The following is a 110631-nucleotide window of genomic DNA, read 5'->3' as shown; positions in this document are numbered from 1 at the left end:
GCCGCCGGAGATGCCGGTGAGGATGCCGCGCAGCACGATCAGCATGCCGAGGGTGACGATGAAGCCGTTGAGACCGAAGCGGATGATCAGCAGCGAGTTGACCACACCGACGAGCGCGCCCACGGCGAGGGTGACCGGGATGGCCCAGGCACCGGGGAGCAGCCCGAGACCGTGTCCGGCACCGGCCGGCACCACGAGCCAGGCGGCCACGCCGGGCGCGAGGCCCATGGTGGACTCCAGGGACAGGTCCATCTTCTTGACGATGAGGATCATCGTCTGGGCGAGTACCAGCAGGGCCATCTCGGACATGGTCTGCAGGACGTTGACGATGTTGTCCGGCTGCAGGAACACGGGGTTGACGATCTGGCCGACGGTCGCGATGACGACGATCGCCGGGACGAGCGCCAGGTCGCGCAGCCGGGCGAGCGGTATCCGGCCGCCGAACAGCGCGGTCCCTCCGGCCCGGGGCTCGGCGGCCTTGCCGGCGGCCGGGTCCGCGAGGGCGGTCTCAGGCATTACTTCAGGCATGCAGGTCCACTCCTTCCATCGCGGCCACGAGGTCGTGGTCGTGCCAGCCGCGGTCCATCTCGGTCGTCACCCGGCCCTGGAACATCACCAGCACCCGGTCGCACATGCGCAGGTCGTCCAGTTCGTCGGAGGCGATGAGCACTCCGGTGCCGGTGTCCGCGGTCTCCTCGACCTTGCCGAGGAGGAACTCCTTGGAGCGCACGTCCACGCCCGCGGTCGGGTTGATCAGCACCAGCAGTCGGGGGTCGTCGGCGAGAGCCCGGGCCATGACGACCTTCTGCTGGTTACCGCCTGACAGGGCGGACACGGGCAGGTCGGGCCCCGGGGTCTTGATAGCCAGGTTCTCGATCATCCGCTCGGCGAGCCGGTCCCTGCGGGCCCGGCTCAGCAGTCCGTTGTTGCCGAGCTGCTTCGGTACGGACAGCGTGGCGTTGTCCGCGATCGACATGTCGGGCACGAAGCCCTGGTGGTGGCGGTCCTGCGGGACGAAGCCGGCGCCCGCGGCGAGCGCGGCGGGCACACTGCCCGGCCGGGGCCGCCGCCCCGCGATCTCCAGCTCCCCGGATCCGGCGGCCCGCAGTCCCACGACGGTCTCGGCGACCTCGGTACGGCCGCTGCCGGCGGCCCCCGCGAGGCCGACGATCTCACCGGCGCCCACCCGGAAGGTAACGTCCGCGTAGGCGTCGCCGGTCAGGCCGCGCACGTCCAGCGCCGCGGTGGCGCCGGCGTCCAGGGTGCTCGCCCGCTCCTCGTTCCGGTCGGCCGCCGCTTCACCCGTCATCGCGGCGACGAGTTCGGTGCGGGGCAGGTCGACGACCGGCGCGGTCACGATGTGCCGGGCGTCCCGGAACACCGTCACCATGTCGCAGATCTCGTAGACCTCCTGAAGGTGGTGGCTGATGAACAGGAAGGTGACGCCCTGGCGCTGCAGGTCGCGGATCCGGCCGAAGAGCCGGTTGATCGCCGCGCCGTCGAGCTGTGCGGTCGGCTCGTCGAGGATGATGAACCGGGCGCCGAAGGACAGTGCTCGTGCGATCTCGACGAACTGCCGCTGCTCGACGTCGAGTTCGCTGGCTGGGGTGTGCGGATCAACCTCCACCGACCAGGCCGAGAGCAGTTTCTGGGCGCGGCGCCGGGTGGCCTGCCAGCTGATGAGCCGGTTGCGGCCGTGGTCGTGCCGGTTCAGGAAGAGGTTCTCGGCGACGGTCAGCGTGGGGATGATCGTCGACTTCTGGTAGACACAGGCCACGCGTTGCCGCCAGCCGTCCCGGTCGGTGATCCGCGGGGCCGGCCGGCCGCCGAAGGTGACCATGCCCTCGTCCGGGGACTGCAGACCGGTGAGGACCGACACCAGCGTCGACTTGCCGGCCCCGTTGCGGCCGACGAGCGCGTGGGTCTCGCCGGGCCTGATGGTGATCCGGGCGCCGTCGAGGGCCACCGTCGGACCGAATCGTTTGACCACGCCCGTCGCCTCGACGACGGGCAACTGCTCATCACTCATCTCAACCGCCTTGTGGGGAACGTCAGCCGAGGTTGTTGCCCCACAGGGACGTGTCGTCGCTCTTCACACTGGACACGCCGCCGTAGGTGCCGCCGTCGGCGGTGACGAGCGGGGCCGACAACTGGTCCTCCAGCAGACCCGCACGGACCTGGACGATGGTGCTGTCATGGTCGGTCTTGCCGGGCTTGAACGACTTCCCGTCGATCGCGGCCTTGAGGTAGTAGAGGGCGTACTTGGCGTAGAGGTCGGCGGGCTGCGAGACGGTGGCGTCGATCCGGCCGGCGGCGATGTCCTTGAGCTCCTCGGGGATGCCGTCGTTGGAGACGACGAAGACGTGCTTCTTGTCCTTGGGACCGACCAGCAGGCCCTTCTGCTTGAGCACCTGGAGCGTCCCGGACAGGGCGAAGCTGGACTGCATGTAGATGCCCTTGATGCCCGGGTTGGCGGTGAGGTCGGTCTGCAGCTTCTGCGCGGCCGTCGCGCCGTCCCAGTTGGTGGCCTCCCCGAACACCTTGATGCCGGGGTAGCTCTTCTTCATGCAGTCGTTGAACGCCTCGGTGCGGTCACGGCCGTTGATCGAGGAGAGGTCGCCCTCCAGCATCACGACCTTGCCCTTGCCGCCGAGCCGGGTGCCCAGGTACTGGCAGGCCTTCTCGCCGTATGCGCGGTTGTCGGCGCGGACGACCATGTAGACGCTGCCGGTGTCGGGCCGGGTGTCGACGGTGACGACCGGGATCTTCTTCGCCTCCAGCTGCGCCAGCGTCGGTGCGATGGCTGCGGTGTCCTGCGGGGCCATCGCGAGGCCCTTGACGCCCTGGCTGATGAACGTCTGGGCGTTGGCAGTGAGTTTGGCGACGTCGTTCTGCGAGTTGGTGGTCTTCAGCGAGAGGCCCAGCTGCTTGGCGTACTCCGGCGTGTACTTGATGTACGAGTTCCAGAAGTCGGTGTCGGCTCGCGGGTAGTCGACGCCGACCAGCGGCTTGTCACTCGACGTGGCCGCGGTGCCGGAGCCGCCGCAGGCACTGAGCAGTGCCATCGCGCAGGCAGCCGAGGCGGCGGAACAGAGCAGGTTTCTGAGTCTCATCGGTACGTCCTCGCGCCGGTCCCGTAGCGGGAGTTTGTTTCCTGGTTGCGACACCCGCGTCGCCACCGGAGAGATGGGATGTATGTATAGCCACGACCCCGAACCGGCGTCTACCCCTTGGAAAGATGACTACGACCGCACTCGCGACCGCCACATCCATCCCATCAATACTCCCGGACACCCGCCCCGACCTGCATCAAGGCAGGATGCATACATGCCATGTCTGAGTGATTTGGATTCCGGCAAAAACGCACAGAACCTATCTTTACTGTCGCCCCAAATCAATCATTCATCCCTGCACGATGGTTGACATGGACGGGATACAGGCACGATCTTCGTCCGTAACATCCGGCGCCCGGGTCTCCCCTGTCCCCCCTCTGCACCAGGGATTTCCACATGTCGAGTTCGCTCAGCAGACGCCAGTTCGTCGCCGGCGCCACCGCCGTCGTGGCAGCCGCGGTCGCCACCGACGCTTTCGCAGCCGGCCGCGCCCCAGCGGCCACGGCCACCTACACACCCACGTGGGACTCCGTGAACCAGCACACCGCAGCCCCCGAGTGGTTCCGCGACGCCAAGTTCGGCATCTACTTCCACTGGGGCGTCTTCAGCGTTCCCGCGTATGACAGCGAGTGGTACCCGCGCAACATGTACGAGAGCGGGAGCAAGGCCAACAAGCACCACATCGCCACCTACGGCGACCCCGCCGACTGGCCGTTCCACAACTTCATCAGCGGCGCGGACGACCTGGCCGGCAACTTCACCGAGTTCAAGCCCAGGCTCAAGTCGGCCGGCGGCAACTTCGACCCCGCCGAATGGGCGCAGCTGTTCGTCGACGCGGGCGCGAAGTTCGCCGGGCCGGTCTCCGAACACCACGACGGCTTCTCGATGTGGGACAGCCAGGTCAACGAGTGGAACTCCGTCGACAAGGGCCCCGGCCTGAACCTGCTGCGGCTGTTCACCGACGCCATCCGCGCCAAGAACCTGAAGCTGCTGGTGGCGATGCACCACGCCTACAACTTCACCGGCTACTACGAGTACGCACCCGCCCAGACCGACGACAGCCTGAAGAAGCTTTACGGCCAGCTGAGTTCGGCCGAGGAGAACCAGCTCTGGTACGACAAGCTCAAGGAGGTCGTCGACCTCGCCAAGCCGGACATCCTCTGGCAGGACTGGCGCCTCGACCACGTCGACGAGACCCAGCGGCTCAACTTCCTCTCGTACTACTACAACCAGGCCAACTCCTGGGGGAAGGAGGTCGTCGCCACCTACAAGGACGGCCTCGACAGCCACGGCGAGGTCTTCGACTTCGAACGGGGCGGCCCCGCCGACCTCACCAACCCCTACTGGCTCACCGACGACAGCATCTCCAGCTCCAGCTGGTGCTACACGCAGGGCATCGGCTACTACTCGACCGAGCAGATGCTGCACGCGCTGATCGACCGGGTCAGCAAGAACGGCAACATGCTCCTGAACATCGCGCCGAAGGCCGACGGCACCATCCCCCAGGGACAGCGGGACATCCTGCTCGCCATCGGCGACTACCTGAAGCGCTTCGGCGAGTCGGTCTACGAGACCCGGGCCTGGACGGCGTACGGCGAGGGCCCCACGAAGATGGGCGGCGGCTCCTTCACCACCCCCACGGCCGGTACGGCACAGGACATCCGCTTCACCCGGAACAAGGCCAACAAGGTCCTGTATGCCACCGTGCTGGGCTGGCCCGGCAGCTCACTGACGATCAAGACCCTCAACTCCGCCCGGATCGACGTCTCTTCACTGAAGTCGGTGAAGCTGCTCGACTCGACCGCGGGCGACTACATCAGCCTCGCGACGCCGACGCAGGACGCGGGCGGCCTGACCGTCAACCTGCCGTCCTCGGCGCCCTTCACCGCCAACGCCTACGTCCTCAAGCTCACCTTCAAGGGCGAGATCCCCAGCCTGCGCCCGCTGGCCGGGGCCGTGGCGTTCAAGGACGCCGGCTACTGCGGCACCGGCACCGTCCTCGAAGTCGGCGAGTACACGGCGGACGACCTGACGCTGGCCGGCCTCACCCCGCGCACCCTCTCCTCGCTGCGGCTCGCACCGGGTCACCGGGTCATCGGCTATTCGGGCGACAGCTTCACCGGCACCGCCTGGACCTTCACCGCCGACAACGCCGACCTGAGGAACACCGGCAACAACGACAAGGTCACCTCGCTGAAGGTGCAGTTCGACCCGGCCTCGTACTTCAAGGTCGTCAACGTCACCGACGGCCTGGCCCTGGACAGCGGCGGCGACGTCGACTCCGGCTCCAACCTCAAGCAGTGGACCTGGGACGGCAGCACCAACCTGCAGTGGCAGGCGGTCGAGGTGGGCGGCGGGTACTACAGGCTGGTCAACCGCACCAACGGCATGGTCGCCGACGGCTGGGGCGCCACCTCCGACGGCTCCGCCGCCCGGCAGGCCGCCTGGAACGGCGGCACCAACCAGCAATGGCTGATCACCCACCGCGGCGACGGCCGCTACTCCATCGCCAACCGCACGACAGGCCTCGTCCTGGACGGAGGCGGCAACGTGTCCTCCGGCTCGATCACCAAGCAGTGGACGTACGGCTCCAGCACCAATCTGCTGTGGACGTTCACCACCCTGTGAGCTGAGCCTCCCCGGCAAGTTTCCGCGGTCCCGGAAGGAGGCCGCAGGACCTACGGGCCCGGAATGACCTTCCCCCGTGTCGAACACGTGCCTCGGCGGGCGGATGTCACCGGGCCCGGCAGGTGCCGTCGGAGACGAGGAAACGCAGTAGGCACTTCGTTTCGCGGGCACAGCAGCGCGAAGCCTGCCCCGTGCTTCTCTCTTATCCTCCGGTGGGTCTTCACCACGGAACAAGACCAGCCTGACGTCCCAGCAGGTGCCCGAGTGCGAGGGCAATCTCGGTGGGGCAGTCAGTGAACCGTTCCAGATTCGGGAGAGATCTGGGATGTCACACGCTGACGGGTTCGTCGGCGCGGGTGTGCTGGTGATGGTAGGCGGTTTCGTACTCGGATGGTTATGTGTGGCCGAGAGCCCCGTGGAGTCGGCGGTGGTCGTACCAAGCGATCCACTCAGCGGTGGCGAACACGACGTCCGTGAAGGACTTCCACGGTCCGCGACGGTTGATCAGCTCGGTCTTGAACTGGGCGATGGTGGCCTCGACGAGGGCGTTGTCGTACGCATCGGCGACACTGCCGAACGAGGGGGCGATGCCGGCCTGTGCCAGGCGCTCGGCGAAGGCGATCGAGGTGTACTGCCCGGGTCCGAGTGGTGTACCAGCCCGGTGACCTGGTCATTCGGCCGGTAGCCGCGTTGCCACAGGACTTGTTCGACCACGTCCAGGACCAGGCTTGTGTGCCTGCTCGTCGATGCCTTCCAGCCCGTCCGGGCCAACCCCACACGCCACGCCGTAGTCGGTGATGCCTTGGGCTTTGAGGGGGTTGGTGTAGGAGGTCGGGGGGGCGGACGGTGGCGGTCCAGCCAGAGACGCATATGGTGCTGCCGCACGCAGGCGTGCTGCGGCGAAAAAGGCACGGTCTATGACGCCGTGGTCACCGGCGCCGACGGCACGCTGCTGAACACCGACTTCGCCTCAGGGCGCAACCCGTTCACCGGCGGCGACATCGTCGACTCCGCCCTCGTGGTGTCCGGCACCACGGACGCCTTGTACGCGCCCGCGACCCGTCCGCAGCCCCTGTTGCGCAAGGACTTCACCACCGTGGCCGGCAAGAAGGTCGCCTCAGCGCGGGTCTACGCCTCGGCGCTGGGGATCTACCAGTTGGAGCTCAACGGAAAGCGGGTCGGCGACCAGGTACTCGCCCCGGGCTGGACCCACTACCACCAGCGCATCCAGTCCCAGACCTACGACGTGACCGAGCTGCTCGACGACGGCGCCAACGCGATCGGCGCTTCACTGGCGGACGGCTGGTGGGCCGGCAAGGTCGGGATCGGATGGAGCCGTCAGTACGGGGACACCCCCGCCCTGGTGGCCAGGATGCGCATCGCCTACACCGACGGCTCTGTCCAGTGGATCGGTACGGACGGCTCCTGGAAGGCCGTCGGCGGGCCCTACGTGAAGGCCGACCTTCAGGACGGCGAGACCTACGACGCCCGCCTGGAGCCGTCAGGCTGGAGCCGACCGGGATTCGACGACGCGCGGTGGGAGCCCGTCGGACGTGAGCCGGTCGCCAAGGTCGGTTTGCTCGGAACTGTCGTCAGCGCCTCTTCGGCAGTGGCGCTCACGCGAGCTGCCGCGATGGGCATCGCGCGGTTCGGACGGCAGCGACGCGACAAAATCGACGAGGACCTGGATGGCGTCGCGCACGCTCGCACGGGCGGCGATGGTGCTGCTTCAGGAACTGGAGCCGGCCGAGGAGCACGGAGCGGACCTGGACGTGGCCGCGCTGTGGGTGTCGCGGTTCTCGTACTGGCTGGAGATGCGGCGTGGGCTGCGGGCGGTGTCGGGGTGGCGTTCTTCGGCGATCCATTGGGCGAGGGATGCCAGTGTGGTTTCGGCGCTGTCCGCCATGTAGTCGCGCAGTGCGTCGAGGTCGCCGCGTGTGGTGCCCAGCACCGGCTCGAGGCGCAGGAGTTGCCAGGACTGCTGGACGAGGGTTCCGCGTCCTCGGGGATCGAAGGTCCAGCTCCATCGCACGACGCCGTCGTCGGCGCCGCCGACGACGAAGGTGAAGGCGGTGCCGGGTTCGGCTCGCGTGATCTGGGAGCGGGTGGTCCACTGCTTGCCGTTCCTGTGGTTGCGGCCGCTGAACCACGCGCCGACCACGGGGCCGGCGTCCTGGTCGAAGGCGACGTCGGTGGCGTTGGGGCTCCATCGGTGGATGGCGGACACGTCGCTGACCAGGTCGTAGACCCGTGCGGGGGCGGCGTCGACCCATGCGTGCCTGGTGAAGGCGAAATCCGCCACGTTCAAGGTCTCGAAGGGGTCGTGTTCGCGGGTCGTGCTGCTCAAGGCGTTCCTCCTGTACGAGTGCGGGATGCGGAGGGACTCAGCTCATCGCCGCTCGGGCCGGGGAGCCAGTCCCGCTGGTGCCTATCCCCGGCGGGGAGAGGCTGTGCGTCACGGGGTCGGCACATACTCGGTGCCATGAACGGGACATCACAGCTCGGGGACTTCTTGCGGACGCGGCGCTCCCAGCTGCGACCTGACGAGGCCGGCGTGCCCACCTACGGGGAGCGCCGTCGGGTGCCGGGTCTTCGCCGCGAGGAGCTGGCGCTGCTGGCGGGGGTGAGTGCCTCCTACTACGCCCGCCTGGAGCAGGGGCACTCGGTGGGCGCCTCGCCGGAGGTGCTGGACGCGATCGCCCGGGCCCTGCGGCTGGACGAGTCCGAGTGCCGGCACCTGCACGACCTGGCCCGAACGGCCAAGCCCCGCAGCCGACGGCGCCCCGCGCCGGAGCACGTGACCGAGCCCACCGCCCAGCTGCTGGACACGCTCGGGCACGTCCCCGCGATCGTGATCGGCCGGCGCAGTGACGTCCTGGCGTGGAACCGGCTGGGGCACGCGCTGTTCGCCGGGCACCTCGACCCCGGTGCCCCGGACGTACCGGCGGAGCGCCCCAACATGGCCAGGCTGGTCTTCCTCGATGCCCATACCCGCGACCTGTACGCGGACTGGCCGGGCAAGGCCAGGGCGGTGGTGGGGAATCTGCGCCTGGTGGCGGGGCAGTACCCGCAGGACGCCGCACTGCACGCGTTGCTGGGTGAGCTGAGCGCGAAGAGTGAGGACTTCGCCTCGATGTGGGCCGACCACCGGGTCAAACCCTGCACGGTCGCCGAGTACGAGATGCGTCACCCGCTGGTCGGCTCACTGACCGTGATGCAGCAGACCCTGAGCCAGGGGCCGGGCCCCAGCCTCGTCGTCGCGACCACCGCGGCGGGCTCACCCTCGCGAGCCGCCCTGGAACTCCTCGCCCAGGCCACCACCCGGGCCGCCCCTGTCCGTTCGGACAGCCGGCTCAGCACCGGCTGACCCCGTACCCCTCCTTCCGGTCGGCACCCGCGGATGCTGGTCCCGGCCGGGCATCTTCCCACCCTCCACCGTCATGCGTCGGCGTGCCGCTGCCGCATGCCCGAAAGCAGTGAAGGAACACCGTGTTCACCAAGCTCTCCAAGGTCGCCGTGTCGGCCGCAGTCCTGGCCGCCGCGGTCGCGATGGCCGCTCCGGCCCCCGCGTCGGCTGCCTCTGACCCGCTCGGGTGCGCGCGTACCGCCGTGCACTTCGACCTTTCCAAGGGCCAGACGCCGGAAAACATCGCCCTGAGCCCAGACGGCACCGCGTACGTCAGCCTCGCCAAGGCCCGTCAGGTCGCCGCGATCTCCCGCGGCGGCAGCGTCCGGATCCTGGCCACCCTGCCCGCGCCCGCCGACGGCGGCATCCACACCCCGGCGCTGGGCTTCCCACTGACCACCGGCGTCGTCCGCGCCCACGACGGCACCTTGTATTTCCTGTACGCCACCGGCACCGCGGACCTGACCGGCGTATGGCGCCTGCGCCCGGGCGGCCGACCGCAGCGCATCGCCGCACTGCCCGCCGCCGGCCTGCCCAACGGCCTGGCCCTGGACCCCCATACCCGCACCCTGTACGTCACCGACTCCACCCTGGGCATGGTCTGGCGTGTGCCGGCCTCCGGCGGCACCGCTACCGCCTGGTCCACCGACCCGGCGCTGGCCTCCGCCGGGTTCCTCGGCGCCAACGGCTTGAAGATCCACAACGGGGCGGTCTGGGCCACCAACCTCGACAAGGGCACCATCGTCCGTATCCCGATCCTGGCCGACGGGCGCGCCGGCACCGCCCAGGTCACCGCCACCGGCCTGACCGGGATCGACGACTTCGCCTTCACCGGCCACGGCGACCAGATCATCGCCGCCCTCAACACCGTCAACCAGGTCGCCCTGATCCGGCCCGACAGCACCCGTACCACCGTCCTGACCGCCGCCGACGGCCTCCAGGGCCCGACTTCCATCGCCCTGCGCGGCAACACCGTCTACGTCATGAGCGCCGCCTACCTCACCGCGAAGGACCCCAACCTCATCCTCGCCCACCTGGGCGGTTGAGCCCCGCTCAGCACAACTACCGTCAACGCACCGCGGCCGAGCCCCCCGGCCGGCACCGATCAGTCCGCACCCTACGGAGAACCCCATGCCCGACATGCACGAAATCACCCTGGGCGACGTCACCGTCACCCACATCGAGGAAATGCACGGGCCGATCATGCCTGCCGGCCAGTTCTTCCCCGATTGCCAACCGGTGCCTTCGGCGTCTGGAAGACCGGGACCTGGTTGAACATGTGGCCGCCGCGCAGACGTCAGGGGCGTCGCCGAATGGCTCTCGAGGGCGGGAGTTCCGCGGCTTCCTGCACGGGCGGGCGTGGACGCATGCCGAGGGGCCGGTGGCGCTGTTCAACCACTCGGTGACGTGGCTGCGGAAGAACCGGGTGCTGCTGCCCGGTGTTTCGGTGTTGGCCCGGCAGGTGTCGGAGGCCCGGACGGTTGCCGAGCGGCGCTTGTACGAGGCGGTGGCCCGCGCCGCGTCCCGGGCCGATACGTCGCTCGCGCCGGCGCTGGCTGAGCTGCTGGTGGTGCCGGAGGGCAAGCGGGTCTCGGAGCTGGAGCGGCTGCGTACTCCGCCGACGAAGTCGACGGGTACGGCGATGGTGCGGGCCATGGAGCGGGTGGAGGAGATCTCGGCCTTCGCGCTGGGGCGGGTGAACCTGTCCAGAGTGCCGGTGAACCGGCTGTCCACGCTGGCCCAGTACGGGCAGTTGAGCAAGGCGCAGACGATCGAGCGGGCGCCGAAGCCGCGGCGGACCGCGCTGTTGACGGCGGTGGTGCGTCAGTTGGAGGCGCAGGCGGTCGACGACGCGCTGGACCTGTTCGCGGTGCTGATGGCGATGAGGCGTTGGGTGAAGGCGCCCAGGGCAGCCGGGCCGGACAGATATAGGCCCGTCTCGCGCAGTGCCCCGAGGCGCAGCTGCTCCGGCCGCCGAAGGTCTTCACAGAGGTACAGCGATGACGATCGCCGCCCGCCGGCGGCGACGTGGTGGTGGAGGCCGTGGCGGGCACGACCCGGCACGTGGGCCGAAGCATCCGAGCCGACCGGCTGCCTCAAGTCCAGATAGCAGCGCAGCCGTACACCGGGCTCGCCCGCGTCGCGGGTAGTGTGCTCCGCTGTCGCCGTCGCCCACCGGTCGGCGAGCAGCTGCTGGAAGGACAGGGCGGTGGCGTCGTCGGCGGCCGCGACGTCGATGACGAGCAGGCCCGGCTCGCTCACGTGCGCCTCGTGGATCGGGTCCATGTACGGCACTACGCCCGGTCACCCCGGGAGAGCTCCGCCGCTGCCGTGTCTTCACCCCACCGAGTGGCAGCCCGTCAGGGGCTGTCGCCGCCCTCAGTCCCCAGCCGGCCGGATGGCCGGGCGCGCGTCGTCCTAGTCCACGTCCGCGTCATGCCGCGCACCAGCTGGCGCGTCGTGCGCACCCCGGCCTCCGACGCCCAGGTGCCGGTGCCGGTGCCGCTACAGGATCCGGACTGGATCGCCAACCGCTCCCGGGAAGAGCACGAGTAGACGGAAGGTCGCCGACTCCCTCACTGGCATTCGACCCGCTGGAGGAAGCTCGACAGAGCAAGGCCCGGACCAGGTGTTCTGGGCCTTCCGTCGTGCCCCGGAATCTTTCCTCCCGGTCGCTGCTGTCCGGGTCCCGGCTTCCGGCCCTACGGGGTGAAGGAGCCGTGCCCGGCAGGACGAGACGCAAGCACCCGAGTCCTGTCACTGTCCCGCCCGCCATGTCGAATTCACGCCGGAGGCAGTACCGATGACCACCCGCCAGACACCGGGGGCAACACTCGCGCCGATCGCCGCTACGCTGAACACGCCATCCTGGGCCAGGGCCGAAGCCCCACAGGGACGCTCTCAAGCAGAGAGCCGCAGAACCGCCGACCGCGAGGCGCTCACCACCGCCACGCGGACGACACCACCACAGGTGTCCGCTGTCCTCGATCCCTCTGCTCAAGGGAGCAGCATCAAGACCCGGGACCACGTTCCCGCGCCCGTCCAGCCGGCCGCCCCCGCGCCCGTCCCGCAGCAGCCCGCTGTCGGTGCTGGCCTGACCGCCGCGATAGCCCAGGGCACCGCCCAAGGGGCCGCCCGGTCCATCACGGCCCGGCTGGTGGACAAGTTCCTCACCAACCCGCAAAACTGGCTCAGAGCCCTGTGGAACGCGCTACCACAGCCCTGGGAGTAGCCACAGCGGCGGGGCAGGACCAGCCTGCCCCGCCGTTGCCGCCGCCCGGACGTCAGGCGGCGCTGAACTCGTGGGCGGGGCCACCGCGCCACTCCACCACTCCGGGTCGTCCAGGATGGCCCCGGGTTCGGCGACGCCTGCGCCCTCGAGGAACACAACCGGGTCGTGGTCCTTACCGACCGGCGAGCTCACCGGGACGCGCTCAACCTGGGGCGATGCGTCGCGGTCGTGTCAGGGATGGCCTGCTTCCTTCTCGGATGTCGGGCCGCAGGTAGGCACCCTGAGCCTCGCGGCCACCCGGTGTCACGGCATGCCCGCACCGTGACGCCCCGGCTGCACACTGCGGACGGGCTACGTCATCAACTCGATGTGCGGATGCTCGGGCTCCGCCGGGCAGACGAACAGGTGCTGCCGGTAGCCGCTGCCTATCTGGACACCGGTCGCGTTGTAGCCGCGGTGGCCGGGGTACGGTCCAGCACCTGGGTGGGGGTGCGGAGACCAGCTGTTCCCGGCGTCGTCCCCTTCCTCGAACGTGGCGACGGTCATCAGGACCTCCATGCCGGTGCCGCACTCGGAGCAGGGCTGCGGGCTGGGGTCGGTGGAGTTCCAAGCGGGCCAGCCGCCGACCTTCCAACCGGGTGCGTTGGACAGCACACAGTCGTAGTACGTGTCCGGGTCCATGTCTTCCGCTGCTGCCTGCGGCACACTCCACTGCTTGAGCTGCTCCCGCAGTTCTTCGCTCAGCTCCAGATGGTCGGGGTACTCGGTGATCTGCTCCGGTTCGAGCACGCACGGTTCCGGTAGATAGCCGTCGAACTGCACTGCGGGCGGCTCGGGGGGCGTGTCGAGAATGTCGGTGACGGCGGCTGCCGAACGCCAGAAGAGCAGGGTCCTGGGCATGATCGGATGATCGAAGGGGCACCACAGAACCTGCAGCAGGTCCTTGCCCTCCGGCGGGCTCAGATCGGGCACATCCCTTGCGTACAACTGCGCGACGGGCAGCATCGCTATGGGGCCGTCGTACGCCTGGACCGCCAGCCTCACCGGATACGTCCGAGGGGGCCGGATCCGCTCGAGAGTCTCCCGTTCCTCCGGAGTCAGGTCCCGGCCGTGCGAGGCGGCGAAGATCCGTCGTTCCAGCCGCAGATCCGCCGGGGACCGGGCTGGGTTGATGCCATCCACCACATGCGGTTCCTCGCAGTGCGGCCACGGCTCCTCAGCGGGCCACAGCAGCGGCCCGCCGATCGAGCTGTCGTGCCACGTCGGCGCCCCAGGGCGGGGGTGCAGGCGGGTCGCCGTGCGGGCCAGCGGAGCCAGTTGGGGAAAGACCGCGGCAACGTCGATCGGCCGTGGCGGAGTGACAGGAGTGACATTCATGGCCGCAATCTTGCCAATCGCCTCTGACAACGGCCCTCGTGGCCGCCCCACGAAGAGTTTCGGCACGGGCGTCACCCGGGAGAGCGCTACCGCCGGTCCGTTGCCGGCAGATGGCCCGCGAGCAGGTCCACGATCGCCGCGTGGATGTCCGTCCACGCGCGCGGTTCGTCGCCACGTACCACCTGGACAGGGACGACCTTGGCGTCCATTCCGTCCGCACCGCCGCCGGTCAGGAGATGGTCCATCACGATCTCCATCGGCCGGCAGGCCGTGGCCGAACCCCTTGAAGTTGAGCATCTCGCCGATGGTGAGGTACGCAGACGGCCCTGATGCCGCCCCACCGAGGGGAGGGCGGCACCAGGGCCGATCTACGGATAACCGTAGCGCTGAAGTGCTGGTCAGGGGCGGCGAAGCGGCAAGCCGGGCTGTTCGCGTGAGGCGGGGACTTCGGGGGCGTACGACACGAGGTCGGGCACGGGCCTGCCGCTTCCCGGCTGGTCAACCGGGACGCACACCGCAACGGGACCGCCGCACCTGCCTGGACCACGGCCCTGTCCCACATAGGCACCGCACTCAACCGCGCCCTTGCCGACAGCGCCTTCACCGCAGGCACCGATGAGACGAGCATCGACCTCTCCACGCGCACCGGCGACGGCGGCACAGCGGTCCCCCCGATCAACAGCCACAGGAGCCAGCCCGCGCCGCACCCGACGCTCCCGAGCGCCCGGGTCCCCCCGCCGCCACGGCCCGCTCCGGCCGCACGGGCCCGCTGACCACGGTCAAAGGCGAGCTGCAGCCACCCGCGGGCAATACCGAGGACCCGCGGCCCTTCCGGCCGGCCGGTACGGCCTGCACAACGGGCGCGCTTGATCACCCAGAAGCAGACGCTGCCCCCGGGCACCTTGTTCCAGCGCAGCCGTTGAGGGAAGGGGCTGCCTGGCCGACCTCCTCAAGCGCCGGATCCTCAGATGTCTCGTATGCCCTGTTGCCCGACCGTGGCATCGGGTGCCTGAACACATCCTGACTGCCGCGGTGGATCACCCGCCCCGCCGGTTCCGTGCGCGCACCATGACTCCATGCACACGCACGCACATGCTCTCCGCATAACGGTCTTCCGTCCCGCCCCTGCCCCCGCGACGGAAGAAGACCGCCATGCACGCACCAGCTCCCACCGCCACACCGGCGCCCACTGACCGTGCGACCGCCTGGCTGCGGCGCCGTCTGGGCCGGGCCGTCGTCCTGTCCTACGCCGCAGCCCTGCTCGTGCCGGGCCCCGGCCTGTGGCTGCGCCACTCCCACGCACTGCCGCTGGGACCACTGATCCGACTGCCGGTGTCCACCGCACCATGCCTGCTGTGGCTGGTGTTGTTCTCATCCGGACTCCAGGTCCCCGTCCGTGAGCTGGTCCGACTCCTGCGGCGCCCGAGTGCACTGCTCGCCGGGCTCGCGCTGCACCTGGCGATCCCGTTGCTGGTCATCCCGCTCATCGCGGTCCTGCTGCACGCCTCGCCCGACTCCGACGGCGGCAGCGGCCTGGTCACCGCGATGATCCTGATCACGGCGATGCCCGTCGCGGCCGGCGCCACGGTGTGGACCGGCAAGGGCGACGGCGACCAGCCGACCATGATCGGCCTGGTCCTCGCCTCCACCCTCATCAGCCCACTCACCACACCGCTGGTGATCGAGCTGCTGTCTCCGCTGCTCAGTGGCGGCTACGCCGGCTCGCTCGCCGCGAGTGTCCACACTGCGGGCGGTGGCTTTACCTTCGTCGGCGTGTTGCTGCCCTGCGCGGCGGGCATCCTGATCCGGCTCGCCCTGCCCGCGTCGTTGCTCGGCCGGGCGCTGGGCGCAGTCGTGCCCGTGGCCCTGGCCGGCTCACTGGTCCTGACGTACGTCAACGCCAGCGGCGCCCTCGGCTCCTTCGTCGCTCGGCCACGCCCGCTGCTGCTGGGCGCCGCGCTGGTCGTGGCTGCACTGGTCTGCCATCTGTCGTTCCTGCTCGGCCGCTGCGCCGCGCGGCTGCTGCGGCTGGACCCGCCCGCCACCTCCTCGCTCACCCTCGCCTGCGGCATGAACAACAGCAGCGCCAGCGCCGTACTGATCACCGCCGTGCTCCCGGACAAGCCACACCTACTGCTCCCGGTCCTCGCCTACGGCCTGCTCCAGAAGACAGCCGCCAACCGAGTCGTTCGGGCCCGGCCTCCCACGGTCTTGCGTCCTATCGCCTAGAACATCGCGGTCCCCGGCCTGACGCCGGGAAACCGCAGGGCACCGATGCGCGCAAGCTGTCGCAGCCTGTTCCCAGGATTGCGACAGGCGTCGATGGCTGCGACCGTATGGGTGAAGAGGGATCGGTGCGGGCCGCCCGCACGGGAGGCAGACTTGGTCATCGCGTACCCCCCGCACTTGCGCGAGCTGGTCGAGCGATGCGAGATGCTGAAGCGCTGGCTGGCCGTAGACCACAGCGCCGAGACCGCCCGTCGGCTCGAAGACGCGACCCACGCTGTACGTCGCCCGTCAGCAGATGGCCGAGGCGATGAGACACAAGGTGCCCAACCAGCACTGAAACGCTCAGCCGTAAATGTCCAGGTCGGATGGGACACGCTGGTCGCGGTCCGAAGACGATCAACACGGTCCCAGATCCTCGCCACCACGGATCTGGGACCGCCATCATGCGCGCTAGGAACAACGTACTGCGAACAGCCCGTGCCGAGACCGATGAGTGATCAATCAACAAAACCGGCACGAGCATCACCGCAGCTGTTCATGCGCGGCCCGGACGGTTCCCTCGTCCACCTGCACCAGCTTCGCGACCACCGGGACCCGGTTCCCTGCCGGCGGGCAGGGAACATCGATTCGCTGCAGCTTCTGCCCCTCCTGGTCGGTCAACCTGCGGACGCGGACAGGCTGTGCCACCACACCCGCAACGGTCAGACCAACGAACGTCACCGCACATTCAACCGCGAGGGCGGAAGGCGGTCGGGCCATCCAGGGGCCGCCTGGCTGTGCCTGCGTGCAGGGTCGGGTCCCCGGTCAGGGCTTCAGCGCGGCACGGATGAGAGCGCGCAGTTCATCGTCGGTGACGGCCGTCATCTCCGTGGACCGCAACCGAATGGTGGCTTTTCCACTGATGAGCCCGGGATGGCGGGAGCTGAAGCCACCATCGCGGTCCGTTCCCCACCCGTAGATCGAGACGCCGTGCTGCCAGACACCGATGTGCAGCCTGCGCTTTTCGACCCGGTAGGTGGGCATTCCGTAGGACAGCGCCACGCTCGCCTGCGGGAATTCCTCAAGGATCAGCCCGCTCACCCGGTCGAAGAGCGAACGGTGACCTGGCGCAATGGAGTCGACGTACTCCTGCACAGAGCCCATGCGACCCATTGTGGTCCTCCCGCGAACACCGCTGCTGCAGGCTCGGCCCCTCGCGCACGACCGTCGCGGCTTCATGGCCAGGCCGGGCCGTGCGGCACCAGTGGACTGTTCCCGACCGTCAGGCGGTTGACCTGGGAAGATGGAGAACTGGGCCGGGAGTATCTAGGGTCAGCCCGTGGCTTTCATCATGGTGTGCGAAGACGACGCGGCGGTCCGCGGCGTCCTCAAGCGTGCCCTGGAGCACGACGGCCACACCGTCTCCGTCGCCGCCACGGCCGACAGCCTGCTGCGGCAGCTCGCACCGGCGCCTCATCTGGTCGTCCTGGATCTCGGGCTCCCGGACGCCGACGGCCGCGACGTCTGCCTGGCCCTGCGGGCTCGCGGCGTCGACGCGCCGGTGTTGATGCTCACCGCCCTGGACGGCCTGCATCACAAGGTGGGCGGCTTCGAGGCCGGCGCCGACGACTACATGACCAAACCGTTCGACATCCCGGAACTGCTGGTCCGCGTCCGGGCGCTGCTGCGCCGGGCCACCGTGGCGCCCGCACCGCGCGAGGTCATCCTCGATCCGGCGAAGCACGTGGTGACCTACGATTCGGTGAGCATGAGCCTGACCCCGACCGAGTTCCGGCTGCTGGGCCGCCTGATCGCCTCGCAGGGCGACGCGGTACGCCGCCACGCCCTCATCGCTGCCGGCTGGCCGCACGGGGCGCAGGTCAGCGACAACACCCTCGACTCCTATGTGCGCCGGCTGCGGGCCAAGCTCGGTCCGCTGGGTGTGGCCGAGCGGCTGGCGACCGTCCGCGGCGTGGGCTACCGATGGCAGTGACGGGATTCCGTAAGCGGGTCGTCGCACTCACTGTGCTGATCGCCACCGCCGTGGTCGCGATCCTGGTCGTCGTCTCGCACGTGCTGCTGAGCCGGGTAACCGACGCCGACGCGCACGATCTGGCACGTACTCGCGCCGAGGCGGTCGCAGCGAACGTCACCTCCAAAGGCGGCCGTGTCGTACTCACGGAGAACAGCAGCGAGGCGCTGGACGAGGTCGCCTGGGTTTATGCCGACGGCCGCCTGATCGACGGCAACGTCCCGCCGAGCCTGGTCGATCGCGTCAAGGAGCTGGCGGACTCGGGGCGATCGCAGACCGCGTCGGTCGGCGATTACCTCCTGTACGCGCGGAAGGTCCCGATCCACGGCCACCACGTCATGGTGATCGTCCGGGTGGACCTCACTCCCTACGAGACGTCCGAGCAGCGCAGCCTGACCTTGTCCCTGATACTGGGCGGCCTCACGATCCTCCTCGCCGGCGGGGTCGCACACCTCGTGGTGCGCCGCGCACTGCGGGTCGTGCACGACATGGCCGCCCTCGCCGACGACTGGGGCCAGCACGAACCCGGGCGCCGCTTCAACCTCGGCGTCCCCCGCGACGAGTTCGGGGAACTGGGGCGGACCCTGGACCACCTCCTGGAGCGCGTCGACAACGCGCTGGCGGATGAGCGCCGGCTCACCGACGAGATCGCCCACGAGCTGCGGACACCGCTCACGGTCCTGCGGGCCGAGGCGCAGCTGGCGCAGCTGTCCGGCGAGCCAGTGCCGACGGAGGCAGTGCTGAGCGAGGTCGACCGCCTCGATACGGCGATCACGACGCTTCTGCGCGCCGCGCGCGCACGGACGGACAAGGGGACCCGGTGCGACCTGCGCTCCGCCGCACGGCAGGCGATCGCCGGCCGCGCGATCGAGGTCGCCTTCCCCGCGAAGGTCGAGGTCGCCGTGGCGGCCGACGTCGCCGTGTCGCTGCTGTCACCCCTGCTGGACAACGGCCTGCGGCATGCGAAGTCCCGGGTGTGGATCACCGCCCGCGACCAGGGCGAGACCATCGTGGTCGATGTCCTGGACGACGGCCCCGGAATCGATCCCGCGGACGTCGACCGGGTCTTCGAAGCGGGGGTGACCGGCGGCGGCGGGTACGGGCTGGGGCTGCCGGTGGTCCGGCGCATCGCCGCCTCGGCCGGTGTGGAGGTCCACGCGATCGCGGACGGCCGCGGTCACGTCGAGATGACACTCCCGGCCGCCCGTGCAACCGCGTAGTCAGGTTATGTGCAGATTCCCCGCGTAAACCTCCCCGCATGACAACGACAACGGAAGCACGCACGCGCAGCGGGCGTCTCATGCTCAACAAGGTTCCCGAGGTCACCCTGTGGTTCTGGGTGATCAAGGTCCTGTGCACGACCGTCGGTGAGAGCTTCGCCGACTGGATCAACATGAAGCTGGGCGTCGGCCTGGTGAACACGGCCTGGATCTTCACCGCGGTGTTCGTGGTGGTCCTGGCCGTCCAGCTGCGGCTGAAGCGGTACGTCCCGTTCCCCTACTGGATGACCGTGGTCGTTGTCAGCGTCACGGGCACCCTGTACACCGACATCCTGACCGACCAGCTGAACGTGCCACTATGGATCAGTTCCGCGGTCTTCTCGGTGCTGCTCGCGGTGGTCTTCGGCGTGTGGTGGCTGCGGGAGCGCACGCTGTCGATCCACTCGGTCACGACGCTCCCACGAGAGTCGTTCTACTGGCTCGCCGTTCTCGTCACCTTCGCGCTCGGCACCGCGACCGGCGACTGGACCCTCGAGCTCACCGGCTGGAGCCCGGGAGCCTCGGTCCTGCTGCCGCTCGGCCTCATCGCGGCGATCACGCTGCTGTGGAAGTTCGGCGCCAACCCGGTGCTGTCCTTCTGGCTCGCCTACATCCTGACCCGCCCGCTGGGCGCGAACATCGGCGACTGGCTCGCCTCCCCCAAGGTCGCCCAGAACCCGGGAGACCCCACCGGTCTCGACCTGGGCACGTTCACCACCAGCCTGATCTTCCTGGGCCTGATCCTGGCGACGGTGGTCTACCTGACGGTGACGCGCTCGGACGTGACCGAGACCCACGAGGCGACCCACGCCGCACCGGCCACCAACAACCCGCGCAAGGAGCGCACCGCGCTGGCCGGCTTCGGACTGCTCGCCGTCGCCACCGCGGGCCTGCTGGTCTGGGCCCACGGCCAGCCGCACGTCGGTCCGGCGCCGGAGGAGGACAACACCTCCGCCGTCCAGATGGCTCCCGGCCAGGCGGTGAAGAAGTTCCCGCCCGCCAAGGTCGCCGCGCTGAAGAAGCTCGCGTCCACCTCGCTCAAGGACGCACGCTCGGGGAACGCAGCCGGGGCGCACGCGGCAGCCCAGTCGCTGCGTGACCTGTGGGACGCCGACCAGGCATCGCTGCAGCCGCTGGACCAGACCGGCTGGACCTCTATCGACGCCCAGATGGACAAGGTACTCAAGACCTTCGGCATCGATCACTCGAACCCGCCGATGTCGCCTGCGCAGCAGGAGAAGGAACTGAACGCCCTCCTGACGGACATGGGCTGACAGACTGCACAGCGCCCGGCCGGCCCACCTGGCCGTCGGGCTCAGTGTGCCGAGGCAGTGCAGAGAACCGCGCTTCCTCGGCACACGCCGGGGAGCCTCGGACACCGCAATGCGGCCGCAGCCTCGCGTGGGGCGGTCGCTGACCGGATGGCGTGGATCGAACGAGTGCAGGCCCTACCGCGCGAGCAGACGAGGGCCGCTCAGCTCTTCGCCCCCGCCCCATCGCTCCAGCCGCAGCGCTCGAGCCGGTAGCCATGCCCTCGGAGCGTGCTGATGTGAGGCAACCGGCAAGGGCGGCCGGACTCCTCGGCGGCCTGGCTCAAAGGCTTCCGCGGCATCGCCACCAGATACGAGAGACCGCCACCTCCTACGAAGCGGCGGTCACCCTCGCGGCATTCGTGCTGTGGGCAAGATCCGTTTGAAGACGGACCCTAGTTAGCCGGTCGGCTCGTCGGCCAGCAGGACAGCGGGCGCGTTGGCCAACGCCACGGCCAGCCCGGCCCGGGCCAGCTCGCCACCGGACAGCTGCCGGGGCAGCGCATGCATCCGTTCGCCGAGGCCCACCTGGGTCAGCAGCTCTTTGGCCGAGGCGACGCGTTTGCGGGCCGCAGCGCGCTGCGGCAGGCGGACGTTGTCCCGCACGCGCAAATGCGGCAGGAGATTGCGGGTCTGCAGCAGTACGCCGATGTGCCGGGCGCGCAGCCGTGCCCGCTCGGTCTCGGGAACGCGATGCTTCGCAGCCTGTCCGAACTCCTGCGCCACGAGCGCGACTTCGCCACCAACGCCTCCTACCAGCTCCGCACGCCGCTCACCGGCTACAAGTCACGCTACCTAGCGGATCAACCGTCCAGCGTCGGCTGCGCATCACCTTGACGTTGCTGATCGCGTGAGTGGGTGCACGGTCGTCGTCCCCTGCGCTGCCCGCCACTTCAACGCCCTCACCGAGCGCCGCCTGTGCGTGCCAGGTTTCGGCCGGCAGGCGGTGCAGGAAGCTTCCCTCGGGCTTGCCTTCGTGGGCGTGCAAGAGGTCGCCGTCGGCGAGGCCGCGCTCCTCAAGCCCAGTTCCCGCGTGGTCAGTGGCGGTACTCGCCACGGTGGCCGGCGCAGCCTGTCCACGGCCGCGGCTCTCCGGCACAGCACCGCAGGGCCACGCGGTGCGAACCAGTACGCAATGGCGACTGGCCGGCACCGCGTCAACGCGTCGCGCTTCAGATGACTCCGAGGAGTCCGTAGCCGCCCAGGAGGGTGTTGTCTTGCTGCGGGAATCCGACGGACGGGGCGGTGATCATGCGGCTGCCCTCGGCGGTGGGCCCGTCGGTGCCGCCCGGGAGGACCCAGACTGCGCCGGTGGAGCTGTTCTTCTCCGCGGCGCTGATGAAGAGTTCCGGTTTGCCGTCCTTGTTGATGTCGCCGACGGCGACGGTGGTGCCGAATGAGTCCTCGCCCTCGCCGACTCCGGGGATGTGGGCGGTGTCCTCAGTGAAGGCGTAGGCGCCGCCGCCCAGGGCCCCGGCGCGGCGGCCGGGGATGACCGTCACCTGACCGGCGTTCCTGCGGCCCGTGTCCTCCATCGGTGAGCCGACCACGATGTCCGCCAGCCCGTCACGGTTGAGATCGGCCACCGTGAGGGCACCGCCGAATCTGTCCTCCTTCTCGCTCGCACCAGGAACACCAGGGGTGTTCTGGGTCAGCTGCACCGCTTTCGCGTCCCGCGCGATGCCACGCGCCGAGCCGTACCACAGCAGCACCCGGCCGCCGAGCGCACCGTCCACTCCGGCCTTGTCCGGCTCGTCCGGGTCTCCCACCACGAGATCGGCGTATCCGTCGCCGTTGACATCCCCGGTGGCCGCGATCAGGCCGTTGCCCGTCTGCTGCGCGCCGCCGATGACGGGGTCGATGTACACCTCGCCGCCGCTCAGCCCGCTCAGCCGGACGGTGACGGCCACCTTGTCCGGGAGGCCAGCGTGGTCGAAATCGCCCAGCGCGACACTGCCGACGGAAGCGGTGTCCCGGTTCTCCACGGCCTCCCCGTAGGTGCCATGGCGGCTGAACGGCCCCGTGAAGGCCATTGACCCCTCGTACCCGGCGACGAGCACCTCGGTCTTCGCACCCGGGCCGGTACTGAGCGCTGCCACGTCGAGGCCGTAGTACGCACCGGCCGTAGTCGCCGGCAGGTCCGTGCCGGAGGTCAGCCCGCTCTTACTGCCCCACAAAATGGTCACCGTGCCGACATCCTCACCGCGGGAGGTGTCCTCATACGGTGCGGAGACCACCAGATCCGCATAGCCGTCCCGGTTCAGATCGGCCGTCGCGGTGGCGGCACCGAAGCCATCGTCCGCCTCGGCCGTCCCCGGCACACCTGCGGTGTTCTGCGTGATCGTCGCCCGCCGGGACGTCGACAGCCCCGCCTTCGATCCGTAGAGCACCACCACGGCACCGGCTCCCCGCTTCCCGGCCACGTTCGCCCCCGGCGCCGGCAACACCGCGTCACGGTACCCGTCGCCGTTGAAGTCGCCCGGCACCGCCCCGTGCACAGCCACCGCCGGCGCGGCCGACACCAGCGGAGCACCCACGACAACGGCGACCAGAAGCGCTGCCGCTCGCCAACCGCCGTGCAGACCATGTCTGTTCACCATCAGACTGAGTTCCCCTCCCCCTCGGCGCACCTGGCGTGCGCCGCAGTCAGGGCATCGTAAAGCCAGCCCCGCGAAGCACCCGGAGCCGCCCCCGAAGGACCTCGCACACGATGATCAGAGAGCGCTGAGCAAGCCCCCCCCCGAGGCCGGAAGCGTGACGCAACCTGACGGCCGCATCACACTCGCATTTCGGCCGCACCGGAACCACGGCGGCGACCACACCTCACGGTCGACTCTGCGCCATGGCCCAGAGCATCTGGCCGATCGGACACCGCCCTCCGCATCGAGGACAGCACGGGACACCACCCCATCAGCCGAGTCGTACCGGCATCGGACGCGGTCCCCCGAGCCGGAGCAGTCCGGGTCTCGTGCCTTCAGGGGGTGAGGCGGTGCCAGATGAAGATGCTGCTCTGCAGGCTGGCGAGGGATGGCCGGCGCAGCACGGACCGGATCCGCTCGGGCCCGATCAGGACGACGGGCATCCGGCGTCCACGCTCCTGGAACAGGCCTGCCCGGAACTGGACCGAACCCACGACCTGGTACGTCAGTTCGCCGCCATGCTCGACACCCGCGACGCCGCTCCGCTGCCGGTCTGGCTCGACCAACTGGCAACCTGCGGCCTCCCGGCCTTGTCCAGCCTGGCCAAGACCATCCGCAAGGACCAGCCCGCCGTCGTGCAGGGCATCACCACTCCGTTCAACTCCGGTGTCAACGAAGGCCGCATTACGGACCTGAAGCTCCAGGAAAGAATCATGGCTGGCCGCGCCGGGGTTCCGCTGCTCCGCCAGCGCGTCATCCTCATGTCCCTGCTCCGACGCCGCTCCTCGTGACGGAGCGTCACCGGCGGACGGTGGCATACACCGACTTCATGGAAATCTTGCCAGGGCCAGAAAAGTGCTCAGGCGTGTACAGACGAACGTGTTCAGCCGTGGGACCGGGAGGACAACCCCGCGGCTGTGGGGTGTCCGCGAGCGTCCATGGCTCGACGGCGGTCTGCACCTGGAGCACGCGGGCGTAGGCTCTCAGGGATGCGGATAGGGGAGTTGTCCAAGCGCACGGGCGTGAGTCCGCGCTCACTGCGGTACTACGAAGAGCAGGGCCTGCTGACCAGCTCACGCTCCGACGCGGGGCAGCGTCACTATTCCGATGCTGCGGTCCAGCGCGTGTCACTCATCCGGCAGTTGTTCGACGCGGGTATGTCCAGCAGGGTGATCGCGACTGTGCTGCCGTGTGTGGACATCCCGGGTGACCTGGGCGTCGCCGAGGAGACGTTCACGGCGATGATGCGCGAGCGCGACCGGATCGACGCCGACATCGCGCACCTGATCGAGACCCGGGATGCACTCGACGTGCTGATCAGGGCCAACAGCCGACACCGGGCGGAGCTGTCCACGGCCCCGGAAGCGGTGGCGCAGTCGGCCTGATGGTGTGATCTGCATCTCAGCCGGTTGCCCTTCACATCAATGTCAGAGGTGAGGATGGCGACAACGCCCGGAATCACCGGGGCGGTCATACGAGAGGCGGCGGAAGATGGGTCAGGCGTGGGGTTTCGACAGGTATGGCGGGCCCGAGGTGCAGGAGTTCTTCGATCGTCCCGACCCCGTCCCCGGTCGCGGCGAGGTGCTGATCCAGGTCGACGTCGCCGGCGTGAACCCCCTCGACCACCTTCTGCGCTCGGGTCTGGTCGACGGGCTCGACGGCGGGCGTCCGTTTCCGCGCGTACTGGGCATGGAGGCAGCCGGAACCGTTCTCGCCCGGGGCGAGGACGTCAACGGGCTCGAGGTGGGTGACGCGGTCTTCGGCTTCGCACTCACCGGTGGCGGCACCTACGCCGAGACGACGGTGCTGTCCGCGCCGAACACCGCACGCATCCCGGGGGGCCTGTCCGCGACCGTGGCGGCAACGCTGCCAGTAGCCGGGACGACCGCGGTGGACGTGCTCGACCAGCTCAGCCTCCCGGCCGGTGCCACGGTCCTGGTCAACGGAGTCGGGGGCGGGGTCGGCCTCGCCGTCGCCCGGCTGGCTGTCGGGCGCGAGCTGCGTGTGATCGGCACCGGGAGTACCGCCAAACGCGATCACGCCGAGGCCATCGGGGTGCGGTTCATCGACTACACCGCCGAGGACGTCGCCGCCGCGGCACGCGAGCTGGTTCCGGACGGCTTCGACGGGATCGTCGACCTGGCCGGAGGCACCTCGCTGCGGACGGTCGCTCCGCTGGCCCAGGATCCCCGCAACGTCATCGCTGTGGGTGATATGTCTGTGCCCGATCTCGGTGGGCGTTTCGTCGAGCGTCGCGTCGACCGCGAGAACCTGGAGCGGTCGGCCCGGCTGGCCCTCGACGGACTCCTCGCGCCCGTAATCACCGCGGTCCATCCGCTCTCCGACGCCCCGGCCGCCCTCGCCACCGTCGAGAACGGTCACACCTCGGGCAAGGTTGTCATCAAGGTGGCATGAGAAGTGCCCGGCCGTCTGACGCTGTCGACCGTCCATTGCGGACTGACGAGAACCCGTGGTCAGCGCATCATCAGCTGAGCACGTTCACCTGTACGGGGTTGAAGTGCCAAACCGGCACCACAACTTCAGCAAACGACCCGCCCACCCGCCGCCACCAGGCCCGCTCCCCCACTGAAACCAAAACACCAACCACCGAAAACCAACCGCCGAACATCAACAACCGTGCGGCTCTACGGTCAGGCGCAGTCGGGGACGCCATCGATCTTGTGTCCGCCCCGGATGTAGATGTTGCTGACCCATCCACCCGGGACGGATCCGTTCGGGTCGAGGAAGGTCCACCAGTCGTTCGTGGTCCCCTCGGCGGTAACCGACTGCCCCTGCTTCTGGCAGGTGGCCTGACCGCTGACCTGAGTGACGCGGCCCAGCAGACGGCAGCTGGTGGACGGGCGGTTCAAGCAGTTGTTGGCCGACTCGTAAGCACGGACGGCCACGTCGGTCCCCCACACGTACACCGCCACGGTGGCTGCGGCGCGGGACGTTGCGGGTGCCACGGACGCGGTGGGCGTGGGCGCCGGGGCCGCGCTCGCGGAGCCTGCCGGGATGACGACACCCATGACGGACGCGGCTGAGACGGCGGCAGCGGCCAGGGAGATTCTCTTGAGACGCATGGTGCTCCTATGTCAGTGACTGATGCAAGGAGGGCACGTGCGAAGAGCGATGAGCAGGCGGCGACTTGATGCGTAAGCATGCGAATCGTAGGGCCGGTGGGGATGAACTGACAGAGCGGACGGAAACGTTGACCCGATTCCGCCCGTCAGGCGGCGTCAGCGCTGGTGGATGCCGCATGCGTCCCGCGCTGTGACTGAAAGACAGACGCCATCCCTATCCGTTGCCCCACGCCGACGCGCATACCGGCGTGGCCCCGTCGCCGTCCGCTCCCTGGGTGCCTTGCCCGATCGTCGTGGGCAAGGCCGACGGGCTCGTCCCGACGGAGACGGAGCCTCTCCAGCACTGGTCGGGTGGCCCGAGGGAGTCCACCCCCGGGCTCCCACGGAACGGAGCGTGACAGTCTCCCGTCACTCCGCTCTTGTCACTCTGATCACCAGAAACACGGTGTCCATGCCCAGTGGGCGAAGAGCCTGGGATGCCGGCTGGTGATGCGCTGCCAGCACCTGTGGGCTGCCTTGAACGACCGAAATCGCTTGTACTTCTTGCGGATCCAGCGCATCAGGGAGGACTTCTCCGGTGACTTCAACTGGTTCATCGGCTCCTCCCGGAGAGCGTCCGGTTGGTCAAACTCCCACAGTCACGAGTGACCCGGCCCCTTCGCTCCACCCCCATTACAGGGGCTTCAGCACTACTACGGGCCGGTCCGCCGACATGCCCCGCGCCGGTACTCAGCTCCTCACGGTGTTCGCCGCTTGGAGCGCTCCCTCTCGCACCCCACCGAGATGCAGTGTCGGGGCATGACTTCCCACGTTCCGTACAAGAGCAGCAGATCAGGCTCACGTCACCTCCATGCCGGACACCGCCTGGCCGGTGAACGGGAATCCGCCAGACTCATCCCGAAGCAAAAGCCATCGCCCCGGTTTTGATGCCACTTGAGTTGGATAACGACACGTCGTCAGTGATTCGCTCGCGCTCGTCTTCCTGATCCCTACCTGACACTTCAAAGAATTGCTTTTCCACATCGCTCACCACGGTCGCGTCGCCGCTCCCGCAGCATGTGGCGGTTTGGAGCCTCCCCCCGCAGGGCGGCTCCGAAGGGCCAAATCCCTCATCTCTTGCACAGCATCAATCGCAGCGGCTCTCCTACATTGAGCCCCTCCTCTTGTTCGTGGCACACAGCCATTTCCAACCTCGTACTGAAGCTGCGAGGTGGAGCGTCTGGATGAAAATCCCTTGCGACCAAGGGTGGTGATCGCCCTACGGTTGCTCCCCGTGACCATCGAGATGCCCTACCAGCCACTTCCGATCGACCAGTCGGACGTGCGCTACGTCCCTGGCCCCGATTCCGCCCTACAGCCGGGCGTGCCCGCCGGCGAGACGGTCGAGTTCGAGTGGAGGGGCAGCGAGGTCTACCCCGGAACCTTCCGGAAGTTCTGGATCCACGTGCCTGCACAGTACGACCCAGCCGAACCGGCATCCTTGCTGGTGTTCCAGGACGGATGGTGGTACCTGGACCCCGCAGGGGAGGTACGCGGCGCGATCGTCCTGGACAACCTCATTCACCGCGGCGTCATCCCCGTCACCATCGGCGTGTTCGTCGATCCTGGCGTCTTCCCCAACGCGGAGAATCCGAAGAACCGCAACAACGAGTACGACGCCTTCGACGACCAGTACGTCACCTTCCTCCTCACCGAGATCATCCCGCAGGTTGCGGAGCGCTATGCCATCGCCCAGTCGCCCGAACAGTGGGGCATCTGTGGCGGGAGCAGCGGCGGCAACTGCGCCTTTACAGCCGCGTGGCTGCGTCCGGACAAGTTCCGCCACGTCATTGGATACCTGTCCAGCTTCGCGCAGATGCCGGATGGCAATCCCTACCCAGACCTCATCTCCCGCGTCCCCCGCAAGCCGCTGCGCATCTTCATGCAAGGCGGCCACCGCGACCTGCACTGGAATGCACCACGGTGGAACTGGCTCGCCGAAAACCTGCGCGTGGCAGCCGCTCTCGCTGAAGCGGGCTACGACTTCCGCCTTGTCCTGGGAGACGGCGGACACAGCCCCAACCACGGCGGGGTCCTGCTGCCGGACGCTCTGCGCTGGCTGTGGCGGCCCAACGAGGATTGATCGATATATGCATCGCCCAACCTGGCGCCGGCTGCGGTGAGGTGGGCTGCACCCTGGCCGCATAAAGGCGTGAACCTCTCGGTAGGCGAGTTCACAGCCCAGATCACTCGCTTGACCAGGAGCGTCGTCGTGCCTGCCTACCCATCCGCGATCGACCTGTCCAGCTCACCCTTGCGCTTCCTGACCGAGCAACTCGCCATGCATCGCCGACAGGTCGGCACCCGCTGGCGGCGCCTACCCCCGTATCGGCAGGCCCTGATCTCGACCCCGCTCGACGCTCACCCATCCGGGAAGCCATCGCCAGGGCGTACAGCCTCATGTGTAGGTACGGCCGTACCTGACTGAACACACAGACGTGTATGCCGACAACAGGTCGCTTCGCTGGTTTGGATCCTCACATGTTTCCAGTCCCCGACCCTGCTTATCCCAGCACCCGTCCGAGGAAGCCGCGCAGGTAACCCGTGACGACGTCCAGGTGGCTCTCCAGCAGGAAGTGACCGCCGTTGATCAGGTGCACCTCCGCGTCCTTGGCGTCGCGGGCGAAGGCCCGCGCGCCCGCCGGGCCGAAGATTTCGTCGTTGTGGCCCCACACGGCGAGCACCGGGACCTCGCTGGTGCGTAGGAATTCGTGCAGCAGCGGGTAGAGCGGGCGGTTGTTCTGGTAGTCGCGGAACAGCGCCAGCTGGACCTCGTCGTTGCCCTCGCGGGAGACGAGGGCGAAGTCGTGCTCCCAGGTGTCCGGGCTGACCAGGCTCGGGTCGGGCACGCCGTGCAGGTACTGCCAGCGGATGGCGTCGACGCCCAGCGCGGCGCGGACGGCGGGTTCGGTGTCGGGGCCGGGGTTCGCTCCGTAGGCCCAGACGTCGCTCCAGAACGACTCGACGAAACCGTCCTCGTAGCCGTTGCCGTTCTGGGTGACGAGGGCGGAGATCCGTTCGGGGTGCTGGAGCGCGAGGCGCCATCCGATGGGGGCGCCGTAGTCCTGGACGTAGAGGGCGTAGCGGTCCAGGCCCAGTTGGTCGAGCAGTCCGGAGGTGAGTTCGGTGAGGGCGTCGAAGGTGTAGGTGAACTCCCCTACGAGGGGGGCGTCGGAGTGGCCGAAGCCGAGGTGGTCCGGCGCGATGACGTGGTAGTCGTCGGCCAGCAGCGGGATGAGTTCGCGGAACATGAACGAGCTGGTCGGGTAGCCGTGCAGCAGGACGATCACGGGGGCGTCGGAGTGGCCGGCTTCGCGGTAGAAGATCTCATAGCCGTCGACAGTGGCGGTCCGGTGGTGCACCGAGTTCATATCTGACCCCTTTGAAATGCGTACTCTGGTTGGTTCCTCGCCCTGCAAGCACGGGTGTGGGTCAACCCGTCGAATGATTCGATCCAGAGGGAGAGTGGCATCCGATGGACGCGCCGCTGGACCTGCTCAACAGCAGGCCACTGGTCAATGGTCTGGAACTGCTCGAACCCGGCATCGTTCCCCTCACGCGTCGGCGTCCCGACCCCGCGGACGCGGGCCGCACCCGCGACATCGACGAATTCTGCGCGGTGACCGGCAAGCCGTGACCTCGCGGAGGCCTTGCCCTGAGCCGGGTCACATCACGGCGTCGGTCTGCAGTGGGCCCGCGGTGACCCGGATCGTCCGGATGCGCACCGGCTCTTCCTGGTCGAGGTAGAAGATGTGCATGAAGGGGGCGCGCACCACCCGCTCCGGTTCGCTCTTCTTGGCCATGACCGCCTCACCGCGCAGCAGACGGACGCCGTCGCCCGCGGTCCAGAACTCCAGTACCTCATGGCTGATGACCAGCGGCGCGTCGATCTTGACGAAGAACTCCTTGATGGCCTCGACACCGTGGATGTGCGCGGTGCCGAAGTACATGTCGGTGCTGTCGGTCAGTGGCGCGAAGCCCTTGCCGAACTCCAGGGTGTCGATGGCGTCCATGAACTTCAGGACCCAGCCGGGGACGGCTGTCGCTTGTGCGTTGTCTGCCATGGTGCGGACTTCCTGATGGGACTGCGGCGCATGACCCTTGCCAACCGCGCCTTCCCAACCCCAGCCGATCTGAACGCCGCCGTCCCGCGGGGACGCCAAAAGGCCATCGCTGCGACGAAGGAAGAGAACAAGACGGCCACCGCTAGGGGGTGTTTCGAAAGTCCCGCACAGCACCCACGGCGCCCGGCACGCACTCTCGCCGCACCGGCCAAAAACCCAAGTACGTCCAGTACGAGGGCTTTCGTCCGGCACGCCGAGAGCACGCACCGGACACCGCGGGCACCGCACAGGACTTTCGAAACACCCCCTAGCTACTTGCCCCTGAAAAGGTGCTTGGGCTGGTGACGGGGACACCTGCGACCGGTGCTACAAGCGACACGAAAAGACCTGCGCCATCTGTGAACGGGTCCGCCCCGGACACCACATCAACGGTGGCCTCGGCACGTTCCACTGCGACACATGCCGCCCTCGCGAAGAGTGCGCATGTGCCCTGTGCGGCCGGATCGGGAAGGGCAAGGTCTTCTGGCCCAAGGGACCGGTGTGCGACCCCTGCTACAGAACAGCCCTGTCGACCCCTGCACCGTGCGTGTCGTGCAACCGACATCGCATCCTGATCGGTCAGACGGGCCGCCGGTCCAGCCCTCCTCGGCTGGTCCAAGCCCCGAGGGCGTCAGTTTCATGACGGCAGCGCCTGAAGTACGGCTGACGGGAGCCAGCGGGCACGCCCCGGCACAGGCGCCGGCGTCCATGACGGAGGAACGTGCCGTCGCCGACATCGGCGGTGACGCGAGGCCTCTGGTCCTCGATGTCACCGATCCTGTGAGTATCGCCGCGGTGGCGGACCGTATCGACACTCTGGACGTCCTGGTCAACAACGCGGGCGTCTCCCCCGCTGAGGGCAGGGGCGCGCAGGACGAGGACGCCGATACCTTCCGTCGCGTCTATGAGACGAACGTCTTCGGCGTGGTCACGGTGACCAACGCCCTCCTGCCGGCCCTGCGGCGCTCCGCCCACCCCAGGATCGTGAACGTCTCCAGCGGGACCGGGTCGCTTGCGGCCGCGGCCAGCGAGCACTCCGGGTACCGGGGTGCCTTCGCCTCCTACCGCTCGTCGAAGGTGGCCCTGAACGCTCCGACCGTGTTCTACGCCCAGAGCCTTGCTGACGACGGCATCAAGGTCAACGCCCTGGCACCCGGCCTGCGACGGACCGATCTGAACGCCGCCGCCGCGGCTGCGGGCGGGGACCCGGCCGAGGCGGCCGCCGGTGCCGTCCGGCTGGCGATGCTGCCCGACGACGGGCCCTCCGGCGCGTTCTTCTCCTGGGACGGAACACCGGTCCCCTGGTAGCCGCCGGCAAGCCGGGGGCCACATGGGCAGACCCCCTGGCGTGTACTCAGGAGCGCCTGTGGCCGAGAACGGGCAGTACGACGCTGTCGATCACCGCTTCCAGGAAGGCCCGGTCGACGGGCTCTTTCTCGTACACCAGATCGAAGAGTTCCATGCCCGAGGGCGATGTCCTGGTCCTGCCTCAGTACTGGTGGGCTCTCGTATGCAACTGTCACCGGTTCCCCGAGGAGCCCAGGTGTCCGCAGCTGACATCTGCTTCCCGCCCCCGCGGGGATGGTCCCTTGTGCCCAGCCTGGACGGCGAACCCGCCCGCCTGCTCCCCGCGAACGCGAGGGTGTTCCGCACGCCGAGAAGCAGATCGACTCGCTCGACAAGTCCTCCCCGCCGGCGCGGGGAGCAGGACGCCGGGCACGTTGTTCAGGTCGCCCCCGCGGGACCATCCCCGCGCCCGTGGGGGTGGTCCCCCGCATGTCTACGAAAGCGGCCACGGGGATCAATCGAACCGTGATTGGCGCTGAGATTGATCACGCTCCCGCTGTAGCCGGGAGGGCGTTGACGCGGTTCGCGTACTCACGGCGGGCCTTGCGCTGTGCCGGGATCGCTGCGGCGTTGTCGAGCGGCCGGCAGTGGTCGTCGGCGACAAGGAGGATGCCAGCCTCGCCGCCCTGGTCGCCGGCCTGCTCAGCGCGCTGCTGAGCTGGCTCATCAACGACGACGACCTCGGGTCACCACCGAGGCCATCATCGGCGCCGTCACCGGCTCCCTCACAGCGCCCCGGACAGTGCTGCTGGGCCGCTACGATGCCGCGGGCCGCCTGCTATACGTCGGCCGAAGCACCGCACTCCCCCAGGCCACCGGCCGCCACCTGGCCGACCCGCTGACCCCACCGGCAGGAGCGCACCTCTGGGAGGGATGGACATTCTCGGCAGGATGGGGAACACAGCGCACACTCGAGGCCCACCTGGTGCAGCCCGAGGTCGTGATGGAGGTGGCCATCGACATCGCCCGGGACAGCACCGGGCGGTGGCGGCACCCCGCCCGGCCCCACCGCATCCGCACTACGTCGACGTAACGCAGGTACCGCCGTTCGGCGAGGACGCCACCTCGTCATGAGCCTTCTCTACACCGTGGTCGGCTTCGTGGTCGGGCCGGCCACCGCGGGGAGCTCCTGGCGCAGATCGAGGTAGCAGCGCAGCCGTACACCCGGGTCACCGGGCACCCTGGTTGGCCGGTCTCCAGTCGCGGTCGCCCAGAGGCGGGCGAGCGCCTCTGGGAAAGCGAAAGCGGTGGCGTCGTCCGCGGCCGCGACGTCGACGACGACAAGCCCCGGTTCCGCGACGTGTCCGTCCCTGATCGGCTTCATGCTCTGGTCGACGCGGGAGCAGTGACGTCGGTTCGCCAGTACCGGGGAAGTTCACCCGGGCGAAGGCACCGGGCAGGGGTCGGGTGACCCAGAGGCGAATGCACTGCAGGGCAGCACCCCGCTCAAAGGGGTACCTGTCCGGCCGCTGGGAGCCTTCGCCGGCTCCAGTGCTCAGGGGTGGGACAGACTCGCTGCGTTGCTCTGACCGCCCGAAGGCGTTGATCTGGAGTCTTTCGGGGCGATTCCGTTGATGAGTAGGTCCAGGCGCGTCTTCTCGCCCTGCGCCGCGACGCGGCCGGTGGCCGACAGGGCGCAGATGCCGTGGAGCGCGGCCCAGAGCAGTTCGGCGCGTGCCTCGCGTTCGGCGGTGTCCTGGGGCAGTGCCTCCACGAATGCGTCGAAGGCTGCGAGCAGCGCCGGCGGTGTGTCGTCGCTGGCGAACTTCAGCTGCGTGGGCATCACGAACATGGCCTGGTAGAGGGCCGGGTGTTCGACGGCGAAGCGGAGGTAGGCCCGGCACACAGCGCGCGGGCCGCGTTGCGGGTCCCTTCCCCGGGCGGCAGTGCGGGCACGGCGCAGCAGTATGGCCAGTTCGGTGAAGCCCTCTTCGGCGACGGCCGCGACGATGGCGTCCTTGTCCTTGAAGTGGCTGTAGAGGACGGGTTGGCTGTATTCCACGCGTTCGGCGAGGCGGCGGGTGGTGACCGCGTCCCAGCTCTCGGCCTCGGCCAACTCGCGTGCCACGGTGAGGATCAGGCGGTGGCGCTGGGCGCGCTCCCGCTCGCGGCGATTGCTGGTGGAGGACACGAGACGAGATTCTAGCACTGCTAGACATGAGAGCAATGCTATGCCTAGCATTGCTAGCAGAACGAGCGGCGCACGGCACGGGGTCGGCGCCGTCACGAGAGGGGAACACCTGCCATGCCCACCGCCGTCACCACCGCCGCCACCGTGATCACCTGGGCGATCGCCGTCGGGATCATCCTCGTCGGCCTCCGAAACCTGTGGGTCCCGCAGGTTGCGACAGAGTTCGGCATCCCCGGCACCCGCACCGAGGACCCCGCCTTCCGTGCCTGGTTCTCCGTCCTGGCCGGCCGCGACATCGGCTACGGCCTCTTCCTTCTGATCGCGCTGCTCGGCGCAGGCACGCACCTGCACGGCTGGATGATGCTGGCCGGCTCACTCGTCACGCTCGGAGACGCAATCATCACCAAGCTCAGCGGCGGACCCGCCAAGGCGTACTACGGCATCCACGGCGGCACCACCGCCGTCATGGCCGCCACCGGCACCGTACTGCTGCTCTCCTGACCCCGACCCCCGACCATCTCCCGCAGGGGCGCCAACCGATCTCACGAGACCAGCTCAGTCCAACGCACAGCGACACTCAGCCAGAGGCACGCCTGATCGTTTCAGAATGCCGTCCTACGGAGGCGCTGGCGGCCGCATGGAACAATCCCTTCAGTCATGGGCTAAGGGGGCATGACGCCGTATGGAACGGGTTGGGATTGCGCGAGACATCGTGCTCGGTTACGTCCGCGCTCTGAACGCGATTGATGAGGCCATGAGGGTGGCGATCCCCTCGCTTGAGCGACTGGCGGACGTCGTCGGCCTGTCCCGTTCACGCCGAATCAGCCGGAGTGATCACATCGGCACCTACTCCTACGAGGTTCATGGAGCAGGGTGCCGCTTCGTCAGCGACAACGGCACTGAGGTCGATGTGGACTTCGCAGCCGACGGGAGCGAAGTCTTCGACTTCTGGCGGCTGCGCAGGTACGGGCTGAGCCTGCCGGAGCCTGTTGACGTCACGGATCAGGACATGCGGTCCGCAGTTCGATCGCTGCAACCGCTTCTGACCGAGGTTCGGCCAGGGTGGTTCAGCGTAGCCGACTGATTGCTTCAAGACGAGCTTCGTAGGCGGAGGAGACATACGAGGCTGCAGGCCAGTTCGAGCAGGCCCTGATGGAGATCAGCGCGTCGTTCGTAGCGGATGCGGAGCCGTTTGAACTGGTGCAGCCAGGCGAAGGCACGCTCGACCGCCCAGCGCACCTTGCCCAGTCCGGAGCCGTGGGCGACGCCGCGTCGGGCGATCAGGGGTTTGATGCCGCGCTTGCGTAGCAGGCGGCGGTACTTGTCGAAGTCGTAGCCCCGGTCGGCGTACAGGCGCCGGGGCCTTCGGCGGGGGCGTCCCCGGAGGGCCGCAGCCTCTCGCTGGGTGGACGTCGGCGAGGTGTCGCCGTGGCAGCTGGCCTCCGCGGCGAGCCGGGGCCAGCTGCTGTCGCCGAGCTGGCCTTGATCGCCGATCAACACCGACTGCCTCTGATCTTTGGCGCATTGTTCCTGAGAGCCTCGGCGGGCCCATGCCCGTGACGAGACATCAGGAAGGTGGACGTGCCCAAGAGAGATGACGACGAGGCAGCCCGGACGGAGAGAGCCCGGCGGATCGGTCTGTTCCGCTACATGCTCATCCGTGAGGCCGCCGACCCGGGCCTGACCAGCCGGCAGCGCGGTGCTCTGGTGCGCAAGCTGGCCCAGCAGGAGCACATCGACGCCGACGGCCGGCCGGTGCGCGTCACCCGGTGGACGCTGGACCGGTGGATCCTGGAGTGGCGCCAGGGCGGGTTCGACGCGCTGGTGCCCTCACCGCGCCAGTCCCAGCCCCGCACCCCGCCCGAGGTGGTGGAGCTGACGATGGCGCTGAAGAAGGAGAACCCGGACCGCACGGCCGCGCAGGTCAGGAGGATTCTGCGGGCCCAGCTGGGCTGGGCGCCGGACGAACGCACCCTGCAGCGGATGTTCCACCGCACCGGCCTGGTCGCGCTCAGGACGGCCAGGCCCACCGACGCCCTCGGCCGGTTCGAGGCCGACCGGCCCAACGAGTTGTGGGTGGGTGACGCGCTGCACGGGCCGCGGATCGACGGCCGCAAGACGTACTTGTTCGCGTTCCTGGACGACCATTCACGGGCGGTGGTCGGACACCGCTGGGGGTTCGCGGAGGACACCGTCCGCCTGGCCGCCGCCCTGCGTCCGGCCTTGGCCGCCCGCGGTGTCCCGCAGTACATCTACGTTGACAACGGAAGTGCCTTCGTCGACTCCTGGCTGCTGAGGGCCTGCGCGAAACTCGGCGTCAAGCTGGTTCACTCCGCCCCCGGCCCCGAGGGACGCGGGAAGATTGAGAGGTTCTTCCGCACCGTCAACGGCGAGTTCACCGTCGAGATCGCCTCCGACAAGGGCGACGTCGGCCGCGAGATCAATGACCTCGCGGAGATGAACCGCCTGTGCACCGCGTGGGTCGAGAACATCTACCACCGCCGTGTCCACAGCGAGACCAAGCAGGAACCACTCCAGCGGTGGATGGCCGGCGCCCCCTTCCCCGTCCCCCGGCCCGCCGACCTCGCCGAAGCCTTCCGCTGGTCAGAACACCGCCGAGTCGCCAAGCCCTCGACCGTCTCCCTGCACGGCAACCGCTACCAGGTCGAACCCGAACTGGTCGGCCACAAGGTCGAGCTGGTCTTCGACCCCTTCGACCTGACCTTCCTGCGGGTCCGCCTCGACAGCAAGGACGCGGACACCGCACCCCGTTCCAGATCGAGCGGCACTCCCATCCCAAGGCCGGGCCCGAAGTCCCCGCCGAGGAACCCAAGGTGACCACCGGCATCGACTGCCTCCACCTGGTCGACAACGCACACTCCAACCACCTCGGACAGAAGATCAACTACGCGGCGCTGGCCGGACCGCCCGCCCACGCCGTCGACCTCAGCCAGCCCCCGGCCCGCCAACTCCCAGGAGACTCGCGTGATTGAGAAACTGCAGGCCCACTACGGGTTCGAGCGCATGCCCTTCGGCCGCAACCTGGCGCCCGGCATGCTGCACCGCCACGACTCCCACAATCAGGCCGTCGCCCGCATCTCCTGGTGCATCGCCGAACGCTCCATCGGCGTGGTCACCGGTGAGGTCGGCGCCGGCAAGACCGTCTCGGTCCGCACCTGCCTGGACACACTGGACCCGTCGAAGTACACCGTCGTCTACATCGCCGACCCGATGATCGGGGTCCGCGGCATCCACGAGGAGATCGTCAACGTCTTCGGCCAGACGCCCGCCCACCTCGGCTAGCGGCTGACCGTCCAGACGACCAAGGCCCTGCTGTCCGAGCGCGAGGAACGCGGACGCACCCCTGTCCTCGTCATCGACGAGGCCCACCTGATGTCCTATGAACAGTTGGAGACCGTCCGCATGCTCACCAATCAGGGCATGGACCAGGACTCCCCGCTGTCCTGCCTGCTGGTGGGCCGGCCCACCCTCAGACGCACCATGAAACTCGCCGTCCTGGCGGCACTCGAACAGCGGACCGCCCTGCGCTACACCATGCCGGGCATGACCTCGACCGAGACGACCAGCTACGTCGCCCACCACCTGAAGATCGCCGGGCGTCCTGATCAGCTGTTCACCGAGGATGCCCTCACGCTGATCCACACGACCTCGCGCGGCTACCCGCGGGCAGTCAACAACCTCTCCCTGCAGGCCCTGGTCGCCGCGTTCGCCACCGGCAAGAACCTCGTCGACGCAGCCGCCGCCCGCGCCGCCGTGAGCGAGGTGGTCGGCGACTGACCTCACATTTCAGTGTTCCGACCTTGCTCCGCGCCGAATTCGCGCGACATGCCGCGAAGGCTCTGGAACGCTGCGGGCCTGGGCCTGGCGCCTGGACACGATCAATCGTGCCGACACTTGATGGATAGTCAATGAGTTTCACGCTTGAGGGACCGGTTCTGGAAGGCACGCTCGTGCGCCTGGAGCCGCTGGAACACCGCCATGCGGCGGACTTGGCCGCAGCCGCAGAAGAAGACCGGAGCTCATATCGGTTCACGTGGGTACCTACGGCAGCCGAGGTTGAGGGGTATATCGATGCACAGCTTGCCCGAGCCGCTGCCGGGAAGCTGGCCCCCTACGCGCAGGTGGATCGGACCTCGGGTCGGGCGGTCGGGGCCACGGCCTACTGGGATCCGCGGCCGTGGCCGACAAGAAGCGGTCTGTGCGCGATCGAGGTCGGTTTCACCTGGCTCACGGCATCAGCCCAGGGCACGGGCGTGAACACCGAGGCCAAGCACCTGCTGTTCCGGCACGCGTTCGAGAACTGGGAGGTGGCGCGCGTCGACCTCAAGACGGACGCACGCAACAGCCGTTCAAGGGCCGCGATCGAAGGGGTGGGCGCACGCTTCGAGGGCGTGTTGCGGAACTGGTCCCGTTCCTGGGCGCCGGGCGAAGACGGCCAGCTCCGTGACTCTGCGATCTTCTCCATCACCGCAGCGGAGTGGCCGGAGTGCCGAGCAAGGCTCGAACAGCGGATCGCATGCATCTTGGCCCGCATGCAACCGGGAGCCGATCTGCCTGCCCCCACCTGAGTCCGATCATCCTCGACACGGCCGGCGGCGACGCCGACAGCGGCACCTCGCCGATGAGAACGACACCCTGCCGACGACCGCCCCGCCGGAATCTCCGCCGGCGGGGCATCGCCGTCACCGTTCGTCGGCATCGTGAATGCCGCCTTCATGGGCGTTTTCAACGCCGGGCAACACCCTCTTCACTCGAAAGAGCGAATCTTTTTCGTGTTCGCGCAGGAAACCACCGCACCACAGCTGCAAGCCATCCGCAGATACAGGGGGTGAGGCGTCGCACCAGGAGCGCGAAGCATGGGACATGACAGCGTGTGCGGGAATGGCGGATCCACCGCGGACGTACGGGGAGGAGGCCCTGCACCAGCGGCAGGAGCACGGTGCAGGGCCTCCTCGCATGGGGTCGGGCGCGTCAGCCGCGGTCGTCCGGCACCTCGGCTGGTGTCTCGACAGCGTGCTGCGATACGCCCGCACCGCGCACCGGCACCCCGCCTGAGTCTGCGGGCGCCCGTCCAGCGCTACGACCGTGCTCCTCCGCCCCGCCGCGTCCCAGCCGTCCAGGAAGGCGGCCAGGGCGCGGCGTCGCTCTTCCTCGCGGTCGATCTGCCGGGCGAGGACGTCGCGGTCGGCGTACGGGTCGACGGCGGCGAGGGCCCGGCGCCGGAGTTCGGCCGGCTCCAGCGCCTTCGCCTCCTACTGCACCGGGCGGCGGGGGTCGAAGCCGTAGCGGCGGGCGAAGGCCGGCCACCCCGGATCGCCGCGCTTGCCCTCGGTCGCGGGCAGTTCGTAGGCGCGCACCTGCTCGTAGGTCAGCAGCACCCGCTTGGTGTGGCTCCAACAGCCCGTGCGCCACCCAGTCCCGCTCGATGTCCTCGCCGGAGCAGTCGAAGTCGCCTGTGTTTCTCCTGGGCGTCCCGAGTATGTGGCTGGAGTTTCCGCAGTTCAGGGGCGGTCCGGTCCGGGGTGCTTTGGTGGATGCGACAAGTGTGGTGCACGGAGCTCGTCACCCCGATCGTTGTCTGATGCTGGCTCGTGGGAATCGCGCTGTGTCGGGGGCGGCGCGCGGAGGCCGGTGCCCGGGTGCGGAGTTCCCCGCCCCCCGGTTGGCGCTGTCAAATCGTCAGGGCCGGACTGGGAGGTTGGCCTCCCAGCCGTCGAGAAGTCGTTCGAGTCCCAGTTGGAAACCGCGCTCGGCACTGTCGGCCGCGTGGGGAAGTTCGGCATCACGAATGACGCGGGCGAGGAGTGGATGGTGGCCGGCCTTGACGACTTTGTCGAGGTAGGGCTTGTGGGCGTCCATCCATTCCTGGTTGCCGACTCCGGAGCGTCGGACGGCTTCCTGTTGGGCGAGTTCGCCGATGGCGTAGCCGCGGACGAAAGCGTGGAGCGTATCGACGACGGTGATCATGACGTCGATGTCGAAGCCGAGGGGATCGAGGGCGGCGAGTGCGTGTTCGGTGGCATCGAGGGAGTTCGGTCCAAGTGATGGGCGCCCTGCCGTGAGGGAGGTCATCCAGGGATGCCGGTGGATGGTGGCCCGGGAGCGATGGGCCAGTGTCCGCAAGTCGCCGCGCCAGTCGCCGGTGGGGGCAGGCAAGTCGCCGTCTTCGGCCACCACGGCGTCGAGCATGAGATCGAGCAGGTCGTCCTTGGATGCCAGGTAGCGGTAGAGCGAGGCGGTGCCCGTTCCCAGTTCCTTGGCGACGCGCCGCATGGACAGTGCCTCGACGCCCTCGGCGTCGGCGATGGCGATGGCGGCGGCGGTGATCTCCGCCCGGGTACGTGAGGGTGCTGGGCCTTTCGCGGCTCGCTCCGGCCGGTTCCAGACCACCGTGTGCGCGTCGTCCATCGGGTTTCCCTCCACACTACTGCGTCCGCTGTTCGCAGTAATGCTATCGTGGCGCCGTTACTGCGAACACTGTGCCCGCATAGAACGCGTCCAGTCGAAAGGGAAACCACCATGACCACTCCCGTCACGATCATCGGCGCCGGGCTCGGCGGCCTGACCCTCGCCCGGGTCCTGTACCTGCACGGCATCCCCGCGACCATCTACGAGGCCGAGACATCGGCGGACGCACGCACCCAGGGCGGCCAGCTCGACATCCACGAGTACAACGGGCAGCTCGCCCTCGAAGCGGCCGGCCTCACCGACGAGTTCCGCACGATCATCCACGAAGGCGGCCAGGCCGTCCGCGTGCTCGACCAGCGCGGCGCGGTCCTGCTCGATCAGCCCGACGACGGCACAGGCGGGCGCCCCGAGGTGCTCCGCGCAGACCTGCGGCGGGTCCTGCTCGACTCGCTGCCCGGCGAGGCGATCCGGTGGGGACACAAGGTCACAGGCGTCCGCTCCCTCGGAGACGGAAGGCACGAGCTGGCGTTCGTCGACGGGTCGACCGTGACGACCGCTCTCCTCGTGGGCGCGGACGGCGCCTGGTCGAGGGTCCGACCGCTGCTCTCCGACGCCAAGCCCGAGTACGTCGGCACGTCGTTCATCGAGACCTACCTGTACGACGCCGACCGACGCCACCCCGCAGCGGCCAAGGCCACCGGCGACGGTTCCCTGTTCGCTGTCACGGCCGGCAAGGGCATACTCGGCCATCGGGAGGCCAACGCCGTTCTCCACACCTATGTCGCGCTCAACAAGCCGCAGGACTGGATCGCCGCCATCCTCGCCAGTCCCGAAACGGCGGCGGCCCAGCTCGCGGCGGAATTCACCGGATGGGCGCCTGAACTCACCGCACTCATCACTGACGGCGAGGCCGCCCTCGCCCTGCGCCCGATCAGCGCCCTACCGATCGACCACAGCTGGGACCGCGTTCCGGGAGCGACGCTGCTGGGCGACGCCGCCCACCTCATGTCACCGTTCGCGGGAGAGGGCGCCAACCTCGCTATGCTCGACGGCGCCGAACTCGGCAAGGCCATCGCCGCACACCCCGACGACACCGAAGCCGCCCTCGCGGAGTACGAGCAGGCCCTCTTCCCCCGCAGCGCCCGGTTCGCCGCCGAATCCGACCAGAACCACCAGCTCATCTTCGGCGACAACGCCCCCGCCGGCCTGCTCGACCTGCTCACCGGCCACGAGCCGACCGACTGAGCAGGGCCCACAGACCCGCGATCGTGAACCACAGGCTCTGATGCCGGTCCGCACAGCGGCCGGCCGTGCGACATTGAGGCGGCCGCGTGGACGTATGGGTGAAGCGGCCGGAGGGCGCCGACTACGACAACGTTCCGCCCGTGGCCAGCGCGGTTCGCGCCAGCCCGCGCAGCCAGGCGTGGGCGTGGTCGGTGTCGTAGCGCTGATGCCATGACAGGTATATCGGTGCCGACGGCACTTCGAGCGGGAGGGGCAGCACGGCCAGGCCGAGGTCGGCGACCGCTGGGCGCGTGGTGGCTTCGGGGACGCTGATCAGGAGATCGGAGCCGCGCGCGAACTCCAGCGCGGCCGCTTCGGTGGGCGCGGTCGCCACCACGCGGCGAGTGAGGCCGAGCCGTGCGAGGGCGTCGTCGAGGGCATTGCTGAGGTTTCCACGTCGCGAGACGGTGACGTGCTCAGCGGCGGCGTACCGCTCTGCGGTGACGGTCCTCGCACGGGTGAGGGGGTGCCCCTGCCTCACGACGATGACGAGGCGGGTCTCGCCCACGTTCTCGGCACGGATGTCCGGCGCGCTCGGGCGGTTGGCGTTCGCCTCCAGGTCGACCTCGCCGCGCCGCAACTCGGGTGTGTCGATGCTCGATTCCGCGACGAAACGCAATCGCACGCCCGGCGCTTGTTCACGTGCGGCCGAGAGCAGTGCGGGGCCGCTCAAGGCGACCAGGGAATCGTGCCAGCGGAGTGTGAAGGTGCGCTCCAGCGTTGTCAGATCGAGTTCACGGCTCGGTGCCAGCACCCCTTGGACCTGGTGCAGCAGCTCGTGCACCTGTTCCCGGACGGCGATCGCGTACGGCGTCGGGGTCATCGTGCGGCCGGTGCGCACCAGGATCTGATCCCCGGTCGTGCGCCGGATCCGGCCCAGGCTGCGGCTCATCGCGGGGGCGGTGACATGCAGGCGTGCGGCCGCCCCGGCCACACTGCCCTCCTCCAGCAGCGCGTCGAGCGAGGCCAGCAGATTCAAATCCAATTGCATGCGAGTAATCCTAGCCGTGCTTTACATGCATTTGAAGTTAATCAAGGGGCTGTATACCTTCGAAACCAGAGCGCCGAACAGAGCGCACAGTACGGCCCGACGGCCTCATCACCTGCTACTCACAAGGGAGTTCACCATGCCCGAAACGCTTCAGACCACCGACGCCGCCGCCTCCGATGCCGACCTGCTCGCCCAGACCGCGATCGCCGTGCGCGCGGCCGGCTCCGCGCTGCGCGAGCGCTTCGGCGAGGTGGTCCGCTACCGGAGTCGCGACGAGCTGATGCGCGCGCTCGCCGCCAACGACGACACGGCCCTCGACATCCTGCGCCCCCGCCTCACGCGCCTGCGTCCGGACGCCGGGTCGGTGGAGGACGAACTGGACGGAGGGGCGCTGCCGCCCGGCGAATGGTGGGTCGTGGACCCGGCCGAAGGCAACGTCAACCACCTGCACGCCCTGCCGGAGTGGGCGGTGACCGCCACCCTCGTGCGTGAGAACCAGCCGGTGCTCACCGCGGTCCACCTGCCGTTGACCGGCGAGACCTACACGGCGCTCACCGGCGCGGGCGCCCACCTCGACGGCCGGCCGCTGCACATCTCCCAGACTGTGGACCTCGGCCTGAGCATCGTGGCCACCAGCCAGGCCCGGCCGGACGAGGACGAGAAGGTGGTGCGGCGCGTCGGCTCCTCGATCACCGCGATGCTCTTCGACGCGCTCGTCGTCCGCACCGCCGTGCCCGCGACCCTGCACCTGACCAACGTGGCCGCTGGCCGCATCGACGCCTTCTGGCAGTTCGCCGGGGCCCGCGCGGATCTGCTGCCCGGGGCGCTGCTCGTCACCGAGGCCGGCGGACAGATCTCCGACGCCCAGGGCCGCCCCTGGACCCCGCAGAGCGAGAGCTTCCTGGCCGCCGCGCCCGGCGTCCACGCCCAGGCCGTCGCCACGCTCTCACGCTGACCGGACACCACAGCCCGCACCCACGTAAAGGAGCACATCATCATGACCACGATCGCAGTTCTCGGAAACGGCCGCGTCGGCGGCAACCTGGCCACAGCCCTCACCCGGGCCGGGCATGAGGTGACCGTGGCGGACCGCGCGCCGGGCGCCGCCGTCGACGCCGCCCGGACAGCCCAGATCGTCATCAACGCCACCCCGGGAGCAGGCTCGCTGGAGCGGCTCGCCGCCCTGCGCGAGGAACTGCGCAGCAAGATCCTCGTCGACGTCTCCAACGCCACCACCGACGGACCGGACGGACTGCCCGCCGACCTGATCTACCCCGGCTCAAGCCTCGCCGAGCAACTGCAGGAAGCGCTCCCCGAGACCCGCGTCGTCAAGACCCTCAACACCATGCTCTTCCCGGTGATGACCGCGCCGGCCACGCTCACCCAGGCGCCAACCGCGTTCCTCTCCGGCGACAACCCGCAGGCCAAGCAGACCGTCCGTGAACTGCTCAGCGACCTCGGCTGGCAACCGGAGTGGATCACCGACCTCGGCGGAATCCAGACCGCCCGCGCCACGGAGGCCGCGATCCTCTTCGTCCCGCACGTCATCCGGTCCACCGGATTCACACCCTTCGCGATCTCGATCGCCCGCTGACCCGTACCCAGCGCACCGCCCCCGGCGGGCCCGCATCCAGAACAGACACGCCGCCGACCGCCGGCCATCGAGCGGCCGGCCCGGGCTCTGCTCAGCCCGGTGGCGGTTGAGCTGAGCCGTCCCGGCTCGCGCACGATCGCGGCCTTCGCCACCAACTCGATGAGCTGGTAGTGCACCGATGCCCTGCTGCGCATGCCGACGGCTGCCCCGATCTGCTGCATCGTCGGCGCGTGGCCGTGATCGGCGATGTGCTGGCGGATGCAGCTCAGGATGCGCTCCTGGGCGTCGGTGAGGTAGCCGACGCGGTGCATAATGCAATTAGAGCATTTGTTCGAATTTATGGGCAAGCGGAGACACGGCACCCCGGGAGCAGCGGATGAGTGGTGAACAGCCGCTCTCGCGTCTCGAGGCGCTGCGTTTCGCCCGGCGCGTCGTCGAGCAGCAGGCGATGCGGCAGCTGCGGGTCATCAACCGGTGGATCGCCGAGGAGGAACGACGCGAGGCGGAGCGGCGCCAGGGAGAAGAGAGACGGCCACCTCCGCCGGAGTGGCTGATCCAGTACGGGCTCAACCGCACCAACGTCGACGCCGTGCACACCGGCGGCTGCTGGGCGGCCGCGAAGAGCGGACGCTGCCGCCCGGTCACCCGGCAGCAGGCTATGGAGGCACTGCGCCAGCGGGTGCCGGCCTGCGTCCACTGCCGACCGGACACGGCCCTGGGCATCCTCGACTAGGGCCGGCTGCCGGGCGACCGGACGCTCGCTGCCGGGCTCCCGGGCGTCGGTGGGGAAGGGATCGCCGCATGACATGGTCGCTGCCCAAGCCGATGCTGAGCGTCGCCGCGGACAGTCCTGTGCTGGCCGCCGGGTGGGCGGCGGAGCCGAAGTTATGGTTGGGGTTTTGTTCTGTCCGTTGTCCACTGCGGGCATGGGGCAGGGCCCTCCGGCGTGAAGGGCCCTGGACCAGTGGTGGCGTCGGTTCTGGCACCGTGCTCCGACGCGGTCGCGAACGCGTCGTCCAAGCTTTCGATGGTGCCCTGCGCGGCGATACGCAGGGCACCGTGTCCGGGATCGCCCGCGCCGCGAGCGCCGCCCGTCGCGGCCTCAAGCTCTTCTCTCAGCTGCCGGTTCCCCAAGGTGGCCCGCCAGATGTGGCAGGCGGCGAGTGCCGCCACCAGGCGCATAGGTCAGGACCAGAGGGACGCCGGTGGCCTGCGGCCTGAAACGCCGCGTCTTGCCTCCGCACTCGCCGGCGATGACCTTTTTCGGTTCACGCACTGTCGGCGGGCAGCGTCGGGTAGTCGGTGTAGCCGCGGTGGTCGCCGCCGTAAAAGGTGGCCGCATCGGGGGTGTTGTAGGGGCCGCCGGCTGCGAGGCGGGCGGGCAGGTCCGGGTTGGCCAGGAACAGCGCGCCGAAGGCGACGATGTCCGCGGTGCCGTCCTCGATGTGGTTGAGAGCGCCGGGGCCTGTGGTCTCGGGGTGGGTGAAGGGGTTGAGGATGAACGCCGTCGGCCAGTCCTTGCGCAGCCGGGCGGTCAGGTCGCGGTCCGGGCTCTCGACCAGGTGCAGGTAGGCGAGGCCCAGCCGGCCGAGTCCGGCGATCAGGGTGGCGTAGGTCTCCAGCACGTTGGCCGGGTCGGTCTCGGCGATGTCGTTGTAGGGGTTGCCGGGAGAGATACGGAAGCTGGTCCGGTGGCCGCCGATCGCCTCCGCGACCGCCGTGGCGACCTCGATACCGAAGCGGGCCCGGTCTGCGGCACCGCCTCCCCAGCTGTCGGTGCGCAGATTGGTGTTGGGGGCGAGGAACTGGTGGATCAGGTAGCCGTTCGCCCCGTGGATCTCCACGCCGTCGAAACCGGCGGCGATCGCGTTGCGCGCGGCGTCGGCGTAGTCGGCGATCGTCTGGGCGATGCCGTCGGGGTCCAGTTCCTTGGGCGTGACGTAGTCCTGGGGGCCCTGGTAGGTGAACACCTGGCCCGCCGCCGCGACCGGGGAGGGGGCGACGGGGTGGAGTCCGTCGGGCAGCAGGCTGGGGTGGCTGATCCGGCCGGTGTGCATGAGCTGCGCGAAGATCGTGCCGCCCTGGGCGTGGACGGCGTCGGTCACCTTCCGCCAGGCGTCGACCTGCTGGGCGGAGTGCAGGCCGGGGGTGTTGGTGTAGCCCTGGCCGCCCACCGACGGCTGTATGCCCTCGGTGATGATCAGGCCGGCGCTCGCGCGCTGGGCGTAATAGGTGGCCATCAGCTCCGTCGCCGTGGCGGCGGGAGCATCGGCGCGGCTGCGGGTCATCGGCGCCATCGCGATGCGGTTGGCGAGCGTCTTGCCGCCCAGGTCGATCGGGTCGAACGCGGTGGTCATGGCAGCTTCCTTCGAAGAATGGTCAGGTGAAAGAGGCAGGCGGCGGCACGGTCCTGCGGGGTGGCGGAGAACTGGTGATCGGCAAGGCCAGGGTGGGCCGCCGCTGGAAAACAGTCATTGGCGTCAGCTGTGGCCGAAGGCTGCCGCGGTGGCCACGCACGAGAGCAATGTGCTCGCCGAGGTCGCCGAACGCAGGCTGCTGACCAGGAATTTGCGGAACGTCAACGCCCTGACGGACCCGACGGTCCTCAAGCCGGTGATCGCCGCTGTGACCGCGCGCTCAAAGGGGGCGGGCACAGTGTCGCCGGTCGGGCGCCTGTCCATGCGTTCGTGGGGCTGCCGCATGGACAGGCGTGACCGTGGGCCTCAAGCCGCTTCGAGGAAGGGGTAGTCGGTGTAGCCCTCGGCGCCCGGCCCGTAGAACAGTTCCGGCCGCGGCTCGTTCTCCGGGTGGCCACCCTGCCAGCGCGCGACCAGGTCGGGGTTGGCGATGAGGGCCCGGCCCACGGCCACGGCGTCGGCGTGGCCGGCCTCGATCTGCTGGAGCGCCTGCTCGCGGGTGGTCTGCCCCCCGAAGGGGCCGTTGTTGACGATCAGCTTGCTGTCGAAGCGCCGCCGCAGCTCCTGTACAAGGTCGCCGCCCGGCTCGGTGTGCAGTACGGAGAGGTAGGCCAGGCCCAGCGGGCGCAGTTGGTCCATCAGGGTGCCGTAGGTGGCCAGGACGTCGTCCCGGTCGGTCTCGAAGACGTCCCCGAGGTCGACCTCCGGCGAGATCCGCAGCCCGACCCGCTCGGCACCGACGGCCTGGGCGACCGCCGTGACGACCTCGACGACGAAGCGGGCGCGGTTGTGCGGCGAGCCGCCGTACTCGTCGGTGCGCTGGTTGGCCGCCGGGGAGAGGAACTCCTGGAGCAGGTAGCCGTTGGCGCCGTGGATTTCCACGCCGTCCGCTCCCGCCTCGATGGCCCGGCGGGCCGCGGCGACGAAGTCCTCCAGGGCTGCCCGGATCTCTGCGGTGGTCATCGCTTCCGGTACGGGGTAGGGCTGCTCGCCCTTCTCGGTGAACGTCTTGTTGTCGATGGCGATCGCGCTGGGGGCGAGGATGCGGCGGCCGCCGTTGATGTCGGGGTGGGTGCCGCGGCCGGCGTGCATGATCTGCAGGACGATGCGGCCGCCCTCGGCGTGCACCGCCTCGAACACCCGCTGCCAGCCGGCCGCCTGCTCGTCGGTGGCGATGCCCGGCTCGCCGACATACCCCTGCGACGCGTGGTCGGGGTAGGTGCCCTCGGTGATGATCATTCCGACGCTCGCCCGCTGCCGGTAGTACTCGACCATCAGGTCCCCGGGAATGCCGGAGGAGCCGGCCCGGACCCGGGTCAGCGGTGCCATGACGATGCGGTTGGCGAGCTCGATCTTCCCAAGGGCGACGGGGGAGAAAAGCGACGGGACGGGCGACACTTCTGAAACGTTGACAGTCATGGGTTTCTTTCTGCAATACGGAGTGAAACGGGATGTAAAGCCTGCGACGCAGGGGGTCCACGTGTCCCGGCGGAGGCGCGGATGCGGTCCTTGGGCAGGCGCGGGCCCGTTGACGGTGACGCGGTTCCATGACCGCGATCGGGGTGTTGGTGGTGTTGGCGGCGAACGCGGTGAGAGCCGCATGCCGTCGGCGTCGGCGCCGGTCAAGCGCAACTGCCTGCCGGAGTACGGGCGTTCGCTGCTTGCACACGATCAGCAGTCAGCCAGGTGACGAAGTCATGGGTCCGCCGCCGGAGTCGGTACGGATCGGTGTCTGCAGGCCGCGCCGCGACCGACTCCCTCGACGCGCCCCCGCGAAGGACCGATACATGGCTTCACCTGGAACGCGCTTTTCGGCGGTGGCGGGAACAGCGATCTCAGTGCTCCTCATGCTCACCGGCCTGAGGCACTTCCGCCGGCCGATCGCCTATCGGACCGCCTGCTCCACGAAAGCGCGGGCCTAGCTGAGCGGCACGTCCGCGACGGCCTTGAGGTGGCTGAACGTCTCCAGGGAGTACCGGCCGTGGTAGCGGCCCATGCCGCTTTCGCCGACGCCGCCGAAAGGCAGTCCCGGCATGAGCAGCTGTATCACCGGCTGGCCCCAGGCGACGCCGCCGGAGGACGTCTCCTTCACGAGGCGCGACTTGATGTCCTCGGAGGTGGTGAAGGCGTAGAGGGCGAGGGGCTTGTCGCGTTCGTTGATGAAGGCGATGGCGGCATCGAGGTCTTCGACTTCGACGACGGGGAGGATCGGACCGAAGATCTCTTCCTGCATGATGGGCGATGCGGGGTCGACATCGGTGAGCACGGTCGGGGCGATGAACAGGTCGTCGCGGTCGTGCTGGCCTCCCACCGCCGCCCGGCCGGAATCCAGCAGACGGGTGAGCCGGTCGAAATGCCGCTCGTTGATGATCCGGCCGAAACCGGCTGAGGTCTGCGGGCTGGTGCCGAACTGGGCGTCGACCGCCGCGCGCAGGGCGGGAACCAGTGCGGCGGCGGTGGCCGGATCGGCCAGTACGTAGTCGGGGGCTATGCACTGCTGCCCCGCGTTGCCGAACTTGGCGCCGACCAGCCGCTTCGCGGTCTCGTCCACGTCGGCGTCGGGGGCCACGAAGACCGGCGACTTGCCCCCGAGCTCAAGCGTGACCGGGGTGAGGTTCTTGGCGGCTGCGGCCATGACGATCCGGCCGACCGTGCCGTTACCGGTGTAGAAGATCTGGTCGAAACGCTGCGCCAGCAGGGCCGTGGTCTCCTCGGCGCCCCCCTCGACCACGGTGAGCACATCGGCGTCGAAGTACTGGCGCAGCAGGCGGGAAGCCACCGCCGAGGTGTGCACCGACATCTCGCTCGGCTTGGCCACCACGGTGTTCCCGGCGGCCAGCGCGCCGATGATGGGGTCGATGAGAAGGTGCAGCGGGAAATTCCACGGAGCGATCACCAGGACCACCCCGAGCGGGTCGTACGTGGTGTAGGCCGTGGTCGTGGGACCGAAGTGGGCGGGAACCTCGACCGGGCGGGGCTCAAGCCAGCTCTCGAGGTTCGCCAGTGCCTCGTCGATGTCGGCGACGGTGAAGTCGATCTCCTGCATTTTTGCCTCGGCGGCGTTCTTCCTCAGATCCGCCCAGAGCGCATCGAGCAGCTCCTGCTCGTTCTCCACCAGCAGGGCCCGCAGCCGCTGCAGCTGGTCGACGCGCCAGTCCAGTGGGCGGGTGACACCGGTGTTGAACGTCGCACGAAGGCGGCCCACCACCTCCGCAGCCGTCTCGCTCTGGTGCGTCCTCGACTCGATCCCCTGTGTTGCGCTCATGGGATGTACTCCGTTCTTGATCCGGGCCACGCCCCGGCCGTCTTCCAGCCGGGCACAGTGGCCAGCGTGCTGGACGATCCGGCATCCACCCAGGTCACGGCTTTGCGTACGTGCGCGGTGCCTACCACTGGTTGGGTCAGGAAGGTGTGCGTGCGACCGTGGATACTCGAGGCATGGACGAATACCCCGAACCGGTGCACGAGCTGGCCGCCGGCGCCCTGGACCCGCGTGCCGAGCTCAGTGAGTTCCTGCGCACCCGACGCGCCCGGCTGAAGCCGGAGGACGTGGGACTGCCGGACTACGGGCGGTACCGGCGGGTGCCGGGGCTGCGCCGCGAGGAGCTGGCGCAGCTGGCCGGGGTGTCCGTGGCGTACTACACACGCCTGGAGCAGGGCAACGGGCGGCACGTGTCGCCGGAGGTCCTCGACGCCATCGCCCGCGCGCTCAGGCTGAGCGACGCCGAGCACGCCCACCTCACACACCTGGCGAAGCCGAAGCAGCACAAGAAGAAGCCGGCCGGCCGCGCCCAGCAGGTGCGGGGCCCCCTGCGGACGCTGCTGGACACCATGGACGGTGTTCCGGCGATCCTCGTGGGGCGGCGCTCGGACATCCTTGTCTGGAACCGGATGGCCGCGGCGGTCTTCGGCGACTGGGCCGAGCTGCCGGCGAGGGAGCGGAACTGGGCGCGGCTGGTCTTCCTGAGGCCCGAGTACCGCGACTTGTTCGTGGACTGGGAGCACAAAGCGAGCGACGTCGTCTCTCAGCTGCGCATGGATGCCGGCTCCCATCCCGACGACCCCCGACTGTCCGCGCTGGTGGGCGAACTCTCCGTCAAGAGCGAGGAGTTCAGGCGGCTGTGGGCCACCCACGACGTCAAGGAGAGGTGCCACGGTATCCAGCGCCTGCACCACCCGCTCGTCGGCGAACTCGATCTCCGCCTCGAGTCGTTCCACCAGGCCGACGCCCACGAGCAGATGCTGGTGACCTACCACGCCGAACCGAACTCCCCGTCGGCGGAGGCTCTGCGACTGCTGGCCAGCTGGGGCGCGGACGCGACCCGGGCGGGAACGAGCACGCCGTCGGCACGCACGGCTTGATCAACTCCCCTTGATCACCGGTACTCGGCTGAGCGCCACGCCCAGCGACCTTATCCACGCCAGGCGCCTGCGGGGGGTGTCGGATTCAGGACGTCCCGGGTGGCGCGGGCCTGCTGCGGTTGGGCAGTGGAAGAACGGTGCCGCCGCTGCGCAGGGCGTCGTTTTCGAGGGCCAGCTGGCGGATCGCCTCCTCGTACAGAGCGAGAGTGCGGCGCAGGTCGGTGTTCTCCTTCCGTAGCCGACTCAGGTTGGCTTCCGTACGTGCCTCGGATCCGGAGGGTTCCGTCGGCGTCGCAGGCCGGGCCAGCACCGGGATGCGGGGCCGGAAGTGCACGTCGACCAGGTCGCTGGACGATAGTCCGTGGACAGCTCAACAGCACATAAGCTAAGTGGGACGGTTCTCCAGATACTCAGATGTGTCTCATGTCGTCATCGATCAGGCGAACAAGTCTGTATCTCGCGGTCGAGCGACGGACTTCCGTGTCCGCGTGCCACGGTTGAGGTGAGCCGTGTCGTCCGGTCATGCACGTGGGGCAGGCCAGGAGGTGAGGGGTAGCGGGCCGCGGTCGATGACGGTGCGGATGCAGAAGGTGCTGCGGGCGTCGCGAACGGGACCGATGGCCAGGATCTGGTCTGTGAGCACCTTTTCGAAGGTGCTCAGGTCTGGCACGGCGAGCTCGACGAAGAAGTCGGCGTCGCCGGAGACGACATGGCAGGCGACCACGTGGTCGATCGCCTTCAGTGCCTCTTCGACGACCTGGGAGGTGGTGCGGGAGTGCTCGACCTTGAGGGAGAGGAACACCGTCAGCCCCAGGCCGAGGCGGTCGCGGTCCAGATCGGCGCGGTAGCCGGCCAGGACCCCGTCCTCTTCCAGCGCCTTGGTGCGGCGCAGGCAGGACGAGGGTGACAGGCGTACGGCCTCGGCGAGGTCGACGTTGGGGGTGCGTCCGTGGCGCTGGAGGTGGTCCAGGATCGCCCGGTCGATGCGGTCGTACAGGGGGCGTGGCATGAAATGCAGCGTAACGGCCACATCGGCGAACAATTCTGCGCCCGATGGCCATCCGGGCACTGGTTGCGCCATCGCGTGCCGCTCTTGGCGGCGCATCCTGGTCACGCGCTCCGGCCATGACGCCGGACCCGCCGCCTTCCTACCCCTCTCACGCACACCGGACTGCCTCATGCACCCCTTCCCCCTGGAACCCGACCGCGCCGCGATGACCGAGATGGGCCGTCTCGTCCTGGACCGTGTCGTCGACCGCACCGAGAACCTCGCGGCCCGCCCCGCGACCAGCCCTCTGTCCCCGCAGGCCGAGGCCGACCTGGCGGAGTCCTTCCTGGCGCCGCCGCCCGCCCGGGGCGGTGACCTGAAGGCTCTGCTCGCGCGCCTGGACGAGGCCGCCGACTGCGCTCTGGAGACGGCCGGGCCCGGCCACCTGGCGTACATCCCGGGCAGCGGTCTGTACTCGGCCGCGCTCGCCGAGTTCTACAACCGTGCTGTCAACCGCTACGGCGGCCTGGCCTCGGTAGCCCCGGTGCTCGCCGCGCTGGAGGAGAGTGTGATCCGCTGGACGGCCCGCGAGGTGTGCGGCCTCCCGGAGGGCAGCGGCGGCCTGTTGACCAGCGGTGGCTCGATGGCCACGTTCTCCGCGACGGTCGCCGCCCGCCACGACAGGCTCGGCGAGGATCTCGCCGGCGGCACCGTCTACACCACTGCCTTCGCCCACCACTCCGTCGCCAAGGCCGCCCGCCTCGCCGGCATCCGCGCGGCCCATATACGTACCGTGCCGCACACCCCCAACCTGCGGATGGACCCTCACGCCGCCGCCGCGATGATCCGCGCCGACCGGGACGCCGGGCTGCGGCCGTTCCTGCTGGTGGCCACCGCCGGCACCACCGACACCGGCACCATCGACCCGCTGCCGCAGCTGGCCGACCTGGCCCGCCGCCAGGACGTGTGGTTCCACATCGACGCGGCCTACGGAGGCTTCTTCCGGCTCACCTCACGCGGCGCAGAACGCCTCACCGGTATCGAGAAGGCCGACTCGATCACCCTGGACCCGCACAAGACCCTCTTCATGCCGTTCGGCACCGGCGCCCTGGTCGTCCGCGACCTCGCCGCCCTGCACGCCGCACACGACGGCACCGGCAGCTACCTCCAGGACATGCAGGCGGCGGGGAGCGTCCCGGACTCCGGCCGGCTCGGGCCCGAGCTGACCCACGAGATCCGCGGTCTGCGGGCCTGGCTTCCCCTGCACCTGCACGGGGTGGACGCCTTCCGCGCGGCCCTGGACGAGAAACTCGACCTGGCCGAACACGTCCACGCCACACTGTCCGGCGTAGCGGAGCTGGAGGTCCCCCAACGCCCCGACCTGTCCACCGTGATCTTCCGCATCCGCCCCACCGACGGCAGTCGGGCCGCCGCCGAGCGGGCCGATGAGGCCAGTCGCCGTCTGCTGGAGCGGATCAACGGCCACCGGCGCATCGTGCTCTCCAGCACGGTGGTCGACGGCCGCTACACCCTGCGCGTGTGCGTGGTCTCCCACCGCACCCACCACGACCGCATCACCGAGGCCCTGAAGATCATCACTGCCGAAGCCAGGAACATCCCCGCCGCGTAGCCGGCGACGGCCCTGGACCCTGGTGGTGTCCACCTGAGGGACGCCTAGATCAAATCACGAATACACGGAGGACTTCATGACCATCCATCCCGACTCCCTTCCCGCCAGGGGAACAGCCATCGTGACCGGTGCCTCCTCGGGCATCGGTGCGGCCTACGCACGTCAGCTCGCTGCGGATGGTCACGATCTGGTGCTGGTGGCGCGTCGCGCCGAGCGTCTCCGCGCACTTGCCGCGGAGCTGACCGGGCAGCACGACGTACGAGTGGAAACCGTCGTCGCGGATCTGAGCGATGCCGGTGACCTGGACCGGGTTGCCCGGCGAACCGCCGAGGACGACGTCGAGCTGCTGGTGAACAACGCGGGCATCAACGGCTACGGCCCCTTCGCCGAGACCGATACAGCACTGCTGGAGAAGGTGATGGCCGTGAACGTGGTGGCGCTCACCCGACTCGCTCGTGCAGCTGTGCCAGGCATGCTGGCACGCGGCCGCGGCGCCGTGGTGAATGTGGCTTCCACCCTCGCCTTCGCCGGTTCGCTTCCGCCGGACCCTCTGCCGGTGCGGGCGGTCTATGGAGGGACCAAGGGGTACGTAGTCACCTTCAGCCGAACCCTCGCCGCAGAGTTGGACGGTGCGCCGGTTCGTATCCAGGTACTGTGCCCCGGGCTGACGGCAACCGAGTTCCATCTCACCCAGGGCCAGGATCCGGTAGCCGGTGACGTAGCACGAGTACACGACGACGGAGGCATGCCCGTCGAGGACGTGGTGACCGCTTCGCTGAGGGCCTTGGAAACCGGCGAGGTCGTGTGCGTGCCCGGACTGGTCGACGGCGAGGCAGTGGATCGCATCGCCGCGGCGGAATTCGGGCTCCGCTCCTCGTCCACCAGCACACTCGCCCCGCGATACCGGAACCGCGCCCAGCAGTGAGTCCCCGGCCGCCCTTACTCGAAGGCCGCGACATCCACCGCCACCGCTTCACCGCGGCTCCGGTTCAAGCGCATCCATACTGACCTCACGCCCGACGGTGCCGCCCGGCTCGACACCCCCGCCGGGGAGCAGGCTCCGGCTCTCAATGGCCTGACCGGGTGATTCCATCCGCAAGCTGCTCCACGGTGTGGAGCACCCCCTGGCCGAAGGCCGTGGGGGCGATGAGAACTCCGAAGGCCATGACGATGATCACGGTCAGCAGTTCGTCGTTGCGGCTGCGGGCCTGGGTCCGGCGGCGCAGCCGGAGGTAGATGATGACCGCCAGCAGGAACGCTACGTTGATCGACAGCATCACGCGGCCAGTCCTCCCCCTTGAGACAACCTCCCAGCCTTCTGATGTAGCCAGAAATCCCTATTGGAGGCCGACCGTTTCACGGCGCACCTGCTCTCCCCGGAGGGCCTGCTCCCGCAACCCCGGCTGACCGACCTCGCGACGGCCTTCGCAGCGGAGACGGCCACGCTGCTGCCTCCTGGCGGGGGCGAGCGGTGAAGAAGGCGACGTTGCGCACGGTGGTGATGTCCTTGGCGGACAGGGGGACAGGGGCGTTGCAGTTCACCGTCTGCGTAAGCCGAGTGCTGGGTGGAGACGCGGCCGACCGTGGCGGAGACGTCCAGGCGGACCTGCTCCGGTGTGAGGCGCGGCCGGCACGCCAACCCGTGGCGGGCATGTCCGCCCTGATGGCGACGTTCATGCTGAACTCTCCGCCGAGGGCGCGAGCCGTGGCGCCCCACAGGCCATTCAGCGCGACGCGCCCAGTCGGGTGGCCCCGGCGGAGGCTGGGGCCAGCGGGCCCATTGCCCAGTTCCGGTCAGCCTGCGCGCGGCCACTGCCAACGCTGCTTGTCCGCTGGAGCGGAAGCTGTTGCGTCTGGCGAAGAGGGCGTGCTCCAGCCGACGGCTGTCATCGCCAGGGCTGCTCTGGGCTGCCGTCCGCTTTCAGCCCCCACTGCTGTGCTCTCGGGCTCAGCAGGTCCATCTGGTTCGGCCTGCGGACGTACACCCGCGCAAGGCGATCCCGGCTGAGCATAGCGCGCTTGCGCTGCCAGTACTCCAGGACGGAGACGTCTCCGGTGTTGATCCACTGCAGAAACAAATGCTTCGCACCCTCTTGGTCCCCTTCATCCAGCCGGTCCAGCATCGTGCGTATGTCGCGCTGCCTCGGACCGGTTGGTCGCCAGGGGGCGAGCCAGAGACTGAGCCTAAGATGGGTGTCGGCATCGAGCAGTTTTGAACGCATTTTGACCTCTTTGGGTACCCACCAGCCCAACGGCAGGAAGAGCCGCCCAACACCATCTGGGTTTCTCGTCAGTGCGTCAGCCAGCCAGGTGGCCCGCCGGAAGGTGTCTCCTGCCTCACCAACCTCTTGGGCGAGCCGGTATGCGCTCGACTCGTCCCCATCCTTCGCGCGCGCCCGGACCAAGGACCAGAGTGCCTCGGTGTCACCGGCACCGGCAGCCTGCCGGGCGAGCTGCTCGGCACCCTCCCGGTCCCCGATCCAATCGCGGATCTGGGCCAGTTTCCCGAGCGCACTGGTATCCCCCGTATCAGCGGCCTGGCGATATAGCTGGTCGGCGATACGCAACCGCAAGCGTGCTTCAGCGGCCTCAGCCAGTGCGGAGAGAGTGTTCCCGCGGTAGTGCGCGGCAACCGCGTCCCAGAACCCTTCGGGCGGGAAGAGGTAGCGGCGGATGTCGGTGATGTGCTGCAGCAGGTAGTCGGCCAGGCGCAGCGGCGCGTCCGGTTCGGTGGGTCCTTGACCGGGCGGGGGCGGAGTAGGTGTCAGCGGGCCCGGGACGCCTTTGCATGGCCGCCCCGTGTAGTCCAGGGCGCGGGTAAACCAGGCGGCGCGCCAGGTGTCGCTTTGGGCGGCCCAGTGGTGGGGGTCAAGGTAGACGGCAGCGGACGAGTACAGGAAGGCACGAGGCAAATCGTCGCCGACGCCGAGGCGGCGGGCATCGGCTGCGGCATTCAGCACGGCTTGGACCTCGGACGGTGCCTGGTCGAAGCGGTGTATCAGTTCGCGGGCACCAGCCAGGTACTGGGTGATGCGTCCGTCGGCGTAGCCCAGTGCCTCCTCCAGCCTGGCGTCCGAGTCCGCTTGGCCACGAAGTGCGGTGATCTCAGAAGCGGTGAAAGCTGGCGGGACGATGAGGGTCGTGCCGCGGCTCAGCAGTGCGCGGGCTTGCTGGTGCAAGTCGGGGACGCTGACGTCGGAGGGCGGTTGGATCAAGGTGGTGTGGTGCTGGTGCCAAAGGGTGCCGACGACGAGCAAGGGGCCACGGTCCGCCTCGTCCAGCAGTGTGGTGAGCGAGGCAGCTGTCTGTTCGCCGGGCTCGGGCCGGTTGTGTGGGAGCAGGTAGCGCTGGAGCTCGTTGAGCCACAGCACTGTGCGGGCCAGGGACGGCTGTCGTTCCAGGCCGGCCAGCAGGGCAGTCCGGTCTGCGGGCCGCCAGATCCGCCAATGATCGGGCAGGCGTCGCACAGCCTCCCACAACGAGCGGGTCTTACCAGTAGACGAGTCGCCCACCAGGACCAACAGGCGGCTGCGTTTCTGAGCTGCCCCGATCACGTCCTGCAGTTGTAGATCATGTTCGCGTGCTCCGTAGACCGGCAGCGGGTCGGCCCGGCCGGGTGCCTTGCCACGAGCCTGGATTGCCGGATGCACCTCCAGGTCGCCGACCGGATCCACCTCTCCCCGAAGCCACCCCAGAGGTGGCGGCGCCACGGAGACGGGATCCGGCCGCCGGGGCTCGGCAACCCGAGCCAACTCCCACCGTTGCTTCCAGACCCCCCGCTCCGCTGCACTGGCTGAGCGGCCGCTCCAGCAAAGAAGCACGGTGACCAGCCGCCATAACGGCTCGAAGTCACCAGCCACGCGGCCCAGACGGAACCAGTCGCTGACTGTCTTGCTGTTCAGAACCGGCAGCCTGGCTTCGCGGCACGCAATATTGGCTTCCTTGATGGCCTGGGCTCGGGAGCGCCTCGGCTCATCGGAGCCATAGCCCGCCTGCATCTCAAGGTCCCGCAAGGCATGGGCGAGGGCAGCTCGACCCGGATCACTGGGCATCACCGCGGCACTCACACCCACATCTCCCCGCACCCGTCGATAGTCCGGTCCGTCCGGTCGTCACGCCCCCGGACATGTCATTGACCAGCAGGATGCCGGACCAGGTCCGTTCTGTCCGGAGAGTACGGACACCGGCCGGGCAGCACGCTGCTCTTGGGCTGCGCCTGCTGCGGGAGCTGGCGCAGCCCAAAGGAGAACTCAGATGACTCTTGTCATCATCTACTCACTCACGGTAGTCGCCAGCGTGACCGTTGGTGCGGCTGTCGCCGTGCTCGTAGCCCACAGCGCGTTGCGAGGGACCGCCTCCGAGCACCGCGCGGCGGTCCTGAACGCAGTCGCCGAGGTCATCCGTGCCCTCTGCCGCTGAAACGTGTACTGATACGCAGGTTGTCTTCATAGGCGCGCCCGCGGGCAGGCCCTCCGGGGGCGGCGGGCCGGGATGAACTTGCAGCAGGCACCGTGCAGGTGGTTGAGCACCCCGCCGAGCCCGTGCGGGCCTCAGCGGTGGCGAAGTCGCGCTGCTGGGCCGGCAGGTGCGCGAAGCGGGAGCCGTACGGGGTGGGGCGGCGGTAGTACGACGCCGTCATCTTCCCCAACTTCACCTCTCGGCTGGCCGTCAAGCTGCCCGCCCCAGGCCGGCACCCCGGTGCCGATGCGGGCGCCGAAGGCCAAGTCCAACCCGAGGTCGGGTCCGCGTCATGGGCCATATCGGGCTGTCCTCCGCCCTTTCGTCGAGCCCGAGCAGGCAGCCCGAGCTGTCCAGCAGGTCCTGGACGAAGCGGCCCACGTCGATGGCGAGAGCCAGGAACGGGGCTCTGCACATGCCGTGCAACGGCAGCCTGCAGCGGCTGGCTCGCTGGCCGAGTCCGTCACCCTGGAGCGTCCTAGGAGAGCACCCATTGGGGCGGGTGTCCGGAGTTGGCTGGACAGGTGAAAACGTGCAGGTCCCGGTCCCGTCCGAAGCGGAGACGAGTGGGTTGGGCAACCGACCGACCGCCCTGGATCGATGCCTTCCCTCGCAGGAGCGGGTTGCGGTCTTCCAGCGGCACCCAGCTGTGCGAGTTGGCGTCCATCTCGTTGCCCTCGGCTGTCAGCAGCAGCTGCATCGGAGTCGTGCAGGACGCGCAGTCGATGGCCATCGGGCCCGTCGATGCCCAGCTGGGAAAGCCGCCGACCCGCCATCCGGGCGGGATCGAAAGGTCGGACTGGTAGCTGGGGGCGCCGGGGCCGTGTTCCGTCACTTGGGCGTCGTCCCAGGAGTCGATGCGGGCGATCAGTGGGGCGGGCAGCGTGTCGTCCTCCGCCCAGGGATAGGTGTCCACCTCTTCGGGATGCAGGACGCAGGGCTCGGGGAGTTCGTGTTCCCATCGGAGCAGGGGCACTTCGGGAGGGGTGACGAGGAAGTGTCTAGCGCGCTCGGTCTGTGCGGCCTGTCGCCACCGCAGGCGGTAGCGGCGCTCCCGGTACGGGCCGTGGGTGAACGGGCAGCGGAAGAGCTGCACCAGGTCCGCGTCGTCGGGCCCGGCCGCCAGGCCCGGGATGTCCCGGCGGAAGAACTGGGCGAGCCCCACGAACGGTACCGGTCCGTCTTGCCCAGACGTTTCAGCGTCGGGCCACGGTCGGGGCGACGGCCAGGTTCCCGCAGCCCGGGCGCTGCGGATCTCGTCCGGTGCGTACCCTCCGGTCTCGCGCTGGTGGGGCTCGTGGCAGACCGGCCACGGTTCGCCGTCCGGCCACAGCATCGGCCCCCCGACATGGCTGTCGCGCATGCCGGGCCGCCCCGGCCTGGGGTGCAGCCGGGTCGTCCGCCCCCGGTGGGCGGCCAGGTCCGGGAAGAGGGATTCCACGGACACTGGTCTGGCCGGCGTGGTCCTGGTCATGTCCAGACCGTACGTGGCCGGGAAGACGCCGGGCGAACGGATTGCCGTAAGAACTCCTAACGAAAAGCCCTCTCGGTCTCTTCTGATTCCTCGTCTCTCGGTCCGGCGGCGTAAGCCAGCGGGGGTGCGATTGCTTGGGCATCGGCTCCCTCGCCGACCCAGAGCCCGATGAAGAGCGCGGCGGTCGCTTCCAGGAGTCCCGCTCGTTCGAGACCACCGCCGGCCACGGGTTCGCAGCCGACATGCCGCACCAACTGGTGTACGAGCGCAAGGGCCGTTTCATCGTCTCCGCAGACCGGAACGGCCAGCGGTCGCCCATCGAAGATGGGCGGCGACATGCGCCACACGTCCTCGTGGCAGAGATTGAACGCCTTGACCACATGAGTTCCCGGTGCCGCTGCGGCCAGTTGCTGCGCCGCCGAGAGGCCGCTCTGTGTCAGTAGCAGGAAGCCCGGACCGACCGGATTGGAACAGTCGATCAGCACTTTGGCGTCCAGGGCAGTCCGCAGTTCCCGCGCCACGCTCGTCCCCGCGCCGAAGGGCAGCGCGGCCAGCACCACCTGACCGAACTCGGCCGCCGCCCGGAGACTGGCAGGCTTCGCGCTGTCCCCGAGGCGCCTCGCGAGCCGCTCCGCCTTGTGCACGTCCCGTCCTCCGATGGCCACCTCGTGCCCGGCCCGCACCCAGTGGGTGGCGAGCGCGTCCGCCATGTTGCCCGTGCCCAGTACGCCGATTCTCATCACGCATTCCCTCCCAGGACCTGCTTGGACCGTTCGCAACGACGCTAGAGGGCTTGTCGGGCACCATTTGGTATGTGACGACCGACGCTTTCCTCGCCGACTGCCGTGCCCGACTGGCCTTCGACCTCCTCTCCAACACCTGGAACGCCGTTGTGCTCTGGGCACTGCGCGACGGTCCCAGACGCCCGGTCGAACTACGCCGACAGATCGGGGGAATCAGCTCCAAGGTCCTCACCCAGACGCTGCGACGTTTGCAGTCCAACGGACTGGTGGACCGCCAGGCACTCCCCGGAGCACCACCGCGCGTTGAGTACCAACTCACCGCCCTGGGGCGGACTTTGCTGGCCCCCATCGACGCTTTCGGAGCATGGGCCTTCGAGCATGGCGACGAGCTCATGACCGCGCAGGAAGCCGACTGCAGCGCCACCATCCAGTCCTCCTCAAAGTGAGCGCGGGCGCCGCCAGCAGATGAGTACGCATCCAAGGGTGAGGAAGGCTTCGTGGATGTCGTCGCGGATCTACCAGCGGATCCGCAGGCGGCGGAACCAGTGCAGATGGGCGAACCCGCGCTCGACGACCCAGCGTTGAGTGCCCAGGCCGGAGCCGTGCTGGGTACGGCGGCGGGCGGTCAGCGGCTTCACGCCGAGACCTCAGACCAGGCGGCGGTATTCGTCGTGGTCGTAGCCTCGGTCGCCCAGGACCACGTCCGGGCGGCGCCGGGGCCGGCCGCGCTTGCCGCGTACCGCCGGCACGGCTGGGAGGAGCGGGATCAGCTGGGTGACGTCGTTGCGGTTGCCCCCGGTCAAGGTGGCGGCGAGCGGTATGACGGTGGCGTCAGTGATCAGGTGATGCTTGCTGCCCGTCCTGCCCCGGTCAACAGGGCTTCGTCCGGTCTTGGCTCCCCCTTCAACGCCCGTATGTGGGAGCCGTCGACCGCCGCCCGGGAGAAGTCCAGGGCGTTCGCACCGCGCGGCTTGGCGCGGAGCACCTCGTGCAGCTGTGGCCACACCCCGGCCTCAGTCCACTCGGCCAGACGGCGCCGGCACGTCATGCCCGATCCGAAGCCGAGTTCCTGCGGCAGGTGCTTCCAGGCGATCCCGGTGTGCAGCACGAACAGGATGCCCTGGAACACCAGCCGGTCCGGATGCCGCGTCCGCCGCTCCGCCTTGGGAAGTAACGGCTCGATCACCGCCCACAGCTCGTCGTCGACTTCCCACGGCTTCGGCCGAGCCACCCCGCACCCCCAGATCAACGGTCCAGGAGTGATCCAACCACCTCGAAGATCATTTCATTAGGAGTTCCAAGCCCATCGACGGCGTTCCTCAGCAGTCAGGCCCCAAAGAGCGCGTCCGCGACGGCCCCGGCTTCCCGACCGGCTCGAAGCTGCCGCTTTGCTCCTCTTCTGCGGCCACCGCCGGGCGCCGGCGCCGGCCCTGCGACGTCGTCTACCGGTACGTCTACTATCGGGTCGGAGGCAAAGCCATCGCCGAGGACCTCACCAGCGAAGCATTCACCCGCGCACTTCAGCGCCTGGACACGTTCACGTGGCAGGGGCGCGACTTCGCAGCCTGGCTGGTCACCATCGCCCGCAACCTCGTCGCCGACCACTTCGCCTCAGCACGCTTCCGGCTCGAGGTGACCACCGGCCAACCCCTGCAAAGCAACGAGACGGAGCGAAGCGCCGAAGACACCAGCGTCGACAACCTTCACCACGCCGCACTGGCCCAGGCACTCGACCGCCTTCCCTGCCGTATGCGGCAGGTCACCTGGCTGTGGGCACTGGGCAACCCCCACCACCCGTATCGCCCAGCAGATGCGCATCACCCCCAGCACCGTAAGAGTCCATCTCCACCAGGCACGACAACGCCTCGCCACCGACCCACTCCTGAACGCCCTCAACAGCACACCCTGACACCCCCGCCGGCAATCACGACGGCCGCTCAACCGGCAACCGCAGTCCCACCCGCGCGCTGCACTCATAAATCCGTCGCCACGACGGTGGCAGGCTCCGTTCCCGGAACGGACGAGAAAACATGTTGGCTGACTGTCGGCGAGCTGCGACGATGCGTCTGTTTCCCGGGTGGAGGACATTTGTTCGTTTTCGTGTGTGCGGGATGCGGCGCCGAGTTGACCACCCCGCTGTCCCAGGTCTCACTGCCAGTCCACGCCCGTCAGAAGTACGGGAACGGGATCCAGCTTCCGGTGCTCATGGAGTCCGGGACGTTTGCCGTGGACCCCGACCCCTGGGGAGGGCCATGGCGGATGTGGGACGAGATCGATCCGGGCGAGGCGGAGGCACGCGGCATCTACGCACCGGTCTACGCCCTGTCCGACAGCACGCCCGGGGCGAGTGTCATCGCGCCCGGTGATATCCGTGGAACCCGGCTGATTCCTGAGAAGCGCGGCGGTGCCTGCTGCGGCCTCGACGGAGCCGACGGACCCAACATGGCCTGTCAGACATGCAGCCTCCCTGTGGCGACCAGGGTCGACGATTGCTCGCTCTGGCAGGCGGTGCGGCTCAGCACGGACGCCGTGCACCGCGTCCCCGTTGACGGTATCCACACTGCACCCCTGTCCTGGGCGGAGCTGGCAGAGAAGGGGGACAAAATTTCTCCGGTCGAGCCGATTGCCACGTGGGGAGGACGGATGGGGTCGAACCACTACTGGTCGTGGAGCCCGCAGTGGGAGGCGGCAGCCGGCCAGGCGCTCGCCCACCTGCTGGTTGCCTCCCAAGGGCAGCCGGTGAAGGTCCCGGGCGGTCTGACCGCGGACGTGTTCCAGCGCGCGCTCGACGCCCTGCTGCCGCCAGGCCCCCTGAAGCGGCGCGCCGTCCTGGCTGGACCGGGGCAGCCCTCCCCGGACGCGGGCGTCGACATCCTCCTCGTACCGGTCCATCCCCAGACAGGTCAGACCTGGACCCCCGCCAGCCCGACTGCGTCGGCATACCTGGTGCCCCTGCCGCTGGGGGTGTGGCTGTGGCTGGTCTCTCCCCAGCCGTACTTGCCGGTTCCCGCGTCAGGCCGCATACCCCAAGACGTACTCCGTGACGAACCGCTCCCCCTGCTCCCCAACTACCTCTTGCGGGCCGACCGGGGAACGTTCCAGCACGCCTTGGTCCGGCTACCAGCCGTGCGCAGCCCGTGGCTGCGCACTATCCTCGAGAACCTCACCCAGGGCACCTCGGCCGACCTCTTCTAGGGGGTGTTTCGAAAGTCCTGTGCGGTGCCCGCGGTGTCCGGTGCGTGCTCTCGGCGTGCCGGACGAAAGCCCTCGTACTGGACGTACTTGGGTTTTTGGCCGGTGCGGCGAGAGTGCGTGCCGGGCGCCGTGGGTGCTGTGCGGGACTTTCGAAACACCCCCTAGCCGTCTGGCAATCGAACTGGCCGTGTGCGTGAGTAGCAACACCGCCTGTCGGTCAGCGACGACACCACCCGGTCTCATCGGAGAGCGGTATCGCCGAGCTTTGCCACCACTTGGGTGCTTGCGGTGGGAGCATCGAAGTGCTCTGCGTGGTGAGGGGGCATGGACGCCTCCGACGTCCAAAGTCGATCTGTACGCGGCAATCCGCCGTGATTCCCGGGCGGGGCTGCCGAACCGGGCTCTGCAGCACAAGTACGGGGTGGGTTTCCGCACGGTACGGAAGGCGCTGGCCTCGGTCTGGCCGGAGCCGCGCAAGAAGCTCCCGCCACGCAATACGCGCCTGGACCCCTATAAAGGGCTGGTCGATCAGATGCTGCAGGCGGATCTCACAGCGCCGCGGAAGCAGCAGCACACGGCCAAGCGGATCTTCGACCGGCTGGTCGCTGAGTACGGAGCGGTCGATGTTTCGTACGGGATCGTCCGTGCCTACGTCGCGGAGCGTCGTGCCGAGATCCGAATCACGGCGGGCCGGGGCATCGCGAAGGCGTTCGTGCCGCAGCCCCACCGGCCGGGGGCCGAAGCGGAGGTCGACTGCGGGGACGTGACGATCCGTCTGGCCGGTGAGCAGGTCAAGTGCTGCCCTCAACGAGCTGGTGGAGGCCGCCGACGCGAAGCAGCTGACCAAGACGATCGCCCGCTACGGACGCGTCGATCTCCTCGCGATCGACGAGCTGGGATACATGGAACTGGACAAACGCGGCGCCGAGTTGCTGTTCCGGGTTCTAACCGAGCGAGAGGAAAAGAACAGCGTCGCCATCGCCTTCGACGAAAGTTTTGGAGGGTGGACCAAAACGTTTACCGATCCCCGGCTCTGCGCGGCCATCGTCGACCGCCTTACCTTCGGCGGGAACATCATCGAGACCGGCACCGACTCCTTCCGCCTCGCCCAGACCCGGGCCAGGGCCGAGGCCGCTGGCTGACGATCACAGCGGGCCCTTCCTCGACAGGCGCCGATTCGCCGACCGATTCGCGTTGCTCAGCCGACCGGTCCAGTCACCGTCAGCGGGCGTACCGCCGGTTCGAGCAGCGACAATGTCCGCTGCTGCGTGTCGAGGGCGACGCGGATGCCGACCGGCATCGGCAGATTCGGGCCGGCGTGTCCGACCTCGACGTTGCCCAGGACCGGGATGTCACGGTCGCCGAGGACCTCGAGAACTATCTCTCGCAGGGTCGGGGACGCGTCGGGCGAGTCGAGTCCGTCGATCGCGGTCGGGATGCCCACGACCATGCCGGCGATTCGATCGAGGATGCCAGCGTGCCGCAGTACCTGCAGATAGCTCCACACATACGATGCTTGGCCGCCCAACTCCTCCCAGAACAGCACCGCGCCGTCGAACCATTCGAGCGGCAGCGCGTAACACGTCGCCTGGTTCAGCACGATGCGATTGATCACCCCGCCGATCAGCCGGCCTTCGGCGTGACCGGCACGCCAGCACTCCCACGATGGGCTGGCTGGCAGCGCACCGATCGGCTCCGTACCAGTCAGCAGCGTCGAGTAGAGCTTCTCCAGCACCGCCTGGCGCGCTGCGGGCGCGGCCTGCCAGTGCCCGTCGAGTCCAGGGGTGGCCACGTCGGCGTGGAACCCGACCAGACCCGTGCGCGCATAGAGCACCAGATGCAGCAGCGAGATGTCGCTGTAGCCGAGGATCGGCTTGGGATCGGCCATGATCGCCTCGACGTCGATCATGTCGAGGTAGCCGAACGCCGTCTGGCCGCCATCATGCGCGACGATCGCGCGCACCTCAGGATCACGCAGAAGACCATTGAATTCCCTGGCGATCTCCGCTGGCGTAGCCGCGCTCCACCAGCGGTTCCGCCCTGCTTCGAGCAGCGGTGCCCGACGCACGCGGAATCCCATCCGCTGGAGCACGACTACCGCCTTCTCTAGGTCAGGCTCGTAAGCGGCATGGAGGGGCCCGGACAGCGATGCGATGACGACGAGATCTCCCGGCCTCAGAGCACGAGGTCGAAGCAGTTGAGGCAGCTCGGTAAGGGGCACCGAGGCAGCATCCCCGACGCCCTCAGCAACACGCTACATATTTACCGATCAACCGCCCAGCAGGCCGAGCCCGCACAGCCCCCGACTGGTCCCAACACGCGAACAGCCCCCGGGAGGAATCGCATGAGCGCCCACAGAGCCGGAGGACGGCCACCACCACGGCACCGAGGAAGAACCTCAGCGCCCCGAGGCGGTGTCAAAACTCACTGACATCCTCGGGCTCGCTGGGCAGGAACCGCTGTCGGAACTCACCGGCATGCGCGGTTCCTTGTCATCGGCAAAGCCATCGAACAGCGTCAGACTCTCGTGCCTCCCGAAGTGGTCGACATGTGCTGTCGATCTCGTGAACAAAGCCACGACGGCGCCACCGCACGCTGATCAGACCGGGCCCGCCCTCCCCGCCAGTGGCTCTGCGCCCTGACGCGCCATATCGCCCGTCGAGGAATCGAGCTCGTCGGCAGCACGGGCCCCACGGGTACGAGAGGCTGCCAGCGCGAGTGCCTGGACGACTGCTCCGGACAACCCGATCCACAAGGCGAAGCGACAGCTGACCTGGTCGGCGAGTACGCCGCCAAGTGGCGCCCCCACCGCTACCATCCCCCAGTTCATCGAGCGGATCGTTGCGTTCATCCGCCCGCGCAGCCGGTCAGGTGTCACCGTCTGGCGGCAGCTCATTTCCACGGGACTTTCGATACCGATGGCCAGGGACATGAGGAAGAAGGCGAGCGACACGGAGGCGAGCGCCCACGGTCCACGCCCGGCCAGGACCAGAGGCCAGCCGATGGCGGCGAGAGGCCGGAAGGCGATCAGAGTGGCGCCGACGTCCAGCCTTCTGGCCACGCGTCCGGAAAGCGCACCGCCGACTACCGCGCCGACACTCGCGAAGGCGTAGGTGGCCCCCAGTCCGAATTCCCCGATCTTGAGCTCATGGAGAGCGAAGACCACGAGACCGTGCTCACCATGCTGTTGAAGAGGAGCATCGTGTGTGAGGTCACGGCGATGGACGCCAGCGTGCGATGCCGGTAGACCCAGGCGAGCCCCTCACGGAGTTCGTCGGCAGCGGCCGGGCGGCAATCCGCATCTGATCCCCGTCGTACTCCACCACCTCACCCGGCAGGATCAGCAGTCCCTTCCCCGTCCTGCCAGGCTGCCCCGATCCGTCGTATCTGGACGGTCGGCCCTCGCGAGCCGGCCATGTACACCGTCGGGTCGACTTCCCACCCGCGCTCGCGAAGCCACAGACCAGGGCGGTGGAGTCCTCACTGCTCGCACCGCGCGGCCACTCGTACCTACTCGTCACAACGTCCCCCGTCTGTGAGCGGATCAGCGGGACGATCCTGCCACCGACCTCTGACACCAGGGCCTCGCGGGAACGCCTGTGCGATCCATAGCCGCTCGCTGTGTAATCTCTCCCCTCACACCTATGGGGAGGGATCATGGAAAACAGAACGGCCAGAGCGGCGTGGGCTGTTGCCGGTGCGGCTGCGGCTCTGACGCTGCTGACGGCCACGGGCGCCCACGCGGAAGGCAGGGGAGACATCCGCGTCACGGCCGCTGCCGTCAACAGCGGGAAGAACGTCATCGTCGGCACGTCCCAGCGCGTCACCTACCCGATCGCCATCACCATCAAGGACAACTCGGGGGTGAAGGGTCTGTCGCACGTCAGCGTCTTCAACAAGAGCAACGGTTGGGACTTCGGCGACTGGACCGACACCAAGTGCGTGAAGAAGAGCTCCACCACCTCGGTGTGCACGGCCACGATGACCATCGCCCCGCAGTGGCTTCCGGACAGCCTGCCGGAGGACGTCAACCACACCGCGGGCGTCTGGCAGGTCAATGCCACCGTCAAGGCGAACGACGGTGACTACTGGATCGCCGACCACATCGCCGAGTTCAAGATGAAACGCGCCTCCAAGCTCACCACGGACGCCTCACCCGAGCCCGTCGCCAAGGGTGCCAAGCTGACCGTCTCCGGCAAACTGACCCGGGCGAACTGGGAGGACCTGAAGTACAACGGGTTCACCGGGCAGAACGTCAAGCTGCAGTTCAAGGCAGCCGGCGCAGCCCACTACCGCACCGTGAAGACGGTTCGAACGGGCGACGCCGGGAAGCTCAGCACCAAGGTCACGGCCACCTCGGCCGGCAGCTGGCGCTGGTACTTCTCCGGCACGACGACAACCGCGCGAGTCGTGTCCGCCGGCGACGCGGTGAAACTGAAGTGACAGCTGGTCCGCTTGCCGTCGCGTGTCCCCTCCAGCAATTGAGCGGCTTTCGGCTGGACCAAGCCAGCCGGTCCGCGGCGTCCGGCTGACCGTGTGAATTACAGGCCGGAACGCCACGGCAACAGCTGATTCGTAGGCGCCCGTGCGGGTCAGCGCCTACGAATCAGCACCCCCGTCTCGGCCGTCGAGCGCGGATGCCGAGCCTCCGGCCGCGCTCCGGGCGAGGCGCCCGCCCCCATTCGGGGCGGACGCTCGCGTCTTGCTACGACTGGCTCTCCTGGGTTTCCTCCTCGTCCAGGATCGACCGTACTTCCTCCTTGAAACGGTCCTTAATCCTCCGCTTGACCTTCTGGGCTACCTTGAGGACGGCGGCTCCCGCGCCGAATGACCTGGCTCCGCCGTTCCGACCGTCATGACCTGCAGATGTGCGTGCGTCGTCTTGTGAGAAGCCGGTGGGGCCGCCGCCCCCGTCGGTTGGTGTGCGAGGCTGGCCAGCCGGGGCAGTCGGCCTGCGGCCGTGGGACCTCTCTGGGAGCCGTCGGCAACACCCGCCCCGGCGTCTTTGGTGACTTCTAGAGCTCGACCGGGCCCGCGAAGTCCGGTGCGAGAGTGTCCCCCTCGGGGAAGCCCAGTTCGACGCGCAGGAACTCGATGTATTCCCGCAGCATCCTGGTGGTCACGGACTGGTCGGGGAGGAGTACGTCCGCGATGTGGACGGCCATGGCCGATTCATTCTGGTAAGACATGGCGACGAATTGGCCCCATAGAAATGTTCCCCAGCTCACAGGAGCAGTCCGGGGGCGCGGGAACAACCCGACACAGTTGACCGTTCACCTACACGTGGCTCGCGGAGGGGACAGTGTCCCCGGGCCTCACCCATAGCCCATGGGGACGATCGTCCGGCTGAAGCCCCATGGAGCCTTCCGCCGAGAGGCGACCGCCCTCCGCACGCCACCGCCTTACGGCCCCGGCTGGTCTCCCCCGTCCAGCCGGGGCCTTTGCGCACTCATCCCCGCAGGGGCGCCCTCACGCGTGAGTTCGGCGACGCCGAGGGGCAGAACATGCTGGCCACCGCGACCCGCAGAATCCCATCGCTGCCCGGTCGGCGCGGTCCTGCTGACGCTGCGCCGCCCTGCGGAAGGCCGTGCGGCCGATACGATGACCGGTCCCGGCCACCCCGACGAGGGCCGGGCACCGGACGAGAGGACCCAGCAGTGAGCGAGCGCCGCCCCGCCCGTGCGGCGGTCTTCTCCGCAGGGTCCTGGGGCACCGCCGCGGCGACCATCCTCGCCGACGCCGGCACCAGCGTCGTACTGCACGCCCGCCGCACCGAGATCGCCGACGCGATCAACTCCCAGCGCCGCAACCCGGGCTATTTCCCGGACCTCGAGCTGCCCTCCTCGCTGACCGCGACGACTGATCCGGCGACCGCGCTGGACGGCGCGGACTTCCTCGTGCTGTCCGTCCCCGCCCAGTCCCTGCGCCAGTGCCTGGCGGCGTGGACGCCGCACATCGCGCCCCAGACAGTGGTCGTCTCGCTCATGAAGGGCATCGAGACACACACCCATCTGCGTGCGAGCGAGATCATCCGCGAGGTGACCGGTGTGCCCGCCGAGCGGGTCGCCGTGCTCTCCGGGCCGAACCTGGCCCGCGAGATCATGACCAGGCAGCCCGCGGCCGCCACCGTCGCCTGCCCCGACGAGGACACCGCCCGCCGCTTCCAGCGCGCTTGCCACACCCCGTACTTCCGGCCCTACACCTCCACCGACGTGATCGGCTGCGAGATGGGCGGCGCGCTGAAGAACGTCATCGCGCTCGCCGTCGGCATCGCCACCGGCATGGGCCTGGGAGACAACGCGAGGGCCCTGATCATGACCCGGGGCCTGGCGGAGAGCATCCGGCTGGCCACCGCGACGGGCGCCGAACCGGCCACCCTCGCCGGCCTGTCCGGCATGGGCGACCTGGTCGCCACCTGCTCCTCCCCGCTCTCCCGCAACCGCACCTTCGGCACCCACCTGGGGCACGGCCTGAGCGTCGACGAAGCCGCCGCCGCAACCCGGCAGACCACCGAGGGCGTCAAGAGCGCCGAGGCGATCCTCGACCTCGCCCACGCCCACGGCATCGACATGCCGATCACGACCGTGGTCACCGCCCTGCTGAACGGCAAGGTCACCCTCGACGAGGCCGTCGCCGAACTGATGCAGCGACCCCCCAAGCCCGAATAAGCGGCCCCACCACCACCTTCTCCTCCCGCCCCGGAGGCCCCTGCCATGCCCGCAGCCTTACCGACCACTGCCCAACTCGCCGTGACCGTGGCCCTGATGACGTGGATGATCACCGGCTTCACCCGCAGGCCCGGAGCCGCGCACGATCAATCACGCGCTGACGGTGATCAGCGGGTCCTACGAGTTCCATGCCCATCAGGACCGCGGGCCGGTCGTCAACCCGCTGCCGCACTCGGCTCAGCGGCGCCAGGCACTGAGGCACCGCAGTCCGCTGGAGCCCACGCCGGTGGTAGGCCGCGCTCGGCTGCGGCAGCGCGTGCCGACCCCGCCGCCGGCAGGCCCCTGAGCAGCAGGACGACCGCGCATACGGAAGACTCGCAGCTACCACTCCACCTGGCCGCTCAACTCCGCCCAGGTATAGCTGTCCATACTGTCGTGAGGGCCCATCCTGGAAAGTTCCGAGCCATCGCGCCCCACAGCCACGATGAGCGGTCGTATCCCCCCGCGACCCGTGGATGGGGACTTCCAGACCACGATGAGCCTGCCTTGCCTGGGCACCTCGATCCGTCGGTCGCCGAGGAGAAGATGATCCACCTCGGCCGCCACCCGGAGTTCGCTGGACCCGACCCACGAGCCCATCCCGCTGGAGTCCGGATGACGATGCCGCAGGCGATCAGCATGACTCAGGCCACCTGCGCCTCCGCCGACCTCGATCATGCCGACCTGCCCCGGCCGGCCCACCGCCAGCCTCTCGGCTGGCAGATCACCACCCGACGCACTCCCACGACCTGTGCACTGCCACTTCCCCCCGCAGCGCTCGATCAATGCGGTATGCCTCTCTTCTCCCGCGGATCCGGGACGCCTCGGCCGCGTCGAACTTCGGTGGCCGGCCACCGCGGGAACTTCGCTTCTTGCGGCTGGTGATCTGGTCGCGCTTCTCCGGGATCGTGCAGCGGACACCGCGCTCACGCAGGTAGGCGCGGTGCGCGCGCGAGCCGTACGCCTTGTCGGCGCGGACCCTGTCCGGCCGGCTGCACGGGCGGGCCGGCCCGAGCCGAGGCACTCGGGTGCGGCCCAGGACCACCTGGAACTGCGGGGAGTCGCCGCGCTGTCCGGCCGTGATGGCCAGCGACATCGGCTGCTGGGCCTGTTCGACCGCCAGGTGGAGCTTGGTGGTCAGTCCGCCCCGGGAACGTCCGAGCCCGTGATCGTCAGGCTGGATGAACACACCACCTGGTGGCTCGATCTGCAGATCCCCTTTTTGCGGGCACCAGCCGCATGCTGGTGGGCGCGGGCGATGGTCGAGTCCACCGAGACGTCCCAGGTGATGAGTCCCTCGGCGTCGGCCTGGGCCTGCAGCTGCTCGAAGATGCGGTGCCAGGTGCCGTCCTGCTGCCAACGCCGGAACAGGCCGTACACCGTCTCCCACGGGCCGTACCGCTCGGGTACGTCCCGCCAGGGAGCACCGGCGCGGGTGCGCCAGCGTATGCCGTCTATCAACTGCCGCTTGGTGTGCACCGGTGGCCGTCCAGGCTTCTTGCCGACCGGGAGCAAGGGCTCCAGCTTTGCCACTGTGCATTCGTCAGATCGTGCCGCCCCACGAAGTGGATCTTGACACATCAAGATCCACTTCTGAAACGCACCCTAGTACGGCGATCGCCCCTCTTGTCGAGCGGTGTCCGACGTCGGTGCGGCGACAGGGAGTCGCTGGCCGCGATCGTCTTCGCGGCCACCTCCGGATGCACGCGGCACCGACTGCGGTGAATCCGACTGGCCGCGGTGCGCGATCGACTCGGCCGATGTTCGCGCATTCGAAGGGGGCCGCTGACGGCACCGGTCCGACCGACGCCTTCCAAACCGCGGAGAGAGGGCTACGGCGTCGCCACTGGCGGCGACCACGGCGGGCCGCGGCACCCCTTGGCCCCGCAAGGGCATGGAGTCCGCAGCCTCGTGGCGCGCAGCCGAGTCCGTCGTTTCCTGAGGGGCACGCACTGCACGGCTCGCCGTCGGACCGTGAACCCGCGGAGTTCGCCGACGTGCCCGGCGACGAGATCGCGGATTGGGGGCTCGTCCATGCACACGGTGTGCAGCCGCCGCCACGCCCGCCCCGCCAGCCGTCCGTGCCGACACCACCCTTCTCCTCAGCGCCGACCGGACCGTCCACGCCCTGGCCAGTCCGTCCGCCCGTCCGCCTCTCTCCGCCGTCCACCGGCTTTGGACCCGCCGCCCGGGGTCACGACGCTGTCCGGAGCGCCTACATCCCCGTCAGGCCTTGACCGGCTTGACCTTCGTGTCGACGCCGTTCACGCGCACGGTGACCTTCCCGCGGCCTCGTGCGCGGTCGGCCACGATCCTGTAGGAGGTGACCTTCCCGTCCCGCCAGTCACAGCTGACCTCATAGCCGCCGCGGGCGCGGAGCCCGGTGAAGGAACCCTTGGCCTTCCAGCCGTCGGGCAGGGCGGGCAGCAGGTGGATGACGCCGTCGTGGCTCTGCACGAGCATTTCCACCACGGCGCCCGTGATGCCGAAGTTGCCGTCCATCTGGAAGGGAGGGTGGTTGCAGAACAGGTTCGGCAGCGTGTTGTACGTCAGCAGTCCGCGCAGCATGATCTGGGCGCGGTGCCCGTCACCGAGGCGGGCGAAGAGCGCGGCCCGCCAGGGCCAGGTCCACGAGCGGCGGCTGTCGCCCGACACCGTCGCGGCGGTGAAGGGAACCCCTTCCTTCTCGCCGCACCGCGCCTTGAGCGAGACGAGCGCGGCGTCCGCGAAGTCGGCTGTCCTCGGGGTGATCTGACGGCCGGGGTAGACCGCGAAGAGATGCGAGGTGTGGCGGTGGATGTCCGTGGGGCTGTCGATGTCCTCCTGCCATTCCTGCAACTGCCCCCACTTGCCTATCTTGTTCGGCGCGAGGCGCGCCTGCAGGTCAGCGACCTTCGCGCGGTAGGCGGGGTCGGCATCGAGCACCGCCTCACAGTCGAGGTAGTTCTGGAACAGGTCCCAGATGATCTGCTGGTCGTACATGACGCCGTCCTCGCGCGGCCCGTGCTCGGGGGACCAGCCGTTCGGCGAGACGAGGAGTCCGTCCTCGCGCTCCTTGAGGTGGTCCTCCCAGAACTCGCAGATCTCCTTGATCATCGGGTGCGCGACGGTCCGGAGGTACGCCAGGTCCTGGGTGAACGCCCAGTGCTCGTACAGGTGCTGGGCGTACCAGGCGCTCGCGACGGTGTTCCATTCCCACGCGTTGCCGCCGAAGATGCTCTGGCTGGTGCGGGCGGTCCAGCCCCGCGTGTCCTTGCCGAAGGCGTTGCGGGTCGCCACGCGGCTGGGCACGGCGACCTGCCGGACGAACTCGACGAGCGCCTCGTGGCACTCCGACAGGTTCGTGGTCTCGGCTCCCCAGTAGTTCATCTGGATGTTGATGTTGGTGTGGTAGTCCGAGGCCCAGGCGGGCGCGTTGCTGTCGTTCCACAGGCCCTGGAGGTTGGCGGGCAGGCCGCCGGGGCGGGAGGAACTGATCAGCAGGTACCGGCCGTAGTCGAACATCACCTGCTCAAGGGTCGGATCGTCGCCGCCCGCCGCATAGCGCGCCAGCCGGGCGTCGGTCGGCAGGGCGACGACGGCGTCCTTGGAGGTGCCCCAGTCGACGGAGACCCGGTTCATGAGGGCGCGTGTCTGGGCAGTGTGTTCGCGCCGCAGCGCGCCGTACGACCTCTTGGCCGCCCTGTCGAGCGCCTTGTCGACGGCCGCCCGCGGATCAGCTCCGCGCCACCCGGCTGCGGCGTCGAGCTTGTAGTCGGTGCGGGCGTCGAGCAGCAGGGTCAGTGTCGTGCAGCCGGTGAAACCGAGCGCCGAACCGTCGGCGGTCAGGTCGCCGTCGGTGTGCACCACCCGGACGGCGCACGCATGCTTGAGGCCGTTGCCCATGACCCCCTGGAACGCGAGCCGCCGGGCACCGGCGTCGACGGTCGTCGGGGCCCCGTCCTGCGCGGATGCCAGGGAGATCGTCCCGGAAAGTCCCCGTGCGCTCTCCGACGTGTACCGAAAGACCATGACGTCCGCCGAGCGGCTTGCGAAGGACTCCCGCCGAAAGCGCTGCCCAGGCATGCCGAAGCGGGTGACGTGAACACCGTCGCCGAAGTGCAGTGCACGCTGGTAGTCGACGAACGTGCGCTGTGTGCGGCTGTCGAACTCCTCGCCCCTCAAGACGATTTCGGCGATCTGGAAGCCGGTGGACGACTCACCGGGGGTGAAGGCGAGCCGGTAGGCGCGGTACGCCGTGGTGTTGGCGATGCCGAAGGTCCGGGTCTCGCCGCGCCCGGCGAAGGGCGCCGCGGGGTTCTGCGTGTCGAGCGTCACCCATGCCTGCCCGTCCTGCGAGGCCTGGAGCATCCACCGCCGGGGGTCGTCCCGCGGCCGGTCCGGGGCCGCCGTCAGGGTGTACGAGGTGACGGCGACCGCGCTGGACAGGTCGGCCTGCCAGACGACCGTCTTCGCGGCGTCGCCGACCCGCCAGACCGTGGCGGGATCGCGGTCCACCGAGCGGGAGATGTCCGTGGCCCGGGACCCGGTGCCGCCGCCGGATCCCTCGGAGTGCCCGCTGGGTGACGACAGATACACCGGTCCGCCGACGAGATCGACGCCGGACAGACCGATCTCGCTCACCTGGAAATGACTCACCCCCGCCTTGGGAACGAAGCCGAACCGGTAGAAGCGGTACGACCCGCTGTCGGCACAGGTGAACTCCTTTGTCTGGAAACGGCTTTCGAAAGGTGCCGTCAAGGTACGGCTGTCCAGCGTGGTCCACGTGGCACCGTCGGTAGAACCTGAGAACGTCCACTGTTGCGGGTCGCGCTCCGGCACGTCGTTGGCGCTGGTCAGCCGGTAGGTCGTAACCTCGACGGGGTCGGGAAGCTCGACCTGCCACTGCACCTTCGAACCGGGCCCCTCGATGCACCACTTGGTGCTCGGCGTGCCGTCGTACGACTTGTCGAGGCCCTCCGACGAGGAGGTACTGTATGGACCCCCCGGGGCCGTGACCTTCGGCCGGGACCCATGGGACCCGAAGGCGACGACGACGTCACCGAAATTCCGGTACGAACCGAAGCCGGTCATGCTGGTGTCGAAAGTGCTGTCCGGCTGGCCGGCGAGGGCGTTGTCGTAGTTGTCGACCCCGCCCCACAGGCTCTGCTCGTTGAACTGGATGCGATCCTCGTAGGGGTCGGCGAAGAGCATGGCACCGAGTCGGCCGTTGCCGATCGGCAGGGCCTGCGATTCCCAGTCCGCGGCGGGGACGGAGTATGTGAGCGCCTCTCGTGACAGAGCGGGCCACTGCACAGCTGCTCGCCCTGCTCTGTCAGCGGCGGCCGGTCCCGCGAAGAGGCCGTCGGCCAGCGGTGCGAGGGCGAGCGCACCGCCAAACTTGAGAAAGCTTCTTCGCTGCGGTCGGGGCGTACGGGTCACAGCAGATCTCCCGGGCAGTGGTCGGTTCTACTCATGTGGGAAGCGCGGCGCCATCGGCCTACGCCGACTGCAGCGCCATCATCGTCAGGTGACAGATAGGATGTCTAGAGGGCTGCAGCGCCGCAACTCCGCCCTCCATTCACAGAACCGGCTCCGCGAATCCAGATACATAGGATGTATCGGCTGGAGACTGGTCGTTCTGGAGATCGCATCGCCCTGAGCAAACAGAGGCGCCTGTCCGGAAGCAGGACCAAGAGCCGCCGGTTCCGGCCGGGCCGCCCTTCAGGAGCAGGCCTGCGGGAACCGACCACCGCGGCGCGGCACCCGACAGCTCGCTCTCCGGCGACGCGGATGGGTCGAAGCGCACGTCGTCGGGGACAGCCGTCGGACCGCACGCCCTAAACAGCACCGGCCTGATCGCCCGGCCGGAGAAGTCACCGCTTCGTCGAGGCCCGAACCACTGGAGGTTTCCGTGCCGGGGCGGACAGCACTCGCCTCCTTCGATGATCTGCCCACCGCCGCGCTGCTGCAGCCGGCGCTCACCTGCGTCCGGCTGCCCGCTCTCGAACTCGGCAGGCGGGCCGTCACGCCCTCCGAGTCCCACTCGCTCCACCGCTTGAGCATCGTCCCGGAGGCCGCTTCGATGGTGATCTCGGACGGCGTGTCGAGGACCGCCCCGCCGGCCGCATGCACACGCCGGGCGAACACCCGGTGCCGCAGCGCAAGGGTGGGAGTGGGACGGTCGGCCTGCACGTAGCCGATGCGACGGTGGCCGAGCTCCAGCAGGTGCGTGGCGAGCGCCTCCGCACCCGACCTCAGGTCGAAGTTGATGCGTACGAGGTCGGAGGGCCCCTCCGGCGAGTCGAGCAGCATAACCGGCACTGGCGGCCGTTCACCGAGCGCTTCGAGCGCGCCGCCGTCGGTGATCACGCCGTCGACCCCGGTGGCGATCATCGCCGCCACCCTCGTCCGGGCACTGGTGTGCCCCATCTCGGCTGCAGCCGACAGCAGTTGGAGCCGGTCGCCGAACGCCTCCAGCAGCCCCATCTGGACCGTCGCGAAGAACGTGTTCGAGCTGGTGCGCGAAGACGTCGTACGGGTCGCGGCCCGTACGACGTGCGGTGCGCAGCCGGGCGCTCAGCACGATGCTGGCGATGACGGCGCGGTCGTGGCGCAAGGGCTGCGCGGGATGTCCAACTCCCCCGGCTCCAGCGGAAGGAGTGGTCCGGCGGGGTCGGCGGGCGGCTCGCGGTCGGCGTCGTGGCCGGGAGCGGCGTTCGGTCGGCGCCGTATGGGTGATGGGCCGGGTGGTGCCCAGCGGGCGGTGTAGAGGCGGTAGTCGGGTTCCTCGCCGCGCTCGTGTCGGGCCTCGGTGATGTCGGTGCAGTGCGCGGCGATCGCAATCCTCACGATCGTCTCGTCCAGGCCGGGTTCGCGGCGTTGGCCGCGTTGGACGAGGGCGAGGTGGCGGCGGGCTTCGGCGAGCAAGTGACGGTGGTGGAAACAGCCGCCCTTGTGCATTACGAACACGGTGGCGGTGATGGCGACGGCCGCCAGGCCGACGTCGACGACGGCGGCGATTCGGGCCCAGATCGCCCGGGCTGCCGCGCGGGCGCACTCGAGGAGGAAGTCGATGAGGTCGGCGCCGGCCGCGAGGAAGGCCCGCGCGCTGTCCCGCCAGTCCTCGCGCAGCTGCGTCAGGGAGCGGGGCAGCGGTTTCGCGGGACGGGGCTTGCAGGCGGCGACCTGGTTGAGCTTCGCCCGAGTCCGCTCGGAGATCTCGGGCGCGAACTTGAGGTTGCCGTCGTCGTCGGTGGCGGTGACGTACTCGTGCTCCAGTTCGGGCAGGCAGGGGGCGATCTGGTCGCTGCGACGGGAGGTCCAGCGGATTAGCTCGTGCGGCACCCCGGCGATCTCCATGACCGGGCGGCAGCCCGGCGTGACGGTGCACCGCTCGGAGGCCAGCCCCAGCGCCTCACACACCTCTGCCATCACGATTCGTTGTAGAGCGCGGACGCGGCCACCGTGTTCTCGAACAGGACCTCCGAGTGGACCGATCCCCACTTCCCGTTCAGACGCTGCCCCTTCGCCGGCAGCAACAAATGATCACGAAGTAATGGCATGCCTGACCGAGCCTCGTAACGCCAAGGCCGTCCGCGAAACCCTCCGCCGCGCCGTCGACGATGTGTTCCCCGCCTCCCAGGGCACATGACGACCGAACCCGGCCACCGGCAGAGCGACCACCTGCTGGCGAGCGGGGTGAAGGCCTGAGTCTCCTTCGTCGAATCGGCAACGCGCTAGGGAAGATGAGCGACCGTGGGGATTTTCAGGGTTCTGGCCGCGGTTCCGTGAACCCACGAAGGACGGGTGTGGACAGGCGGTGCGTGAAGTTCAGAGAGTCCCGGGGTGACCCGTGGCGGCGAACTGATCAATGACATCGCGAAGTTGCTCAAGGAAGTCGCGCAGACTGGCGGCCACGGCATAGAACTCTTCGTTCCAGAATGCAGTCCTGGACTTGTGGACCGTGCCGTTGGCCGCGAGAGCGAAGAGATTGCCGCCGCCGTCGCTCCCGAAGACGATTCCATGATCGCCATTCTCGAGGGGAACCTCGCCGTACTCGTCCAGGTGCGCCGTCACGATAGAGGGCGGGTGGATGAAGTACCCGTTGCCGATGTCGGGCAGAGACACGCTGCCGATCACGGCGAAGAGCGACACCAGGGCCGCACATTCCGACCGGTGGTTCGTCAGGAGGGTGGCCGCGGCCCGCGTCTCATCGTCGGCCGGCGCCACCTCGTTGTCCCCCGCGGGGTAGCCATGCGTCTCCTCGAAGGATTCCATCAGCTGGCTCACACCTTGTGAAACCTGTTGACACCACGCATGCAGCCAGGACGAATCGAGACCACGCTCAGGCATGCAGGAGTCCGTGGGTGCACGCCCCTTGTGTGCGGCCCCACCATCTCATGGGCGGATCAGGATGCGGGTCCGGAGGAGGCTGAACGAGGCCCGGCCATACATCGCTCGCTTGAGCGTTTTGACCCGGTTCACGTTCCCTTCGACAGCACCGGAACTCCACGGCAGCGTGAGTCCGGCAGTGACGGCGTCGAGGTCCTGGCGGAGGAAGCCGACGAAGCCCTGCATCGGCTTCGGTACGTCCTGTTCGGAACTCCTTGTCGCCGCGGATCTTGGCGAAGCGGCGGCCGTCGCTCTGAATCTGGATGCCGCAGTTGTTCTCGCACAGGATGCACGCGCTCTTGTGCCAGGCGGTGTCGGCTGTCATCGGCCTTGTCTCCTCGTGCGGTGGACGGCGGGGACGGCCCGCGCCCCGGGGGGACTGCCCGGGGCGCGGCTTGGTGGGGTGGGTGAGGCGCCGGCTCAGCCGAGCGGGTTGGTGGTGTCGCGCAGGGTGGCCAGGGCCTGGGCGTACATGCGGGCCTTGATGGTGCCGAGGGTGTCGCCGGCCTTGTTCACCTGAGCCTGGGCGATCTCGATGGCGGTGGAGCGCACGGCGTCCTCGCCGACCGCCTGGTCGACGATGCCGGCGGCCGCGGCGTCGGTGCCGCCGTAGCGGCGGGCGGTGAGCATGGCCTCGTGCGCGGTCTGCGGCGCCAGCCGGGACTGGATGAGGGCGGCCATTCCGGGGGTGAAGGGGATGTTGATGTCCGCTTCGGGCAGGCACCAGTAGCCGCGGTCGGCGCGCATGACACGGAAGTCGTGGGCGAGGGAGAACATCGCGCCGGCGGCGAAGGTGTGCCCCTGCAGCGCGGCGACGGTGATCACCGGCAGCGACAGCATCCGGGCGAACAGCTCATGGACGGAGACTACGTAGTCCTGGTGCTGGTCGGCGTGGGCGAACAGCCAGTCCAGATCGAGCCCGTTGGAGTAGAACTTGCCGGTGGCTGCGGTGACCAGGGCGCGAGGGCCTTCCGTCTTCTCCACCTCGTCGAGCGCGGCGCTGACGGCGGTGAGCCAGTCAGGGTGGAAGCGGTTCTCACCGTCTCCCAGGTCCAGGACGAAGACGTTGTCCTGACGGTCGAGCGAGGGCATGGCGACTCCTTCGAGATATGCAGGTGAAGCGGCTGGGCGGCTGGGCGGCTGCGGGCTACGGCCGAGTACCGGATTCGGCGCCGGGGCGGTCTCGCAGGGCGTAAAGGAGCAGGTCGTGGATCTCGGCAGCGGCGGCCTCGATCGGGGCGGTGCTCTGCTCGGCCCGGCACATGATCACCGCACCTTCGACCGCGGCGATGATGAAGGCACCGAGCCGGCGGCTGCGTTCCTCGCTCAGGCCGTGTCTCAGGAGGAGGGCCGCGAGGGCCTCCTGCCAGCGGGCGAAGACCGCGGCGGCGGAACGGGCAAGCTGGGGCGCATCATCATTGGTCTCCACGGCCACCGCCACGATCGGGCAGCCGGCCCTGAAGCCGCTCTCCACGAGTCGGTCACGCCACAGCAGGAAGAACGCGTCGACCGCCGCCACCGGATCATCCGCCTGCATGGCAGCGTCGATCAGCCCCGCGATGAAGTCCCCCGCCAGTGCCACCGCTTCGTCGATGAGCTGCGTCCGCCCGCCGGGGAAGTGGTGATACACCGAGCCGCGAGGAGCTCCGCTGTGGGCGAGCACCCGATCGATGCTGGTCGCGCTCGCGCCGTACTCACGCAGCAGAGCGGCAGCACTGAGGATCATCCGGTCACGGCTGTCACTCCTGCGCGGACTCACCTGCCCAGCACCTCCCGACGGCGACGTGGCCCTCCACCAACGGACGGACTACCTGTCGGTAACTTATGGGGTATGGCATAGAACATGCAAGGGGGCAGCGGGCGGTCCTTGAATCCGCAGCGATGGCACCGCTTGGCCGAGATGTGCGCCAGCCATGACGGTGCCCCTGAGCGCGCTCGGCTCAACACGCTGAACTCCACAGAGAATCCGCGGGCTGGGGACACAGCGCATGCTTGAGGTCCGCCTGGTGCAGCCCGACTTCGTGATGGAGGTGGCCATCGACATCGCCCGGGACAGCGCCGGACGCTGGCGGCACCCGGCCCGGCCCGGCCCCACCGCATCCGCACGGAGGTCGACGTGACGCAGGTGCCGCTGTTCGGCAAGGACGCTGCCTTGCCCGGCCCCTGTCTGGACTGGCCCAACGGTCAACCCAGGTGACTATTAGGCGTACAGTTCCCGCCGCAACCGTCGCTATCTGCGGCGTCGGCAGATCAGGCACACCATCCCCGAGCGCCGCGGCCAGCGGGTCCATCGGCAGCAGCGTGGTAGCAAGGGCGGTCGGCCAGCCGGCTTCGACGGGGCGCGCTATGCCCGCAGGAACGAGGTCGAGCGAACGATCAACGCCCTCACATGCTTCCGCGCCGTGGCCACACGGTTCGACAAACGGGCCCACGTCTTCCACGGCACAGTGATCGTCACCGCGATCCGGCTGTGGCTTCGCACCTGAGCCTCCCTGCTTTCTCGCGATTGGCTTTGGCCTACCGCAGGACGGGGCGGTTGGCGGATGCGTACTCCTCCGCGATGTTGAACACGCTGGCACAATGTGGACATTCGGCCTTGCCGAAAAGGTGGGCGATTCCGTCGGCGAGCGCCTTGTGTCCGTCGCGCAGGGCAGTCTCGTACATCCACCGGCCATTGCCGGACAGTTCATCGGAGGTCGCCGGCCGTAGGCCGCGGCGGTCCACGTCCCCCAGGTTCCAGTCCCGGATCGCTGAATAGCGCCCGCGGTCCCCGATGGCGATCGTCACGTCCACGGCGCAGTGGGGGCAGGCCAGGTGGTAGAAGTCGTCCGTGAAGTCCCCCAGGACGGCACTCCAGTGGTACTCCCCTTTGGCCGCAAGCAGATCGAGGAAGGCCGCGAGGTAGTCTTCCGGGCACGATTGGAGATGCTGGTCCAGCAGTTCGCGGAACTCCGTGATCGCGCGGGTACAGTCCGCCAGCAGATCGTCGCAGCCATGGTGCCCTGCCGCGCGGCGCAGGATCTCCCCTGCCAGTCCACGCGCCCGTGCGCTCCTCGATGCGAGACGCACCAAGCTCGGCAAAGCGGCGAAACTGGCAGGGAAGACGAGGTCGTGTTCGAGGACCAGGCGATATCCCAGCTCCTCCCACGCTTCGGGGTTGTCCTCGCGCTCCAACCGTTCCAGAAGCGCGGGGACGCGATCGACGTCCTCGTAGCAGTCGTGCATCTGCGTCCAGTTCACCACCTGGGCATTAAATCCCCCCGTGACAGCCGGGACGGGGTGGACGCCCCCGCTCCTGACTCACCGGACAGGCCCTGGCAGGGAGCGGCCAACCGCAGTCGACGTACTCGCTGCCGCTGACCGATGGCGTTACCCCGTCCGGTTCAAGCGCATCCATACTGACCTCACGCCCGACGGTGCCGCCCGGCTCGACACCCCCGCCGGGGAGCAGGCTCCGGCTCTCAATGGCCTGACCGGGTGATCCCGTCCGCAAGCTGCCCCACGGTGTGGAGCACCCCCTGGCCGAAGGCCGTGGGGGCGATGAGAACTCCGAAGGCCATGACGATGATCACGGTCAGCAGTTCGTCGTTGCGGCTGCGGGCCTGGGTCCGGCGGCGCAGCCGGCAGTAGATGATGACCGCCAGCAGGAACGCTACGTTGATCGACAGCACCACGCGGCCAGTCCTCCCCCTTGAGACAACCTCCCAGCCCTCTGATGTAGCCAGAAGCCCCTGTCTCAGGTGGCTCAGTTGGTGCTGGTTGGCGGCAAAGCGCTTCTGTGAGGCTGGATCACTCGGGGTGCGCGGGCAGGCCATACGCATTCCCGGCCAGGGCGTGTATCGATAGCGTGGACAGGCCGGGCGGCGCGATGCCCCGGTCCGGCCCGTCCGCTCGCTGCTAAAGGTCGAGTTGATGCTGGTGTGTGGTGTGCGTGGGTGTGTAGCCGAGACCGTCGTTGATCTGTCCCATGTGCCTGTTGCTGTCGGCGGTGTCGGCCAGGAGGCCACCGAGGTGCGGATAGGCCTCGTGGGCCTGTCGGATCGACTCGGCCTTCATCCATCGGCCGAGGCCGTGTCCGCGGTGCTCGGGCAGCACGCCGGTGCCGTAGTGCTGGCCGTCACCTGTGCCGTTGCCGGGGATGACGAGTTCGGTGAACCCGGCGATCGAGCCGTTGGAGGCATCGATGGCGACGACGGTGTGCAGGTGGTCGCCGCGCTGTTCGACGGCCTTCGCCGCGGCCCGCACGCGGTCCACGTCCCAGGTCACGGTGCCGTAGTCGGTGTCATCCATGGGCGTGTCGTCCATGGCGCGGCGTGAGGCGGCAAACGTCTGGGCGACGTCGTCGGGGACAGTTCCCTGCCATGACACCAGCCGGTAGCCGGGATGCGGACGCTCGATGATCTCGGCGAGGACGGCGGTATCCACGTCAGCCAGTGGCAAGCGGGTGAACCTCAAGGTGAGGACCTTCCGGAAACCTCGCGCTGCCAGGAAGTGGTCGCCGGGCGATCCGGCTTCTGCCTGCGCGACGACGCAGCGTCGGGCGTTGTCCCGGGCGGTGGCCACGGCGGTGTTGAGGAGCCGGGAGCCGACGCCCTTGCGGCGCTCCGCGGGATGAACACGGAGGTCGAGCTCGGCCAGGTGTTCTTGTCCGCCATCGAACAGGCGCAGAAAGGCCGTCCCGGCAGGGATGGAATCCGCGTCCGACGCCAACCAGGCAAGACGCCGGCCGTGCGGCCCGTGAGCGGGGTCGGTCAGTGGGGTGACGCGAAAGAACAAGGTGTCTCCGTCGTGAGGAGGAGGCAAAGGTCAGTACGCGAGCTCAACTCCTGCGCACTCCTGCGCATGTGCTCCACACCTCCTCGTCGACGGCGCCAGCCTGCACCAATGCAGGCGGCTGGGTGAACCTAGCTGGCTGATTGGCTCCTGGGCAACGGGTTAACGAAAAGGCGGTGCGCGTGTGTGGTCACAGCCACTCGTTGATGGCCGCGACGAGGACGGTCGCCGCATAGCGGACCGCAAGTTTGTCGTATCTCGTGGCCACAGTGCGATGCGGTGCACGGGTCGGCCGGCTCCTGCCCGCCGATCTTCCTGTTGCGGTTGGTCGGCTTCGCGGCGCCGGGGTTGGTGTAGGCCTTCTTGATGTGCGCGGCCACTCCCCGCTCGGGTGCGGAGGCATTGGTGCTGTAGACGAGGGTCGCCAGGTATGAAGGACCGGGCGCCCTTGTCTCGGCGCGGCACCGGCACCGGACGGCTGCGCCTGCCTTGGCGAGAGGCTATCCGGAATCGAAACGCTGCCGCCCCCAACTCGCATCGTGTCTGTACAGGTTGGCTAATGTGTCTTGGAGACCGTCAGCGGCCAGACGGGACCGGGGAGACGCATGAGGAGCACGAGCATCGCCGAGAGATGTTCCGGAGACGAGGTGCGCACGCAACGCGTTCACGAGCTGCCCCGAGCTGACTGGGGCCAGGGCGCCTTGCGTCGGACCGTCCGGTGAGCAGTGGCCTTGCATCAGTCGCCAACGCCTTCCCCGCAAGCGTATTCCAAGGAGATCACTACCTCATGTCCCGATACACGACCCGCTGCGTACGGCTGCCGCGTCTGCAGGCGGCAGCCGTAGTGGCCACAGCAGCCTTTGTTCTGACCGCGTGCGGCGCGGGTTCGGATACCGGCGCAACCCCCAGTCCAAGCTCCAGCGCCACCAGCGAGGGTGTGGTCAGCCAGACGACCGCCAAGAAGATCGTCGACAACTACGAGAAGGTCAACAACCAGGCCAACGCCGTCGTGGACAGCAAGCTCCTGGCAACGGTCGAGGCCGGCCAGGTCTACGCGATGGACAAGGCCACCTACGCCCTCGCTCCAACCTGGTCGGACAAAGACAAGAAGGACTACAGCAAGCCCTTCTCCTACCAGGACCGCCGGTACGTGATCCCGGCGAAGGGCAGCTGGTTCGCCGTCCAGGCCAAGTCCAGCGAGGCCGGTCACGACTCCGTGATGCTGATCTTCGACAAAGTCGGCGACACCTACAAAATGGTGATGTCTCTGTGGGCCGATGACGGTCAGCCCCTGCCCAAGCTCGCCTTCGACTCGCACGGCCTCGCCGAAGCCGCCAACCCTGCCGACAAAGTGGGCGCGCTCGCCGCAGCCGACGTCCCGGCGGCCTTCGAAGACCTCTACGCGACTGGAGGCGCGAAGGACGGCAAGAACCTCGCCTCCACGAAACTGGTCAAGGAGGCCGTCAAGGCCTACCGCGACAGCAGCACCAACGGCACTGCCGACGGCATCGCCACCAAGCGGTTCTTCGCCAAGACCCCGGCCGACACGAGCGTGTACGCCCTGCGGATGGCCAACGGCGGCGTCCTCGCCATGTTCCCCACCTCTCACAACCAGGAGGCGCTGGTGAAGGAGGCATACCGGTCCAGCCGGGAGCTCGTGCCCAGCGACGAAGAATTTACTCTGGGCGCGCACAGGGGCCCAGTGATCACCGATGTGTTCGAGGGACAGGGCCTGGCCGAGCTGACGTCGAAGACCGCCCGCATCACAGCGATCGGCTGGCAACAGGTGGATGCCCGATAACGTCCCTGGCCTGTAAGAACGCCAACTGCTGGGCGGCCCAGTCGAACAGCGAGTCGGCCGGCTCCAACGGGGCGTCAGCGCTGCCACCTCCCTGTCCCTGACAACCGCACCGCCATGACCGTCGCCCTCTTCGGCTCCAGTCTTGTGGTCCTCGTCGCCGTGCAAGCGCCCGCGCTCGTTCCCGCACTGTCCTGGGCCTGGGGGCATGCACCGCGGGGCCTTGCCCCCTGACCTTGGACACACGAGACACTGGGTCCTGAGGATCTGAGAACGGACATCTCGCGGTCATGAAGAACTATCCGCCGCAGTTCAAGGCGGACGCGGTCGCGCTGTACCAGTCGCGGCCGGATGCGACGATCCGGCAGGTCGCTGCCGATCTGGGAATCAACCCCGAGACCTTGCGGAACTGGGTGCGGGCGGCTGGCGTGAGTCGGCCGCGGGGACGCCGGACAGAGGCGCCGGCCGAGCCGCCGACACCGCTGGAGGCGGAGAACGCCGCTCTGCGCAAGAAGGTCCGTGAGCTGGAGGAGGAACGCGAGATCCTGCGCAAGGCGGCGAAGTATTTCGCCGGGGAGACGCGCTGGTGAACCGCTTCCAGTTCGTTGCCGACCACCACCGCCGCTACGGCGTGAAGCGGCTGTGCACCATCCTGGGCATCGCCCGCTCCAGCTTCTACTACTGGCGCCGGACGGCCGCGGACCGGGCCGCCCGGCAGGCGGCCGATGCCCGCCTCACCGCCCGGATACGGGCCGTGCACCGCGAGTCGGACGGCACCTATGGCGTCCCCAGGATCACCGCCGAACTCCGCGACGACGGCGAGCGAGTCAACCACAAGCGGATCGCGCGGGTGATGCGGAGCATCGGCCTGGCAGGCGTGCGGCTGCGTCGCAGGCACCGCACCACGATCGCGGACCCGGTCTCGGTGAAGGCCCCGGACCTGATCGGCCGCGACTTCACGGCAAGCGAGTTGAACACGAAGTACGTCGGCGACATCACCTATCTCCCGTTGAACGGCGGGAAGTTCTTGTATGTGGCCACCGTCATCGACCTCGCCATTGACGCCCCGGCGAGGCTGCCGAGCGGACCCGCGGCAGCCTCGCCGGGGCGGTCCTGCACACCGACCACGGCGCCCAGTACACCAGCCGAGCCTTCGCCGGCGCCTGCCGCCAGGCCGGCGTCCGACAGTCCATGAGCGCGGTTGGCTCCAGCGCGGACAACGCGCTCGCCGAGTCCTTCAACGCGACCTTCAAACGCGAGACGCTCCAGGGCCGCAAGACCTGGCCCGGTGAACGCGAGGCCCGCCTCGACGCGTTCGGCTGGCTCAACCGCTACAACACCCGACGCCGTCATTCCCGCCTCGGACACCGCAGTCCCATCGCCTACGAGACGGCACTCGACACAACATCAACTACCCTGGCCCAAGCCGCATAGCCCGTGTCCAAGATTCCGGGTCAAGGCCCCTCGGCCCAGGCCGGTACGGGGAACGCGGATGCGTTCGAGTAGCGGGCGTACGCAGATGCTGTCGTGGCGTGGCCGGGCGTCAGCAGGATCGCGAGCGGGCGTCCTTTGCCGTCGCAGGCGAGGTGGATTTTGGTGGTCAGTCCGCCTCGGGATCGACCGAGGGCGTGATCGTCCGGTTCGTCCTGGTGGGGCTGCCCCCTTTTCGGCCGGTCGTAGCGGCGTGCTGGTGGGCGCGGACGATGGTGGGGCGCCGTGGCTGGGTGGCACCGAAGCCGAGCCGTTCCCCGGGCCAGTAGCCGAGCGCCGTGGCGAGCGCCGCGAACAGCTGGCTGCCGACCAGGTTGCGGAGCCCACGCACCGAGCCGAACCCCCGCCACCAGACCGACCCGGCCGCCGTCAGCACGACGGCGTGCACCCCGGTGAGCTCGGTCGCGCTGCTGAGCAGCGCGAGCTGGCCGCCGAGGCTGTGCCCGATGAGTACCACCGGCGAACGCGGGAATGCGGCGGAGACCGCACGGGCGACCGCGGGAAGGTCGTCATCGACCATCTCCCGGTACCCGTACGCCACTCCGCGACGCGCCACCGGGGTGCTCTCGCCCTGGCCACGAAGGTCCGTGACCTCCATGTGCAGGCCGCCCTCGTGCAGCCCGCGGGCGAAGGGAGCATAGAACCGCGCCCGCGCCCCCATCGCCGGTACCACGAGCGCCACCGGGGCATCTGGCCGCTCCGCACGCAGTAGCCGGACCACGAACTCCGTGCCTCCGACGACCGCACCCGTAGGGACTCCTCGGCGGAACCGTCCTGCTCCCGCCCCGCCGGCGGTCCCGCATCGTCCGTCTGCGCCTTCTCCGAGATCACCCTGTCCGGCGCAGTGTGTCGACCCTGATACGTCATCTTGGTGCTCGTCCTCTCATCGATGCCGACTTCAGGCCCAAGTGGATCCAGGGCCCAGGGCGGCCCGGTCGGGAAGGAGCGGCCCGCAAGGGCAAGCACGGTGGCCGGCCGCCGGTCGTCACCGACGACATGCTCCACACCGTGCTCCGGCGCCGAGCGGGCGGCGAGTCCGTTGAGCAGATCCAGCCCGACCTGACCACCCCCACCGGCAAGCGCAAGGGACGGAACCCCTCCGTCGCCAGCATCTACCGGGCGCTCGCCGAGCACGCCAAGCGCGACGTGTACCCCGAAGCCGTCGAACAGGCCCACGCCGACTTCGCTGCCCTCCAGGTCGGCGAGGTCCCCGGACCGCCCCGCTATCCCTGACCGCGCGCCACGCTGATCACAGAGAGCTACTTGTCACTTCGCCGTAGCTTCGGAGAGAACAGGGCCAGGTCAGCCCCGCTCCTTCGCCCTCGCCGCGTAGGCGGGCACGTACTCCTGGCCGGAGACCTCCGCTATAGCCTGCACAATCAGGTCAGAGACAGCCCTTCGGGCACCAGCGTCAGCGGCGGAGTCCTCGTACAGGGAGAGGTCGACGGGCTTGCCGAAGGTGACCTTGACCTTGGCCGGACGCGGAAGCACGCGCCCGGGCGGCAGGACGCGATCGGTGCCGCTCATGGCCACCGGCACCACGGGCGCGCCGGACTTGAGAGCCAGCCATGCCACGCCCGTCTTGGCCCGGTAGAGCCGGCCGTCCGGGGAGCGTGTGCCCTCGGGGTAGATACAGAAGACGCCGCCGTCCTTCACCACCCGAAGACACGCTTCAAGCGAGGCTACCGCCGCCCGTTGGTTCTCGCGGTCAACGGGAACCTGCCCACTGCCCCGCATGAAGGACGAGACGATCCGCGTCGGCCAGGAACCTCCCTCAAAGTACTCCGCCTTCGCCATGAAGGTCACCTGTCGGTCCAGCACCAGCGGCAGGAAGGTGGAGTCCACGATGGACAGGTGGTTGGACGCGAGAATGACGCCGTTCGACTGCGGCACATTCTCCAGGCCCACGGCCTCGAGCCGCGCCGCGGTACGCAGCACCGGTCCGGTCAGCCGCTTCAAGTGCTCATACATCAATTCGTTCCTCTATTGGATCTGTGCCGGGCTCGCGGCGAGCGAACGCTGCAGGCTGGGCTGCGCCACCAGCAGAACGGTGCCGTCCAGTGCGACGATCACCGCCCCGGCCACGCTGACGATGAGCGGGACCGAGCGTCGCAGCCGCCCGGTCATGAGGCCATCGGCCCGAGATGGGCGTCCAGCGCAGCTTCGATCAACCGGTCGTGACTGTCGGGACCCTCGCCGCCGAGGGCGAGTTGCAGGCTGCCCCACGACCACAGTTGGGCGATGCCGTGCAGGTTCGCCCACAGGGCAGCCGCAGTGACTGCCGCCGAAGGCTCCAGCGCCTGTGCCCGGCACCGAGCGACGAGCTCGGTGACGCGCTGGAACATCGGGAGCGTCGCCTCCCTCAGCCGAGGCCCGCCCGGAGTTCCACTCTGCTCGCCGCTGTCGAGCAGGTCGTGACGGAACATCAACTCGAACATGGCGCGCCGTTCCAGTGCGTAGGTGACGTACACCCGCGCCAGCGCCGCCAACTCATCACGCGGCACGGCAGTCCCTGCCGTGGCTGCGGCGGACCGCGCGCCCAGTTCCTCGAAGCCTCTGCGCGCGATGGCCGACAACAGCGCCCGGTGTGTCGGAAAGTAGCGCCGCGGCGCACCGTGCGACACACCTGCCCGGCGGGCGATCTCCCGAAGACCAACCGAAGCGGTGCCTTCAGACAGCACCAGCTCTACGCCGGCATCGACCAGTCGTTCCCGCAGGGGCCCTTCAACATCCATAGACAGTGTCTACCAGACATCCATAGACAGCGTCTACGGTCACTACGCAAGGCGGTATGGGGGTACGAGGCCCGGGGCCTGCTGCCCGCCGCCGAGCGGACCGAGGCCGGCTACCGGCCCCATGACCAGCACGACATCGAGCTGCTGACCTTCATCCGCCGAGCCCGCGCCCTCGGCCCGCACATGGACGACATCCGCGACGTCCTCGCCATCCGAAACGGCGGCACCCCGCCGTTCGCCACCGTTCGCTGCCTGCTCGACGCCCGGATCGCCGAGATCGGCACCACCGTCATCGAGCTGCTAGCCCTGTGCAAGACACTCGCCGAGACCCGGCAGCGGGCCGATGACTGCACCGACGACCAGCCCGTGACCGTCTGCGGGATCATCGAGGACTCGCAGCCCACATCCCGCCGGGACACCTCAAGATCAACTCATTGCCCCTTTGACGCGTATCTGGGAACCGGCGCGTATCGCATCCGATGCGAACTGGCGGCGTCCTGCGCCGCGTTGGTGAAGCAGGCTCTGTAAAAGCTGCTGATCAGTAGGTAAGCGGTTCGTCAGGGTCTATTGGGACGGTAGCTGACCGGCCGGGGCCACGTCGTTCCGGTTCACTCGATCGGATGGCTGACCTGCTGTTCCGCTCCGCACTTCGCATCTGATGCGAGATTCTCGCGGCGAATGCGACCTACGGAGCGTGACAATTTGGCAAGCGACAACGGGGTGGCTCCTGGGGCCGCACGGCTCCACCTGGCCGACGGGGTGCCGCTGCTGCGGCCGGAGGAGCAGGTCTTCGAAGCGATGCTGGACGGCTGACGCAACTAGGGGGTGTTTCGAAAGTCCTGTGCGGTGCCCGCGGTGTCCGGTGCGTGCTCTCGGCGTGCCGGACGAAAGCCCTCGTACTGGACGTACTTGGGTTTTTGGCCGGTGCGGCGAGAGTGCGTGCCGGGCGCCGTGGGTGCTGTGCGGGACTTTCGAAACACCCCCTAGCAGCTGGCCCGGAACCTCGCGCTGTCGACCATCAACGGCCGCGAGCGAAAGGTGCGGGCGTTCGCCGCGCACGCGGTGCCTTTCCGTGGAGCTGGTCCTCGATGCTGGCGGACGAGTGGTTCGGTGACCTGCGGGCCGTCCGTGGCTGTGTCCGCTCGACGCTGCGCGGCTACCAGGTGGCGGTGCGTCTGTTCTGTGATTACGCCACCGACCCGGCCTACGGCTGGGCGGCGGAGTGTGAACGCCGCTTCGGCACCCATCCGATCCAGGTGTGTCACGAGTGGAATACCGCCGTGCACATGCAGGAGTGCGAGGCAGAGACCCCGAAACGGGCCTTCACCCGGGATGAGGTACAGGCGTTCTTCGACCACGCCGACGACGAGGTGAGCCGGATCCGCGGACGTGGCCGCAAGGGTTGGCTGCCCGCTTTCCGCGACGCGATGCTCTTCAAGACTGCGTACGCCTATGGGCTGCGGCGCAACGAGACGCGGATGCTGGACACGGCCGACTTCGGCCGCAACCCCGAAGGGGCGGAGTTCGGCGAGTACGGCGTCTGCTATGTCCGCCACGGCAAGGCGAAGAAGGGCTCGCCCCCGAAGCGCCGCAGCGTGCTGACCGTGTGGGAGTGGTCGGTCGAGATCGTCGACCAGTGGATCAGCGAGGTGAGGACCGCGATGCGGCATGCGGACGGGGGGCCCGCTCTATGGCCGTCCGAACGCGGCCGGCGGGTCGGACTGCAACGGCTGGACTCCCGCTTCGCCGCCTACCGCGACGACCTCGGCCTGGACCCGGTCCTGGATTTCCACTCGCTGCGAAGGTCATACGTCACCCACCTGATCGAGGACGGCTGGGATCCGCTGTTCGTGCAACAGCAGGTCGGCCACGATCACGCGTCCACCACCTCCATCTACACCTGCGTGTCTTCCGACTTCCGCACCCGCACCCTGCGTCGCGCCCTGGACGCCACGGTCGAGGCCGCGCTCAAGCCTGCGAGGAGGGCCTGATGAAGCGCCAGGTCAGCTACCAGTGGCGACTGCGCGAGAAGATGGCTACCGCCGGGATGTTCACCACCAGCGAGCTCGCCCCGCCGCTTGCCGAGCGCGGCATCAACCTCTCCCTCTCGCAGGTCCACCGCCTGGTTACCGGCACTCCCGAGCGGCTGTCGCTGCCGGTGCTGGCCGCGCTCTGCGACATCTTCGACTGCACCCCAACCGATCTGATCGCCACCAAGGCGGAGAACGCCGTCATCCGCAAGGTCGCCGTCGGCGAGGCAGCCGTCGACCTGTCGGCCGTCCGTCCCAAGCGCGCCCGCATCAGGCCCGAAGGATGAGCCGCACTCGCGTCCGCGCCGAAGACCTGTTCTGCGCGCGATGCCGCCGGGCCGTTCGGCTCGGGGCAGCCCACTGGCCCGAGGGTTACCTCTGCGCGGGCTGCTACGCCCAGGCCCTGGAGACCTACGGAACCTGCACAGGCTGCGGTGTCGAGCGGCTCACTCCGGGCCTCGCGCCGGACGGCGGCAGGCTCTGCACCGACTGCGCCGGTGGCCTCGGCGACTTCACCTGCGGACAGTGCGGCCAGGAAGCACGACGCTACCGCCGCGGAATCTGCGGCCGATGCGTCCTGGCCGAGCGCCTCCACGAACTCCTCGACGACGGCACCGGCCGCATCCGGCCCGAACTCCTCCCGCTGTTCGACACGCTCCGACAGATGAAACGCCCCTGGGGCGGGCCGACCTGGACCAACCAACCGCACGTCCAGCAGAACCTGCGGGCCCTGGCCCGCAACCAAGTCCCACTCACCCACGAGGGACTGAGCCGGCTCACGCCGTGGCGATCTGTCGCCTACCTGCGCGACCTGCTCATGCAGTGCGACGTCCTGCCGCCGGCCGACCGGCATCTGCTGCTGTTCCAGCGGTGGCTCGCCGAGAAACTGCCTACCGTCAGCGACCCCCAGCACCGCAAGCTCTTGGACCTCTTCGCCACCTGGCACATCCAATGCCGCCTCCGCACCCTGGCCGGCCGTGGCCCGCTCACCAGCAGCCAGACTCAGCAGGCCCGCAACAAGCTCTACCTTGCCATCAACTTCCTCGACCACCTCGCCCAGCGCGGACGCGCCCTCGCCAGCTGCACCCAGGCCGATGTCGACACCTGGTACGCAGGCGGCTACACCGCCCGGCGCCTCACCCACTCCTTCCTCCGCTGGGCCATGCAGTCCAAGCACATGCTGACCGTCACCATCCCGCACCGCTCGACGGCGAATCCCGCTCCGTTCACCCAGCACCAACGGCTCGCGCTGCTGCGAAATCTCGTGAACGGCTACGACATCCCGCTCCAGGATCGCGTGGCCGCCGTCCTTGTCCTCCTCTACGCCCAGCCGCTTACGCGGATCACCAGGCTCAGCAGCGACGACGTCCAGCACGAGGACGGCAAAGTCCTCGTCCGGCTCGGCGACCCACCGTCGCCCGTTCCCGCCCCGTTCGACGGAATGCTGCTCGATTATCTGGGGCAGCGACCGAACACCAAGACCGCGACCAACCCCGATGCCCGATGGCTCTTCCCCGGCCGCCGGGCCGGACAGCCCATGACCCCGGAAGCCATGGCACCTCGGCTCCGCCAACTGGGCTTCCCGACCCGGCCAGGGCGCACAGCGGCGATCCGCCACCTTGTCCTCCAAGCCCCGGCCCCGGTGATCGCCCGGATGCTCGGCTACAACGACGACCACACCACCCGTCTCGCCGAAGAGGCCGGAGGAACCTGGAAACGCTATGCCCCCGGGGATCACGCACGGTGACCCGCGCTCAGCGACGGATGCGGGAAGCCGGTCACGCACGACCTTCGTCGCCCCGCAGGTACGCTCCCGCACGCGCTGCAGCCACTGCGGCCCCGGCGGCCTGGTCTGCAGCGGCTTCGTCGAGGCGGTCGCTGCTGGTCAGCAGGCGGTAGTAGAGGGGGGCGGAGACAGCACGGATCACCTCGTGGACATCGGTGCCCTCGGGCACCTCCCCCCGGTCGATGGCCTGTTGGACGCAGGGGGCCCACTCCTTGACGCGGATGTCGTAGAAGCGGTGCAGGGCCTCGGCTGTCTTCGCCTCGCAGGTGGCGGCGGCGATAACTGCCTTGAACAGCGCTCCTTGCCGAGGGTCGGCCAAGGTGCGCTGCACGAGCCGGGCGTTGGCCTTGAGATCACCGAGCAGCGAGCCGGTCTCGGTACGCGGCAGTGACTGCTCGGCCATGTCCACCAGCAAATCGGCCACCAGGCTGGTCACCGTTCCCCAGCGGCGGTAGACGGTGGTCTTGCCCACCTCGGCCCGGCGCGCGATGTCGGCGAGGTCCAGATGGGCAAAGCCATGCTCCGCCAAGGCGTCCCCAGCCGCCTGCAGCACCGCCGACCGCACCCGCGCCGTGCGCCCTCCAGGACGGACGGTCCCCGGATCCGCACCCTCAAACCCCATAACGGGACTCCAGTTTCGTTAATCACTCGCGCCTGCTACGTTGAGGCTCCACACTAACGGAACTCCAAGCCCATTAGTTAGTTACGGGCGGCGAGAGAGGAACAGTCATGGAATACAGGCGGCTGGGCGCATCCGGCCTCAAGGTCCCCGCACTGAGTTTCGGCGCCGGCACCTTCGGCGGCCAAGGGCCGCTGTTTGGTGCCTGGGGCAACACCGATGCGCACGAAGCACGCCGTCTCGTGGACATCTGCCTCGACGCCGGGATCACGATGTTCGACACCGCCGACGTCTACTCCAGCGGGGCCTCCGAGGAGGTGCTGGGCGAAGCGATCAAAGGCCGCAGGGACCAGGTGATCGTGTCCACCAAGACCAGCCTGCCGATGGGCGATGGCCCAGGCGATGCGGGCTCCTCTCGTTCGCGCCTGATCACCGCATGCGAGGACGCCCTGCGCCGGCTCGGCACCGACTACATCGACCTCTTCCAGCTGCACGCCTTTGACGCCGGCACGCCGATCGAGGAAGTCCTGTCCACGCTCGACGATCTCGTACGAGCAGGGAAGGTCCGCTACCTCGGCATCTCCAACTTCTCCGGCTGGCAGGCGATGAAGTCCCTCGCGAGCGCGGAGAGATACGGCCACCCGCGCTATGTCGCACATCAGGTCTACTACTCCCTCATCGGCCGCGACTACGAATGGGAGCTCATGCCCCTCGGGCTCGATCAGGGCCTCGGAGCCCTCGTCTGGAGCCCCCTCGGCTGGGGACGGCTCACCGGCAAAGTCCGCCGCGGCCAGCCGCTACCGACCAACAGCCGACTGCACCACACCGCGGACTACGGCCCACCGATCGAGGACGAACACCTCTACCGTGTGGTCGACTCCCTCGACGAGATCGCGCAGGAGACCGGCAAAAGCATTCCGCAGATCGCCATCAACTGGCTGCTGCAGCGACCGACCGTCTCCTCCGTCATCATCGGCGCCCGCGACGAGAACCAGCTTCGCCAGAACCTCGGTGCCGTCGGCTGGACGCTCACGCCCGACCAGATGGCGAAACTCGATGCGGCGAGCGGCAAGACAGCGCCCTACCCGTACTTCCCTTACCAGCGCCAGGAAGGCTTCGCCCGCCTCAACCCACCAGCTGTCGCGCCTCCGACCGCTGCATGACATCCGCGTCAAGTAGCTGGAGGGGTATAGCCGCGCGTCCCAGACTCGGACTGGGGGCTGCCTCGTTCAACGCCTGCCCGGGCCTGGACAGCTGCGGTGACAGCCTCTCCCCCTGTCCGCCAACTTGTCGGCACGACCACAGACGGTCACCAGGGACCCTCATGCGGAGAGCAATACGCGACAGCCGAGGACGCAGACTGCGCCGCGAGAAGCTCGGCGTCCGTCGCCCACGCCGGTCCCTGGCCGATCGAGCAACCAGACGGCAGTGAGCCCCGGACTGGTCTCCGGGGCTCACGTCATCAGAGCTGCTGAACCAAGCCGGTGGTGGTCACCGTGCTCGGACAGATGCGCCGTAACTGTCGGCCTGGCGGAGCACCGTGGCCTCCCGGGCCGGTGCGGGCCATACCTGGATGAGATACCACTCAGTGACGTCGTCCGGGGCGAGGCCGACGGCGGTGTCCCGGCCCCGCGCGTGGACACGCAGCGGGTAGTCGCGCGGGGCCGTCCAAGGACAGCTCGGGCAGCTCCTCGTCGAGGTCGGCCATCAGGCCGCGCACCAGCAGTTCTCCCGATGCGGAGTGCAGCGAGACTTCGACGATCTCCTCCGAGTCGGCGCCCTCGGGCCGGAGGGCGCCGGTGTGGAAGGTGACGGTGACGTCGACGTCGCCGGTGTGGATGCCCGTGAGGATTGCGGCGATGCCGTCTTGGACCTCGGCCAATCCGTTGTGGTCGGGAGGCAGGTCGGGGCCGACGGAGCCGTCCTCATCTCTGATCCTGAACTGGTGGTAGTGCACAGGCACGAGCTGTTGCCCGTGCGCGGCCTCCTCGTTCATGCGGTATCCCGGATGATCGACGGATTGTTAGTTCTTGATCCAGACGAGGAACTTATCTTTCTCGATGATCCGGTTGTACAGGTAGAAGTTCCCGAGGGCTTTGCCGCCGTTCCGGTTCTGTGCCGCGGGGATCATGCGCCAGCTGAAGTGGCCGCTACCGGTGGACGCACCCTGCCAGGTGGAGGCGAACGGGTACTCGTCGCACTCCTTGCCCGTAGGCCGGTGCCGGCTGGACGGGCACAGTGTTCCAGTCTTTCTTGATCTTCGCCTTGTCCGTGAGGCGTGTCAGGTACTTGTTCGTGCCGTGCTTGCCGGGCAGGTGCTTGGTGTTCTGCGCGTACTCGATGTGCTTGGCGAGTTCGGAGAACTCACCCCTCTTGCTGTACACCATTTCCGGGATGTACGGCATGACGCACCCGATCCTCGAGGTGCCGGGCAGGGCCTTGTCGCAGCGGGCCACTGGTGTGTTCAGTGAGCCCATTCCAACTTGAGACACGACCGATCGCCGCTGTGTCACGGACGTCTGGTAGACCCTGGCTATGACGTTCTTGGCGGTGGTCGAGGGTGATGCGGGCGGATGGCGCATCGATCGGGACGGGCTGACAGAGGCGATCCGTGCCTGGTGGTCCAGGGTCGAGATCGACGGAGTGGGGCTGGCCGTTGCGCAGGTGGGCGAGGGTGAGCAGAGCCTGTCGTCCTGCGTTCAGGCGCCGCCATCGGGTTCCGAGAGCGCGGCGGTGTTCTCTCAGACGGGCGGCGAGGAAACGCAGGGCAGAGCTGGACACGTCGACGCCGGACGGGCAGACAAGCATGCGAAGCCATCTGTCTGTCAGCCCAACCGCCAGCCTGGCGAGTGAGGTTGGAAAGGGCTCAATGAGAGACAGCTGATGTACCAGCTCACAGGGACCGAAACTGCGGGATCCGGACCGGAACGCCCTCGACGGTCCGGGTTCTTGGGTCCACCAGCGGCATCGTTGTGGACGGGCAGCATGTCGCCCGCAGTACGCTCCCCCGAGGCAGCGGGCGGTCAGGCGTCAGGGTCGACTTCGGGGTGCGTGAACCGCACGGGCTTGTCCAGCGACCGGGCGTAGGCGATTTCGGCTCGGGTGCTGTCGCCGATGTAGTCGCCGACTACGAGCACCTCATCAGCGAGCCGGATCTTCGCCCGGTGCAGATCGTCGAGTCGAGCCTTCAGCGCCTCGGCCTCGACAGGATCGGACCAAAGTTCGTGCGGCGACTTCAAATCGCAGCCCGGTTTGACGACAATCTTTCCAGCTTTGGTCTCCCGCAGATCGGCCTTGTTCATCTCGGTCATGAAGCGGGTGGAGCCGCAGATCACGACGATACGCGGGAGGCTCAACAGCTTCTTCGCGTCGGCGAGCCTCTCCTCGGGGGTGAGCAGTTGCGGGTATGACACTGGTTCCTCCTGGTGGTGTGCTCCAAGGGGGGCCTGCGGAGACGAGAACGAGGGTGTCCAAGATCGCTTTGTGACGAACGACGTGGACACCCTCGCGACAGCACTCTATGCAACGACCGACGACACGCTGAAGGAGCATCGCGACCTGGCGCCGTGGCGCCCGCCGGTCGGCATTACGCCCCGCCTGCGCAGGGATGGTCCCATCACCATCTCCGTGCCGACCTCCGGTGAGGGCTGCTCTCCGCGTCCGCGGGGATGGTCCCAACTGCATAAAAGCGGCGGCCTTCCCGTCCGTCTTCCCCGCGCCCGCGGGGGCCTGGCTCGCGCCGGACATCGACCTGGTCCACTTCGACGGCAAGGACGTCCGGGACGGAATGCTGCGGGCATCGATCCGCCGCTCGGTGACGCCCGTGGAGATCACGATCATCGACGACCCGCCCTCACTGGGGAAGCTCACGTCAACGGGCTGGTCGCGGCGGACCAGGTGATCCTGCCGCTGAAGGTCAGCGGACCCGACAAGAAGGCGCTGACAGACCTGCAGGAGACCATCAAGAGCGTCCAGGCCGAGGAGAACCCCGACCTGACGGTGGCGGCCGCCGTGCTGACGGACTGGAGCAAGTCCAAGCACGCCCCGCAGATCGCCGCCACGGTGCGCGGCGACTACCCGGACGTGATGATCGCGCTCGCCCGACGCAACGTGAAGGCCGCGGCTGGTCTTCACATCAACCCCCGGTCTCAGCTCGCCAATACCGGTCCTGCCCGGGCCGCATGAGCCAGCTGATGGCACCGAGAACGAGGCACGATTCCTGGACCGCTCGCGGACGTGATCGTGGACGGCCGAATACCCGTCAGCTGGCCCGAAGACCGACCGCCAGCGTCAGTTCAAGGACCCTGTGTGGCGATGCGAGATCCGGAAACAGCTCCCGCAGCTGCGACATCCGGTACCGGACCGTCTGGGGATGGACGAACAACGCCGCCGCCACCTCGTCCCGCCTGCCCTGGTGCAGCAGCCACGCCCGCAACGTCTCCTCCAGCCGCCGTGCGGTCGCGACAGGCAAGGTCCGCAACGGTGCGAGGGCCCGGGCACGCAGGTCTGCGAACGCGTCAACGTCGGCGCTCAGCAGCAGCTCGGGCAGGTGCTCCTCGGTGTCGCGAATATCAGAGGAGAGGGAGCGCGCGCGTACGGCTCGTGCGTAGGAGGCGGACGCACGAGTCCATGGCCGGGCCGGCCCGACCACGGCGGTGCGGTCGGTCAGCTGCCGCAAGAGATGTGATCGGTCGGCATCGGGGACGAGCAGTACACCGGTGGCGTCCGGCAGATCGTCGAGGACGAGGGTGCTCGGGTCGAGCGCACGGTAGGCAGGCCGGGCCTGGGCGGCGGGCAGCAGGACCGCGGTCAGCGAAACCGGAGGCTGCCAGCCGGCCCGTTGAACAGAGGCCAGCAGCACGTCCGGGCTGGCGCCGGCGAGGAGGTCGCGGGCCAGGTGTTCCAGGTGGCGCTCGTGGGCCCTGCCCCGCGCGGCCAGTTCGTCGGCGTGGCCCGCGGCGCTCGCGGCGGAGAGCTCGTCGATGTAGGCGAAGGTCAGCTCGGCGAACTTGGCGACCTCGGCGGCGGGCAGACCTGCGGGTACGGCACCTGCTGCCAGGCATCGCCAGGCCACGCGGGCGCCGACGCGGTAGGCGCTGAGCAGGGCGTCCATCGAACGGCCGTCGCGCACCTCGCCGCGGCCCAACTCGTAGGCCGCGTCACCGGCGTCACCGCCGGTGGCATTCCCGCTCGCGAGGTCCAGGTAGTGCCCCAGGGCGGTGCGGACGGCTCGGCGGATGGTGCCGCCCATGCGGCCCGAAAGGGCGTTGGCGTAGGGAGGGACCTCGTCGATGATCGCCTGGACGACCTCGTCGGCGGTGGTCTTCAGTACGGCCCGCAGTGCGGTGACCGTCGTCTCATCCAGGGCCAGTTCGCTGGCCCTCTGGATTGCATGGCTCACGTTTCTGTTCCCTGCGAACAATTCAGCCGACCAGATTCACATCCTGCGGTCAGGACTTTACCCCCTGAGGCACAGCAAGCTGGAGTCATGACGAGTGCAGCCCTTCGCAGCAGGGCGTGGAAACTGCTCGAGATGGTCACGACGCCGCTGCTGCCGTCGGACTACCTCGACCTGGTCAGCCCGCTGCGTGCGGGCGCTGACCTGCGTGGGCGCATCGAGGCCGTGTACCCCGAGACGGGTGACGCGGCGACTGTCGTTATCAGGCCGGGACGGGGCTGGCGCGGCCACACAGCCGGTCAGTACGTGCGGATCGGGGTCGACGTCGACGGGGTGCGCCTGTGGCGTGCCTACTCCATCACCTCGCCGACGAACCGCCAGGACGGCCGCGTCACGATCACCGTGAAGGCGATCCCGGACGGCAAGGTCAGTAACCACCTGGTCCGCAGGGCTCAGCCGGGCACGCTGATCCAGCTCGACCAGGCGACCGGTGACTTCGTGCTGCCGCAGGCCAAACCCGGCAAGGTGCTCTACCTGACGGCCGGCAGCGGCATCACGCCCGTGATGGGCATGCTGCGCGACATCGAGTTCGACGACGTCGTCATGGTCCACTGCGCGCCACAGCCGCAAGACGTGATCTTCCGGAACGAACTGCACGACCTGGTCGCGGACAAGAAGCTGCGGCTCACCGAGGTGCACACCGACACGGACGGCGTGCTCGACATCGCCCGTCTCGGCGAACTCGTGCCCGACTGGGCCGAGCGCGAGACCTGGGCCTGTGGGCCCGCGGGCCTGCTCGACGCCGCCGAAGAGCACTGGACCGAGCACGGCGTCCAAGAGCGCCTGCACACCGAACGCTTCCGCCCCAGCATCGTCGTCGCCGGCGACGGCGGCGAGGTCACGTTCAGCGCCACCGGCAAGACCGTCGACGCGGACGGCGCGTCGCCGTTGCTGGACATCGGCGAGGAGGCCGGTGTGCTCATGCCCTCCGGGTGCCGCATGGGCATCTGCTTCGGCTGCGTCACGCCGCTCAAGGCGGGCGCGGTCCGCGACCTGCGCACCGGCGAGATCACCGAGGCCGAGCCGGGCGTCCTCATCCAGACCTGCGTGTCCGCCGCGGCGGGCCCCTGCGACATCGAACGGTAGGAGCACCTTGACCGCCATCGACCCCACCGCCCACCTGACCGCGGAGCAGATCGAGGAGCTCGGCCGCGAACTGGACGCGATCCGCGACGAGGTGATCGCCGGCCGCGGCGAGAAAGACGCCGCCTACATCCGCAAGGTCATCTCGGCGCAGCGCAAGCTCGAGCTGGTGAGCAGGGGCGTGCTGCTGTTCTCGATCTTCCCGCCCGCGTGGGTGATCGGCACCGCCGGTCTGTCCGTGGCGAAGATCATGGACAACATGGAGATCGGCCACAACATCCTGCACGGCCAGTGGGACTGGATGCGGGACCCGAAGATCCACTCCACCACCTGGGAGTGGGATCACGTCTCGCCGGCCGACCAGTGGAAGCACTCGCACAACGAGCTGCACCACACGTACACCAACGTGATCGGCAAGGACAACGACCTCGGCTACGGCATCATGCGCGTCGACGAGGACCAGAAGTGGCACCCCTTCCACCTCGGCCAGCCGCTGTGGAACTTCATCAACGCCTGCTTCTTCGAGTACGGCATCGCAGCGTACGACCTCGAGCTCGGCAAGAACCTGCACAAGCGCCGCCGCAAGAACCCGGAGTTCCGCGCGCGGGCCAAGGCCGTGGGCCGCAAGATCCGCAAGCAGGTACTCAAGGACTACGTGATCCACCCGCTGCTGTCGGGCCCGTCGTTCCTCCCCACGCTCGCCGCCACGTTCACCGCGAACCTGGTCCGCAACATCTGGTCCCACTCGGTGATCATGTGCGGGCACTTCCCCGAGGGCGTGCAGGTCTTCGAGCGCCGGTCGATCAAGGGCGAGACGCGCGGCCAGTGGTACCTGCGCCAGATGATGGGCTCGGCGAACATCAGCGGCAGCAGGGCCATGCACTTCATGACCGGCAACCTCTCCCACCAGATCGAGCACCACCTGTTCCCGGACCTGCCGAGCAACCGGTACGCCGAGGTCGCGGTGAAGGTGCGCGCCCTGTTCGAAAAGTACGAGCTGGAGTACGTCACCGGGCCACTGCCCAAGCAGGTGTTCTCCGCGTGGCACAAGGTCTTCCGGCTCTCGCTGCCGAACAAGAAGCCCAAGGTCGAAACGCCGGACCGCGAGCAGGAGCTCGTCGCCGCCTGATTCCCGGTATTGGTTCAGCTCTCTCGGCCGCTCCGGCGGCACCGACGGGTTCGGTGAGATCCGTTGCGGACGGTGGGCGGCCGCGGGCGCCGGCCGCTTCGTCATCGTGGAGCTGACGGGTATGCCGCTCTGTGATTCGGCTGGGCTGAGTGTCCTGCTCTGGGCCCGCAGTGAAGCCGAGGCCCACGGCGTGGTGCTGGTGCCGGCGTGTGTCCCGGCATCTCTGCGGCGCGTCTTGGAGATGACGGGGGCAGATCAGGTTCTGAGGGTCTTCGAGACGGTTGTCGACGCTCAGGCATACCTGGATGCTTGACGGCCGATGGAACACCATGGTCGGGGCGGAGACATGCGGTTGAAAAGGCCGGGGGCTGCTGTTCCCGGATCCCGAGTTCCGTCGGGACACATATCAGATCCTGTTGGAGGAGCCCGGCCCGGTCGAGCCATATCGTCCTGCGAGCCAGCCTTTCGCAGATCTCTACGGCTTCCTGCTCGGCCTTGAGAGCTTCCTGCGGCTTGCCTAGGTGCGACAGGCTGACACCCAAATGGGACAACGCCGCGGACAAGCCGCGTTCGTATGCTGCGGGCCGGGCCGCGGCCAGCCGCCGCTAGAGGTCTGCGGCCCGCTGCTCGTCCGCCGCAGCCGCCCTCCAGCGCCCTAGCTCCAGCAGGTGACACCGCGATCCCCGAGCACCACCGCAAGCACTGGTTCGTACCTGTCCGTGCTCTGCCGCCACCTGGTCCTCAAGGAGGGCAATGGCCTCTTTGTTGGCGGGAAGTGAGCCTCGACGGATGAGAGGAGGGCAGGATCGAGGTCAACTGCGTCCGCGAGCGCGGTGAGGGCGGCGCTGCCCGCCGCGACGGCGAGAGCGGGATCAGCCCAAACAAGGGTTCTAGACGCGGGGCCAGATGGGGCCAGCGTCCGGGGGCAACCGCGGACGCTAGGAAGGTGATCAGCCGACCGATGTGGGCGGGTGGTTGGCCCTGGGCGGTGCGGGCGCCGAGGGCCTGTGCCGTGGAAGCAGCCCATGCGGCGGGAGGATGTTCACGGCGATAGCGTGGCCGGGAAAGGTGAGAGCGAGGTAGTCCTCGGCGAGTCTGTCGGGGTAGAGGGGTTCCAGAACGGCGCCGGGGTCGGCGGGTGGATAGCAGACGCCGTGGTCGGCCAGCAGCCGAGCGGGATCGGATCTCAGGTCGAGGACGCGGAGCAGAGTGGCACCGCGGTCATACGCCATTGCGCCGGTCAGCGCGGCGGTGAAGACCGTGTGGGCCATCGCCCTCGGGCGGGTGCCGTAGTCCTTGCCCTCGGTGCCGTTTGGCAGGTGACTCCAGACAGACAGGTTGATCTTGAAGACAACCCATCTACCAGGAGCTTCACCTGTTCCCGGACACCACCCCCACGCCAACTCGCATTCTGGTCACCCAAGTTGAAACCGCTCGCTGTCTCTCACAGCCACTGCCACAAACACGAGAGATCGCCGCCAGGCCGCCCGAGCCTCGCACGACCTTGGGTACGGAACTGGACCGTGGAGAAATTTGACTCGATGAGGTTCGTGGTCCGCAGGTGAAGCCGGCCGGTCGTCACAGGACATCGAGGTCGAGCTCAACAACTCACTGAAGCCGCTCGTTTCGCGGACTCCACCCAGGAAAACACGATTGCGTAACCGATACTCATCTTTTTCACCCTGCCTTCGGCTATCCTCCGAAGGATTCCCCAGGGCTGCGCAGGGCCCGCCGGAGCCGGCTTCACCCCAGGACCGGGCGACAACTCACCGGGCGGAATCCCGTGTTCTCCTCCCCGTACCCGATCGCGCCCGACGGCGCCTTCCCGAATTCTCGAAGGAGCATGAATTGCGTGTGAATATGCGTGTTCGACGGCGCCCGCAACTGACGGGGTTACGCGCATTAGCAACAGTTGCGGTGTCCGCGGCCCTCGTCGTGCCCCTCGCTGCGACCCCGTCGAGTGCGAACCCGATCCACGAGAGTGCGGCGGTCCGCGAGAGTGCGGCCGCCGGCCCTCGGACGCTCTCGGCGGTCCGACAGGACGGCACTGCGGAGACACGCGCCCACCTGCGGGAGTTGGCGCGGAAGTTGGTGGAAGAAGGAGTGCCTGGGGTGATCGTGCGGGTGGACGACGGTCACGGCAGACCCATCGAGATCTCCGAGCAGGCCGCCTGGACGAAGAAGGACCATCGGCTCAGGGCGGACGACGAGGTGCGAGAAGCGTCCAACACCAAGACGGTGATGGCCACCCTCGTCCTGCAACTGGTCGCTGAGCACAGACTCGCCCTCGCCGACCCGGTCGACAAGTGGCTGCCCGGCCAGGTGCGCAACGGCAGAGCGATCACCCTGCGCATGCTGCTCAACCACACCAGCGGGTTGTTCGACTACACCGAGGACCCCGCCCTCGCACCGGCCCTCACCGGCCGGGACTCCCACCTATGGACATCGACGGAAATCCTGAGCCTGGTGAGCAGACACCCGGCACTGTTCGAGCCCGGCACCGAGTGGTCGTACAGCAACACCAACTACATCGCGATCGGCGCCGTCCTGGAGAAGGCCACCGGTAAGAACCTTGCGGCGCTGGTACGGGACCGCATCGCCGGACCCCTGGGGCTCCGGCACACCTTCTACGCCACCGGCTCCGCCTGGCACGACCGGCACGCGCACGGCTACGAACCTGACGCCGCCCACATGCCACCGGACGTCCCCGACGAGTTCAGGAACTACGCCGGACCGCAGCACGACGACCACGTGGACGTCACCGGCGACTACGTCACGGCCGACGGAGCGGATGCCGCGATCGTGTCCACCGCCGGTGACTGGTCCCGTTTCTACGGCGCGCTGATGTCGGGCCGCCTGCTGCCCGCCGCCCAACTGGCCGAGATGCGCACCACCGTGCCGGAGAGCGGGCCGGGGGACCCGGACGACCTCGGCTACGGGTTGGGCATCGAGACGGCGAAGACCGACTGTGGCACGGTCTGGGACCACGTCGGCGTCGTCCCGGGCTATGCGACCTACAACGTCACCGACTCCACCGGCCATCGCACGGCCGCCTTCTTCTTTGCCACGTCCACTCTCATCAAGCAGGCGCACCAGACCGGCGCGGCCCTGATGGACGCGGTCAACTGCGCCATGTTCGACTGACCTGTGCGTTTCCGTGGGAGTCGCCTACCGAGATCAACCTGTCAGCCACCCTGCGCCATATCTCCCGCCTGCTGGCCACCCGACGCCGGGAGCGGGGCACGCGGTGGCGCCGACTGAGCGCGGTCCGTCAGGCCCTGCTGGCCCTGGTCCACCTGCGGTGCGGCCACACCTATGCCCAGCTCGCAGCCGGGTTCGGCGTCGGGATCGCCACCGTCTACCGCTACATCGCCGAGGCGGTCGAGGTCCTGGCAGTCGTCGCCCCGGACCTCGACGCGGCTACCCTCGCCTGCGCACGAAGGCCTTCGTCATCCTCGATGGCACTCTGCTTCCCATCGACCGGGTCGCCGCCGACCGGCCGTACTGCTCCGGGAATCACAAGAAGCACGACATCAAGGCCGCCCGTACCCTCGGCATCATCGACGCCCTGGCCGAGGCCGACGTGCGCTGCTGGGCCGATAGGGGACACCAGGGTGCCGGCGGCACCGTGCGTGTCCCCTACCGCACCCGCTGGGAGAACATCTCCGCAGGCCAGCAGGCCAGCAGGCCGTCAACGTCTCCCACGCCGACGTTCCCCACATGACGTCGCCGCCGCACCGATACCGGCACGAGCGCGGCGGCCCCGCCGACGCGCAACCGGCCCAGCGCGCGTATGACAGCCCATGGTGGCCGAGGGCTGGGGCAAGTCGCAGGGAAGCCAGGGTTATCGCACTCCTTGGGCGGAACGTCGGCAACGATTTCGGTCTGGTGACCGCCGGGAAGGACGAAGCCGAGCCCGTCGCGCGGCAGGCAGGCGGTCGCGGCCGCGTGGCGTCGAGACCGTCGCCGAAACACCGACCGCCTGGCGTAGGGCGGCGGATGTCCCTGAACGTCATGGCGGCCTGATTTCGCCGGACCGTGGGGGTGGGGTGAGCGCGGACGCGCTCGGGGTCCGCGGATCTGGGTCGCTTACCCCGCTCCGGCGCATGCTTCCGCCTCTGCCAGGTACCGGGCCACCGGGCCCAGGGTCAGCATTCCGCTAGCGGCACCGGCGTGTTCTGCGCAGGCATCGCGCAGGGCAGCCGCGGCGTGCGTGGCGATTTTGCGCTCGTCGAGGCGTACGGCGGCGCGGGCGGTCAGGCACCACATGGCCTCCTGCATGTGGTCACGCGGTGGTTCGGGCACCGCGGCGAGGGCGGTTCGGGCCTCCTCACCCCGGTCCTGGGCGAGGAGCACGAGAGGTCGCGCCCAGGGTCGGTACGGGCCCCAGTCGAGGTGCGGGTCGGTGGGCGCGGGCCGGTCGTGCAGCAGACGCAGTCCCAATAGGGCGAGCGGGAACAGGCCGCGGTGCAGCCCTGGCATTCCGGCCGTCCGGAGGGCGTCTTCGGCAGCGCGGTAGTGCGCTGCGGCCGTGGCGGCGGTCGGTCCGCCGGGTTCGGTGCTGCGGGCGGCCGTGACCCGGGCCCTGAACCACCCGGTGAGGACGGAGACAAGGGGCGCTTCGGTGGTGACGGCGAGCTGGTCGGCTGCATGGGCGTGCGAGGTCGCGGCGTGGAGGTCGCCGAGGGCCGAGGCGGATTGCAGGCGGACGAGTCGGCCGAGTATGGCGAAGTTCGGCAGCTCGTGCCGGGTGGCCAGGTCGAGGATCTCGGCGCCGGTCCTGTCTCGTGCCGCCGCGAGCCCGGGGCGGGTGAAGGACTGCAGGAATACCCCGTTGAGGGCGAAGGCCAGCAGGGCAGGATCGGCCAGGTCCCGTGCCAGCACCGCGGCTTGATTCGCCGCCTGCCGCGCGCGCTTCAGCTCGGTCCCGGACAGATCGGCGCTGCGGCTCTCGGTGGCGATTGTGGCCAGGAGGCGGGCGGACAGGTCGGCGGGGCCGTCTGAGCCGAGCGCTGTGAGCGTGCGCTCGGCAGCCGCGACGACGGCGCGGGACTGCTCGGGGTCGTCGGCCCGGCTCCAGAGGGCGGGCACGTCGTAGGCTCCGATGATCCGGGCGGTCAGGAAGAGGTCTCCCGTGCGTTCTGCCGCCAGGATGGCGGCGAGGCGGTCGCGCCGCGAGTGGACGAGGGCGTCGCCACCCGCCAGTGCGAGGGTGCGGGCCAGATCCACGGTGGTGCGCGGGCCGAGCCGGACACCATGGCCGGTCCACGTGGTACATGCTCCTTCGGGTAGCGCGGACCCGTTGAGGATGTCAGCCTCCAGGCGCTGAAGGCCGGCACCGAGGTCGAGTCCGAGTTGGTCAACGAGCATCGCGCGGGCGCGGCGGAGGGTGGCCAGCGCGTCGGCCTGGCGGCCCGCGCGGTACAGCGCGCGGGCAAGCAGCCCCCAGGCCGGCTCGCGCCACGGCTGTTCGGCGACGTGGGCACCCAGTTCGGCGACGAGATCGGCCCCTCCCCCGGAGTCGAGGAGGATGCGGGCGCGCAGTTCCACCCCCTCCAACCTCAACTCCTCCAGCCGGGTCCGCTCGCGCTGCGCCCATGCGGAGCCGGTCACATCGGCGTAGGCGGGTCCGCGCCAGCTCGCGAGTGCCGCGCCGAGGTCGGTCACCGCGTCGGGGTTACGGCGGGCTCGGGCCAGGATGTCCTGGAACCGATGGACGTCCACGTCCTCGCGCGGCAGGCGCAGCGCGTAGCCGGGACCTTCGGTGACGATGACGCGCGGCGGATCGCGGGGCGGCCGGTCGGGTTCGAGGGCGCGGCGCAGCGCGGCGACGAACGTACGCAGAGCGCCCACGGCGCGGGCCGGCGGATCGGTCCACAGGTCATCGACAAGGGTGTCGGTGGTGACCATCCGTCCCTCAGCGGCGACGAGCCGGGCGAGTACCTCTCGATGGCGGGGCCCGCCCAGGTCAACCGAGCTGCCGTCGTCACGGAGGGCCCGCACCACGCCGAGCACGTCGATTCGCATGTCCCCATCCTCCGTGCCGGGGATCGGCTGCGCCCAACCGTACTGATCGGCTGCTGATCGGCGTCGCCCAAGCTGATCCGGTCACGTCCCCGACCCGAAAGGATGGTCCCTCATGACGCTCACCATCCCCGGCTTCGATCACATCCGCCTGCCCGGTGCGGACGGTGTGGAGCTGGCTGCCGCCGTCGGAGGCAGCGGCACCCCGGTCGTGCTGTTGCACGGATTTCCCCAGACCCACCTGATGTGGCGACACGTCGCCGAGCGGCTCGCCGACGAGCACACCGTAATCTGTCCTGACCTGCGGGGCTACGGAGCCAGCGGCAAGCCGCCGGCCATCGGCCCCGATGTGTACGCCAAGCGCACCATGGCCGCCGACGTCGTGACCCTGGCGGCGGCGCTCGGCCACGAGCGCTTTGCCCTCGTCGGCCACGATCGGGGCGCCCTGGTCGCCTTCCGGGCGGGGTTGGACCACCCTGAAACCATCACGCACCTAGGCATCCTCGACATCGTGCCGACACTCGACATGTGGAACGTCCTGCATGGCGCTTCGGCGGCGGTCGGCTACCACCTGTTCCTGATGGCGCAGCCGCCGGGCCTGCCGGAGGCGATGATCGCGGGCAGTGCGGACGCGTTCTTCGGCTCGTTCCTCAAGGCCTGGGCCAACGACCCGACCGCCATACCCGAGGAGGTGCGTGCCGAATACCTGCGGGCGAGCGCCGCGGCAGTGACGTCGATCGTCGCGGACTACCGGGCCTCGGCGGGCATCGACGTCATACACGACCAGGCGGACCTCGACGCCGGGTCGCAGCTGGCCATGCCCGTGACGGTCGTCCAGCAGGACTGGGGCGCGCAACTGGGCTACGACGCTGCCGGGGTGTGGAAGGCGTGGGCGCCGGACCTGGACCACCGGCTGACCCGAGCGGGGCACTTCATGGCAGAGGAGGCACCCGACGAGATCGCGGCGGCGATCCAGGGCCTACTGGCCCGCTGAGCCAGACGGGCCAGCGACATGTTCATCGGCGCGGAGGACACATGAGCAGCAGACCGCGTTTCCCTGGACCGAGCGACAAGGTGGGCACGTCCACCGCCGACGCCGACTCCACCGGCACCGGCACCGGCACCGGCACCGGCCGGAGAACGTGGGAGCCGTTCATCGACACCTGGAACGACCGCGTGGAAGACCTGTACCCCTGCCGGAATTCACCGTTTCCACGGTCGACAACTTCCAGGGAACCATGCGCTCAGTGACCCTGCGGGACACCGCCGTCAACGAATTCTGGGATGGAGGTAGTGGTATGGGACAGCGACCCGGTGCTGCCCGTGGCCCGGGCCGCCGATGGGCCGGGTGGTCCAGCACGGGCTGGAGATCGTGATGGCCGTCGCCCAGGGCTTTGAGGCACAGCGGGAGCCGGTCGGTAAACGCATCGCCGCCCGTATCGCGCTCCTGGACGAACCGGGCAGCAGCATCACCGGCCGCCGCCCCGCCTGCTCCCGCTGCGGTCACCTCCTGTGGGCGAGGGCGACGTCGAGTTCGGCCAGGACCGTCCCGGGCAAGGCCGCGCCCTGCGCGTGCTTGATGATCTGCTCGGCGATCGAGAACAGCTCCGCCTGTTCAAGCAGACCCTCGGGGGGACAAAACCGCGGCTTCGCAATCCGGAGGCGGCCGATCGGTGGACATGCCTGGTGATTGCCGTCTGTGCCCAGCTACGGCTGGCCCGTCCGCTTGCCGCGGACCTGCGGCAGCCCTGGGAGAAGCCTGCCGAACCGATCAGGCTCACGCCCGCCCGCGTGCGGCGACGGTTCAGCCACCTCCGTACGAAGACCAGCTCCCCGGCCGCTGCACCCAAACCGACGCGTCCCGGTCCCGGGCGGCCGCCCGGCTCGAAGAACCGCCGTCCGGCCATCCGGCACGATGTGGGCCGGGTCCTCGCCACTGGCGAGGCCTATGCTCGCCCGTCCCACCACAGGAGAGGGACGAAGCCTTGGCGAACTGCATAAAACAGCAGCTCAGAGCACCAGCCAGAGGTCGGCGGGGTCTGTCTTCGCCAGAATGAGTCACATGGCCGTAGACAAGGACGCAGCGTTCACACTGCCGCGAGGCGCCACGGGCTTCCTCCAGCCGAAGGACGGGCCGCTACCGGAAACCGACCAGCGGGCGTTTCGGGCAGCGCTGTATGCAGCGGCCCGGGCGGCCAAAGGCCATGTGGGCGCGATGGAGGAACAGACGTACCCCCGTACGTTCCATACCGCGACGGTCATCGAGGACACAGGAGTGCATCATCCGGTGCCACGTCCACCACCCCTGGATCGCATTCGCACAGGAACGCCGGGACTGGTACACCGAGGAGTTCCTCGCACCGCCACCGTGGGCCCATTTCTTTGCCGACCTGGGGTTTGCAGTGCTTGACGGCGCGCAGCTCACTCTGTCGCTCTCGGACATCGACACCTCGCTCCTAACCCACGGCGAATGGCGCGAAGTTCGCTTCTACGGCATCACGACATTGGGCGGAGTGCTCTTCAACGCATGGGACTGACGTCAACCAAGGCTCCGAGCTCGATGCTGGACGACAAATGTCAAGCTCATGCGCAGCCATCGCTGCTCCGGCCACGCGGGCGCAGCCCATCTGTCCGCACATGCGCACGGCCCGCCGCCGACTGCCGTGTGCTGACGCGGCCGTGTCTTTTCCCAAGGGGACTGCAGCAGTGGCGTCCGGCGCCCTCATCAGGGCCGCTCGGGTACCGCCTGTTGGAAGTCGGTGGGCGGTGTATCGGGAAACAGGCGGGCAAGGTCGAAGGTGTCGGGGCTGAGGTCGGCGGCCAGGAGCAGCAGCCGCAGCGGCTGCTCACGCAGGCCTGTCACGGTCGTCCGGCGGTCCGGGCCGTCAACAGGGGTGTGGTCGAAGAGGAGGTGGAGGCCGACGACGTCCATGAAGGGCGTCTGGTGCAGGTCCCACAGCAGGTCGGTCACGTGTGCCGGCAGCACATCGACGGCGGCGCGCAGCGGGCGCAGGGTGTCGAAGTCGATGTCCCCGCGCAGTGTGATGCGTGCGGAGGTGCCGTCGATGGTGGTGATGATGTTCATGCTGGGCGCGCCCCCTTCCGGGGGTTGATGAGCCCAAAGGCGAAGCACCCCCGAGGAGAGGGGGTCTA

At 68.8% G+C, this 110631-nt stretch carries 106 protein-coding genes and 19 pseudogenes (1 of these 125 cut by a window edge); 61 read left to right on the top strand and 64 right to left on the bottom strand.

Annotation, left to right across the window (positions count from 1 at the left end; genetic code table 11):
- The 3 genes in view from ACH45E_RS07415 to ACH45E_RS07405 are tightly spaced (at most 22 nt apart) and all read right to left on the bottom strand, a layout consistent with a single transcriptional unit that may run on beyond the window.
- Positions 1–516, bottom strand: the beginning of a protein-coding gene (locus tag ACH45E_RS07415) for an ABC transporter permease (RefSeq protein WP_361455029.1). It extends 528 nt beyond the left edge of the window; 516 of the gene's 1044 nt are visible here — the first part of the coding sequence; its start codon is at positions 514–516; its stop codon lies beyond the left edge, outside the window.
- 4 nt (positions 517–520) lie between these two features.
- On the bottom strand, positions 521–2029 hold the full coding sequence (locus ACH45E_RS07410; protein WP_361454896.1) for a sugar ABC transporter ATP-binding protein: 1509 nt from the start codon (positions 2027–2029) through the stop codon (positions 521–523).
- 22 nt (positions 2030–2051) lie between these two features.
- Entirely contained in the window at positions 2052–3113 is a 1062-nt protein-coding gene (locus ACH45E_RS07405) for a sugar ABC transporter substrate-binding protein (RefSeq protein ID WP_361454893.1), read from the bottom strand.
- Positions 3114–3509: 396 nt separating this feature from the next.
- Here ACH45E_RS07405 and ACH45E_RS07400 point away from each other — a divergent pair, with 396 nt between their 5' ends.
- The gene (locus ACH45E_RS07400; protein WP_361454890.1) at positions 3510–5741 is read left to right on the top strand and encodes an alpha-L-fucosidase; all 2232 of its coding nucleotides are present in this window, start codon (positions 3510–3512) and stop codon (positions 5739–5741) included.
- A gap of 394 nt (positions 5742–6135) precedes the next feature.
- On the opposite strand, the gene ACH45E_RS07395 is transcribed toward ACH45E_RS07400, so the two are convergent.
- Positions 6136–6330, bottom strand: coding sequence for an integrase core domain-containing protein (locus ACH45E_RS07395; protein ID WP_361455026.1), 195 nt, complete (start codon positions 6328–6330; stop codon positions 6136–6138).
- A 141-nt stretch (positions 6331–6471) separates the two neighbouring features.
- Between ACH45E_RS07395 and ACH45E_RS07390 the strand changes: the two are divergent.
- A pseudogene (locus ACH45E_RS07390) lies at positions 6472–7296 on the top strand (alpha-L-rhamnosidase N-terminal domain-containing protein); the annotation flags it as partial.
- A gap of 174 nt (positions 7297–7470) precedes the next feature.
- Here ACH45E_RS07390 and ACH45E_RS07385 read toward each other — a convergent pair.
- Positions 7471–8088 carry an SRPBCC family protein gene (locus tag ACH45E_RS07385; RefSeq protein ID WP_361455023.1) on the bottom strand — a complete coding sequence of 206 codons (618 nt, stop codon included), beginning with the start codon at positions 8086–8088 and terminating at the stop codon, positions 7471–7473.
- A gap of 135 nt (positions 8089–8223) precedes the next feature.
- Here ACH45E_RS07385 and ACH45E_RS07380 point away from each other — a divergent pair, with 135 nt between their 5' ends.
- From ACH45E_RS07380 to ACH45E_RS07365, 4 genes and pseudogenes are all read left to right on the top strand, one after another.
- Positions 8224–9108, top strand: a complete 885-nt coding sequence (locus tag ACH45E_RS07380) for a helix-turn-helix transcriptional regulator (protein ID WP_361455020.1) — start codon at positions 8224–8226, stop codon at positions 9106–9108.
- A 122-nt stretch (positions 9109–9230) separates the two neighbouring features.
- Positions 9231–10193 (top strand): hypothetical protein, encoded by a 963-nt coding sequence (locus ACH45E_RS07375; protein ID WP_361454887.1) that lies wholly within the window; start codon positions 9231–9233, stop codon positions 10191–10193.
- Positions 10194–10278: 85 nt separating this feature from the next.
- Positions 10279–10422, top strand: a complete 144-nt coding sequence (locus ACH45E_RS07370) for a hypothetical protein (RefSeq protein ID WP_361454884.1) — start codon at positions 10279–10281, stop codon at positions 10420–10422.
- A gap of 52 nt (positions 10423–10474) precedes the next feature.
- Positions 10475–11074: pseudogene (locus tag ACH45E_RS07365) on the top strand (DUF4158 domain-containing protein); the annotation flags it as partial.
- On the opposite strand, the gene ACH45E_RS07360 reads toward ACH45E_RS07365, so the two are convergent.
- Entirely contained in the window at positions 10972–11433 is a 462-nt protein-coding gene (locus ACH45E_RS07360; RefSeq protein ID WP_361454881.1) for a DUF6207 family protein, read from the bottom strand. The pseudogene ACH45E_RS07365 and the gene ACH45E_RS07360 overlap by 103 nt on opposite strands.
- 685 nt (positions 11434–12118) lie before the next feature.
- On the opposite strand from ACH45E_RS07360, the gene ACH45E_RS07355 reads away from it, so the two are divergent.
- Positions 12119–12379: a hypothetical protein gene (locus tag ACH45E_RS07355; RefSeq protein WP_361454878.1), complete on the top strand. Its 261-nt coding sequence runs from the start codon at positions 12119–12121 to the stop codon at positions 12377–12379.
- Between the two features lie 351 nt (positions 12380–12730).
- Here ACH45E_RS07355 and ACH45E_RS07350 read toward each other — a convergent pair whose 3' ends face one another.
- Positions 12731–13756, bottom strand: coding sequence for a hypothetical protein (locus ACH45E_RS07350; protein WP_361454875.1), 1026 nt, complete (start codon positions 13754–13756; stop codon positions 12731–12733).
- A gap of 86 nt (positions 13757–13842) precedes the next feature.
- A complete protein-coding gene (locus ACH45E_RS07345; protein WP_361454872.1) occupies positions 13843–14001 on the bottom strand; it encodes a hypothetical protein in 159 nt (52 codons plus the stop codon).
- Between the two features lie 907 nt (positions 14002–14908).
- On the opposite strand from ACH45E_RS07345, the gene ACH45E_RS07340 reads away from it, so the two are divergent.
- Positions 14909–15985, top strand: a complete 1077-nt coding sequence (locus ACH45E_RS07340; protein ID WP_361454869.1) for a sodium-dependent transporter — start codon at positions 14909–14911, stop codon at positions 15983–15985.
- 804 nt (positions 15986–16789) lie between these two features.
- Here the strand turns inward: ACH45E_RS07340 and ACH45E_RS07335 are convergent.
- On the bottom strand, positions 16790–17128 hold the full coding sequence (locus ACH45E_RS07335) for a DUF1801 domain-containing protein (protein WP_361454866.1): 339 nt from the start codon (positions 17126–17128) through the stop codon (positions 16790–16792).
- 175 nt (positions 17129–17303) lie between these two features.
- On the opposite strand from ACH45E_RS07335, the gene ACH45E_RS07330 reads away from it, so the two are divergent.
- The 3 genes from ACH45E_RS07330 to ACH45E_RS07320 are packed head-to-tail and all read left to right on the top strand — an operon-like array spanning position 17304 to position 20529.
- Positions 17304–17957, top strand: coding sequence for a response regulator transcription factor (locus ACH45E_RS07330; RefSeq protein WP_361454863.1), 654 nt, complete (start codon positions 17304–17306; stop codon positions 17955–17957).
- Positions 17948–19216: a HAMP domain-containing sensor histidine kinase gene (locus ACH45E_RS07325; protein ID WP_361454860.1), complete on the top strand. Its 1269-nt coding sequence runs from the start codon at positions 17948–17950 to the stop codon at positions 19214–19216. Before ACH45E_RS07330 ends, ACH45E_RS07325 begins: the two co-directional genes overlap by 10 nt.
- Positions 19217–19254: 38 nt before the next feature.
- Positions 19255–20529 carry a hypothetical protein gene (locus ACH45E_RS07320; RefSeq protein ID WP_361454857.1) on the top strand — a complete coding sequence of 425 codons (1275 nt, stop codon included), beginning with the start codon at positions 19255–19257 and terminating at the stop codon, positions 20527–20529.
- Positions 20530–20964: 435 nt separating this feature from the next.
- Here ACH45E_RS07320 and ACH45E_RS07315 read toward each other — a convergent pair whose 3' ends face one another.
- From ACH45E_RS07315 to ACH45E_RS07305, 3 genes are all read right to left on the bottom strand, one after another.
- A complete protein-coding gene (locus ACH45E_RS07315) occupies positions 20965–21291 on the bottom strand; it encodes an ATP-binding cassette domain-containing protein (protein ID WP_361454854.1) in 327 nt (108 codons plus the stop codon).
- A 46-nt stretch (positions 21292–21337) separates the two neighbouring features.
- Positions 21338–21622 (bottom strand): hypothetical protein, encoded by a 285-nt coding sequence (locus tag ACH45E_RS07310; RefSeq protein WP_361454851.1) that lies wholly within the window; start codon positions 21620–21622, stop codon positions 21338–21340.
- 115 nt (positions 21623–21737) lie between these two features.
- Positions 21738–23165 (bottom strand): FG-GAP repeat protein, encoded by a 1428-nt coding sequence (locus ACH45E_RS07305; RefSeq protein WP_361454848.1) that lies wholly within the window; start codon positions 23163–23165, stop codon positions 21738–21740.
- A 368-nt stretch (positions 23166–23533) separates the two neighbouring features.
- Here ACH45E_RS07305 and ACH45E_RS07300 point away from each other — a divergent pair, with 368 nt between their 5' ends.
- The 3 genes from ACH45E_RS07300 (at position 23534) to ACH45E_RS07290 (ending at position 25619) form a co-directional block, all read left to right on the top strand.
- Positions 23534–23995: a hypothetical protein gene (locus ACH45E_RS07300; RefSeq protein WP_361454845.1), complete on the top strand. Its 462-nt coding sequence runs from the start codon at positions 23534–23536 to the stop codon at positions 23993–23995.
- A gap of 198 nt (positions 23996–24193) precedes the next feature.
- The gene (locus ACH45E_RS07295; protein ID WP_361454842.1) at positions 24194–24589 is read left to right on the top strand and encodes a MerR family transcriptional regulator; all 396 of its coding nucleotides are present in this window, start codon (positions 24194–24196) and stop codon (positions 24587–24589) included.
- 106 nt (positions 24590–24695) lie between these two features.
- Positions 24696–25619, top strand: a complete 924-nt coding sequence (locus tag ACH45E_RS07290) for an NADP-dependent oxidoreductase (protein WP_361454839.1) — start codon at positions 24696–24698, stop codon at positions 25617–25619.
- A 236-nt stretch (positions 25620–25855) separates the two neighbouring features.
- On the opposite strand, the gene ACH45E_RS07285 is transcribed toward ACH45E_RS07290, so the two are convergent.
- The 3 genes from ACH45E_RS07285 to ACH45E_RS07275 all read right to left on the bottom strand — a co-directional run bounded on the left by ACH45E_RS07285 (position 25856) and on the right by ACH45E_RS07275 (position 27317).
- Positions 25856–26287, bottom strand: coding sequence for a peptidase M23 (locus ACH45E_RS07285; protein ID WP_361454836.1), 432 nt, complete (start codon positions 26285–26287; stop codon positions 25856–25858).
- Positions 26288–26718: 431 nt separating this feature from the next.
- The gene (locus tag ACH45E_RS07280; RefSeq protein ID WP_361454833.1) at positions 26719–26883 is read right to left on the bottom strand and encodes a hypothetical protein; all 165 of its coding nucleotides are present in this window, start codon (positions 26881–26883) and stop codon (positions 26719–26721) included.
- A 296-nt stretch (positions 26884–27179) separates the two neighbouring features.
- Positions 27180–27317: a hypothetical protein gene (locus tag ACH45E_RS07275; protein ID WP_361454830.1), complete on the bottom strand. Its 138-nt coding sequence runs from the start codon at positions 27315–27317 to the stop codon at positions 27180–27182.
- Positions 27318–27560: 243 nt separating this feature from the next.
- Between ACH45E_RS07275 and ACH45E_RS07270 the strand changes: the two genes are divergently transcribed.
- Positions 27561–28409: an alpha/beta hydrolase-fold protein gene (locus tag ACH45E_RS07270; RefSeq protein WP_361454827.1), complete on the top strand. Its 849-nt coding sequence runs from the start codon at positions 27561–27563 to the stop codon at positions 28407–28409.
- Positions 28410–28830: 421 nt separating this feature from the next.
- Here ACH45E_RS07270 and ACH45E_RS07265 read toward each other — a convergent pair whose 3' ends face one another.
- On the bottom strand, positions 28831–29697 hold the full coding sequence (locus tag ACH45E_RS07265; protein ID WP_361454824.1) for an alpha/beta hydrolase: 867 nt from the start codon (positions 29695–29697) through the stop codon (positions 28831–28833).
- A 104-nt stretch (positions 29698–29801) separates the two neighbouring features.
- Here ACH45E_RS07265 and ACH45E_RS07260 point away from each other — a divergent pair, with 104 nt between their 5' ends.
- Positions 29802–29963: a hypothetical protein gene (locus ACH45E_RS07260; protein ID WP_361454822.1), complete on the top strand. Its 162-nt coding sequence runs from the start codon at positions 29802–29804 to the stop codon at positions 29961–29963.
- Positions 29964–29991: 28 nt separating this feature from the next.
- Here the strand turns inward: ACH45E_RS07260 and ACH45E_RS07255 are convergent, their stop codons facing one another.
- A complete protein-coding gene (locus tag ACH45E_RS07255) occupies positions 29992–30390 on the bottom strand; it encodes a nuclear transport factor 2 family protein (protein WP_361454819.1) in 399 nt (132 codons plus the stop codon).
- Positions 30391–31137: 747 nt separating this feature from the next.
- Between ACH45E_RS07255 and ACH45E_RS07250 the strand changes: the two genes are divergently transcribed.
- The gene (locus ACH45E_RS07250; RefSeq protein WP_361457811.1) at positions 31138–31737 is read left to right on the top strand and encodes an SDR family NAD(P)-dependent oxidoreductase; all 600 of its coding nucleotides are present in this window, start codon (positions 31138–31140) and stop codon (positions 31735–31737) included.
- A gap of 1120 nt (positions 31738–32857) precedes the next feature.
- Here the strand turns inward: ACH45E_RS07250 and ACH45E_RS07245 are convergent.
- Both ACH45E_RS07245 and ACH45E_RS07240 read right to left on the bottom strand, forming a co-directional pair.
- Positions 32858–33100, bottom strand: coding sequence for a DUF6207 family protein (locus tag ACH45E_RS07245; RefSeq protein WP_361457814.1), 243 nt, complete (start codon positions 33098–33100; stop codon positions 32858–32860).
- A gap of 171 nt (positions 33101–33271) precedes the next feature.
- Complete coding sequence (locus tag ACH45E_RS07240; protein WP_361457817.1) at positions 33272–33907, bottom strand: TetR/AcrR family transcriptional regulator; 636 nt, start codon at positions 33905–33907, stop codon at positions 33272–33274.
- A 114-nt stretch (positions 33908–34021) separates the two neighbouring features.
- Here ACH45E_RS07240 and ACH45E_RS07235 point away from each other — a divergent pair, with 114 nt between their 5' ends.
- Together ACH45E_RS07235 and ACH45E_RS07230 are read left to right on the top strand one after the other, a co-directional pair.
- Positions 34022–34408: a DUF4267 domain-containing protein gene (locus ACH45E_RS07235; protein WP_361457820.1), complete on the top strand. Its 387-nt coding sequence runs from the start codon at positions 34022–34024 to the stop codon at positions 34406–34408.
- A 181-nt stretch (positions 34409–34589) separates the two neighbouring features.
- Complete coding sequence (locus ACH45E_RS07230) at positions 34590–34991, top strand: DUF6896 domain-containing protein (RefSeq protein ID WP_361457823.1); 402 nt, start codon at positions 34590–34592, stop codon at positions 34989–34991.
- 5 nt (positions 34992–34996) lie between these two features.
- Here ACH45E_RS07230 and ACH45E_RS07225 read toward each other — a convergent pair.
- A pseudogene (locus ACH45E_RS07225) lies at positions 34997–35290 on the bottom strand (transposase); the annotation flags it as partial.
- A gap of 198 nt (positions 35291–35488) precedes the next feature.
- On the opposite strand from ACH45E_RS07225, the gene ACH45E_RS07220 reads away from it, so the two are divergent.
- From ACH45E_RS07220 to ACH45E_RS07200, 5 genes and pseudogenes are all read left to right on the top strand, one after another.
- On the top strand, positions 35489–36745 hold the full coding sequence (locus ACH45E_RS07220; protein ID WP_361457826.1) for a DDE-type integrase/transposase/recombinase: 1257 nt from the start codon (positions 35489–35491) through the stop codon (positions 36743–36745).
- On the top strand, positions 36742–36900 hold the full coding sequence (locus ACH45E_RS07215) for a hypothetical protein (RefSeq protein ID WP_361457829.1): 159 nt from the start codon (positions 36742–36744) through the stop codon (positions 36898–36900). Before ACH45E_RS07220 ends, ACH45E_RS07215 begins: the two co-directional genes overlap by 4 nt.
- Positions 36901–36931: 31 nt before the next feature.
- A pseudogene (locus ACH45E_RS07210) lies at positions 36932–37705 on the top strand (ExeA family protein).
- A gap of 131 nt (positions 37706–37836) precedes the next feature.
- Entirely contained in the window at positions 37837–38496 is a 660-nt protein-coding gene (locus ACH45E_RS07205) for a GNAT family protein (protein ID WP_361457832.1), read from the top strand.
- 313 nt (positions 38497–38809) lie between these two features.
- Positions 38810–38983 carry a hypothetical protein gene (locus tag ACH45E_RS07200; RefSeq protein WP_361457835.1) on the top strand — a complete coding sequence of 58 codons (174 nt, stop codon included), beginning with the start codon at positions 38810–38812 and terminating at the stop codon, positions 38981–38983.
- Positions 38984–39180: 197 nt separating this feature from the next.
- On the opposite strand, the gene ACH45E_RS07195 is transcribed toward ACH45E_RS07200, so the two are convergent.
- Together ACH45E_RS07195 and ACH45E_RS07190 are read right to left on the bottom strand one after the other, a co-directional pair.
- Positions 39181–39306: a hypothetical protein gene (locus ACH45E_RS07195; protein ID WP_361457838.1), complete on the bottom strand. Its 126-nt coding sequence runs from the start codon at positions 39304–39306 to the stop codon at positions 39181–39183.
- 301 nt (positions 39307–39607) lie between these two features.
- Positions 39608–40336 (bottom strand): TetR/AcrR family transcriptional regulator, encoded by a 729-nt coding sequence (locus tag ACH45E_RS07190; protein ID WP_361457841.1) that lies wholly within the window; start codon positions 40334–40336, stop codon positions 39608–39610.
- A gap of 111 nt (positions 40337–40447) precedes the next feature.
- On the opposite strand from ACH45E_RS07190, the gene ACH45E_RS07185 reads away from it, so the two are divergent.
- The gene (locus ACH45E_RS07185; protein WP_361457844.1) at positions 40448–41581 is read left to right on the top strand and encodes an NAD(P)/FAD-dependent oxidoreductase; all 1134 of its coding nucleotides are present in this window, start codon (positions 40448–40450) and stop codon (positions 41579–41581) included.
- 121 nt (positions 41582–41702) lie between these two features.
- Here the strand turns inward: ACH45E_RS07185 and ACH45E_RS07180 are convergent, their stop codons facing one another.
- The gene (locus ACH45E_RS07180; RefSeq protein ID WP_361457847.1) at positions 41703–42611 is read right to left on the bottom strand and encodes a LysR family transcriptional regulator; all 909 of its coding nucleotides are present in this window, start codon (positions 42609–42611) and stop codon (positions 41703–41705) included.
- A 136-nt stretch (positions 42612–42747) separates the two neighbouring features.
- On the opposite strand from ACH45E_RS07180, the gene ACH45E_RS07175 reads away from it, so the two are divergent.
- Together ACH45E_RS07175 and ACH45E_RS07170 are read left to right on the top strand one after the other, a co-directional pair.
- The gene (locus ACH45E_RS07175) at positions 42748–43566 is read left to right on the top strand and encodes a 3'(2'),5'-bisphosphate nucleotidase CysQ (RefSeq protein WP_361457850.1); all 819 of its coding nucleotides are present in this window, start codon (positions 42748–42750) and stop codon (positions 43564–43566) included.
- Positions 43567–43608: 42 nt separating this feature from the next.
- On the top strand, positions 43609–44205 hold the full coding sequence (locus tag ACH45E_RS07170; RefSeq protein WP_361457853.1) for an NAD(P)-binding domain-containing protein: 597 nt from the start codon (positions 43609–43611) through the stop codon (positions 44203–44205).
- A gap of 128 nt (positions 44206–44333) precedes the next feature.
- On the opposite strand, the pseudogene ACH45E_RS07165 reads toward ACH45E_RS07170, so the two are convergent.
- Positions 44334–44516 (bottom strand): annotated as a pseudogene (locus ACH45E_RS07165) (hypothetical protein); the annotation flags it as partial.
- A 65-nt stretch (positions 44517–44581) separates the two neighbouring features.
- Here ACH45E_RS07165 and ACH45E_RS07160 point away from each other — a divergent pair.
- On the top strand, positions 44582–44938 hold the full coding sequence (locus tag ACH45E_RS07160) for a DUF6233 domain-containing protein (protein ID WP_361457856.1): 357 nt from the start codon (positions 44582–44584) through the stop codon (positions 44936–44938).
- 535 nt (positions 44939–45473) lie between these two features.
- Here the strand turns inward: ACH45E_RS07160 and ACH45E_RS07155 are convergent.
- The 3 genes from ACH45E_RS07155 to ACH45E_RS07145 form a co-directional block, all read right to left on the bottom strand.
- Entirely contained in the window at positions 45474–46562 is a 1089-nt protein-coding gene (locus ACH45E_RS07155) for an alkene reductase (protein WP_361457859.1), read from the bottom strand.
- Between the two features lie 366 nt (positions 46563–46928).
- Entirely contained in the window at positions 46929–48041 is a 1113-nt protein-coding gene (locus ACH45E_RS07150) for an alkene reductase (protein WP_361457862.1), read from the bottom strand.
- 499 nt (positions 48042–48540) lie between these two features.
- Entirely contained in the window at positions 48541–49887 is a 1347-nt protein-coding gene (locus ACH45E_RS07145) for an aldehyde dehydrogenase family protein (protein WP_361457865.1), read from the bottom strand.
- Positions 49888–50060: 173 nt separating this feature from the next.
- On the opposite strand from ACH45E_RS07145, the gene ACH45E_RS07140 reads away from it, so the two are divergent.
- Positions 50061–50984, top strand: coding sequence for a helix-turn-helix transcriptional regulator (locus tag ACH45E_RS07140; protein WP_361457868.1), 924 nt, complete (start codon positions 50061–50063; stop codon positions 50982–50984).
- Positions 50985–51069: 85 nt separating this feature from the next.
- Here the strand turns inward: ACH45E_RS07140 and ACH45E_RS07135 are convergent, their stop codons facing one another.
- Together ACH45E_RS07135 and ACH45E_RS07130 are read right to left on the bottom strand one after the other, a co-directional pair.
- Positions 51070–51318, bottom strand: a complete 249-nt coding sequence (locus tag ACH45E_RS07135) for a hypothetical protein (RefSeq protein ID WP_361457871.1) — start codon at positions 51316–51318, stop codon at positions 51070–51072.
- 186 nt (positions 51319–51504) lie between these two features.
- Entirely contained in the window at positions 51505–51993 is a 489-nt protein-coding gene (locus tag ACH45E_RS07130) for an Lrp/AsnC family transcriptional regulator (protein ID WP_361457874.1), read from the bottom strand.
- Between the two features lie 169 nt (positions 51994–52162).
- On the opposite strand from ACH45E_RS07130, the gene ACH45E_RS07125 reads away from it, so the two are divergent.
- Together ACH45E_RS07125 and ACH45E_RS07120 are read left to right on the top strand one after the other, a co-directional pair.
- Positions 52163–53602, top strand: a complete 1440-nt coding sequence (locus ACH45E_RS07125; RefSeq protein WP_361457877.1) for an aminotransferase class V-fold PLP-dependent enzyme — start codon at positions 52163–52165, stop codon at positions 53600–53602.
- 76 nt (positions 53603–53678) lie between these two features.
- Positions 53679–54527 (top strand): SDR family oxidoreductase, encoded by an 849-nt coding sequence (locus tag ACH45E_RS07120; protein ID WP_361457880.1) that lies wholly within the window; start codon positions 53679–53681, stop codon positions 54525–54527.
- A gap of 142 nt (positions 54528–54669) precedes the next feature.
- On the opposite strand, the gene ACH45E_RS07115 is transcribed toward ACH45E_RS07120, so the two are convergent.
- Positions 54670–54879 carry a hypothetical protein gene (locus tag ACH45E_RS07115; RefSeq protein WP_399040149.1) on the bottom strand — a complete coding sequence of 70 codons (210 nt, stop codon included), beginning with the start codon at positions 54877–54879 and terminating at the stop codon, positions 54670–54672.
- 63 nt (positions 54880–54942) lie between these two features.
- Here ACH45E_RS07115 and ACH45E_RS07110 point away from each other — a divergent pair, with 63 nt between their 5' ends.
- Positions 54943–55077 carry a hypothetical protein gene (locus ACH45E_RS07110; protein WP_361457600.1) on the top strand — a complete coding sequence of 45 codons (135 nt, stop codon included), beginning with the start codon at positions 54943–54945 and terminating at the stop codon, positions 55075–55077.
- A 411-nt stretch (positions 55078–55488) separates the two neighbouring features.
- Here ACH45E_RS07110 and ACH45E_RS07105 read toward each other — a convergent pair whose 3' ends face one another.
- Positions 55489–57669: a hypothetical protein gene (locus ACH45E_RS07105; protein ID WP_361457597.1), complete on the bottom strand. Its 2181-nt coding sequence runs from the start codon at positions 57667–57669 to the stop codon at positions 55489–55491.
- Between the two features lie 187 nt (positions 57670–57856).
- Between ACH45E_RS07105 and ACH45E_RS07100 the strand changes: the two genes are divergently transcribed.
- Positions 57857–58021 carry a hypothetical protein gene (locus ACH45E_RS07100; protein WP_361457594.1) on the top strand — a complete coding sequence of 55 codons (165 nt, stop codon included), beginning with the start codon at positions 57857–57859 and terminating at the stop codon, positions 58019–58021.
- A 517-nt stretch (positions 58022–58538) separates the two neighbouring features.
- Here the strand turns inward: ACH45E_RS07100 and ACH45E_RS07095 are convergent.
- Positions 58539–59534: a hypothetical protein gene (locus ACH45E_RS07095; RefSeq protein ID WP_361457591.1), complete on the bottom strand. Its 996-nt coding sequence runs from the start codon at positions 59532–59534 to the stop codon at positions 58539–58541.
- A gap of 56 nt (positions 59535–59590) precedes the next feature.
- Positions 59591–60274: an NAD(P)-binding domain-containing protein gene (locus tag ACH45E_RS07090; RefSeq protein WP_361457588.1), complete on the bottom strand. Its 684-nt coding sequence runs from the start codon at positions 60272–60274 to the stop codon at positions 59591–59593.
- 74 nt (positions 60275–60348) lie between these two features.
- Between ACH45E_RS07090 and ACH45E_RS07085 the strand changes: the two genes are divergently transcribed.
- Positions 60349–60723: a helix-turn-helix domain-containing protein gene (locus ACH45E_RS07085; RefSeq protein WP_361457585.1), complete on the top strand. Its 375-nt coding sequence runs from the start codon at positions 60349–60351 to the stop codon at positions 60721–60723.
- Here ACH45E_RS07085 and ACH45E_RS07080 read toward each other — a convergent pair.
- Positions 60715–61508, bottom strand: a pseudogene (locus ACH45E_RS07080) (IS5 family transposase). The gene ACH45E_RS07085 and the pseudogene ACH45E_RS07080 overlap by 9 nt on opposite strands.
- Positions 61509–61711: 203 nt before the next feature.
- Here ACH45E_RS07080 and ACH45E_RS07075 point away from each other — a divergent pair.
- The 3 genes and pseudogenes from ACH45E_RS07075 to ACH45E_RS07065 form a co-directional block, all read left to right on the top strand.
- A pseudogene (locus tag ACH45E_RS07075) lies at positions 61712–62035 on the top strand (sigma-70 family RNA polymerase sigma factor); the annotation flags it as partial.
- A gap of 330 nt (positions 62036–62365) precedes the next feature.
- On the top strand, positions 62366–63472 hold the full coding sequence (locus tag ACH45E_RS07070) for a hypothetical protein (RefSeq protein ID WP_361457582.1): 1107 nt from the start codon (positions 62366–62368) through the stop codon (positions 63470–63472).
- A gap of 803 nt (positions 63473–64275) precedes the next feature.
- Positions 64276–64614: pseudogene (locus ACH45E_RS07065) on the top strand (ATP-binding protein); the annotation flags it as partial.
- 56 nt (positions 64615–64670) lie between these two features.
- Here ACH45E_RS07065 and ACH45E_RS07060 read toward each other — a convergent pair.
- Together ACH45E_RS07060 and ACH45E_RS07055 are read right to left on the bottom strand one after the other, a co-directional pair.
- Entirely contained in the window at positions 64671–65678 is a 1008-nt protein-coding gene (locus ACH45E_RS07060; protein WP_361457603.1) for an LD-carboxypeptidase, read from the bottom strand.
- Between the two features lie 393 nt (positions 65679–66071).
- Positions 66072–66748, bottom strand: a pseudogene (locus ACH45E_RS07055) (MFS transporter); the annotation flags it as partial.
- Between the two features lie 381 nt (positions 66749–67129).
- Here ACH45E_RS07055 and ACH45E_RS07050 point away from each other — a divergent pair.
- The gene (locus ACH45E_RS07050; protein ID WP_361457579.1) at positions 67130–67915 is read left to right on the top strand and encodes a hypothetical protein; all 786 of its coding nucleotides are present in this window, start codon (positions 67130–67132) and stop codon (positions 67913–67915) included.
- A 572-nt stretch (positions 67916–68487) separates the two neighbouring features.
- Here the strand turns inward: ACH45E_RS07050 and ACH45E_RS07045 are convergent.
- The gene (locus tag ACH45E_RS07045) at positions 68488–68637 is read right to left on the bottom strand and encodes a hypothetical protein (RefSeq protein ID WP_361457576.1); all 150 of its coding nucleotides are present in this window, start codon (positions 68635–68637) and stop codon (positions 68488–68490) included.
- 492 nt (positions 68638–69129) lie between these two features.
- On the opposite strand from ACH45E_RS07045, the gene ACH45E_RS07040 reads away from it, so the two are divergent.
- Entirely contained in the window at positions 69130–70140 is a 1011-nt protein-coding gene (locus ACH45E_RS07040; protein ID WP_361457573.1) for an NAD(P)H-dependent glycerol-3-phosphate dehydrogenase, read from the top strand.
- 763 nt (positions 70141–70903) lie between these two features.
- Here the strand turns inward: ACH45E_RS07040 and ACH45E_RS07035 are convergent.
- The 3 genes from ACH45E_RS07035 to ACH45E_RS07025 form a co-directional block, all read right to left on the bottom strand.
- Positions 70904–71368 carry a transposase gene (locus tag ACH45E_RS07035; RefSeq protein ID WP_361457570.1) on the bottom strand — a complete coding sequence of 155 codons (465 nt, stop codon included), beginning with the start codon at positions 71366–71368 and terminating at the stop codon, positions 70904–70906.
- On the bottom strand, positions 71317–71712 hold the full coding sequence (locus ACH45E_RS07030; RefSeq protein WP_361457567.1) for an IS5 family transposase: 396 nt from the start codon (positions 71710–71712) through the stop codon (positions 71317–71319). The genes ACH45E_RS07035 and ACH45E_RS07030 overlap by 52 nt, the downstream gene beginning before the upstream one ends.
- A gap of 693 nt (positions 71713–72405) precedes the next feature.
- Entirely contained in the window at positions 72406–75474 is a 3069-nt protein-coding gene (locus ACH45E_RS07025; RefSeq protein ID WP_361457564.1) for a glycosyl hydrolase family 95 catalytic domain-containing protein, read from the bottom strand.
- A gap of 598 nt (positions 75475–76072) precedes the next feature.
- On the opposite strand from ACH45E_RS07025, the gene ACH45E_RS07020 reads away from it, so the two are divergent.
- A complete protein-coding gene (locus tag ACH45E_RS07020) occupies positions 76073–76357 on the top strand; it encodes a substrate-binding domain-containing protein (protein ID WP_361457561.1) in 285 nt (94 codons plus the stop codon).
- Between the two features lie 380 nt (positions 76358–76737).
- Here ACH45E_RS07020 and ACH45E_RS07015 read toward each other — a convergent pair whose 3' ends face one another.
- The 6 genes and pseudogenes from ACH45E_RS07015 to ACH45E_RS06990 all read right to left on the bottom strand — a co-directional run bounded on the left by ACH45E_RS07015 (position 76738) and on the right by ACH45E_RS06990 (position 80278).
- Positions 76738–77592 carry a relaxase domain-containing protein gene (locus tag ACH45E_RS07015; RefSeq protein ID WP_361457558.1) on the bottom strand — a complete coding sequence of 285 codons (855 nt, stop codon included), beginning with the start codon at positions 77590–77592 and terminating at the stop codon, positions 76738–76740.
- 399 nt (positions 77593–77991) lie between these two features.
- Positions 77992–78438 (bottom strand): SMI1/KNR4 family protein, encoded by a 447-nt coding sequence (locus tag ACH45E_RS07010; protein WP_361457555.1) that lies wholly within the window; start codon positions 78436–78438, stop codon positions 77992–77994.
- Positions 78439–78558: 120 nt separating this feature from the next.
- Complete coding sequence (locus ACH45E_RS07005; RefSeq protein WP_399040141.1) at positions 78559–78738, bottom strand: hypothetical protein; 180 nt, start codon at positions 78736–78738, stop codon at positions 78559–78561.
- A 37-nt stretch (positions 78739–78775) separates the two neighbouring features.
- A pseudogene (locus ACH45E_RS07000) lies at positions 78776–78877 on the bottom strand (hypothetical protein); the annotation flags it as partial.
- Between the two features lie 95 nt (positions 78878–78972).
- Positions 78973–79644, bottom strand: a complete 672-nt coding sequence (locus ACH45E_RS06995) for an enoyl-CoA hydratase-related protein (RefSeq protein WP_361457552.1) — start codon at positions 79642–79644, stop codon at positions 78973–78975.
- 55 nt (positions 79645–79699) lie between these two features.
- Entirely contained in the window at positions 79700–80278 is a 579-nt protein-coding gene (locus ACH45E_RS06990; protein ID WP_399040139.1) for a TetR/AcrR family transcriptional regulator, read from the bottom strand.
- 262 nt (positions 80279–80540) lie between these two features.
- On the opposite strand from ACH45E_RS06990, the gene ACH45E_RS06985 reads away from it, so the two are divergent.
- A complete protein-coding gene (locus tag ACH45E_RS06985) occupies positions 80541–80672 on the top strand; it encodes a hypothetical protein (protein WP_361457546.1) in 132 nt (43 codons plus the stop codon).
- 84 nt (positions 80673–80756) lie between these two features.
- Positions 80757–81038 (top strand): annotated as a pseudogene (locus ACH45E_RS06980) (IS5/IS1182 family transposase); the annotation flags it as partial.
- Between the two features lie 31 nt (positions 81039–81069).
- Here ACH45E_RS06980 and ACH45E_RS06975 read toward each other — a convergent pair.
- The 3 genes from ACH45E_RS06975 to ACH45E_RS06965 all read right to left on the bottom strand — a co-directional run bounded on the left by ACH45E_RS06975 (position 81070) and on the right by ACH45E_RS06965 (position 83328).
- Positions 81070–81795: a hypothetical protein gene (locus ACH45E_RS06975; RefSeq protein WP_361457543.1), complete on the bottom strand. Its 726-nt coding sequence runs from the start codon at positions 81793–81795 to the stop codon at positions 81070–81072.
- Positions 81796–82013: 218 nt separating this feature from the next.
- Complete coding sequence (locus tag ACH45E_RS06970; RefSeq protein WP_399040137.1) at positions 82014–82226, bottom strand: hypothetical protein; 213 nt, start codon at positions 82224–82226, stop codon at positions 82014–82016.
- A gap of 223 nt (positions 82227–82449) precedes the next feature.
- Positions 82450–83328, bottom strand: coding sequence for a GNAT family N-acetyltransferase (locus tag ACH45E_RS06965; RefSeq protein ID WP_361438245.1), 879 nt, complete (start codon positions 83326–83328; stop codon positions 82450–82452).
- A 934-nt stretch (positions 83329–84262) separates the two neighbouring features.
- On the opposite strand from ACH45E_RS06965, the gene ACH45E_RS06960 reads away from it, so the two are divergent.
- Both ACH45E_RS06960 and ACH45E_RS06955 read left to right on the top strand, forming a co-directional pair.
- Positions 84263–85126, top strand: coding sequence for a hypothetical protein (locus ACH45E_RS06960; RefSeq protein WP_361438247.1), 864 nt, complete (start codon positions 84263–84265; stop codon positions 85124–85126).
- A 287-nt stretch (positions 85127–85413) separates the two neighbouring features.
- Positions 85414–86557 (top strand): annotated as a pseudogene (locus ACH45E_RS06955) (IS3 family transposase).
- Between the two features lie 95 nt (positions 86558–86652).
- Here the strand turns inward: ACH45E_RS06955 and ACH45E_RS06950 are convergent.
- Positions 86653–86757, bottom strand: a pseudogene (locus tag ACH45E_RS06950) (IS5/IS1182 family transposase); the annotation flags it as partial.
- Complete coding sequence (locus tag ACH45E_RS06945; protein ID WP_399040223.1) at positions 86724–87287, bottom strand: alpha/beta fold hydrolase; 564 nt, start codon at positions 87285–87287, stop codon at positions 86724–86726. The pseudogene ACH45E_RS06950 and the gene ACH45E_RS06945, both read right to left, overlap by 34 nt.
- A gap of 335 nt (positions 87288–87622) precedes the next feature.
- On the opposite strand from ACH45E_RS06945, the gene ACH45E_RS06940 reads away from it, so the two are divergent.
- Positions 87623–87847, top strand: a complete 225-nt coding sequence (locus tag ACH45E_RS06940; RefSeq protein WP_361438251.1) for a hypothetical protein — start codon at positions 87623–87625, stop codon at positions 87845–87847.
- A gap of 69 nt (positions 87848–87916) precedes the next feature.
- Here the strand turns inward: ACH45E_RS06940 and ACH45E_RS06935 are convergent, their stop codons facing one another.
- The 3 genes and pseudogenes from ACH45E_RS06935 to ACH45E_RS06925 form a co-directional block, all read right to left on the bottom strand.
- Positions 87917–88573, bottom strand: a complete 657-nt coding sequence (locus ACH45E_RS06935; protein ID WP_361438253.1) for a lysophospholipid acyltransferase family protein — start codon at positions 88571–88573, stop codon at positions 87917–87919.
- Between the two features lie 27 nt (positions 88574–88600).
- Positions 88601–88741 (bottom strand): annotated as a pseudogene (locus tag ACH45E_RS06930) (MFS transporter); the annotation flags it as partial.
- Positions 88738–89349 carry a TetR/AcrR family transcriptional regulator gene (locus tag ACH45E_RS06925; protein WP_361438257.1) on the bottom strand — a complete coding sequence of 204 codons (612 nt, stop codon included), beginning with the start codon at positions 89347–89349 and terminating at the stop codon, positions 88738–88740. The pseudogene ACH45E_RS06930 and the gene ACH45E_RS06925, both read right to left, overlap by 4 nt.
- Between ACH45E_RS06925 and ACH45E_RS06920 the strand changes: the two genes are divergently transcribed.
- The 4 genes from ACH45E_RS06920 (at position 89230) to ACH45E_RS06905 (ending at position 93126) form a co-directional block, all read left to right on the top strand.
- A complete protein-coding gene (locus ACH45E_RS06920; protein WP_361438259.1) occupies positions 89230–89877 on the top strand; it encodes a MerR family DNA-binding protein in 648 nt (215 codons plus the stop codon). The two genes, ACH45E_RS06925 and ACH45E_RS06920, sit on opposite strands and share 120 nt — an antisense overlap.
- Positions 89878–90437: 560 nt before the next feature.
- Positions 90438–91340, top strand: a complete 903-nt coding sequence (locus ACH45E_RS06915; RefSeq protein ID WP_361443865.1) for a site-specific integrase — start codon at positions 90438–90440, stop codon at positions 91338–91340.
- Positions 91340–91666 (top strand): helix-turn-helix transcriptional regulator, encoded by a 327-nt coding sequence (locus ACH45E_RS06910; protein ID WP_361443868.1) that lies wholly within the window; start codon positions 91340–91342, stop codon positions 91664–91666. The genes ACH45E_RS06915 and ACH45E_RS06910 overlap by 1 nt, the downstream gene beginning before the upstream one ends.
- On the top strand, positions 91663–93126 hold the full coding sequence (locus ACH45E_RS06905; protein ID WP_361443871.1) for a hypothetical protein: 1464 nt from the start codon (positions 91663–91665) through the stop codon (positions 93124–93126). Before ACH45E_RS06910 ends, ACH45E_RS06905 begins: the two co-directional genes overlap by 4 nt.
- A gap of 31 nt (positions 93127–93157) precedes the next feature.
- Here ACH45E_RS06905 and ACH45E_RS06900 read toward each other — a convergent pair whose 3' ends face one another.
- On the bottom strand, positions 93158–93787 hold the full coding sequence (locus tag ACH45E_RS06900; RefSeq protein ID WP_361443874.1) for a TetR/AcrR family transcriptional regulator: 630 nt from the start codon (positions 93785–93787) through the stop codon (positions 93158–93160).
- Positions 93788–93894: 107 nt separating this feature from the next.
- Between ACH45E_RS06900 and ACH45E_RS06895 the strand changes: the two genes are divergently transcribed.
- Entirely contained in the window at positions 93895–94947 is a 1053-nt protein-coding gene (locus ACH45E_RS06895) for an aldo/keto reductase (RefSeq protein WP_361443877.1), read from the top strand.
- A gap of 422 nt (positions 94948–95369) precedes the next feature.
- Here ACH45E_RS06895 and ACH45E_RS06890 read toward each other — a convergent pair whose 3' ends face one another.
- From ACH45E_RS06890 to ACH45E_RS06875, 4 genes and pseudogenes are all read right to left on the bottom strand, one after another.
- Positions 95370–95780, bottom strand: coding sequence for a hypothetical protein (locus ACH45E_RS06890; protein WP_361443880.1), 411 nt, complete (start codon positions 95778–95780; stop codon positions 95370–95372).
- Positions 95781–95807: 27 nt separating this feature from the next.
- Positions 95808–96023 (bottom strand): NucA/NucB deoxyribonuclease domain-containing protein, encoded by a 216-nt coding sequence (locus ACH45E_RS06885; protein ID WP_361444906.1) that lies wholly within the window; start codon positions 96021–96023, stop codon positions 95808–95810.
- Positions 95935–96189, bottom strand: a complete 255-nt coding sequence (locus ACH45E_RS06880) for a hypothetical protein (RefSeq protein ID WP_361444967.1) — start codon at positions 96187–96189, stop codon at positions 95935–95937. The genes ACH45E_RS06885 and ACH45E_RS06880 overlap by 89 nt, the downstream gene beginning before the upstream one ends.
- Positions 96190–96424: 235 nt before the next feature.
- Positions 96425–96592: pseudogene (locus tag ACH45E_RS06875) on the bottom strand (IS5/IS1182 family transposase); the annotation flags it as partial.
- Positions 96593–96687: 95 nt separating this feature from the next.
- Between ACH45E_RS06875 and ACH45E_RS06870 the strand changes: the two are divergent.
- A pseudogene (locus tag ACH45E_RS06870) lies at positions 96688–96801 on the top strand (FHA domain-containing protein); the annotation flags it as partial.
- Between the two features lie 6 nt (positions 96802–96807).
- Here the strand turns inward: ACH45E_RS06870 and ACH45E_RS06865 are convergent.
- Entirely contained in the window at positions 96808–97197 is a 390-nt protein-coding gene (locus ACH45E_RS06865; protein ID WP_361443883.1) for a hypothetical protein, read from the bottom strand.
- 227 nt (positions 97198–97424) lie between these two features.
- On the opposite strand from ACH45E_RS06865, the gene ACH45E_RS06860 reads away from it, so the two are divergent.
- Positions 97425–97685: a hypothetical protein gene (locus tag ACH45E_RS06860; RefSeq protein WP_361443886.1), complete on the top strand. Its 261-nt coding sequence runs from the start codon at positions 97425–97427 to the stop codon at positions 97683–97685.
- Positions 97682–97969, top strand: a complete 288-nt coding sequence (locus ACH45E_RS06855) for a hypothetical protein (protein WP_361443889.1) — start codon at positions 97682–97684, stop codon at positions 97967–97969. The genes ACH45E_RS06860 and ACH45E_RS06855 overlap by 4 nt, the downstream gene beginning before the upstream one ends.
- A 76-nt stretch (positions 97970–98045) precedes the next feature.
- Here the strand turns inward: ACH45E_RS06855 and ACH45E_RS06850 are convergent, their stop codons facing one another.
- Positions 98046–99185 (bottom strand): helix-turn-helix domain-containing protein, encoded by a 1140-nt coding sequence (locus tag ACH45E_RS06850; RefSeq protein WP_361443892.1) that lies wholly within the window; start codon positions 99183–99185, stop codon positions 98046–98048.
- Positions 99186–99272: 87 nt separating this feature from the next.
- Here ACH45E_RS06850 and ACH45E_RS06845 point away from each other — a divergent pair, with 87 nt between their 5' ends.
- From ACH45E_RS06845 to ACH45E_RS06835, 3 genes are read left to right on the top strand one after another with little or no spacing between them, the layout of a single operon-like run.
- Positions 99273–100328: a ferredoxin reductase gene (locus tag ACH45E_RS06845; protein WP_361443895.1), complete on the top strand. Its 1056-nt coding sequence runs from the start codon at positions 99273–99275 to the stop codon at positions 100326–100328.
- A 7-nt stretch (positions 100329–100335) separates the two neighbouring features.
- Positions 100336–101454: an acyl-CoA desaturase gene (locus tag ACH45E_RS06840; protein WP_361443898.1), complete on the top strand. Its 1119-nt coding sequence runs from the start codon at positions 100336–100338 to the stop codon at positions 101452–101454.
- 58 nt (positions 101455–101512) lie between these two features.
- Positions 101513–101767, top strand: coding sequence for an STAS domain-containing protein (locus ACH45E_RS06835; RefSeq protein ID WP_361444909.1), 255 nt, complete (start codon positions 101513–101515; stop codon positions 101765–101767).
- Positions 101768–102404: 637 nt separating this feature from the next.
- On the opposite strand, the gene ACH45E_RS06830 is transcribed toward ACH45E_RS06835, so the two are convergent.
- Positions 102405–102725: a hypothetical protein gene (locus ACH45E_RS06830; protein WP_361443901.1), complete on the bottom strand. Its 321-nt coding sequence runs from the start codon at positions 102723–102725 to the stop codon at positions 102405–102407.
- Positions 102726–103566: 841 nt separating this feature from the next.
- On the opposite strand from ACH45E_RS06830, the gene ACH45E_RS06825 reads away from it, so the two are divergent.
- Both ACH45E_RS06825 and ACH45E_RS06820 read left to right on the top strand, forming a co-directional pair.
- Positions 103567–104598: a serine hydrolase domain-containing protein gene (locus ACH45E_RS06825; protein WP_361443903.1), complete on the top strand. Its 1032-nt coding sequence runs from the start codon at positions 103567–103569 to the stop codon at positions 104596–104598.
- Positions 104595–105136: pseudogene (locus tag ACH45E_RS06820) on the top strand (transposase family protein); the annotation flags it as partial. The gene ACH45E_RS06825 and the pseudogene ACH45E_RS06820, both read left to right, overlap by 4 nt.
- Before the next feature lie 407 nt (positions 105137–105543).
- On the opposite strand, the gene ACH45E_RS06815 reads toward ACH45E_RS06820, so the two are convergent.
- Complete coding sequence (locus ACH45E_RS06815; RefSeq protein ID WP_361443906.1) at positions 105544–107481, bottom strand: AfsR/SARP family transcriptional regulator; 1938 nt, start codon at positions 107479–107481, stop codon at positions 105544–105546.
- Between the two features lie 112 nt (positions 107482–107593).
- Here ACH45E_RS06815 and ACH45E_RS06810 point away from each other — a divergent pair, with 112 nt between their 5' ends.
- The 3 genes and pseudogenes from ACH45E_RS06810 to ACH45E_RS06800 all read left to right on the top strand — a co-directional run.
- On the top strand, positions 107594–108472 hold the full coding sequence (locus tag ACH45E_RS06810; RefSeq protein ID WP_361443909.1) for an alpha/beta hydrolase: 879 nt from the start codon (positions 107594–107596) through the stop codon (positions 108470–108472).
- A gap of 290 nt (positions 108473–108762) precedes the next feature.
- Positions 108763–108964 (top strand): annotated as a pseudogene (locus ACH45E_RS06805) (ATP-binding protein); the annotation flags it as partial.
- 122 nt (positions 108965–109086) lie between these two features.
- Positions 109087–109479 (top strand): annotated as a pseudogene (locus tag ACH45E_RS06800) (transposase); the annotation flags it as partial.
- A 724-nt stretch (positions 109480–110203) separates the two neighbouring features.
- Here the strand turns inward: ACH45E_RS06800 and ACH45E_RS06795 are convergent.
- Entirely contained in the window at positions 110204–110563 is a 360-nt protein-coding gene (locus ACH45E_RS06795) for a hypothetical protein (RefSeq protein WP_361443912.1), read from the bottom strand.
- Positions 110564–110631 lie beyond the last annotated feature (68 nt).

It is taken from the genome of Streptomyces sp. NPDC020299, from assembly GCF_044387825.1.
Classification (GTDB): Bacteria; Actinomycetota; Actinomycetes; order Streptomycetales; family Streptomycetaceae; genus Streptomyces.
This window is presented reverse-complemented; position numbering and strand designations above follow the sequence as displayed.

Bases quoted from the DNA above. Each gene is read 5' to 3' on its own strand.
- ACH45E_RS07410 (WP_361454896.1), bottom strand. From the start codon at position 2,029: ATGAGTGATGAGCAGTTGCCCGTCGTCGAGGCGACGGGCGTGGTCAAA.
- ACH45E_RS07405 (WP_361454893.1), bottom strand. From the start codon at position 3,113: ATGAGACTCAGAAACCTGCTCTGTTCCGCCGCCTCGGCTGCCTGCGCG.
- ACH45E_RS07400 (WP_361454890.1), top strand. From the start codon at position 3,510: ATGTCGAGTTCGCTCAGCAGACGCCAGTTCGTCGCCGGCGCCACCGCC.
- ACH45E_RS07380 (WP_361455020.1), top strand. From the start codon at position 8,224: ATGAACGGGACATCACAGCTCGGGGACTTCTTGCGGACGCGGCGCTCC.
- ACH45E_RS07370 (WP_361454884.1), top strand. From the start codon at position 10,279: ATGCCCGACATGCACGAAATCACCCTGGGCGACGTCACCGTCACCCAC.
- ACH45E_RS07360 (WP_361454881.1), bottom strand. From the start codon at position 11,433: ATGGACCCGATCCACGAGGCGCACGTGAGCGAGCCGGGCCTGCTCGTC.
- ACH45E_RS07350 (WP_361454875.1), bottom strand. From the start codon at position 13,756: ATGAATGTCACTCCTGTCACTCCGCCACGGCCGATCGACGTTGCCGCG.
- ACH45E_RS07345 (WP_361454872.1), bottom strand. From the start codon at position 14,001: ATGGACCATCTCCTGACCGGCGGCGGTGCGGACGGAATGGACGCCAAG.
- ACH45E_RS07340 (WP_361454869.1), top strand. From the start codon at position 14,909: ATGCACGCACCAGCTCCCACCGCCACACCGGCGCCCACTGACCGTGCG.
- ACH45E_RS07335 (WP_361454866.1), bottom strand. From the start codon at position 17,128: ATGGGCTCTGTGCAGGAGTACGTCGACTCCATTGCGCCAGGTCACCGT.
- ACH45E_RS07325 (WP_361454860.1), top strand. From the start codon at position 17,948: ATGGCAGTGACGGGATTCCGTAAGCGGGTCGTCGCACTCACTGTGCTG.
- ACH45E_RS07320 (WP_361454857.1), top strand. From the start codon at position 19,255: ATGACAACGACAACGGAAGCACGCACGCGCAGCGGGCGTCTCATGCTC.
- ACH45E_RS07305 (WP_361454848.1), bottom strand. From the start codon at position 23,165: ATGGTGAACAGACATGGTCTGCACGGCGGTTGGCGAGCGGCAGCGCTT.
- ACH45E_RS07295 (WP_361454842.1), top strand. From the start codon at position 24,194: ATGCGGATAGGGGAGTTGTCCAAGCGCACGGGCGTGAGTCCGCGCTCA.
- ACH45E_RS07290 (WP_361454839.1), top strand. From the start codon at position 24,696: ATGGGTCAGGCGTGGGGTTTCGACAGGTATGGCGGGCCCGAGGTGCAG.
- ACH45E_RS07285 (WP_361454836.1), bottom strand. From the start codon at position 26,287: ATGCGTCTCAAGAGAATCTCCCTGGCCGCTGCCGCCGTCTCAGCCGCG.
- ACH45E_RS07280 (WP_361454833.1), bottom strand. From the start codon at position 26,883: ATGAACCAGTTGAAGTCACCGGAGAAGTCCTCCCTGATGCGCTGGATC.
- ACH45E_RS07265 (WP_361454824.1), bottom strand. From the start codon at position 29,697: ATGAACTCGGTGCACCACCGGACCGCCACTGTCGACGGCTATGAGATC.
- ACH45E_RS07260 (WP_361454822.1), top strand. From the start codon at position 29,802: ATGGACGCGCCGCTGGACCTGCTCAACAGCAGGCCACTGGTCAATGGT.
- ACH45E_RS07255 (WP_361454819.1), bottom strand. From the start codon at position 30,390: ATGGCAGACAACGCACAAGCGACAGCCGTCCCCGGCTGGGTCCTGAAG.
- ACH45E_RS07250 (WP_361457811.1), top strand. From the start codon at position 31,138: ATGACGGAGGAACGTGCCGTCGCCGACATCGGCGGTGACGCGAGGCCT.
- ACH45E_RS07245 (WP_361457814.1), bottom strand. From the start codon at position 33,100: ATGAAGCCGATCAGGGACGGACACGTCGCGGAACCGGGGCTTGTCGTC.
- ACH45E_RS07235 (WP_361457820.1), top strand. From the start codon at position 34,022: ATGCCCACCGCCGTCACCACCGCCGCCACCGTGATCACCTGGGCGATC.
- ACH45E_RS07230 (WP_361457823.1), top strand. From the start codon at position 34,590: ATGGAACGGGTTGGGATTGCGCGAGACATCGTGCTCGGTTACGTCCGC.
- ACH45E_RS07205 (WP_361457832.1), top strand. From the start codon at position 37,837: ATGAGTTTCACGCTTGAGGGACCGGTTCTGGAAGGCACGCTCGTGCGC.
- ACH45E_RS07200 (WP_361457835.1), top strand. From the start codon at position 38,810: ATGGCGGATCCACCGCGGACGTACGGGGAGGAGGCCCTGCACCAGCGG.
- ACH45E_RS07190 (WP_361457841.1), bottom strand. From the start codon at position 40,336: ATGGACGACGCGCACACGGTGGTCTGGAACCGGCCGGAGCGAGCCGCG.
- ACH45E_RS07185 (WP_361457844.1), top strand. From the start codon at position 40,448: ATGACCACTCCCGTCACGATCATCGGCGCCGGGCTCGGCGGCCTGACC.
- ACH45E_RS07180 (WP_361457847.1), bottom strand. From the start codon at position 42,611: ATGCAATTGGATTTGAATCTGCTGGCCTCGCTCGACGCGCTGCTGGAG.
- ACH45E_RS07175 (WP_361457850.1), top strand. From the start codon at position 42,748: ATGCCCGAAACGCTTCAGACCACCGACGCCGCCGCCTCCGATGCCGAC.
- ACH45E_RS07170 (WP_361457853.1), top strand. From the start codon at position 43,609: ATGACCACGATCGCAGTTCTCGGAAACGGCCGCGTCGGCGGCAACCTG.
- ACH45E_RS07160 (WP_361457856.1), top strand. From the start codon at position 44,582: ATGAGTGGTGAACAGCCGCTCTCGCGTCTCGAGGCGCTGCGTTTCGCC.
- ACH45E_RS07155 (WP_361457859.1), bottom strand. From the start codon at position 46,562: ATGACCACCGCGTTCGACCCGATCGACCTGGGCGGCAAGACGCTCGCC.
- ACH45E_RS07150 (WP_361457862.1), bottom strand. From the start codon at position 48,041: ATGACTGTCAACGTTTCAGAAGTGTCGCCCGTCCCGTCGCTTTTCTCC.
- ACH45E_RS07145 (WP_361457865.1), bottom strand. From the start codon at position 49,887: ATGAGCGCAACACAGGGGATCGAGTCGAGGACGCACCAGAGCGAGACG.
- ACH45E_RS07140 (WP_361457868.1), top strand. From the start codon at position 50,061: ATGGACGAATACCCCGAACCGGTGCACGAGCTGGCCGCCGGCGCCCTG.
- ACH45E_RS07130 (WP_361457874.1), bottom strand. From the start codon at position 51,993: ATGCCACGCCCCCTGTACGACCGCATCGACCGGGCGATCCTGGACCAC.
- ACH45E_RS07125 (WP_361457877.1), top strand. From the start codon at position 52,163: ATGCACCCCTTCCCCCTGGAACCCGACCGCGCCGCGATGACCGAGATG.
- ACH45E_RS07120 (WP_361457880.1), top strand. From the start codon at position 53,679: ATGACCATCCATCCCGACTCCCTTCCCGCCAGGGGAACAGCCATCGTG.
- ACH45E_RS07115 (WP_399040149.1), bottom strand. From the start codon at position 54,879: ATGCTGTCGATCAACGTAGCGTTCCTGCTGGCGGTCATCATCTACCTC.
- ACH45E_RS07100 (WP_361457594.1), top strand. From the start codon at position 57,857: ATGACTCTTGTCATCATCTACTCACTCACGGTAGTCGCCAGCGTGACC.
- ACH45E_RS07095 (WP_361457591.1), bottom strand. From the start codon at position 59,534: ATGACCAGGACCACGCCGGCCAGACCAGTGTCCGTGGAATCCCTCTTC.
- ACH45E_RS07090 (WP_361457588.1), bottom strand. From the start codon at position 60,274: ATGAGAATCGGCGTACTGGGCACGGGCAACATGGCGGACGCGCTCGCC.
- ACH45E_RS07050 (WP_361457579.1), top strand. From the start codon at position 67,130: ATGGAAAACAGAACGGCCAGAGCGGCGTGGGCTGTTGCCGGTGCGGCT.
- ACH45E_RS07045 (WP_361457576.1), bottom strand. From the start codon at position 68,637: ATGGCCGTCCACATCGCGGACGTACTCCTCCCCGACCAGTCCGTGACC.
- ACH45E_RS07015 (WP_361457558.1), bottom strand. From the start codon at position 77,592: ATGGCAGAGGTGTGTGAGGCGCTGGGGCTGGCCTCCGAGCGGTGCACC.
- ACH45E_RS07010 (WP_361457555.1), bottom strand. From the start codon at position 78,438: ATGGAATCCTTCGAGGAGACGCATGGCTACCCCGCGGGGGACAACGAG.
- ACH45E_RS07005 (WP_399040141.1), bottom strand. From the start codon at position 78,738: ATGCAGGGCTTCGTCGGCTTCCTCCGCCAGGACCTCGACGCCGTCACT.
- ACH45E_RS06995 (WP_361457552.1), bottom strand. From the start codon at position 79,644: ATGCCCTCGCTCGACCGTCAGGACAACGTCTTCGTCCTGGACCTGGGA.
- ACH45E_RS06990 (WP_399040139.1), bottom strand. From the start codon at position 80,278: ATGATCCTCAGTGCTGCCGCTCTGCTGCGTGAGTACGGCGCGAGCGCG.
- ACH45E_RS06985 (WP_361457546.1), top strand. From the start codon at position 80,541: ATGCTTGAGGTCCGCCTGGTGCAGCCCGACTTCGTGATGGAGGTGGCC.
- ACH45E_RS06925 (WP_361438257.1), bottom strand. From the start codon at position 89,349: ATGGATGTTGAAGGGCCCCTGCGGGAACGACTGGTCGATGCCGGCGTA.
- ACH45E_RS06915 (WP_361443865.1), top strand. From the start codon at position 90,438: ATGCTGGCGGACGAGTGGTTCGGTGACCTGCGGGCCGTCCGTGGCTGT.
- ACH45E_RS06910 (WP_361443868.1), top strand. From the start codon at position 91,340: ATGAAGCGCCAGGTCAGCTACCAGTGGCGACTGCGCGAGAAGATGGCT.
- ACH45E_RS06905 (WP_361443871.1), top strand. From the start codon at position 91,663: ATGAGCCGCACTCGCGTCCGCGCCGAAGACCTGTTCTGCGCGCGATGC.
- ACH45E_RS06900 (WP_361443874.1), bottom strand. From the start codon at position 93,787: ATGGGGTTTGAGGGTGCGGATCCGGGGACCGTCCGTCCTGGAGGGCGC.
- ACH45E_RS06895 (WP_361443877.1), top strand. From the start codon at position 93,895: ATGGAATACAGGCGGCTGGGCGCATCCGGCCTCAAGGTCCCCGCACTG.
- ACH45E_RS06890 (WP_361443880.1), bottom strand. From the start codon at position 95,780: ATGAACGAGGAGGCCGCGCACGGGCAACAGCTCGTGCCTGTGCACTAC.
- ACH45E_RS06880 (WP_361444967.1), bottom strand. From the start codon at position 96,189: ATGCCGTACATCCCGGAAATGGTGTACAGCAAGAGGGGTGAGTTCTCC.
- ACH45E_RS06845 (WP_361443895.1), top strand. From the start codon at position 99,273: ATGACGAGTGCAGCCCTTCGCAGCAGGGCGTGGAAACTGCTCGAGATG.
- ACH45E_RS06830 (WP_361443901.1), bottom strand. From the start codon at position 102,725: ATGGCCCACACGGTCTTCACCGCCGCGCTGACCGGCGCAATGGCGTAT.
- ACH45E_RS06815 (WP_361443906.1), bottom strand. From the start codon at position 107,481: ATGCGAATCGACGTGCTCGGCGTGGTGCGGGCCCTCCGTGACGACGGC.
- ACH45E_RS06810 (WP_361443909.1), top strand. From the start codon at position 107,594: ATGACGCTCACCATCCCCGGCTTCGATCACATCCGCCTGCCCGGTGCG.
- ACH45E_RS06795 (WP_361443912.1), bottom strand. From the start codon at position 110,563: ATGAACATCATCACCACCATCGACGGCACCTCCGCACGCATCACACTG.